General features: G+C 38.5%; 108 protein-coding genes and 1 tRNA gene (1 of these 109 running past the window's edge). 42 read left to right on the top strand and 67 right to left on the bottom strand.

Annotated elements, in window-relative coordinates; translation table 11 throughout:
* Both AC1M9C_RS00545 and AC1M9C_RS00540 read right to left on the bottom strand, forming a co-directional pair.
* Nucleotides 1-420, bottom strand: partial view of a protein kinase domain-containing protein gene (locus AC1M9C_RS00545; protein WP_481586971.1) — the start only. 429 nt of this gene lie to the left of the window's left edge; the window shows 420 of its 849 coding nt (coding positions 1-420); the start codon lies at nucleotides 418-420; the stop codon falls past the left edge of the window.
* Nucleotides 365-1,909, bottom strand: a complete 1,545-nt coding sequence (locus tag AC1M9C_RS00540) for a DUF3336 domain-containing protein (RefSeq protein ID WP_481586970.1) — start codon at nucleotides 1,907-1,909, stop codon at nucleotides 365-367. Before AC1M9C_RS00540 ends, AC1M9C_RS00545 begins: the two co-directional genes overlap by 56 nt.
* Before the next feature lie 205 nt (nucleotides 1,910-2,114).
* Here AC1M9C_RS00540 and AC1M9C_RS00535 point away from each other — a divergent pair, with 205 nt between their 5' ends.
* Together AC1M9C_RS00535 and AC1M9C_RS00530 are read left to right on the top strand one after the other, a co-directional pair.
* On the top strand, nucleotides 2,115-2,987 hold the full coding sequence (locus AC1M9C_RS00535; RefSeq protein WP_481586969.1) for an ATP-binding protein: 873 nt from the start codon (nucleotides 2,115-2,117) through the stop codon (nucleotides 2,985-2,987).
* A 388-nt stretch (nucleotides 2,988-3,375) separates the two neighbouring features.
* Complete coding sequence (locus tag AC1M9C_RS00530; protein WP_481586694.1) at nucleotides 3,376-4,137, top strand: hypothetical protein; 762 nt, start codon at nucleotides 3,376-3,378, stop codon at nucleotides 4,135-4,137.
* Here AC1M9C_RS00530 and AC1M9C_RS00525 read toward each other — a convergent pair.
* Nucleotides 4,069-4,947: a LysO family transporter gene (locus AC1M9C_RS00525; protein WP_481586693.1), complete on the bottom strand. Its 879-nt coding sequence runs from the start codon at nucleotides 4,945-4,947 to the stop codon at nucleotides 4,069-4,071. The two genes, AC1M9C_RS00530 and AC1M9C_RS00525, sit on opposite strands and share 69 nt — an antisense overlap.
* A gap of 328 nt (nucleotides 4,948-5,275) precedes the next feature.
* Here AC1M9C_RS00525 and AC1M9C_RS00520 point away from each other — a divergent pair, with 328 nt between their 5' ends.
* From AC1M9C_RS00520 to AC1M9C_RS00510, 3 genes are all read left to right on the top strand, one after another.
* Nucleotides 5,276-5,830 carry a DUF4385 domain-containing protein gene (locus tag AC1M9C_RS00520; RefSeq protein ID WP_481953001.1) on the top strand — a complete coding sequence of 185 codons (555 nt, stop codon included), beginning with the start codon at nucleotides 5,276-5,278 and terminating at the stop codon, nucleotides 5,828-5,830.
* Nucleotides 5,831-5,982: 152 nt separating this feature from the next.
* The gene (locus AC1M9C_RS00515; RefSeq protein WP_092766154.1) at nucleotides 5,983-6,510 is read left to right on the top strand and encodes an Ail/Lom family outer membrane beta-barrel protein; all 528 of its coding nucleotides are present in this window, start codon (nucleotides 5,983-5,985) and stop codon (nucleotides 6,508-6,510) included.
* A gap of 152 nt (nucleotides 6,511-6,662) precedes the next feature.
* Complete coding sequence (locus AC1M9C_RS00510) at nucleotides 6,663-7,610, top strand: aldo/keto reductase (RefSeq protein ID WP_481953000.1); 948 nt, start codon at nucleotides 6,663-6,665, stop codon at nucleotides 7,608-7,610.
* A gap of 47 nt (nucleotides 7,611-7,657) precedes the next feature.
* On the opposite strand, the gene tsaD is transcribed toward AC1M9C_RS00510, so the two are convergent.
* A complete protein-coding gene (gene tsaD, locus AC1M9C_RS00505; protein WP_481952999.1) occupies nucleotides 7,658-8,674 on the bottom strand; it encodes a tRNA (adenosine(37)-N6)-threonylcarbamoyltransferase complex transferase subunit TsaD in 1,017 nt (338 codons plus the stop codon).
* Between the two features lie 144 nt (nucleotides 8,675-8,818).
* Between tsaD and rpsU the strand changes: the two genes are divergently transcribed.
* Complete coding sequence (gene rpsU / locus AC1M9C_RS00500) at nucleotides 8,819-9,034, top strand: 30S ribosomal protein S21 (RefSeq protein WP_001136722.1); 216 nt, start codon at nucleotides 8,819-8,821, stop codon at nucleotides 9,032-9,034.
* Between the two features lie 33 nt (nucleotides 9,035-9,067).
* Nucleotides 9,068-9,514, top strand: coding sequence for a GatB/YqeY domain-containing protein (locus AC1M9C_RS00495; RefSeq protein ID WP_035268744.1), 447 nt, complete (start codon nucleotides 9,068-9,070; stop codon nucleotides 9,512-9,514).
* A gap of 112 nt (nucleotides 9,515-9,626) precedes the next feature.
* Here AC1M9C_RS00495 and AC1M9C_RS00490 read toward each other — a convergent pair whose 3' ends face one another.
* The 14 genes from AC1M9C_RS00490 to AC1M9C_RS00425 form a co-directional block, all read right to left on the bottom strand.
* Nucleotides 9,627-9,989, bottom strand: a complete 363-nt coding sequence (locus tag AC1M9C_RS00490; protein WP_481591206.1) for a hypothetical protein — start codon at nucleotides 9,987-9,989, stop codon at nucleotides 9,627-9,629.
* Nucleotides 9,990-10,052: 63 nt separating this feature from the next.
* Complete coding sequence (locus AC1M9C_RS00485; protein ID WP_481952998.1) at nucleotides 10,053-10,424, bottom strand: GFA family protein; 372 nt, start codon at nucleotides 10,422-10,424, stop codon at nucleotides 10,053-10,055.
* Between the two features lie 9 nt (nucleotides 10,425-10,433).
* A complete protein-coding gene (locus AC1M9C_RS00480) occupies nucleotides 10,434-11,873 on the bottom strand; it encodes a M48 family metalloprotease (protein WP_481952997.1) in 1,440 nt (479 codons plus the stop codon).
* A 96-nt stretch (nucleotides 11,874-11,969) separates the two neighbouring features.
* Nucleotides 11,970-12,929 carry a 2-hydroxyacid dehydrogenase gene (locus AC1M9C_RS00475; RefSeq protein WP_481952996.1) on the bottom strand — a complete coding sequence of 320 codons (960 nt, stop codon included), beginning with the start codon at nucleotides 12,927-12,929 and terminating at the stop codon, nucleotides 11,970-11,972.
* Between the two features lie 29 nt (nucleotides 12,930-12,958).
* Entirely contained in the window at nucleotides 12,959-13,687 is a 729-nt protein-coding gene (locus AC1M9C_RS00470) for a hypothetical protein (protein WP_180027610.1), read from the bottom strand.
* Nucleotides 13,688-13,793: 106 nt separating this feature from the next.
* Nucleotides 13,794-15,683, bottom strand: coding sequence for a M48 family metalloprotease (locus AC1M9C_RS00465; protein ID WP_481607019.1), 1,890 nt, complete (start codon nucleotides 15,681-15,683; stop codon nucleotides 13,794-13,796).
* An 84-nt stretch (nucleotides 15,684-15,767) separates the two neighbouring features.
* Nucleotides 15,768-17,306 carry an amidophosphoribosyltransferase gene (gene purF / locus AC1M9C_RS00460; protein WP_481591212.1) on the bottom strand — a complete coding sequence of 513 codons (1,539 nt, stop codon included), beginning with the start codon at nucleotides 17,304-17,306 and terminating at the stop codon, nucleotides 15,768-15,770.
* Between the two features lie 24 nt (nucleotides 17,307-17,330).
* The gene (locus AC1M9C_RS00455; protein ID WP_179998321.1) at nucleotides 17,331-17,915 is read right to left on the bottom strand and encodes a CvpA family protein; all 585 of its coding nucleotides are present in this window, start codon (nucleotides 17,913-17,915) and stop codon (nucleotides 17,331-17,333) included.
* A gap of 3 nt (nucleotides 17,916-17,918) precedes the next feature.
* The gene (locus tag AC1M9C_RS00450) at nucleotides 17,919-18,923 is read right to left on the bottom strand and encodes a quinone-dependent dihydroorotate dehydrogenase (protein ID WP_481586683.1); all 1,005 of its coding nucleotides are present in this window, start codon (nucleotides 18,921-18,923) and stop codon (nucleotides 17,919-17,921) included.
* A gap of 88 nt (nucleotides 18,924-19,011) precedes the next feature.
* A complete protein-coding gene (gene gspM, locus AC1M9C_RS00445) occupies nucleotides 19,012-19,491 on the bottom strand; it encodes a type II secretion system protein GspM (RefSeq protein WP_035268769.1) in 480 nt (159 codons plus the stop codon).
* Nucleotides 19,491-20,633: a type II secretion system protein GspL gene (gene gspL, locus AC1M9C_RS00440; protein WP_481586682.1), complete on the bottom strand. Its 1,143-nt coding sequence runs from the start codon at nucleotides 20,631-20,633 to the stop codon at nucleotides 19,491-19,493. The genes gspM and gspL overlap by 1 nt, the downstream gene beginning before the upstream one ends.
* A 42-nt stretch (nucleotides 20,634-20,675) precedes the next feature.
* Nucleotides 20,676-21,131, bottom strand: a complete 456-nt coding sequence (locus AC1M9C_RS00435; RefSeq protein ID WP_481586681.1) for a SixA phosphatase family protein — start codon at nucleotides 21,129-21,131, stop codon at nucleotides 20,676-20,678.
* 73 nt (nucleotides 21,132-21,204) lie between these two features.
* Complete coding sequence (locus AC1M9C_RS00430; RefSeq protein WP_092766141.1) at nucleotides 21,205-22,278, bottom strand: NAD(P)H-dependent glycerol-3-phosphate dehydrogenase; 1,074 nt, start codon at nucleotides 22,276-22,278, stop codon at nucleotides 21,205-21,207.
* A gap of 53 nt (nucleotides 22,279-22,331) precedes the next feature.
* Entirely contained in the window at nucleotides 22,332-22,907 is a 576-nt protein-coding gene (locus AC1M9C_RS00425; RefSeq protein WP_481586680.1) for a nitroreductase family protein, read from the bottom strand.
* Nucleotides 22,908-23,137: 230 nt separating this feature from the next.
* Here AC1M9C_RS00425 and AC1M9C_RS00420 point away from each other — a divergent pair, with 230 nt between their 5' ends.
* Nucleotides 23,138-23,521, top strand: coding sequence for a hypothetical protein (locus tag AC1M9C_RS00420; RefSeq protein ID WP_481586679.1), 384 nt, complete (start codon nucleotides 23,138-23,140; stop codon nucleotides 23,519-23,521).
* A gap of 48 nt (nucleotides 23,522-23,569) precedes the next feature.
* Here AC1M9C_RS00420 and rhlB read toward each other — a convergent pair whose 3' ends face one another.
* Both rhlB and AC1M9C_RS00410 read right to left on the bottom strand, forming a co-directional pair.
* Nucleotides 23,570-24,721 carry an ATP-dependent RNA helicase RhlB gene (gene rhlB, locus AC1M9C_RS00415; RefSeq protein WP_035265921.1) on the bottom strand — a complete coding sequence of 384 codons (1,152 nt, stop codon included), beginning with the start codon at nucleotides 24,719-24,721 and terminating at the stop codon, nucleotides 23,570-23,572.
* A gap of 106 nt (nucleotides 24,722-24,827) precedes the next feature.
* Nucleotides 24,828-25,040 (bottom strand): cold-shock protein, encoded by a 213-nt coding sequence (locus tag AC1M9C_RS00410; protein WP_004824348.1) that lies wholly within the window; start codon nucleotides 25,038-25,040, stop codon nucleotides 24,828-24,830.
* A gap of 387 nt (nucleotides 25,041-25,427) precedes the next feature.
* Between AC1M9C_RS00410 and AC1M9C_RS00405 the strand changes: the two genes are divergently transcribed.
* From AC1M9C_RS00405 to AC1M9C_RS00385, 5 genes are all read left to right on the top strand, one after another.
* Nucleotides 25,428-25,649: a sulfurtransferase TusA family protein gene (locus AC1M9C_RS00405; RefSeq protein WP_035265917.1), complete on the top strand. Its 222-nt coding sequence runs from the start codon at nucleotides 25,428-25,430 to the stop codon at nucleotides 25,647-25,649.
* A 141-nt stretch (nucleotides 25,650-25,790) separates the two neighbouring features.
* Entirely contained in the window at nucleotides 25,791-26,660 is an 870-nt protein-coding gene (rpoH, locus tag AC1M9C_RS00400; RefSeq protein WP_035265916.1) for an RNA polymerase sigma factor RpoH, read from the top strand.
* Between the two features lie 116 nt (nucleotides 26,661-26,776).
* Nucleotides 26,777-27,142 carry a DUF423 domain-containing protein gene (locus tag AC1M9C_RS00395; protein ID WP_035265913.1) on the top strand — a complete coding sequence of 122 codons (366 nt, stop codon included), beginning with the start codon at nucleotides 26,777-26,779 and terminating at the stop codon, nucleotides 27,140-27,142.
* A gap of 15 nt (nucleotides 27,143-27,157) precedes the next feature.
* Complete coding sequence (thiS, locus tag AC1M9C_RS00390; protein WP_481608360.1) at nucleotides 27,158-27,355, top strand: sulfur carrier protein ThiS; 198 nt, start codon at nucleotides 27,158-27,160, stop codon at nucleotides 27,353-27,355.
* A 12-nt stretch (nucleotides 27,356-27,367) separates the two neighbouring features.
* The gene (locus AC1M9C_RS00385; protein WP_092766137.1) at nucleotides 27,368-28,153 is read left to right on the top strand and encodes a thiazole synthase; all 786 of its coding nucleotides are present in this window, start codon (nucleotides 27,368-27,370) and stop codon (nucleotides 28,151-28,153) included.
* Nucleotides 28,154-28,184: 31 nt separating this feature from the next.
* Here AC1M9C_RS00385 and AC1M9C_RS00380 read toward each other — a convergent pair whose 3' ends face one another.
* Complete coding sequence (locus AC1M9C_RS00380; protein ID WP_481952995.1) at nucleotides 28,185-28,847, bottom strand: glutathione S-transferase family protein; 663 nt, start codon at nucleotides 28,845-28,847, stop codon at nucleotides 28,185-28,187.
* A 264-nt stretch (nucleotides 28,848-29,111) separates the two neighbouring features.
* Nucleotides 29,112-29,723: a glutathione binding-like protein gene (locus AC1M9C_RS00375; protein ID WP_092766135.1), complete on the bottom strand. Its 612-nt coding sequence runs from the start codon at nucleotides 29,721-29,723 to the stop codon at nucleotides 29,112-29,114.
* A 209-nt stretch (nucleotides 29,724-29,932) separates the two neighbouring features.
* Here AC1M9C_RS00375 and AC1M9C_RS00370 point away from each other — a divergent pair, with 209 nt between their 5' ends.
* Entirely contained in the window at nucleotides 29,933-31,378 is a 1,446-nt protein-coding gene (locus tag AC1M9C_RS00370) for a SulP family inorganic anion transporter (protein WP_180027602.1), read from the top strand.
* A gap of 40 nt (nucleotides 31,379-31,418) precedes the next feature.
* Here AC1M9C_RS00370 and AC1M9C_RS00365 read toward each other — a convergent pair whose 3' ends face one another.
* Nucleotides 31,419-33,881, bottom strand: coding sequence for an ExeM/NucH family extracellular endonuclease (locus AC1M9C_RS00365; RefSeq protein ID WP_481952994.1), 2,463 nt, complete (start codon nucleotides 33,879-33,881; stop codon nucleotides 31,419-31,421).
* 210 nt (nucleotides 33,882-34,091) lie between these two features.
* On the opposite strand from AC1M9C_RS00365, the gene trmB reads away from it, so the two are divergent.
* Nucleotides 34,092-34,808, top strand: coding sequence for a tRNA (guanosine(46)-N7)-methyltransferase TrmB (gene trmB, locus AC1M9C_RS00360; RefSeq protein WP_035265903.1), 717 nt, complete (start codon nucleotides 34,092-34,094; stop codon nucleotides 34,806-34,808).
* Nucleotides 34,809-34,836: 28 nt separating this feature from the next.
* On the opposite strand, the gene AC1M9C_RS00355 is transcribed toward trmB, so the two are convergent.
* The 6 genes from AC1M9C_RS00355 to AC1M9C_RS00330 form a co-directional block, all read right to left on the bottom strand.
* Nucleotides 34,837-35,613 carry a Rossmann-like and DUF2520 domain-containing protein gene (locus tag AC1M9C_RS00355; RefSeq protein ID WP_035265901.1) on the bottom strand — a complete coding sequence of 259 codons (777 nt, stop codon included), beginning with the start codon at nucleotides 35,611-35,613 and terminating at the stop codon, nucleotides 34,837-34,839.
* Between the two features lie 85 nt (nucleotides 35,614-35,698).
* Nucleotides 35,699-36,724 (bottom strand): lysozyme inhibitor LprI family protein, encoded by a 1,026-nt coding sequence (locus AC1M9C_RS00350; protein WP_035265899.1) that lies wholly within the window; start codon nucleotides 36,722-36,724, stop codon nucleotides 35,699-35,701.
* A 128-nt stretch (nucleotides 36,725-36,852) separates the two neighbouring features.
* Nucleotides 36,853-37,752, bottom strand: coding sequence for a lysozyme inhibitor LprI family protein (locus AC1M9C_RS00345; protein ID WP_481952993.1), 900 nt, complete (start codon nucleotides 37,750-37,752; stop codon nucleotides 36,853-36,855).
* A gap of 191 nt (nucleotides 37,753-37,943) precedes the next feature.
* On the bottom strand, nucleotides 37,944-39,179 hold the full coding sequence (locus AC1M9C_RS00340; protein WP_035265897.1) for a dihydroorotase: 1,236 nt from the start codon (nucleotides 39,177-39,179) through the stop codon (nucleotides 37,944-37,946).
* Between the two features lie 10 nt (nucleotides 39,180-39,189).
* Entirely contained in the window at nucleotides 39,190-40,206 is a 1,017-nt protein-coding gene (locus AC1M9C_RS00335; protein WP_035265895.1) for an aspartate carbamoyltransferase catalytic subunit, read from the bottom strand.
* 307 nt (nucleotides 40,207-40,513) lie between these two features.
* On the bottom strand, nucleotides 40,514-41,131 hold the full coding sequence (locus tag AC1M9C_RS00330; protein WP_481952992.1) for a LysE family translocator: 618 nt from the start codon (nucleotides 41,129-41,131) through the stop codon (nucleotides 40,514-40,516).
* A gap of 170 nt (nucleotides 41,132-41,301) precedes the next feature.
* Here AC1M9C_RS00330 and rlmKL point away from each other — a divergent pair, with 170 nt between their 5' ends.
* On the top strand, nucleotides 41,302-43,506 hold the full coding sequence (rlmKL, locus tag AC1M9C_RS00325; RefSeq protein ID WP_481952991.1) for a bifunctional 23S rRNA (guanine(2069)-N(7))-methyltransferase RlmK/23S rRNA (guanine(2445)-N(2))-methyltransferase RlmL: 2,205 nt from the start codon (nucleotides 41,302-41,304) through the stop codon (nucleotides 43,504-43,506).
* 49 nt (nucleotides 43,507-43,555) lie between these two features.
* Here rlmKL and AC1M9C_RS00320 read toward each other — a convergent pair whose 3' ends face one another.
* The 5 genes from AC1M9C_RS00320 to clpB all read right to left on the bottom strand — a co-directional run bounded on the left by AC1M9C_RS00320 (nucleotide 43,556) and on the right by clpB (nucleotide 50,383).
* Nucleotides 43,556-43,990: a hypothetical protein gene (locus AC1M9C_RS00320; RefSeq protein WP_481952990.1), complete on the bottom strand. Its 435-nt coding sequence runs from the start codon at nucleotides 43,988-43,990 to the stop codon at nucleotides 43,556-43,558.
* Between the two features lie 99 nt (nucleotides 43,991-44,089).
* Nucleotides 44,090-45,232, bottom strand: a complete 1,143-nt coding sequence (locus AC1M9C_RS00315; RefSeq protein ID WP_035265888.1) for a hypothetical protein — start codon at nucleotides 45,230-45,232, stop codon at nucleotides 44,090-44,092.
* A gap of 10 nt (nucleotides 45,233-45,242) precedes the next feature.
* Nucleotides 45,243-46,766: a GH3 family acyl-acid amido synthetase gene (locus AC1M9C_RS00310; RefSeq protein WP_481586669.1), complete on the bottom strand. Its 1,524-nt coding sequence runs from the start codon at nucleotides 46,764-46,766 to the stop codon at nucleotides 45,243-45,245.
* Nucleotides 46,766-47,602, bottom strand: a complete 837-nt coding sequence (locus tag AC1M9C_RS00305) for a hypothetical protein (RefSeq protein WP_481588431.1) — start codon at nucleotides 47,600-47,602, stop codon at nucleotides 46,766-46,768. The genes AC1M9C_RS00310 and AC1M9C_RS00305 overlap by 1 nt, the downstream gene beginning before the upstream one ends.
* A 204-nt stretch (nucleotides 47,603-47,806) precedes the next feature.
* On the bottom strand, nucleotides 47,807-50,383 hold the full coding sequence (gene clpB / locus AC1M9C_RS00300) for an ATP-dependent chaperone ClpB (RefSeq protein WP_481586667.1): 2,577 nt from the start codon (nucleotides 50,381-50,383) through the stop codon (nucleotides 47,807-47,809).
* Between the two features lie 442 nt (nucleotides 50,384-50,825).
* Between clpB and AC1M9C_RS00295 the strand changes: the two genes are divergently transcribed.
* Nucleotides 50,826-51,314, top strand: a complete 489-nt coding sequence (locus AC1M9C_RS00295) for a rhodanese-like domain-containing protein (protein ID WP_481586666.1) — start codon at nucleotides 50,826-50,828, stop codon at nucleotides 51,312-51,314.
* Between the two features lie 64 nt (nucleotides 51,315-51,378).
* Here AC1M9C_RS00295 and AC1M9C_RS00290 read toward each other — a convergent pair whose 3' ends face one another.
* Entirely contained in the window at nucleotides 51,379-51,804 is a 426-nt protein-coding gene (locus AC1M9C_RS00290) for an OsmC family protein (protein ID WP_481586665.1), read from the bottom strand.
* Between the two features lie 149 nt (nucleotides 51,805-51,953).
* On the opposite strand from AC1M9C_RS00290, the gene crp reads away from it, so the two are divergent.
* Nucleotides 51,954-52,667, top strand: a complete 714-nt coding sequence (crp, locus tag AC1M9C_RS00285; RefSeq protein WP_035265881.1) for a cAMP-activated global transcriptional regulator CRP — start codon at nucleotides 51,954-51,956, stop codon at nucleotides 52,665-52,667.
* A 159-nt stretch (nucleotides 52,668-52,826) separates the two neighbouring features.
* Entirely contained in the window at nucleotides 52,827-53,876 is a 1,050-nt protein-coding gene (locus tag AC1M9C_RS00280) for an NADP(H)-dependent aldo-keto reductase (protein ID WP_481586664.1), read from the top strand.
* A 115-nt stretch (nucleotides 53,877-53,991) separates the two neighbouring features.
* Here AC1M9C_RS00280 and AC1M9C_RS00275 read toward each other — a convergent pair whose 3' ends face one another.
* The 5 genes from AC1M9C_RS00275 to gap all read right to left on the bottom strand — a co-directional run bounded on the left by AC1M9C_RS00275 (nucleotide 53,992) and on the right by gap (nucleotide 59,132).
* Nucleotides 53,992-54,768, bottom strand: a complete 777-nt coding sequence (locus AC1M9C_RS00275; protein WP_035265878.1) for a M48 family metallopeptidase — start codon at nucleotides 54,766-54,768, stop codon at nucleotides 53,992-53,994.
* A 102-nt stretch (nucleotides 54,769-54,870) separates the two neighbouring features.
* Nucleotides 54,871-55,179 carry a hypothetical protein gene (locus AC1M9C_RS00270; protein ID WP_481586663.1) on the bottom strand — a complete coding sequence of 103 codons (309 nt, stop codon included), beginning with the start codon at nucleotides 55,177-55,179 and terminating at the stop codon, nucleotides 54,871-54,873.
* 137 nt (nucleotides 55,180-55,316) lie between these two features.
* The gene (locus AC1M9C_RS00265; protein ID WP_035265875.1) at nucleotides 55,317-56,636 is read right to left on the bottom strand and encodes an adenylosuccinate synthase; all 1,320 of its coding nucleotides are present in this window, start codon (nucleotides 56,634-56,636) and stop codon (nucleotides 55,317-55,319) included.
* A 70-nt stretch (nucleotides 56,637-56,706) separates the two neighbouring features.
* Nucleotides 56,707-57,873 carry an ATP phosphoribosyltransferase regulatory subunit gene (locus tag AC1M9C_RS00260; protein WP_481586662.1) on the bottom strand — a complete coding sequence of 389 codons (1,167 nt, stop codon included), beginning with the start codon at nucleotides 57,871-57,873 and terminating at the stop codon, nucleotides 56,707-56,709.
* Nucleotides 57,874-58,100: 227 nt separating this feature from the next.
* On the bottom strand, nucleotides 58,101-59,132 hold the full coding sequence (gap, locus tag AC1M9C_RS00255) for a type I glyceraldehyde-3-phosphate dehydrogenase (protein ID WP_481592927.1): 1,032 nt from the start codon (nucleotides 59,130-59,132) through the stop codon (nucleotides 58,101-58,103).
* Nucleotides 59,133-59,500: 368 nt separating this feature from the next.
* Here gap and alaS point away from each other — a divergent pair, with 368 nt between their 5' ends.
* The 3 genes from alaS (at nucleotide 59,501) to csrA (ending at nucleotide 64,039) form a co-directional block, all read left to right on the top strand.
* On the top strand, nucleotides 59,501-62,194 hold the full coding sequence (gene alaS / locus AC1M9C_RS00250) for an alanine--tRNA ligase (protein ID WP_481952989.1): 2,694 nt from the start codon (nucleotides 59,501-59,503) through the stop codon (nucleotides 62,192-62,194).
* Between the two features lie 65 nt (nucleotides 62,195-62,259).
* A complete protein-coding gene (locus AC1M9C_RS00245) occupies nucleotides 62,260-63,540 on the top strand; it encodes an aspartate kinase (protein ID WP_092766113.1) in 1,281 nt (426 codons plus the stop codon).
* A gap of 244 nt (nucleotides 63,541-63,784) precedes the next feature.
* On the top strand, nucleotides 63,785-64,039 hold the full coding sequence (gene csrA, locus AC1M9C_RS00240) for a carbon storage regulator CsrA (protein ID WP_035265869.1): 255 nt from the start codon (nucleotides 63,785-63,787) through the stop codon (nucleotides 64,037-64,039).
* Nucleotides 64,040-64,105: 66 nt separating this feature from the next.
* Here csrA and rnhB read toward each other — a convergent pair whose 3' ends face one another.
* Complete coding sequence (rnhB, locus tag AC1M9C_RS00235; protein WP_035265924.1) at nucleotides 64,106-64,672, bottom strand: ribonuclease HII; 567 nt, start codon at nucleotides 64,670-64,672, stop codon at nucleotides 64,106-64,108.
* A gap of 66 nt (nucleotides 64,673-64,738) precedes the next feature.
* Nucleotides 64,739-65,119 (bottom strand): hypothetical protein, encoded by a 381-nt coding sequence (locus tag AC1M9C_RS00230; protein ID WP_180027580.1) that lies wholly within the window; start codon nucleotides 65,117-65,119, stop codon nucleotides 64,739-64,741.
* A 203-nt stretch (nucleotides 65,120-65,322) separates the two neighbouring features.
* Here AC1M9C_RS00230 and AC1M9C_RS00225 point away from each other — a divergent pair, with 203 nt between their 5' ends.
* Nucleotides 65,323-65,880, top strand: a complete 558-nt coding sequence (locus AC1M9C_RS00225; protein ID WP_481952988.1) for a cytochrome b — start codon at nucleotides 65,323-65,325, stop codon at nucleotides 65,878-65,880.
* 12 nt (nucleotides 65,881-65,892) lie between these two features.
* On the opposite strand, the gene AC1M9C_RS00220 is transcribed toward AC1M9C_RS00225, so the two are convergent.
* From AC1M9C_RS00220 to efp, 14 genes are all read right to left on the bottom strand, one after another.
* Complete coding sequence (locus AC1M9C_RS00220; RefSeq protein WP_228133230.1) at nucleotides 65,893-66,216, bottom strand: hypothetical protein; 324 nt, start codon at nucleotides 66,214-66,216, stop codon at nucleotides 65,893-65,895.
* A 130-nt stretch (nucleotides 66,217-66,346) separates the two neighbouring features.
* Nucleotides 66,347-67,345 carry an adenosine deaminase gene (locus AC1M9C_RS00215; protein WP_481952987.1) on the bottom strand — a complete coding sequence of 333 codons (999 nt, stop codon included), beginning with the start codon at nucleotides 67,343-67,345 and terminating at the stop codon, nucleotides 66,347-66,349.
* A 73-nt stretch (nucleotides 67,346-67,418) separates the two neighbouring features.
* The gene (locus AC1M9C_RS00210) at nucleotides 67,419-68,738 is read right to left on the bottom strand and encodes an NCS2 family permease (protein ID WP_035265860.1); all 1,320 of its coding nucleotides are present in this window, start codon (nucleotides 68,736-68,738) and stop codon (nucleotides 67,419-67,421) included.
* Between the two features lie 450 nt (nucleotides 68,739-69,188).
* Nucleotides 69,189-69,305, bottom strand: a complete 117-nt coding sequence (locus AC1M9C_RS00205) for a hypothetical protein (RefSeq protein ID WP_092766106.1) — start codon at nucleotides 69,303-69,305, stop codon at nucleotides 69,189-69,191.
* Between the two features lie 236 nt (nucleotides 69,306-69,541).
* The gene (locus tag AC1M9C_RS00200; protein WP_481586659.1) at nucleotides 69,542-71,746 is read right to left on the bottom strand and encodes an OsmC domain/YcaO domain-containing protein; all 2,205 of its coding nucleotides are present in this window, start codon (nucleotides 71,744-71,746) and stop codon (nucleotides 69,542-69,544) included.
* A gap of 235 nt (nucleotides 71,747-71,981) precedes the next feature.
* The gene (locus AC1M9C_RS00195) at nucleotides 71,982-74,213 is read right to left on the bottom strand and encodes an NADP-dependent isocitrate dehydrogenase (protein WP_481952986.1); all 2,232 of its coding nucleotides are present in this window, start codon (nucleotides 74,211-74,213) and stop codon (nucleotides 71,982-71,984) included.
* A gap of 565 nt (nucleotides 74,214-74,778) precedes the next feature.
* Nucleotides 74,779-74,855, bottom strand: a tRNA-Val gene (locus AC1M9C_RS00190).
* A 26-nt stretch (nucleotides 74,856-74,881) separates the two neighbouring features.
* On the bottom strand, nucleotides 74,882-76,894 hold the full coding sequence (locus AC1M9C_RS00185; protein ID WP_481952985.1) for a transglutaminase TgpA family protein: 2,013 nt from the start codon (nucleotides 76,892-76,894) through the stop codon (nucleotides 74,882-74,884).
* A gap of 29 nt (nucleotides 76,895-76,923) precedes the next feature.
* A complete protein-coding gene (locus AC1M9C_RS00180) occupies nucleotides 76,924-77,829 on the bottom strand; it encodes a DUF58 domain-containing protein (protein ID WP_481952984.1) in 906 nt (301 codons plus the stop codon).
* Nucleotides 77,830-77,839: 10 nt separating this feature from the next.
* Nucleotides 77,840-78,799 (bottom strand): AAA family ATPase, encoded by a 960-nt coding sequence (locus tag AC1M9C_RS00175; RefSeq protein ID WP_481953182.1) that lies wholly within the window; start codon nucleotides 78,797-78,799, stop codon nucleotides 77,840-77,842.
* 98 nt (nucleotides 78,800-78,897) lie between these two features.
* The gene (locus AC1M9C_RS00170; protein WP_481952983.1) at nucleotides 78,898-79,914 is read right to left on the bottom strand and encodes a 2-dehydropantoate 2-reductase; all 1,017 of its coding nucleotides are present in this window, start codon (nucleotides 79,912-79,914) and stop codon (nucleotides 78,898-78,900) included.
* A 125-nt stretch (nucleotides 79,915-80,039) separates the two neighbouring features.
* Nucleotides 80,040-80,342, bottom strand: coding sequence for a YbdD/YjiX family protein (locus tag AC1M9C_RS00165; protein WP_481952982.1), 303 nt, complete (start codon nucleotides 80,340-80,342; stop codon nucleotides 80,040-80,042).
* A complete protein-coding gene (locus AC1M9C_RS00160) occupies nucleotides 80,339-82,432 on the bottom strand; it encodes a carbon starvation CstA family protein (protein ID WP_481952981.1) in 2,094 nt (697 codons plus the stop codon). The genes AC1M9C_RS00165 and AC1M9C_RS00160 overlap by 4 nt, the downstream gene beginning before the upstream one ends.
* A 170-nt stretch (nucleotides 82,433-82,602) precedes the next feature.
* Nucleotides 82,603-83,172: an elongation factor P gene (gene efp, locus AC1M9C_RS00155; protein WP_035265851.1), complete on the bottom strand. Its 570-nt coding sequence runs from the start codon at nucleotides 83,170-83,172 to the stop codon at nucleotides 82,603-82,605.
* Between the two features lie 347 nt (nucleotides 83,173-83,519).
* Here efp and epmB point away from each other — a divergent pair, with 347 nt between their 5' ends.
* From epmB to AC1M9C_RS00140, 3 genes are read left to right on the top strand one after another with little or no spacing between them, the layout of a single operon-like run.
* Nucleotides 83,520-84,536 carry an EF-P beta-lysylation protein EpmB gene (epmB, locus tag AC1M9C_RS00150; RefSeq protein WP_481952980.1) on the top strand — a complete coding sequence of 339 codons (1,017 nt, stop codon included), beginning with the start codon at nucleotides 83,520-83,522 and terminating at the stop codon, nucleotides 84,534-84,536.
* Between the two features lie 12 nt (nucleotides 84,537-84,548).
* Nucleotides 84,549-86,306 carry a GTPase gene (locus tag AC1M9C_RS00145; RefSeq protein ID WP_481952979.1) on the top strand — a complete coding sequence of 586 codons (1,758 nt, stop codon included), beginning with the start codon at nucleotides 84,549-84,551 and terminating at the stop codon, nucleotides 86,304-86,306.
* Nucleotides 86,303-88,513 (top strand): EAL domain-containing protein, encoded by a 2,211-nt coding sequence (locus AC1M9C_RS00140; protein WP_171076805.1) that lies wholly within the window; start codon nucleotides 86,303-86,305, stop codon nucleotides 88,511-88,513. Before AC1M9C_RS00145 ends, AC1M9C_RS00140 begins: the two co-directional genes overlap by 4 nt.
* Nucleotides 88,514-88,569: 56 nt before the next feature.
* On the opposite strand, the gene rpmE is transcribed toward AC1M9C_RS00140, so the two are convergent.
* From rpmE to AC1M9C_RS00120, 4 genes are all read right to left on the bottom strand, one after another.
* Nucleotides 88,570-88,794 carry a 50S ribosomal protein L31 gene (rpmE, locus tag AC1M9C_RS00135; protein WP_004971624.1) on the bottom strand — a complete coding sequence of 75 codons (225 nt, stop codon included), beginning with the start codon at nucleotides 88,792-88,794 and terminating at the stop codon, nucleotides 88,570-88,572.
* 216 nt (nucleotides 88,795-89,010) lie between these two features.
* Nucleotides 89,011-89,982: a bile acid:sodium symporter family protein gene (locus AC1M9C_RS00130; RefSeq protein ID WP_035270063.1), complete on the bottom strand. Its 972-nt coding sequence runs from the start codon at nucleotides 89,980-89,982 to the stop codon at nucleotides 89,011-89,013.
* A gap of 100 nt (nucleotides 89,983-90,082) precedes the next feature.
* On the bottom strand, nucleotides 90,083-90,484 hold the full coding sequence (gene gloA / locus AC1M9C_RS00125; protein ID WP_035270062.1) for a lactoylglutathione lyase: 402 nt from the start codon (nucleotides 90,482-90,484) through the stop codon (nucleotides 90,083-90,085).
* A gap of 9 nt (nucleotides 90,485-90,493) precedes the next feature.
* Nucleotides 90,494-92,671, bottom strand: a complete 2,178-nt coding sequence (locus tag AC1M9C_RS00120; protein WP_481953181.1) for an AmpG family muropeptide MFS transporter — start codon at nucleotides 92,669-92,671, stop codon at nucleotides 90,494-90,496.
* Nucleotides 92,672-92,854: 183 nt separating this feature from the next.
* Here AC1M9C_RS00120 and AC1M9C_RS00115 point away from each other — a divergent pair, with 183 nt between their 5' ends.
* Nucleotides 92,855-95,473 carry a Lon protease family protein gene (locus AC1M9C_RS00115; protein WP_481613729.1) on the top strand — a complete coding sequence of 873 codons (2,619 nt, stop codon included), beginning with the start codon at nucleotides 92,855-92,857 and terminating at the stop codon, nucleotides 95,471-95,473.
* A gap of 57 nt (nucleotides 95,474-95,530) precedes the next feature.
* Here AC1M9C_RS00115 and grxD read toward each other — a convergent pair whose 3' ends face one another.
* On the bottom strand, nucleotides 95,531-95,872 hold the full coding sequence (grxD, locus tag AC1M9C_RS00110; protein WP_092766094.1) for a Grx4 family monothiol glutaredoxin: 342 nt from the start codon (nucleotides 95,870-95,872) through the stop codon (nucleotides 95,531-95,533).
* 161 nt (nucleotides 95,873-96,033) lie between these two features.
* On the opposite strand from grxD, the gene AC1M9C_RS00105 reads away from it, so the two are divergent.
* Nucleotides 96,034-97,245 carry an acetylornithine/succinylornithine family transaminase gene (locus tag AC1M9C_RS00105; RefSeq protein ID WP_481952978.1) on the top strand — a complete coding sequence of 404 codons (1,212 nt, stop codon included), beginning with the start codon at nucleotides 96,034-96,036 and terminating at the stop codon, nucleotides 97,243-97,245.
* 53 nt (nucleotides 97,246-97,298) lie between these two features.
* On the opposite strand, the gene AC1M9C_RS00100 is transcribed toward AC1M9C_RS00105, so the two are convergent.
* From AC1M9C_RS00100 to surE, 3 genes are all read right to left on the bottom strand, one after another.
* The gene (locus tag AC1M9C_RS00100; RefSeq protein ID WP_179998372.1) at nucleotides 97,299-98,231 is read right to left on the bottom strand and encodes a LysR family transcriptional regulator; all 933 of its coding nucleotides are present in this window, start codon (nucleotides 98,229-98,231) and stop codon (nucleotides 97,299-97,301) included.
* 103 nt (nucleotides 98,232-98,334) lie between these two features.
* Nucleotides 98,335-99,174: a peptidoglycan DD-metalloendopeptidase family protein gene (locus AC1M9C_RS00095; RefSeq protein ID WP_179998373.1), complete on the bottom strand. Its 840-nt coding sequence runs from the start codon at nucleotides 99,172-99,174 to the stop codon at nucleotides 98,335-98,337.
* Nucleotides 99,175-99,302: 128 nt separating this feature from the next.
* Nucleotides 99,303-100,073: a 5'/3'-nucleotidase SurE gene (gene surE, locus AC1M9C_RS00090; protein ID WP_035270482.1), complete on the bottom strand. Its 771-nt coding sequence runs from the start codon at nucleotides 100,071-100,073 to the stop codon at nucleotides 99,303-99,305.
* A gap of 290 nt (nucleotides 100,074-100,363) precedes the next feature.
* Here surE and AC1M9C_RS00085 point away from each other — a divergent pair, with 290 nt between their 5' ends.
* The 10 genes from AC1M9C_RS00085 (at nucleotide 100,364) to purB (ending at nucleotide 109,313) form a co-directional block, all read left to right on the top strand.
* Complete coding sequence (locus AC1M9C_RS00085; protein ID WP_035270480.1) at nucleotides 100,364-100,762, top strand: MCR_0457 family protein; 399 nt, start codon at nucleotides 100,364-100,366, stop codon at nucleotides 100,760-100,762.
* A 119-nt stretch (nucleotides 100,763-100,881) separates the two neighbouring features.
* Nucleotides 100,882-102,030, top strand: a complete 1,149-nt coding sequence (gene dacC, locus AC1M9C_RS00080) for a D-alanyl-D-alanine carboxypeptidase PBP5/6 (protein ID WP_035270478.1) — start codon at nucleotides 100,882-100,884, stop codon at nucleotides 102,028-102,030.
* Between the two features lie 85 nt (nucleotides 102,031-102,115).
* The gene (locus tag AC1M9C_RS00075; RefSeq protein WP_035270475.1) at nucleotides 102,116-102,646 is read left to right on the top strand and encodes a gamma carbonic anhydrase family protein; all 531 of its coding nucleotides are present in this window, start codon (nucleotides 102,116-102,118) and stop codon (nucleotides 102,644-102,646) included.
* A 199-nt stretch (nucleotides 102,647-102,845) separates the two neighbouring features.
* Nucleotides 102,846-103,874 (top strand): MerR family transcriptional regulator, encoded by a 1,029-nt coding sequence (locus AC1M9C_RS00070; RefSeq protein WP_481952977.1) that lies wholly within the window; start codon nucleotides 102,846-102,848, stop codon nucleotides 103,872-103,874.
* 109 nt (nucleotides 103,875-103,983) lie between these two features.
* The gene (locus tag AC1M9C_RS00065) at nucleotides 103,984-104,643 is read left to right on the top strand and encodes an HAD-IA family hydrolase (protein WP_035265744.1); all 660 of its coding nucleotides are present in this window, start codon (nucleotides 103,984-103,986) and stop codon (nucleotides 104,641-104,643) included.
* A gap of 58 nt (nucleotides 104,644-104,701) precedes the next feature.
* Nucleotides 104,702-104,821 (top strand): SRPBCC family protein, encoded by a 120-nt coding sequence (locus tag AC1M9C_RS00060; protein ID WP_481586643.1) that lies wholly within the window; start codon nucleotides 104,702-104,704, stop codon nucleotides 104,819-104,821.
* A gap of 678 nt (nucleotides 104,822-105,499) precedes the next feature.
* Nucleotides 105,500-105,985, top strand: a complete 486-nt coding sequence (locus AC1M9C_RS00055) for an NUDIX hydrolase (protein ID WP_035265740.1) — start codon at nucleotides 105,500-105,502, stop codon at nucleotides 105,983-105,985.
* A gap of 4 nt (nucleotides 105,986-105,989) precedes the next feature.
* Nucleotides 105,990-107,123: a tRNA 2-thiouridine(34) synthase MnmA gene (mnmA, locus tag AC1M9C_RS00050; RefSeq protein WP_035265757.1), complete on the top strand. Its 1,134-nt coding sequence runs from the start codon at nucleotides 105,990-105,992 to the stop codon at nucleotides 107,121-107,123.
* 14 nt (nucleotides 107,124-107,137) lie between these two features.
* The gene (gene hflD / locus AC1M9C_RS00045) at nucleotides 107,138-107,869 is read left to right on the top strand and encodes a high frequency lysogenization protein HflD (protein WP_035265738.1); all 732 of its coding nucleotides are present in this window, start codon (nucleotides 107,138-107,140) and stop codon (nucleotides 107,867-107,869) included.
* Nucleotides 107,870-107,924: 55 nt separating this feature from the next.
* Nucleotides 107,925-109,313 carry an adenylosuccinate lyase gene (gene purB / locus AC1M9C_RS00040; RefSeq protein ID WP_092766083.1) on the top strand — a complete coding sequence of 463 codons (1,389 nt, stop codon included), beginning with the start codon at nucleotides 107,925-107,927 and terminating at the stop codon, nucleotides 109,311-109,313.
* A 73-nt stretch (nucleotides 109,314-109,386) separates the two neighbouring features.
* Here purB and AC1M9C_RS00035 read toward each other — a convergent pair whose 3' ends face one another.
* Nucleotides 109,387-109,626, bottom strand: a complete 240-nt coding sequence (locus AC1M9C_RS00035) for a hypothetical protein (protein WP_481952976.1) — start codon at nucleotides 109,624-109,626, stop codon at nucleotides 109,387-109,389.
* A gap of 179 nt (nucleotides 109,627-109,805) precedes the next feature.
* Between AC1M9C_RS00035 and AC1M9C_RS00030 the strand changes: the two genes are divergently transcribed.
* Nucleotides 109,806-110,441, top strand: coding sequence for a DUF2238 domain-containing protein (locus AC1M9C_RS00030; protein ID WP_481586640.1), 636 nt, complete (start codon nucleotides 109,806-109,808; stop codon nucleotides 110,439-110,441).
* Nucleotides 110,442-110,500: 59 nt separating this feature from the next.
* On the opposite strand, the gene sohB is transcribed toward AC1M9C_RS00030, so the two are convergent.
* Nucleotides 110,501-111,463 carry a protease SohB gene (sohB, locus tag AC1M9C_RS00025; RefSeq protein WP_481952975.1) on the bottom strand — a complete coding sequence of 321 codons (963 nt, stop codon included), beginning with the start codon at nucleotides 111,461-111,463 and terminating at the stop codon, nucleotides 110,501-110,503.
* Between the two features lie 428 nt (nucleotides 111,464-111,891).
* Here sohB and AC1M9C_RS00020 point away from each other — a divergent pair, with 428 nt between their 5' ends.
* The 3 genes from AC1M9C_RS00020 (at nucleotide 111,892) to ruvB (ending at nucleotide 114,975) form a co-directional block, all read left to right on the top strand.
* Nucleotides 111,892-113,232, top strand: coding sequence for a deoxyguanosinetriphosphate triphosphohydrolase (locus AC1M9C_RS00020; protein ID WP_481952974.1), 1,341 nt, complete (start codon nucleotides 111,892-111,894; stop codon nucleotides 113,230-113,232).
* 121 nt (nucleotides 113,233-113,353) lie between these two features.
* Nucleotides 113,354-113,956, top strand: a complete 603-nt coding sequence (ruvA, locus tag AC1M9C_RS00015; protein ID WP_481952973.1) for a Holliday junction branch migration protein RuvA — start codon at nucleotides 113,354-113,356, stop codon at nucleotides 113,954-113,956.
* Nucleotides 113,957-113,967: 11 nt separating this feature from the next.
* A complete protein-coding gene (gene ruvB / locus AC1M9C_RS00010) occupies nucleotides 113,968-114,975 on the top strand; it encodes a Holliday junction branch migration DNA helicase RuvB (RefSeq protein ID WP_035265728.1) in 1,008 nt (335 codons plus the stop codon).
* Between the two features lie 11 nt (nucleotides 114,976-114,986).
* Here ruvB and AC1M9C_RS00005 read toward each other — a convergent pair whose 3' ends face one another.
* Nucleotides 114,987-115,247 carry a hypothetical protein gene (locus tag AC1M9C_RS00005; protein ID WP_481952972.1) on the bottom strand — a complete coding sequence of 87 codons (261 nt, stop codon included), beginning with the start codon at nucleotides 115,245-115,247 and terminating at the stop codon, nucleotides 114,987-114,989.
* Between the last annotated feature and the right edge of the window lie 96 nt (nucleotides 115,248-115,343).

Below are 115,343 nucleotides of genomic sequence, written 5' to 3'. Positions count from 1 at the left end.
ATCTAAACTTTGTAATAATAAATTGACCACATTTGAAAACTCATTTTGTCGAGATGTCTGCATTTGAGTATTCACAGAATTTTCTACTTCAAATAGCGGCGCCGCATTTTCAATCAGAATCAATGATGAAGAATCATGTTTTGATGTAGGTGTATTGAATCTACTGTTTTCGTCATACACGATCTCAAACGGCACTAAGATCTTTGAAGAGCCAGTACTGAGTGATTGGTAGTGTTTTATCTCATTGTCGAACCACTGCTCATGCTGTGAACTGATACCCTGCTGTTGTCGCTTAACCCAATACGTTTGGTCGTCTATTTCGATACAATAAATTAGACGACCATACTGCTGACTTTGTTGAGAATTAACTGGTTGCCTGAGCAGAGGCTGAATGGTTTGCCACTGTAGATTGTTTTTCAAGAGATTCATTTTGCTGTTTCAGTTGCGTCAGCATATCCAAACAATGTTCAATGGTTTTTCCTATACGCGCATGTGTTTCAATACTGGACAGTTTTGACCAAGTTGCCCGTTCCCCTTCTCTTTGAAGGACTTTAAACAAATGAGGTCGCGGATTTTGTAACATATAATGATAATGTCGCAGACTATAATTACCTACAATATTTAAATCCCCATAATAACGCTGATCAACAATACCATAACCGTGATCCAATAGTCGTCTAATCGTCGGCACACTGCCCATTCGGTCACGAGTGAAATTCATGACATCCATCGCAATCGTTTTACCATGTTTACGCACTAAACGTTGCGGCCAGCTGAGCAGATCTGTTCTAAAACGTTCCGCATCACTTTGCATGAATGGCACAATATGTGGATTCACCTGACTGGCAATGGTGTAATTAATATTGTAAAGACGAGCCATTTTCTCTTGTGGAAAATCACTTCTCACACTGCCATCCACCCAACGAATACTTGCCAAGTATGGTGTATGCACCCCATCATAACGCTTACTGGTCAGTCGAACTGGAGGAAATAAGATGGGAACCGCACATGATGCCAAAACTGCACTCCACACCAGTAAATCTGGTGCAGTATATTTGTTCATGATACGAGCATCTTCCTGAGCGACATCATAAGGTGCGACACTGATATTGATATCAAGCCCAGACTTTTCATACGCTTCTTGAAACGTTAAGTCCCCTAAATTTTCCACTAAAAATTTCTTAAGATATCGCACATCAGCAATACCACCATTTCCTCTAAGCAACTCTTTGAAACTTCTGAAATGGAATGCTTCACTATAAAAGCTCTCTCCTGTCAGCAGCTGATCAATATCTTTTTGATCAGAAACGCCTAACATCGCCGTCATTAACGCACCAGCACTCGAACCTGATAAAACTTTCGGCATCAAATCTTGTTCCATCAGCGCCTTACACACGCCTGTATGAAACAAACCTAATGAGGCCCCACCAGAAAACATCATTGCTGGTTGACCATAGGTCAGTTGACAATTTTTAAAAAAATCGAATTTTTCTTGATGCGTCAAACCCGAACATTCATCTGAAGCGATATAAATTAAACTCTGTGAAACCTCTTCAATATAGTCCTCAATAAGTTTTTTAGTGCCAATATATGTTTGTGTGAACAGCATAGGATGACCAATATTAGCGACATCATGACTCAGGCCTTCTCGCAAAATATAGATAAGATCAATTACACGATGATTCAGCTTGTAACGGCGTAAGAGATTTAAACGATGCGATATAATTTCAGCATCAAAATAGGGTGAAGTATTATCAAACTTCCATTCCTGAGCGCCCGTCTCCTCATCCAGCTTTAAGGCAATGTCTTTCCACTCTTCATAGCTCTCCGCACGTTCAAGCTCATGTTGCATTTTTTTAATTCGATACGCTTGATGCGGATTAATTTGACTACGAGTGCCTAAAATCATTGAGCTAGTCCTTTGATTTTTATTAGTTCAATTAGTTTTGTTCAGTTTTTAAACTATGCAAAAAAAGCACAAAATAATCAACTTAATAAAATTTATTTCTTGTATCGACCAGTCATCATAGATTTATCCCTTAGATCAGTTCACATCGCTGTCGTCATCATGTAGATTAAACTTGATTTTATTGAATTGTATTTCACGAATACCTATGGCGACTCTAGAACTACCAGATCAACTGTTAACAAAAATTTCTCAACTTATTGACCAACTTAATCACACATTATCTGAACCGAGTCAGGAAATTGATTTCTCAGCACTAGGATACAAATGGCAAAATAAACGGTTAATCGCCATTCAAAAACCTAAAATGATTCATCTTGATGATCTAAAAGGTATCGAAAAACAAAAAGAAAAAATACTGCAAAACACTGAACAATTTTTACAAGGCTTACCTGCAAACGATATTTTATTGACAGGATCTCGTGGAACCGGAAAATCATCTATTGTGAGATCTTTACTGTCTAAATATGCTGACCGTGGTTTACGCATCATTGAAATTGAGCGTGATGATCTGTCAGACCTACCAGAAATACAAAAAATTATTGAAGGTCGTTCTGAAAAATTTATCGTCTATTGCGATGACTTAGCCTTTAATGCTGAAGACGAAAATTATCGTAGCTTAAAAAGTGTGTTAGATGGTTCACTAGAGTCAGGTTCTGGCAACTTTATTATTTATGCGACCAGTAACCGCCGCCATCTACTCCCAGAATTTATGCATGAAAACACCCCGATCACTAAAGTGGACGTGCCTCAATATACTGAATTACATCCGCAAGAAGCGATCGAAGAAAAAATCTCATTGTCTGATCGTTTTGGTCTTTGGCTTTCATTCTACCCGATGGATCAAAATCTTTATTTAGAGATTGTAGAGCACTACTTAAAAAAATCTGATATTGAAATGACACCTGAAGTACGTGCTGAAGCGCTACGTTGGTGCCAAGCCAGAGGTCAACGCTCAGGTCGTTCTGCATTCCAATTTTCAAAACATTGGATCGGCTCTACTCAATTAAAGCGTGATTAAGCATTTACATCAGCTTCTGCAATAAGAAACTAAGATGGAATGACGTCTTAGTTTCTCGACTTTCACTCTTTAATCTAAGTTATTAGCTTTTATTACGATAAAAGTTAATAAATTATTCATGAATAATTATAAAGATAAAATTAACAATTTAACTCATTGCTCTCTATCGATATTAAAAAATTTAAAATAAAAAAATCTCAAATATTACTTTAAGCTATTAATTTAAATAAAATTTATTAACTAAATAAGAATAAAAAAAATAATTAAAATTTAAAACAATATAACATAACAACCATTTTTTGTTTTTCGAAAAAAATAATGTAACCCAAACTTAACAATTCAAAAATAGTATGAAGAACGCAAATAATTATAGAAAAAGGCTGAATCCATGCTTCAAATTAAAAAATATAGTAACCAACATACACAATTCCCAGAAGTGCAAAATATATTAAAAACGCTTCATCAAGCGATCTTCATGACACCAGAGGGTTGTGATTTGAATGACATTGCTCAAGCCTATGCCCCCGATGATGCTGCAAGCAAACGGGTTTTGATCTATTTTGATGAAGAAAAACCTGTTGGATTTTTATGTATGCAACGTTATGAAGTCAAAAAGAATGACAAGACAATGAATGTTTTTCGTGGTCAAGCAGGTCTTCTTAGCGCCTATCGAAAATCAAATCTATTAAAATTCCAATATATTTACTTCATCATTTCTCAAATGATCCGCCACCCAGCACCATCGTATTTTTTTGCTGTGTGTTTACATCCCTCAAGTTATCGTGCAATTACACGATATGCTTTCAAAAAAAATACATGGCCTACTCGCCTAAACCTCGATAACAATACAGAAATGCAAGACCTTTGCACCCTATTCTCTCAGCAATTCAATTATCAACTTTCAAAATCTGGCCATGTTTTTATTTATAACGATGGTCTTGGAGGAACACGCGGTTGTAAGCACGAACACGATAATATGAATGAGGATGCTGCATTTTTTTTGAATCACAATGCCGGATATATCAATGGTGATGGCATGTTAGTGATTGCGAAAATCACTGCCTTTGAGGTGTTTTACCGTTTAACTTGTCATACTTTGGGTAAAATGAATCGCAATAAATATATTCAATGGACAAAACAGCGACAATAGTAGTCCCGCTTTAAACGCATCTAGCACATATTGCTCACCACAATGTTGCTTAATCATCGGTAAGAATGCATCACAGGACAGTACACCTGTGGTGCTAATTGCTGCTTGTGGTTGATGTCTTCCAAAAATCTGTAGAAAAATGATGGAAAACATCCCTCTAATCATATCCACAATTAAAGCTTGAACTGCCAATAAGGGATTTAGTTTCTGTGAAATCATTGCAGCAGACAGACTTGCCCAACCGAATCCAGAAAGCAATACAGCACTTTCCTTCCAAATTATCAGCATAAAGCAGGCAAATATTGTATTTGCCAATACCATTATGATTGGGAGTTTAAAATCATGCCATTGCAATGTTTTGATGTTAAATGCTGATACAAAAACTCCGATCAAAAATAGAATAATGTAGATCAGAACGTTTTGAATACTTAAAGCTATTTGCTCATCTATTAAATCCATTCGATAAGTGAATATCCCTCCCAAAAATACCAAAATAAGCAAAAGATAAACTGTCAATATTTTAATGATATCCTTGATTTGGATTGTTTTACGTTTGCTGTTTTCCTGTTGTTTCTTCTTATAAAATAGAGAACTAAACCAGTAAGTAAATGCGCATACCCCGAGTGCGAGAATAACTAACTTGCTCAAAACAGCTTTAGGATTTTCTAATGCGAGTAGGTTTGGCGCTGCGAAAACTGTGCAAAAAAATATAAATAAAATCAGGGCTAAAAAAAATACTTGTTCAATGTACTTGTTGGGATGAAATTTACGACCATATAGATAGCCAAAAATGATGATGATAAGATCCAATCAGACTTCCAAAATTATTTTTATACGTATCGCTTAGATTAATTCATAGATATAAAACTTATATGACAAAATGTTTCTTATTGAGCATCGTCATGTCTCATCACTTTTGGCTGCTAGGTTTTAATTTTAAAACTTAATTTCGCCCAGCTATCAACCATAGTTGACTTCGTGGCGTTGAATTCTAATAAAGTTCAATTTCAATCTTACAGCGTGCTAGCGCATCTCTTTAAAACAACTAATCAGATTTTTAAAATTTCACTCACAATTCTATAATCGTTTTTCATTACAAATCACCTAATATATTTTTAAAAGTACTAAAGAGAACGTGATGGCTTACAATCATAAAGACCTTGATACCATCCCACATAGAAGCACTCGTGTTTATTCTCAAAGTTTTGACTACTCTTTGGACTTTAAAAAAATTAATTTCAGAGAGAGACCGGAACTCTATCGAATTGGTCGTGGTGAACAGGGTGTATTACTCGTCGAACCTTACAAATCTGAAATTCTGCCCTTTTGGAAATTTGCAGATGAAGATAAAGCTAGAGAGAGTTCTAATAAGATTTATCAACTCTTTCTTGAATATTTAGCAGTCGATGATTTTGTCGGTGCAGATATGGCTCGTAAATTTTTACAAATGGGTTATACCCGAGCGAGACGTTATGCAAACCATAAAGGTGGAAAAAAATATAAAGGTCCTGTACCTAATGACAAAAAAGGTTTAAGTGGTGATCACGGGCGTGAAGAACTACCACGCCAACAAGAAGACCCTATTAAGGCTGCAGCAGCACGAATTTTTAAAGTGAAATGGGATGAAGCTAAACAGCATTCCCACTATATTGCATTAAAAGAACGATTTAAAAACTCAATTGCGAGTCAATAAATACATTCTCACACCATTTATAATACAAACAAAACTATTTCTTTAATTTTTATTTACAATAGAAAAATAGAAAGTACAATAGCATTTACCAAAAAATGATCACCATTTTTTGCATTTAAAGATAAACAAATCACAAATAATGAGCATGCGCCATGATAACTAAATTTTTAAAATTGGGTTTAATCCTCTCGATGACCACTTTAACAACGACAACTTTTGCCCAACAACACACCGTTTCATTGGGTTATGCTCAGTCTGAAATTGAAAATGCGTTTGATATTCGCGGTGTTCACGCTCAATATCGCTATGAACTCGAGACTCCTTTAAGCGTTATGGCAACAATGTCGTATCAAACTGGTGATGAAACTTGGATTGAACCAGGTGAACGCCAAGATACAGATGTAAAGCATTTTTCTTTGCTAGCAGGCCCTGCATATCGTCTTAATGAGAATTTCAGTGTTTATGGTGTTGTCGGGATCGCGCATTCAAAAGTTGAAAGTTCATATCGCGCCTTGAACATATACGAAAACATGGATCTAAGTGAAACAGCGTTTGCATATGGTGTTGGTATTAATATTAATCCTGCTCCGCAATATGCGATCAATATCGGTTATGAAGGTACTAAAGTTGATGGGGCTAAATTTGATGGGTTCAACATCAGCGCAGGTTATCGTTTCTGATTCTGCTTGAATACATAGAGAATTAAAAAAGAGGCTTTTTGCCTCTTTTTTATCAAAATCACTGGATAATGTTTATAGATTATTTGGATAGCGAGAAATAGACGAATCCTATATAGCTAGAATAAGTCGTATTATTCTACCTAGGATGTTTCATGCAAAAAAGAAAACTTGGACAAACTGATTTATTCATCGCACCCATCGTATTCGGAGGAAATGTATTCGGTTGGACGGTTGATGAAAAACAAAGTTTCAAAATTTTAGATGCACTGTATGAGCGTGGATTTAACACCATTGATACAGCAGACTTCTATTCCATTTGGGCACCAGGCAATCATGGTGGCGAGTCAGAAACAATCATTGGTAGTTGGTTAAAACAAAATCCAAGTAAACGTGAAGACATCGTGCTATTTACTAAAGTCGGTTTAGATATGGGGATTCCCGGCCATCAAGGTTTATCTGAACGATGGATTATGCAAGCAGTTGAAGACTCTCTAAGCCGTTTGAAAACAGATTATCTTGATCTTTATTTTGCACACTGGCCTGATGAAAACACACCTCATGAGGAAACATTATCAGCATTTTCAAAGCTCAAAGATCAAGGAAAAATTCGTGCCTATGGCACTTCTAATTTTTCAGCTGATCAATTAGACGCTTCTATTCAAGCTGCACAAAAGATTGGTGTGCAACATTATCAGGTTCTTCAACCTGAATATAATCTTTACGATCGCGATGTATTCGAACAAACACTGCAACCCATTTGTGAACGCCATCAAATTGGTGTCGTAAGTTTTTATAGTCTGGCTAGTGGATTTCTATCTGGGAAATATTCGTCATTAGACAATATTCAAGGGCGTCAACGTGCAGATACGCTTGTAAAATATTTTGATGAGCGAGGCTTAAACCTTTTAGATAAGCTCAGAGAAGTGGCATCGCGCCACAATGCGGCACCTGCTGAGGTAGCTTTGGCTTGGTTACTTGCGCAAAAGCATATTTCAGCACCAATCGCCAGTGCAACAAACCTTGAACAAATTACCCAATTTTCAAATGCAGTGAATCTTCAACTCTCACCAGAAGACATGCAAATTCTTTCAATAGTGTAAATATAAAAAAAGAGGCTATAAGCCTCTTTTTTCTCGTGACCAAACATCTATGCTTCAGTAGGTTTTTTGAGTTCCGTCATCGGCCAACGTGGCGTCGTTGTCACGGCTAAGCCATCATGCTGTCCTGCTTTTAAGCGTTGATATCCAGCAAAAGCAATCATGGCGCCATTATCCGTACATAAAGCTGGTTCAGCATAATATACTTGAGCTTTTATTTTAGCTAAATCTGCTTCAAGACGTTCACGAAGACGCTTATTGGCACTCACACCACCAGCAATGACCAAACGCTTAAGACCAGTTTGCTTTAATGCTTTAACTGATTTTTTGACCAATGTATCAACAATAGCCTCTTGAAAACTCGCAGCAATATCAGCGTCTCGGTTTTCATCACCTAATTTTCTCATTTGGACAGAAACCGCTGTTTTTAAGCCACTAAATGAAAATTCCAAACCTTGATGCAACATAGGACGTGGAAATTCAAAAGCAGTGGCATCACCATGTTCAGCAAGTTTAGAGATATTTGGACCACCTGGATAAGGCAGCCCCATCATTTTAGCAACTTTATCGAATGCTTCACCCGCTGCATCATCGATTGACTCACCTAAGATTTCATAATGACCAATATCATATGCCGCCATTAATTGTGTATGCCCACCCGAGACCAACAAAGCGACAAACGGAAATTCCGGTGGAGTAGCTGATAAAAGAGGCGCCAACATATGCCCTTCCATATGATGCACACCAATCGCTGGTTTATTTAACGCAAATGCAAGCGTACGACCAAATAATGCTCCAGTCATGAGTGCACCCATTAGGCCTGGACCACGTGTATAAGCCACCGCATCAATCTCAGATTTTTTGATTTGACTTTCTTCAAGCAATTGATTGATTAAAGGAATTAATTTACGAACATGATCGCGGGATGCCAATTCAGGTACCACTCCACCATATTCAGCATGCAATTTAATCTGACTATATAACACCTGTCCTCTTAAGCCGACTTCGCTGTCATAGAGTGCGAGACCAGTTTCATCACACGACGTTTCTAAGCCTAAAACGATCATTAAATTGCCTTTAACCCATTTCAAAATATTGCTAAAGCTATTATAGACTTGTGATATGAGATGTAAATGAGTAAAATACTGACCTTCACTTGTGACTCAGCGCAATTCGGCGCTTAGTCTTATCCATAAACTAGAGGATTCTTCATGCCACAAGTTAAATTGAAAGAAGGCGAACCAGTAGACGTAGCTATCCGTCGTTTCAAACGCTCATGCGAAAAAGCGGGTGTTTTAGCTGACGTTCGTAAACGTGAATTCTACGAGAAACCAACTCAAGAACGTAAGCGCAAAAAAGCTGCTGCTGTTAAACGCTACCAAAAAAAATTGGCGCGTGAATCAGTACGTACTACTCGCCTTTACTAAGATTAATTTGTGATTGACTGCTCGGATATATAAATGACTACTTTAAAAAACCAAATTACTGACGTTTTGAAAGCAACAATGCGTGCTAAAGAAATGGATAAGTTAACGGTGATTCGTAGTCTCCAAGCAGCAATTAAGCAAATCGAAGTCGATGAACGCGTAGAACTAGATGATAGTCGAGTTCTCGCGGTCATTGAAAAACAAATCAAGCAACGTAAAGAATCGATTAAAGCTTTTGAAAGCGCTAATCGACAAGACTTAGCTAGTAAGGAACAAGCCGAGGTTGAGGTTTTATCTCAATTTCTACCAGCAGCTATGACTGAGGAAGAACTTGATTCAATTATTGCGCAAACGATTGCTGCGCAACAAGCTACTAGCATGAAAGATATGGGTAAGGTGATGAATTCTCTACGTCCGATCATAGCCGGACGTGCCGATCCTGCACAAGTTTCGAGTAAAATTAAAGCTCAACTTTCTTAACTTTTCGTATTATGTTTGATTTGGTCTATTTAATAATGTCATTAAATAGTCCAATCTAAATCACGTATCCCCGATTTTATTACAACAATACTTTTAGTTTTTCACTTTCTGATTATTTAAACTCACATTGAATATTATATCTTTGTAAAATCTGCATTTCTTTAGATCGCTTCACTTTCTCAACAACATCCTGTTTACTCATTCTAGAGTAGGAAAATGGTAAATCCTTTCGATATTTATCCACCACCTGATAAAAACCATCGACATAAGTTCCAACAATGACACAATATCTTTGAGTCTGATCAAGGCTAAAATGTGTTGTATTTGGTGCTAGCATTTTTAGAAAATGCCTCATATCGGCATTATATTTTTGTGATACAACTTCAATTTCTTGTGTAAATTTAACAGGAAGTGTTTCCGCATGAGTGAACACCCCTGCCCCAAACAACATCATAAAAAATAGTGGCAATTTCATTATTAGATTCAATCACATAATTTAAAATATTTATTCATTCATCATTCTAAAAGAATCTAATCACTAAGAATGAATAGTTTCAATAAAGTTAGGTTTGTATTCCTGGAAAAACTCTTCATAAGGTGGCGGTATTTTCCCTTCAACCACAGAACCGAGCCTTAAACGTATAATTCCTGGTAAATCAAGTCGATGTGAATATAAAGGACTTCCACATTCACCACAAAATACTCTTGCCTTTAACTCGGTATGAAAATAAGACTTAAGCACATCTTCACCAGAAATTAACTCGAAGTTTTCAAGCGGGATCGGGCTATTCCATGCAGCAAAACTGCCTTGAGCCAACTGACAGTGCTTGCAATAGCACAAAATACTTTTCTCAAGATCACCATGATAAATATATTGCACCTTCCCACATAAGCATTGACCTTTTATCATTTAAACCTCTTATAATTTTTGTTGACGCTCATCCTGCATCATCCGCAGCCTTTGATTGATGACTGCACTCATAGAGTTATTTTCCTTGGCTAAACGCTGAGCATGAATGAGTGAGCGAATCGCATTCTCTTCCGCTCCCTTCCAATATTCAACTTCAGCCCGATATCGCAATACATTTACAGTACGTAAAGGATTTTTAATATCTAAATTTGCCGCTTGTTGTCGAATGAACCATGCTTGCGTATCACGATTATTGGTTTGGATAAATTTATTCGCCAACCTTTCAGCAGCAACAAAATTTCCCTGTCGAATATAAATTTCAGCTAATTTATAACTTAAAGCACGATTTTCAGGTGTTATTCGTTGACGCACCAATATCGTTTCCTGCGCAGAATCAAATTGATTGGTCGCCAAGTAGATATCTGCTTGAATAAGCGCGATAAGTTGATGATTTGGCTGGATTTTCTTAGCAAGTTCAATTTCTTTTTGTGCTAGATCAAAATCACCACGCTTTAAATAAAAAGCAGACAGTGCAATTCTTCCAGCCAATGCATTTGCTCTCACCACTCCCTTTAACTGTTCCTCGTTGGTTTGATTGGTCACAACTGCGGTATACCACTTGATCTGATCAAACTCAGAGAGTGTGTTGCTATATGGAACTTTAGGAAGTTGATCTGCACGTAATCGAGCCTCGCTCATACGCTGAGTAGTCAAAGGATGTGTTAACCAAAAATCAGGAAGATAACTAATTTTTGGAGTCGCACGATTCATGGTTTCAAAAAACTCAGACATACTGTACGGGTTATATCCAGCACGATACATCAATTGCATTCCAATACGGTCTGCTTCACGCTCTTGATTACGACTATAACTTAACTGTCGATCCATCAATGCAGCTTGAGTTCCCATCATCAGGGCAGCACCTGCATTACCATCAGCTTGTGATGCAATTGCAGCACCCACAATGATACCTGCGAGTGCAAGCAATCCCTGCCCTTTAAAAGCCTCTTGAGAACGACTATAGTGTCTTTGTGAGACGTGTGCCACCTCATGAGCAACCACACCCGCAACTTCATCCATGTTCTTTGCCGACGTAATTAATCCGCTATTCAATGCAAATAAACCGCCAGGTACAGCAAAGGCATTAATTTGCGGATCGTTTACAATCACCAAAGCAATTGGTTGGCCCAACTGTGTTTGCGCAATAATTTTTCGGAATACAGCCATAAATTGATCTTCCAACCAAACATTGTTTAAGACTGGAAGTTGCTGCTGTACTTGACGATAGACTTTTTCACCGATCATTTTCTCTTTTTGTTGATCGATAAATCCAACACCACTATTAATATCAGGCACTTCAAATTGAATTTTATTGGCATTGTAGAGTTCATCAGCCGCGGCTGAAAAACTCGAACTCGCTATCAATAAAGCCAAAATGATCTTCTTCAAACCTGTATTCCTAAACGTGTACTCTATCGACTATAACACTGAATAATGTGAAGATTAATGATGAACTGTTACGTTTATTATCACGCTCAAAATACTTTATTTATTCACAATATATTGAGGCTCATCCCCATCTAAGGCTTTTACCAGATTATCATAAGCAAGATTTGCCATTTTCATTCTGGTTTCTGCTGTCGCCGAACCTACGTGCGGCAATGTCACTACATTTTCCAATTGAAACAATGGTGATTCTTGGAGCGGCTCTTTCTGATAAACATCTAAACCAGCAGCAAAAATTTTGTGATTTTCAAGCGCCTCAATCAAGGCCGACTCATCCACAACTGATCCTCTGGCAATATTCACAAACACAGCATGTTTTTGCATTTTCTCAAATTGAGCTTGACCGATCAGCGCTTTCGATTGCTCATTTAAATCGACTGCAATGACGATAAAATCAGACGTTGAAAGTAAAGTATCAAGATCACAATATTTCGCCTTTAAAGGCTCAGCTCGCTCTATACATGGTTTTCGATTATGGTATTGAATATTCATATTAAATCCATAAAAACCACGTCGAGCTATCGCAGCACCGATATGACCTAAGCCAATGATACCGAGCGTTTTCCCATAAAAATCTTGACCAAATTGTGCAACACCAGCGGTACGCGTCCAATGTCCTTGCTTTGTCCAAGAATCTAAATGTGTAACTTTACGAGCCGCACTCATCAATAAGGTAAAAGCCAAATCAGCAGTCGTCTCTGTCAACACATGAGGCGTATTGGTCAACCAAATACCCTGTTGTTTTAAATATTCAACGTCGTAATTATCATAGCCCACACTGACCGAAGAAATAATTTTAAGTTTTTTTGCGGTCTGTAAGTTGTCTTGATTTAAACGACGCCCAGCGCCTATCATCCCATCTGCATCCGCAACTTCTCTTAAAAGTTGCTCATTAATGTCACCCTGTTTTGGATTAATTTGAACGACCTGATATTTCGATTCTAATTGATTTAATATTTTCGGATCTATCTGACTAAATACCACAACCTTTTTTTTCATAAAACTCCCTCTTTAGATCCAGTATCGATTTAATTTTTAATTAAGTTCCACAAGCGACGTTTTAACAATGGCTGCTCAATCATGTCTTGTAAGCTTGCAATCTGCATATGCTGCGTCGTCGATATATGCGGCAAATACCCTAAGCTCAATATTTTTTTATCAACAGATAATGCATCGATAAAACCCTGTATAAATACTTGAGCACCTCTTCCATCTTGGAATTGTGCGAAATTAAATGGCCATTTTAAATCGTAAAACTGTGAACTCACACTACGCTGGATATTCACCCATAAGTTTTCTTGTTCTGTGGTGAGCGCTGTAGCATCTAGCAGAATAGTATGTGTTTTAGTGATCATCGCTTGAATTTCAAAAGCATCGATTACAAGCGGTTGACGCTCAACAACTTCATCTTGAGACTGTTTGTCATTTTCCACAAACTCTCGAGGAAGCTGCACACCGTCTGGATTACTTTTTAACTGAAGCGAAGAATCATCTTTATTTAGCTGTTCAGCTTGTGAAGCTGGTTTTGTGATGAACTGTTCTAGTTGAGCTTGCGCAAATTCAGGAAAAGATACATCTGTTGGATGATTTTCTTCAACTTGATCGCGATATAAGGAAGGTTTGTAATGACGTGTTTGTGCCGTATTTTGTGGAATCCATATATCGATTCCCATCACAGCTAAGAGGCTTCTTTGATGCTCTAACATATTCACATTCATTACAGATGGACTGGCATGAGGGCTGGGTATTCTACCCACTTTTTTAATCTTTTACTGAACTTTTAATCCGCAAACAATCATAACTTAATTTCATTTCTGACGCATTAATATCCTTGCACCTTTTAAATTCAGAATGCATTGATAGCTAAACAATAATGACGCTATTTTTCTTATGCATTTGATCCACAATTTCATCACTTTCAAATCCAAGTCGCCAATATAATAATTCAAGTACATCTAACTCATCTTGTGTAATGATTCGATCATTCCATAAACATAATTCAGCAACACCCAAAATACTCAACCGATCTCTCAGCAACAATCCAGCAATATCATTAAGAATTTCACCTAAGTCGATAGGTTCATCTGAAATTTCTTCATAAAACTCAATTTCATCACGAGTTAAAATTCGTTCTAAGATTTGGGTTCTAACTTCAAGCTGATTAGCAGTATTTAACTGCTGAACATGTAATAACGCATCTATTAGCCTAACAATTTGCGGCTTAGCATCCTCGATTGATGTTGGACGATGTATTGGCAATAAATCCAGTTGAGACTTCACCTTTTCAATCAGCAAAGCATCCAGAAGTCCAATTTCACCATCTTCTTGAATAATTTTAGCCAATTTAGTAATAAACTGACGCGCACTTGTAGCAGGCATATTTCCCAACTGCTTACATGCCTCATGAAAAATTTGAATATGCACTCGACCATCTATATTTAAAAGTGAGTCGACAATTGCACGACTCACAGGCGCATCAGAAGGAATAAATTCACGGTACTGCCGAATCATTAAAATCGCAACCATCACTTCACGCGCACCAGTCGAAGTTTGCAAAGCCCTTTGAATGAGTTCTGGACGTTTCATCTGCTGTCTAACTTCACTATTTAAGGGTTTGATGGCATCCTTAATTGCAAAGCTGATCGGTGATAATCTTAATAATGGAAGTGGCTGTGGTGACATCCATGGATTATATTCTTCAGCAATAGATTCCTCTAAAGAACGCATTAAACTAAATAGTGGTTGATTGCGTAATTTTTGTAAATTTTCTAATTGAATATCCTCAAGTAAATTCGGATTTAATTCATATATACGATCTTGAATACAAGGTTGGATATTCAACCAACTTTGAGGACTAAGTGAGTTAGCAAAGCACATATGAGAAATAGCTTCAGAATATTCACTATGAATCTGTGATCCTGCGTGATGAACATAGATTCTTAATAAGGTTTGAATATTTGCATTACTACTCAATAATTGTCTTGTCATTGCATCGTTATACAATGTTCGACTACCCAAAGTAATATATTTCATCAGACGCGTAATAAAGACGCCTAAACTACCAATTAACCATATGACTCCACCGATCGCCACAAAAGTTGTTTCCAAACTATCTCTCAATTGATCCCGATTACGTCGAAATCCCTGCTTCGCGATTTTACTGCCCCATTGGCTAAAGGTAATTAACCCACTGTATAAAATTTTAAGACGAGTATTTTCTCGAGTTTCACCCGATAAAATTTTATGGAATTCATGACCCAACAATCCATAAAGCTCTAACTCATCAAGATTTTGTAGCGCCCCCCAAGTCAGAATAATCACAGTATCTTTGGGATGAAAACCCGCAGTCAGTGCATTAACCCCTATTTCATCGGGTAAGACATAGAGTGTAGGTGTATCAATTGAGAAACGATGTGCTAATTTTTCAGCAAGTCTAAGCGCTGTACTTTCTTCTGGAGTACTTTCAATAAAAGTGAGTTGTCGTGCTTTCAATTGTTTTGCGAGCGTATGACCACCAGAGCGGAAGACATAAAACTCATAAACGACAGAACCACCAATAATGCTAATCAATAGCACCATCATATATGGACTGAGAAAATGCCACCAAATGGACTCAGAAGGATCAATATAATGAACCAACAATCCGAGCGTCGTGTTTAAAATGATAATTGCGAGCACAATAACAATTAAACATACGCTTAATGACCACAGCATATTTTTGTTTTTAATTAAGTAACCACTCACATCTTTCAATGTAAAATTTCCTCATTACATTGTGTTGTGATCATAAATTAAAAAAGCGGGAAATACCCGCTTTTTCAAATAGAAAACTATAAATTAATTTTCTTTAATGCCACTCAGATCAACTGAGGCTGCATCAATATTTAGATCGATATAACCATCTTTGATTTTCTTGGCAGAGTCATTACGCTTGCGCTCTAAACCATCGAGATACGACTCATCAATGTTACCCGCAACGTAAATACCGTCAAATACTGAGCAGTCAAAGTCAGTTAACTCAGGTACTTTTTTCGTACGAACAGCTTGCTTTAAATCTTCCAAATCTTGGAAAATCAAACGATCAGCACCAATCATTTCACGAATTTCTTCAACATCACGATTTGAAGCAATTAATTCGTTTTTAACTGGCATATCAATACCGTAGACATTCGGGTATTTCACCATTGGTGCAGCAGATGCAAAGAAAACTTTTTTAGCACCGGCGTCACGCGCCATTTGAATAATCTCATTACACGTTGTGCCACGCACAATTGAGTCATCTACAAGCAATACGTTCTTATCTTTAAACTCTAATTCAACTGGATTGAGCTTTTGACGTACAGACTTTTTACGCAACTGCTGACCCGGCATAATGAAGGTACGACCGATATAACGGTTTTTCATGAAACCTTCACGGAATTTCACACCGAGTGTATTGGCAAGTTCTAAAGCGGATGTACGCGAAGTATCTGGAATAGGAATGACAACATCAATGTCATGGTCCTCACTCCATTCACGCAGGATTTTCTGCGCCAACTTCTCACCCATTTTCAAACGTGCTTTGTATACCGAAATTCCATCAATGATGGCATCTGGACGAGCAAAATAAACATACTCAAAAATACATGGGCTATGGTGTGGGTTAGCCGCACATTGCTTCGTGAATAGATTACCCGCATCATCAATAAAAATTGCTTCACCTGGCATCACATCACGTTCAACTTTAAAACCAAGCGCTGTTAAAGCAACTGATTCGGAAGCAAGAATATATTCAACACCATCATCGGTATCACGCGATCCCAAAATTAAAGGTCGAATACCATTTGGATCACGGAAGCCAACTAAACCATGACCTGTGATCATCGCAACAACAGCATAACCACCTTTACAACGCTCATGCACACGAGTGACTACATGGAAAATATCATCCGCAGTCGGTGTAAGTTTGCCGCGTTTTTGTAATTCATGTGCAAAAACGTTTAATAACACTTCTGAATCTGAATCAGTATTCATGTGACGTAAATCTGTTTTAAACAGATCATCATGAATCTCGTCAGCATTGGTTAAATTACCATTGTGCGCTAAAGTAATACCATAAGGAGAGTTTACGTAAAATGGTTGTGCTTCAGCGCTACTCGATGAGCCAGCTGTTGGATATCGCACATGACCAATTCCGTAATTACCTAACAATGCACGCATATGACGTGTATGAAATACATCACGCACCATGCCATTGTCTTTTCTCAAAAAGAGACGACCATTATGGCATGTCACAATCCCTGCAGCATCTTGTCCACGATGTTGTAACATCGTTAATGCATCAAACAACATTTGGTTAACAGGTGATTTACCAGCTATACCAACAACTCCACACATAGCAACCTCGCAGACAAGCTAGGATTAATAAAAAGGATTATTCGTTGAATGAGATGACGAATCATCTTGTTCAGAAGATGATTGACGAGAAGAATCTGATGATTGATTCGACTCTTCTGATTTCATATGACTTAAAGCTTTTGACGCTGTCTCTTTGGTGTACTCAGTCGCTAAAGGCGCGTAAGGCAATAAAGTTTGAATAAACTTAGATTGTTTCCAATGTGGAGAGCTCTCTACAAATGAACCAATCCCTTGCATAGTAATGAGGACGATTAAGAGACCTTTCAAGGTGCCAAATGCACCACCTGCCAATCGATTTAATGGACCAAGCTTTAAGCTTTTCAGCAACCGATTTAATATTGCAGTGACGATCCAAGTCAAAACAACAATAATCAGAACAATAAAAGCAAATGCCGCTATTTTTTGAACCACAGGATCTTGACTGAGTGCGGACATTGAAGGCGCAATTTGACCCGCAAATTTTGCACCCATAATGAGTGCAAAAATCCATCCTACCAAGTTCGCAAAGGCTTTAACGAATCCTTGACGCAAACCGTTAAGCCCTCCAATGAGCAGAATAATCAGTATAAAGATATCGATGGTATTCATAGATTAGGTCATAGCTTGTACGCAATCTTTAATCAGTTTTGGCCCTGTATAAATTAGACCACTGTAAATTTGAACCAATTGCGCACCCGTTTGCTGTTTAGTCGCGGCTTGATCACCACTAAGAATACCACCAACACCAATCAATGGGATTTGACCTTGAAGTAATTTTGAAAATGCAGATAGACATTGTGTACTTTTTTCAAATACAGGCGCACCAGATAAACCACCTGCTTCATCACCATGCACTAAATTTTCTACACCCTCACGTGACAAAGTCGTATTGGTCACAATCAGACCATCAATTTTAAATTGAATTAATTGAGATGCAATAAATTCAATATCTGACTCAGTTAAATCTGGGGCAACCTTTAATACCAGTGGAACATAGTGTTGATATTGTTCAGCAAGTTCAAGTTGACGATTTTTTAAAGTTTTAAGAAGTTCTGTTAATGCATGTCCACTTTGTAAACTACGTAAGTTCTTGGTATTCGGAGATGAAATATTAACAGTAATATAAGATGCATAATTATAAACTTTTTCTAAACAAATTAGATAATCAGTTACAGCATCTTCAACTGCTGTATCGGCGTTCTTACCGATATTGATGCCTAATACACCTTTATAATTTGCTGCTTTAACATTCTCAATCAGCTGATCTACACCATCATTATTAAAACCCATACGATTAATAATCGCTTGAGCCTCTGGAAGGCGGAATAAACGCGGTTGAGGATTACCAGACTGAGGTCGAGGGGTAATGGTTCCAATTTCGATAAAACCAAAACCTAAACTCGCAAGTGCATCAATATATGCACCATTTTTATCTAAACCTGCAGCCAAACCAACTGGGTTTGGAAATTGAATACCCATACAAGTCACTGGCTTTGGGTCTATTTTTTGACGCATTATGCCAAACTTATATGTCGATTTAAGCATTGATAATGTCAAATCATGTGCACGCTCAGGCGCCAATGAAAATAGAAATGGACGAGCAAGCGAATATAACATATCTCAAAAACTGCGGTTTTTTAAGTTGCCACATTATAGGCTGAGTATGCCCAAAACGCTATGCCTGTCATAGGTTTATTTTCACCACTTACTGTACTGATGCTGTTAATTTAATCGCAGCTCCAGACTTAATAAGTTCCAATTTTTCAACACTTAAACCCATTTGAACCAATTGGGTAAGAAAATTTGCGAGGATCGCGTAGTTTTCATGCTCAGCACTGATCATCAATTTATTATCGCTTGGTTGTGTGACCACAGATAATCCTGCTTGTTGTGCCACACGCTGAATTTTATCCGAAGGTGTTAGGCTTAAATCTGTTGAAGATTTCATTGTCACCACATTGGATTGCATCCACACCAATGTGTCTTTCAGTTCATTCAATCTTTTTTGCTGATTATCTGCTGCTTCGTGCATTTTCCACAAAGCAGATCCAATTGATGCGACGACAACGATAATCGTTGCAGCGATGACAAGTACACGCTCACGCACACTCAATGACGATAAATAGTCATCAATCTTTTCAAATAATTGATCAAATTGATTTTGAAATTTTTCTAAAGTTTTCATTATTGTACTTTCACCAAACCAACGACCATTTTATCCTGAGTTTGCACATTCCCAAGTTCAGCTTTGAAGCCTTGCTGATTCATTTGTTGAATTAGATTTTGTAATTTTTCGGATGAGTCCGCCACCAAATCCATACTCAATCCAGATGCTTCATAAGAAACACGATTTGCGATGATTTGATGTTGCATTAAAATCGGACCTACACGGCTGATTAACTGTAAGACTTCAGTGTTTGCAGGTTTACTCATCCGCAAATTACTTTCAAATTGGCTTCGCAAATTTTGCTCATTGAGACGACTATTGGGTCCAAACCAAGATTGATATTGCTCTACCGCAACCAAAGCCGTTTGATCAGATACTTTTTTTAACTTTACCCAACGCACTAGATCATAACTGAATTGCACTACAAGCAAACCCACAAGCAGTGCTGCGCATGCTTTCCAATAGCCTGAGATTCTACCCTCTGTGTTTTTTGCTTTAGGCAAAACATTGAATGGATGATTCTTTAATTTTTTTTCAGCTTTAAATACATAATTAAAGCTTTCCCGCTCATTTTGTTCCGTTGCATGAATCAAACTCATCATCTGATCATCATTTAACCAATCATGCAAAATATGTATAGGCTTTGGCAGTAGATCTAAAAACAATGCTAAATCATCAATCGCAAAACCTTGATTTGATCCCGTTCTCGCCAATAAATGCCCATGAATATTAGCTAAAATAGTTTGTCCGTGTTCTGGCACTGGCAAGACCAAAAAATCAGGTAATAGCGCAACCACTTTCACCGGAATCAAGTTCAGAGCATGTTGCATTGTTTGGACTTGGTATTGACTGATCCCCATTACTGACAATTGATCTGGTGCCTCAAATTGAGTAAGCACTTTCATCTGATCAATGGAGTGAATGGTATATTCTTCAAGTAAATATTTAGCGCCTTCGCTTCCAATTTGCTTGAATTGCGCTTTGGGCATATTCTGTTGAATAATTTGCACATCATGACTTGAAAAGAATACAACAGCTTCTTGTCCATGATACGGTTGAGTATCTTGAATCAACTCTTCTAGCGTTGTTGATGAATTCCAATTTTCACCATTTGACCAGAGCCAAACCCCATTCGACACTGGCATCCATAAATACAACATTAATTTTATTCTGCCGTTTTATTCATTAAACACTTATGGTTATTAAGCTGACGGTACAAAATGTTTTAATTTTGTGGAAAGTCCCGCAGCAATGACTGTCTGATCATAAATCCGCGCTTCAGCAAGTGCAAAAGGATTAAAAAATTCAGACGTAATAATTTCTTCAATATATGCCACAACATTCATATGACATACAACCACAATATTCTCAAAAGGTAGTTGAGATAACCACTCAACTGCAACTTTAGCATCATCGTCAGGTTTAATTTTATCACATACTAAAACTTCAACATTTGGAAAGAATTGCTGTATATGTTTTAAAGTTTCCTGCGCCCTGAGCAAAGTACTCACTACAAATATATCAGGTGCTACTACGTCTTTTAAAAAGTGCGCAGTTTGTTCAGCTTGAATATGACCCCGCTCAGTCAGTGGTCGTTTCGAGTCATTACCATTAATTGGTGGAGCGGCTTCACCATGACGAACTAAAGTGAGTTGCATTTGTTTTCCCTAAACCATGTGTCATCCATCATATCTAAACATTATGACAATGATGATAAACCATTCATTAATCTTAAACTTTATGATGTGGCAATACGAATTCAACATCACTTCGATGACCATTCTTCATCAAAGATAATGCAATATGTAATGGTGGTGCACCTTCATAAATCACTTCATAGAGTGCTGTGGTGATTGGCATATAGACATCAAGCTCTTTGGCTCTTGCATTCACTTGCACAATGGTATTAATCCCTTCAGCTGTTTGACCCAGTTCCGTCGTTGCCTGCTCTAAGGTTTTACCTGACCCTAAAGCAAATCCAACTTGGTAATTTCTACTTAAAGGACTATTACACGTTGCGAATAAATCACCAACACCAGACAAACCTAAGAATGTCAGTGGATTTGCGCCTAGCTGTACAGCGAAACGACTCATTTCCGCCAACGCACGTGTCAAAATCATGCTTTTGGTATTTTCGCCAACGTTGTAGGCTGCAGCCATCCCCATTGCGACAGCATAGATATTTTTAAGTGCGCCTCCAAGCTCCACGCCATGTACATCATCGCTTCCAAATACACGAAATAGTGCACTATGTAATGCTTGCTGCACTGCATATCTCACCAATTCAGAATGGCTGGCAATCACTGTTCCAGCAGGCATTCCTGACATAATTTCTTTCGCTAAATTTGGGCCCGAAAGGACGCCGTAAGGTACTTCTGGAAGCTCTTCACGAATAATATCACTCATGAAACTAAAGGTTTTAGCTTCGATCCCTTTTGTGAGTGATACAACCGCCTGAGCAGTAATAAAGGGTTTAATCTGTTTGAGTACATCTCGGAATGAATGGCTCGGAATAGCAACCAAAATAATGTCTCGATCTCGAACAGCCTTTTCAAGATTGGATTCTGCTTTTAATGCTGGCTCAAGGTTGTAATCCGGCAAATATCTTGAATTAACATGTGTTCGATTGATTTCATTCGCAATTTCCTCATCACGAATCCAAATCATGGTGTCACAACCATTTCGCACTGCCGTATTCGCCATGGCTGTACCAAAACTACCACCACCAAGAATCGTAACACGCAAGGCTGTTTTATGATCAATTGCAACTGGCTCGACCAAATCTGAAAACTTTAATTCCGACATTCTTTTAAATCCTAAACATTCTTTTTCTAATCGTTAAATTTGCAATGTTGCAATTACGGCTGCCAAAAACTGACGAATGCATCTGTTTCAATCTCAGCGCGTGGTGCAATCGCCTTAAAAGCAGTCCCTACATAAATGATACCTGAAATTAAATCATGCGTTTGTAGCCCCAGCTTTCTTTTAAATAGATCTGACTCCACAACAGCACCACTGCGCCACATGGTATTGAAACCCTGAGCTTGTAAACTGAGCAAAAGATTTTGTATTGCAGCACCTGAACTTAAAGTTTGTTCAAAATATGGAACTTTCGCATGATCATGAAATCGTGTTACAGCGATAATCAGCATAGGTGCACGCATAGGATGCTGACGTGCGCGTTCAATTTGAATTGAATCAGTTTCACCAAGGTCTGCTACTGCTTCACTGAGTAAAACACCAAATGCTTCTCGTTGCTCTCCTTTCACAACAATAAATTGTGTCGGTTTCAGACGATGATGATCAGGCGCGGTTAAAGCGGCTTGAAAAGCTAATTCTAATTGTTCTGCGTTAGGATGAGGTTCTACCAAATGACCAACGGATTGACGCTGATGAATATTGTCATGCACTACTTGAGAAAATTGATCTGACATTTGAAGACTAATCTTTAAACTAACACTATGTACTTAAGCTTAGCATAAACATTGAAAACTACTCTACAGTTATACTTATACACGAGGCAGCCAGCATAATTACAATCAAACATAAATCAGGCATTTTACTTCAAAATCGATACAAAACATGCTTAATTCTTTGGGATTTAAGCCCTAGCATACATGACTGAGCTCCAAACTTAATATTGCAACGCTAGAGGAAAAAGAAAATGAAAAAATTAATGACATTGGCTTCTGTAGCTACTGCAACAATTCTCCTGAGTGCTTGTGTATCAACACCTACTGAAACACTTGCTATTCAAAAACCAAACAATCAATATGAAGTGTCAGGATTAGGCAAAACCCAAGTTCTTGCAAAAAATAATGCAATTTCTGCCGCGAACAAAACTTGTGGTAAGAATTCTGCACCTGTCTTAATTGACGAAAAAACTGAATATAACGGCGCACTAAAAGGTGTTGTGGATGAACAGACTGGTAAACTCATTACTGCAGCTTCATCAGTGCTCGGCTCAGTGATCGGTACTAAAAATACAATCGAAAAAGACACTGACTACCAAACAACAATCACCTTCAGCTGTAATTCAACCCGCTAAAATTTCCTATAAAAAAGTCCCTTTGATGGGACTTTTTTTATTGAGCAATTAGCAATAACCATCTAAACGTGTCAATGGAATCTTTTGACCAATCGCTTTTTCGATCTCAGGTAAATAAAAAGCATCATCTTCTGACAAGAAACTGATACTCACCCCTCTTGTTCCTGCTCGACCTGTACGACCTATACGGTGTACATAATCATCAGACTGCTCAGGCAGAGTAAAATTAATCACGTGTGACACACCATCCACATGAATACCTCGACCAGCCACATCTGTTGCGATCATAATGTTGTGTTTGCCATTCTTAAATTGATCCAACATCTTTAAACGTTTATCTTGCGCGATTTCGCCAGATAACATAACCACCTTATAACCATCATGCTTAAGATGATCATACAGCTTACGGACTTGATCACGGCGGTTTGCAAATATCATGACTTTTTCAATGGGCTCATCACGCAATATTTCTTGCAGCAATTTGTATTTATCTGATTTCCCAACCACATAAACACGTTGCTCTACGTCAGCATTGGTTTTTTTCTCAGGCTCAATTTCGACAGTAACAGGTTCAAATAACCATTGTTGAGCAAGATTGAGTACATCATAACTAAACGTAGCAGAGAACATTAAGGTTTGACGTTGTTCTTTGCGTGGAGAGAATCGCACAATGCGTTTAACAGAAGGAATAAATCCCATATCCAGTAAACGATCTGCCTCATCAATGACTAAAAATTCAATTTGATCCAACCAAATTTCTTTTTGTTCAGTAAAATCAATCAAACGACCTGGTGTCGCGACAAGAATATCTACGAAATTTTCATCCAGTTGTTTTTTTTGCTTATCGAAGTCTACGCCACCCACCAAAGTCACAACATTTAAGTCGGTAAACTTAGTCAGATCACGTGCATCGTTTTCAATTTGAATCGCAAGCTCACGCGTTGGTGCCATAATTAGAGCTCGGGGTTCACCACGATAACGCTGTGTTTGTATCGGATTGTTCAATAAATCATTAATAACACTAATTAAGAATGCTGCAGTTTTTCCTGTGCCTGTTTGTGCACGTCCAATTGCATCATGCCCTGCCAACGTATATTTCAATACTTTCTGTTGAATGGGGGTCATTTCATTAAACCCTAAAGCATCAATCGCTTGCTTAAGTTGCGGATGTAAATTAAGGGTTTCGAAACCTGATGACATATAAGGGGCTCTACAATCAATATTTGATAATGGTCTATAGTATAAACAAAAAACGCCCCAATTTATCAAAATTGGAGCGCAACCTAATTTTCAGTGAAAAGTAGGATTAGTCTAAAGGCTGAACTTCTTCAGCTTGAAAACCTTTTTGACCTTGTACAACGCTGAATTCTACGCGTTGACCGTCACGAAGTGAACGGTGGCCTTCACCTTGAATAGCACGGAAATGAACGAATACGTCATCACCGCCTGCGCGTTGAATAAAGCCAAAACCTTTAGTATCGTTAAACCACTTAACAACGCCTTGTTCGCGAGCTGTCATAAGTTAATCCTCAGTTGGTAAGAAAAGGGACCACCCGGTGTTGCAAACAGCAGAGCAAACAAATTTTAAAACATTTTTTATTTCAAAGCTTGTAATCATTCTGTAAAACTATTAACAAAATCCCGGTTATATCCATTATAAATAAGGCTTAGAGAACAAATTTCTCTACGCAATCCTTAAGTACGCATTGAGCTTAACATGGGTACAACACAATTAATAGAAAAATTTTAGCTAATTATCTAACTAAAACTTGTATATTAATCACACAAATTTAGTGCAAAAATTGCACTTTATTTGAACAGTTCATTTAAATCATTTAATTTTATTCTTAAGTCACACTTTTGTTAGAATAATGACCAACTTCATTATTCCATCTCGTGTTTTACTATGTCTCAAGTGTTGATCGATGCGATGGGTAAACCTTGCCCTTTACCTTTACTGCTACTAAAGAAATCGATGAAACAAAATAGTGCACCTCAGCAATTTTTATTAAAAGCTTCAGATCCGAATAGTCAAATCGATATTCAACGTTATTGTCAGCTACATAAATTGACATGCGCATTTAAACAAGTTTCGGATTCTGAATTTCATTACGTGATTGAATCTTAGGTGTTTTCATCTAAATTAATCATGGATAAATATTGTATTTAAATTTACATTTCACTACCCAAATTCGCTTAATTCTGTATGCTATAAGGATTAAGATGAATGTAATTGGTTTTTTAAACTATTTTCCTATAAGGAGTACTCATGACTGACAGCAGCAATCAATTGATGCCCCTGTCATTGTCTGCGCCCGGGGTCAATTTAGGTGCTTACATTAGTACTGTAAACCAGATCCCTATTTTGACAGCTGAACAAGAAAAAGAGTTAGCTGAACGTTATTTTTATGACCAAGATCTAGACGCGGCTAAAATGCTGGTGATGTCTCACCTTCGATTTGTTGTGCATATTGCCCGCAGTTACGCAGGTTACGGCTTACCTCAAGGCGATTTAATCCAAGAAGGTAATTTAGGCTTGATGAAAGCCGTAAAACGCTTCGATCCCAATATGGGAGTACGCTTAGTTTCTTTTGCAGTACATTGGATTAAAGCTGAAATCCACGAATATGTGATTCGTAACTGGCGTATTGTTAAAATTGCGACAACTAAAGCTCAACGTAAACTGTTCTTCAACTTAAGAAGCTTAAAAAAATCGAGCAAGAAATTAACGCTCGAGGAAGCGCAATCTATTGCGGCTGATTTAAATGTAACAGCTGAACAAGTTCTTGAAATGGAAGGTCGTTTAACAGCTTATGACGCAGCCTTCGAAGCTCAATCCGATGAAGATGATGAAAGCTCAGTTCATGTCGCTCCTGCGCTTTACTTAGAGGATAATCGTTATGACCCTGCTCGTTTAGCAGAGGAAGAAGATTATGAATCTCAGAGCACCTCTGCTTTACATGAAGCAATGGATCAGCTGGATGATCGTTCACGCAATATTTTACAGCGCCGCTGGTTAGATGATGATAAGTCTACGTTGCATGAACTAGCAGCCGAATATAATGTTTCCGCTGAACGTATTCGCCAGCTTGAAAAAAATGCCATGGACAAGATCAAGATCGCCATGTCATCAAATTAATACGATTACAAAAAAAGAGCTATAAGCTCTTTTTTTGTATTTACGCTATGCAAGTTTAAAAAATCGTACGTCATGTATGCTATCGTATGACGCAATTTTCGATTGGGAATAACCTTATGTGGATCTCAATATCAGCCATTAATTTAGCGCTTGCCGTAATGCTAGGTGCTTTCGGCGCTCATGGCCTTAAAGCTCGTGCAACCGAAGCCCAACTGACATGGTGGCAGACTGCAACTGATTATTTCTTTTATCATGCAATTGGATTATTAATACTCGCACTCATACCAAAAATAATTCCAAACTTTTCAACTCAATTCAGCTTTATCTTCATCCAGTTCGGTATCATTTTATTTTGTGGATCTCTATATCTCATGGCTTTAGGGCTCCCGCGCGGGTTAGGGGCAATTACACCTCTTGGTGGAGCATTGATGATTATTGGCTGGCTACTTTTAGCATGGCAAGCATTCAAAATTCAACATTAATTTGAAGGTCATCTGATGAATATTTTTTTAAATGGCGAGTCGATTCAAACGCAATGCCAAAACTTATTAGAACTGATTCAAGAATTATCGCTAGAAGGTAAACGATTTGCTGTTGAAAAAAATGAAATGATCATTTCAAAAAGTAAACTAGCAGATACCCCTATTTCAGATGCTGACCGTATAGAAATAATTCATGCTGTTGGCGGTGGTTAACTCGGAGTAAATATGGAAGATAGTCCGTTGATCATAGGATCACGTTCATTTAGTTCACGACTATTAGTGGGCACTGGAAAATATAAGGATATGCAGGAAACTGACTTAGCAATCCAAGCCAGTGGTGCTGAGATCGTTACTGTTGCAATCCGTCGCGTAAACATTGGTCAAAATCCAGATCAACCTAACCTACTCTCAGTGATTCCACCGGAAAAATACACCATTCTTCCCAATACAGCTGGTTGCTTTGATGCCAATAGTGCCATTCGCACTTGTATGCTCGCACGTGAACTTTTAGATGGTCACAATTTAGTCAAACTTGAAGTATTAGGTGATGAAAAAACGCTTTATCCTAATATTACTGAAACCTTAAAAGCTGCAAGAACATTGATCGATGATGGTTTTGAAATCATGGTTTATACCTCTGATGATCCTATCGTCGCGCAAGAACTTGAGAGTATGGGCTGTGTCGCTATTATGCCTTTGGGGAGTTTAATTGGTTCTGGTTTAGGTATTCTTAATCCACATACCATTTCTATCATCAAAGAAAATGCCAAAGTCCCTGTATTGGTGGATGCTGGGGTTGGTACAGCTAGTGATGCTGCTATTGCGATGGAATTAGGTTGTGATGGCGTACTCATGAACACTGCAATTGCTGCTGCACAGAATCCGATTCTAATGGCTTCTGCTATGAAAAAAGCCGTTGAAGCTGGACGCGAGGCTTATCTTGCTGGTCGTATGCCACGTAAACGTATGGCAAATGCAAGCTCTCCAGAAACTGGATACTTTTTTAAATAAAAAAAACCCACTTTTAAAAGTGGGTTTTTTCTTAACTCACTCGTCGACGATACAAAGGATCATCCAATCCATCAATTTTGATAAAGTTAGGTAAATTTTTTATTCTTTCAATCCAAGCGCGTACATTTGGATAAGGCTCTAGAGAAATATCACCCATAGGTGCTAACGCGACATAGACAAACACTGCGATATCCGCAATAGTTGGTCTATTATTCGCTAACCATTCACGGTCTTTGAGCACACCATCTAAAATAGCCAAAGATTTGTGACCACGTATTTTCGCCTCTTTAAGTGTTTGCTCAGTACTTTCTAATCCCAAACCATTGTATGGACCTTTGAAAGACAATATCGCGCGTGCCGTGAAAACCCCGTATTGAACCCAACTGGCAGCAAAAGCAAGCCAATCTACAATTTTAGCTTGTTCTACTAAATCCTCAGACCACCATGTGTTTTTATCTGAATATTTACCTGCTAAATACACCAAAATTGCGGCAGAATCAGTTAAAACAATATCGCCATCTACTAATGCTGGCACTTCGCCTTTTGGATTAATTTTTAAAAATTTCTCACTATGCTGTTCATCACTGAAATAATCTAGTTCTACAATTTCAAGATCCACTTTCAATAATGCTGCTAACAGACGTACTTTATAACTGTTACCTGATTCGTTGTAAGAATATAATTTCAAACTCATTTTTTAGTCCACCGTTTTAAATACAAAATATAAATATCAGATTTAAATCAGCAACTTAAATAATGTTTAGTTCAAAAAATATCATGAATAACGATATCTTATTTAATGGATTACCACTGAATCTGAAACGAATTATGATGAAAAATTTGTCTTTTTAATGCTCTCTATTTCTAAATAATCTTTGTGAAATTACTCTGAAAATTTTAGAGTAAAAAAAGAGCCTTTCGGCTCTTTCTCGAAACAAACGGAACGAAACCTTACCTGTTAAGGAATCAATCCTTCATCTCGCATCGCAATCTGTACAGACTGACGCTCTGCAACTTTATTGCGTATATGAATAATATTTTTATAAGGACTCAAGTCATGTTCAATATGATTAGACCAATTGGTGAGTACAAATAAGTACGCATCTGCAGGTCCAAAATTATCATCTACCAAATAATCATTATTAGATTCACCAATTGTTTTATCAATGAATGTCAGTAAACGATCAACTTCGGCATACGCTTTTTGTTTAGCATCGTCCGTGAGCGGTGCACCGAAAAACACTGCATAAGCATCGTGTAATTCAGAATTTAGATAACCAAGCCACTCTAATACTTTTGCTCGACCTAATCCAGAAGGGGGGATTAAATCTTGAGCAGGATCATGCTGTGCCAAAAATGGTAAAATTGCGACATTTTCCGTTAAAATTAAGCCAGGATTAATTTCTAGCGCCGGCACATAGCCTTTAGGATTAATTGCGAAGTAATCTTCGCCTTTTTCAGTGGTATGAGTTTTAAGATCAACACGAACCAAATCAAAATCAACATTAATTTCATTTAAAATAATATGCGCTGCGAGTGAACATGCACCTGGCGAATAATACAACTTCATACTTTTTCCTTGTTATCTAACTACTATCATTTTTAAATTGCTTCACGCTTTTTTTCAATAAGAACTGTTTTTTAAATTTCAAGCAAGCGTAAACATCGATGATCTCCTTATGAATATTGTGCAGATTGAATTAATTTTCAAGCTTTTTTCAGCTTTTATTTGTGTGATGTTTTACCATAGCGCTGCTACATCTTTGTGAAAGGCAAATTGTGATTTATTTAAAGAAAGATCAGTGGTTTTCTAACATTCGAACTGACGTACTTGCAGGCTTAGTCGTAGGCTTAGCTTTGATTCCAGAGTCAATCGCATTTTCGGCGATAGCTGGCGTTGATCCTCAGGTAGGTCTATATGCCTCATTCTGTATAGCTGTTACGATCGCCTTCTTTGGTGGTAGGACTGCTATGATTTCGGCTGCTACAGGTGCGATGGCGCTGCTGATGATCACTCTTGTTAAAGAACACGGATTACAATATTTATTGGCAGCTACGATTCTGACAGGTGTAATTCAAATTATCGCTGGATATCTCAAAGTCGCAAAACTCATGCGTTTTGTTTCCCAGTCAGTGGTCTATGGTTTCTTAAATGCTTTAGCGATTCTCATTTTTATCGCTCAATTTCCAGAAATTGCTCAAATGAATAGCTTAGGCTATATATTTTTAGCGATTGGTTTATTGGTCATTTACGCATTTCCCTATTTACCCAAAATCGGAAAAATCATACCATCGCCATTAGTGTGTATTATTGTACTCAGTGTATTGGCACTTCTACTTGGCGCTGACATGAGAACAGTTAGTGATTTAGGTGCATTCCCAGATACCTTGCCTGTATTTTTAGTTCCTGAAATTCCATTCAATCTCGACACTTTACTTATTATTTTACCGTACTCTCTCACGCTCGCCACAGTTGGTTTGCTTGAGACCATGATGACTACGACTGTGATTGATGAAATGACTGAGTCTGAAGGAGATCGTCATCAAGAATGTCGCGGTCAAGGGATCGCGAACATGGTAAGTGGCTTTATGGGGGGGATGGCTGGATGTGCAATGATCGGGCAATCCATCATCAATGTCAGCTCAGGTGCAAGAACAAGATTATCGACATTAGTGGCTGGTGTTTTTTTGCTATGTCTCGTGGTCTTCTTTAAAGATTGGTTGGCTTATATTCCTATGGCTGCTTTAGTCGCCATTATGATCATGGTCGCGTTCACGACATTTAATTGGGATTCAGTAAAAAATTTCCGCAAACATCCCGTGCAAAGTAATGTTGTCATGCTTACTGTCGTGGTGATTGTTCTTGCAACACATAACCTTGCTCTAGGCGTATTGATTGGTGTAGTTCTGTCAGCCTTATTTCTCATTAATAAACTCGAGAGTGAAGTAAAAGTTCAATCTGAATTAGAAAATCACGTACGCTACTATACGGTGAAAGGTCAAATATTTTTCAGTAGCGCAGAAATTTTTTATGCATTTTTTGATTTCAAAGAAGATATCAAGCAAGTAGAAATAGATCTCAGCTATGCTCATATTTGGGACATCACTTCTGTCAATATGTTAGCGAATGTCGTGGCTAAATTTGAAGCCGAAGGGACTCAGGTACGTGTGATTGGTTTAAACCAAGCGAGCATAACATTGATAGAACGTATCTCAAATACTTAAAAAAAAAGAGCCAAATGGCTCTTTTTTTTACTTCTAAGTTTTAGGAATGATTTCTGCGTCTCCAACCAACCAAGGCTAACAGGCTTAATCCTAAAATGGATAGCAAGTTCAACGAACCACCACCTGACTTAGTGTCACGCTGTGGCTGCTCAGCATTTGTTGAGCTGTTAAGCTCTAAGTCGACAATCACTGGATCATGATCAGATGATCTAAATGCATGATCAGCATAAAAGAGCGACTTCTGCTCTGTAGTCTTAAATTCTTCGTTATAATCTAGGTTCGTTGGCTCATCAGCGTTAATGTGCCATACAAATGCACGCTTAACCGCAGGAAATAACGAAGCATCAGCTAAAGCATGATCCAAATTACCTGCTCCACCAAAACCAGCTTTGTTACTGTCGACACCAAATACATAGGTATATGCCTGTTCACCGAGCCCTACAACCTTGTCCGCCAGTACATTCGTATAATTAGCACGCTCTAAAGCCAAAATTGGATCTTCTTTTGCATAACTATTTAAATCACCAATTAAGAGCGTATTCGTATGACCTGTAATTTGCGTTGGATTCTTTGCAATCCACTGCATGAGTTGTTGTACCGCTTTAACCCGTGTCGCATTCCAACACCCCTGACCATCACCTTGATCCGCATCAGCAGATTGATCATTTGAAGGACAACTTCCTTTAGACTTCAAATGATTCGGAATAACCGTAAAGATTTTACCGCCACTCACTGGTTGAAAACTTTGAGCAAGGGTCACTCGATTTCTTTGTGACTGGTCATCAAACACTGCAGCAGCGTTAACAGGTTTTACACGCTTACTGTTGTAAATAATCGCAACAGCAATCGCATCATCACCTAATCGATTTGAATTTGGCGGAGTGATATATTTCCACTCCGATCCAAGTGCTCGTGTTAAATATGCAATGGCACTATTTTCACCATAACCATTATTCGCAATTTCCATTAAACCAAATACATCAGCATCGATTTCTTTCATTGCACTGACAATTTTGGCATGTTGCTTCTCAAACTCAGCTTTGCTGCTAGCACCTCGCTCAGTTGGAAAACCATTTAAACCATTATCATAGTTCAAAACATTGAAAGCCACGACACGGGTTTGGTTTGAATTTTTCTGAATCATTGGTGGCCGCGGGTTATTCACTTTAATTTGGATTTGAGTACGACCTTGTACAGGTTGAATACGCCAAGAATTGAATCGATATTCTAGAATACCCTCAACAGCATTTAACTGATCACCTGCACGTAAAGTATTTAAAGCACTAAACTGACTTGGCAGTGTAGGCGTTAAATTTTGTGCATTATATCCGTCATCAAGTTCAATTTTGGACAAAAGATTTTTTTGCGCCAATGCCGTTGCTTCTGCTGATTTAGCTGGATAAATATTGGTCGGCATAAACAAACGTCCTAGACTTAATGACAGTTGTCCGTAGCGACCATAATTGTAATTTTCACTTACCGTTAATGTTTGAGGGATTTTAACCAACATACCTTGATAACGCTTTGGTGCATGCCCTGACGCGTTAGTTAAACTCTCAAATGGTAACTCGATTGATAATGGCGTTATCCTAGCGCTTGCCGCTTGATTACAAGTTAAAATATTTTCGGATAAATTATCAATCTGTAACTGATTTTGATATTCAGTTAATCGACCTTTAAGAACGACTTCTTCTCCGACTTTTCCTCCTTTTATAGGACTTGAAGCAGGAGCATATACAAAAATCGCGTTAGTTAGATCGGGTTTTGCTTTGGCATCAGGGGTTTGGATATAGAAACCTGAGAATCCATTCGCATAACGATAATCCGCAGTAATCACCCCCTTCACAGTATAGTTTTGATTCTTAGCTGCTTGTGAGAGTTCAGCGATAGGTGTATTCGCAGAGTTACAACTTAGAGTCGTCGGAGATGGCTCTATTGGTTCATTTGTACTAATCGCTAAATACTGGTTAAAAGCATTTCGATCCGACCATTTAGCCCACTCTTTTTGAATTTCAAAGGGTGCAGATGGATCTATCGAAACGACATCATGTGTTTTCTTTGTACGTTCAAAGCTTAAACCGGTTGCCCAGTTTTGCTGTATTCCAATCGCACCAAAACGGTCGACAGCCACATTGTTTTTATAGAGAACAATTGCATCATCGCCATTGAATGATAGGTTAGCAGTTTGCTGAACTACTTCACCCAATTCAGTTTTTAAATTTGAATGTCCAATTAAAAAGTGCTGCTGAGCTGTTAAAGTTCCTTGCAGCTTAACCGTCAAATTCGCGGTGGTTAGACCATTCGGAAATATTTTTAATTGATACGCGGATAAATCAACAACACCTCCATCTGGATTGTATAGTTCAATACCTTTCTTGTTGTTATTACCATCCACATACTGGCTGATCATGAGTTCAGCATACGGCGTTGAACTAAATCCGATCAAACATAAAGATAATGTGAGTTTATTGAACACCCATTTATTTAGCGTTATTTTATTCATTTTAAGTCTTATTCATTGTTCATATTATTTTCCAAGCCTAGTGTACAGGCATGACAAGTAGATGAACAATTCATGACATTTTGAAAAAGTTCATGAATAGATCGACAAATCATTGATAGCTACGTAGCGCTTTCAGGTAGAAAAAGGTTTGACTTAGGAGACTCAGGTCTTAAAATACCGCATTCGAATTTTTTCTCATTTGCCAAAGTTATGTCGAACGATCAATTAGACCCGCAAGTTGTAGAATTAGACAACTTGAACGAGCATCGCGAAATTGTCACATTTATGCGCCGTTCATCTCCGTTGAATACTTCTCAACGAACTGCGCTTGAACAATATGGTCACTTAATTTTGGAATATCCTGTTGGTGATTTACGTCAGCAATTTGAGCATCCTGAACGTCCATTGACGGTTGAAATAGGTTTCGGTATGGGGCGCTCTCTTGTACTTATGGCAAAAGCCAATCCTGAACGCAATTATGTCGGCATCGAAGTACATGTTCCCGGCATTGCACAATGTGTATATGAAGCGGGTATGGCTGGTTTGACAAACTTACGTTTACTTGATGCGGATGCAATTCAAGTTTTGCGTGAAATGCCAGATAACAGTATCAATGCAATTCAACTTTATTTCCCCGATCCTTGGCAGAAAAAACGTCACCATAAACGTCGCTTCGTCTCACACGATCGTATGCCTTTAGTTGAAGAAAAACTTGAAATGGGTGGAACATTCCATGCTGCGACCGATTGGGAACCCTATGCAGAATGGATGTTAGATGTATTAGATAACCGCCCTCGTTTAGAAAATATGGCGGGTAAAGGTAACAGTTATCCTCGTCCTGACTGGCGTCCTCAAACTAAGTTTGAACGTCGTGGAATTGAAGAAGGCCATAAAATTAACGACTTCTTATTTAAAAAGATTCAATAATAAAAAACAGGACTTAAGTCCTGTTTTTTTATTCTGATTGTCTTTTATAAATTTGATCACTCACCACACTATACACTTGGCTTAAATCCGTACGTCCAGCCTGCGCCAGCATCTCTTGATGCATATGGATAATGTTTTGATCACCACGCATCGCTGGACCAGTTTGCACCTGTTTTGGGGGATTTAAAGTCGCTTTTTTCGCAGTTTCCAAAATCAATGGGTACAATAAATTAAAATCGACTTTTTGTGCATCTACGAGCTGCTTAGCGACGTCATAGCAGTAGTTGGTAAAGTTACACGCGAAGACAGCTGCTAAATGCAAACTCAAGCGCTGTGTTGAGTCATATTGATAAACCTTTTGACTCAACTCTTTTGCCATTTGAGTCAAGGAGGCTAAATCTTGGTCGCGCATCGCTTCAACAAATATTGGCGTACTCAACCAATCAATTTGACTTTCAAAGCTAAAGGTTTGTAGTGGATAGAACACACCTGCACGCTCATGATATTGCGTGATTTTAGAGATATGGGTACTGCCAGACGTATGTACAATTAAAGCCTGAGGAAGCTGTTTTGCAACTTTTTCAGCAACTTCTTCAATTGCCTTATCACTCACCACCAATAATGCAATATCAACAGTGTCTTCGAGATCTTCAATTGCATTGCATGGTCTAGCTCTTACTAAAGCCGCCAACAAATTGGCTTTAGATTGCTCTCGACTAAACACTTGGACAATCTCATGATGCTGACTCAATACCTGAGCCAAATGATGAGCTACGCGCCCTGCTCCAATCACACTAATACGCATATCGCTTCCACATATATTCTGTATACCTAAGCATGCCGATAAAAAAAGGGCGAATCAATTCGCCCTTTTGCTATATTGTAATGAATTAATTAAACACATTGTTTAGGTATACAATTCTCTCATTGGTCTTTTGAATGAAACATTTAGAATATTGCATCTCAACATTCATTTGATTCATTTCATTGTCCCAATATTGATAATGTTGCTGATAAGTTTCGCGTTCTTTTTCTGGGATACTTTCAATTGACTTTTGAGAGACCACTTTACAGTCCACGTCACGACGTTCGAACCATTCAGTTTGATCGCTCTTTAGCTGCTCTTTTTGTTCGCCGCTCAAATTATCCCAAGTTAAATTAAGTCGCTCGACAGCTCTTGCTTGCTCTTTATCTAAATCAGATTTTCTCAATTGCATAGCTTTGAGTGCCAAGGCCTTTTGTTTTTGTTGAACAGCCTCATACTCTTCGTAAGCTTTTGATTCATTCTGATTTGCTTTACGAAATGCTTCAAATTGAACAGCATATCTCGTCATACTTGCAGCAATATCTAACAATGCATTATCAGGTTGCACACTCAGCATTAAACCTTCTTTATCCGTCTTGGTAATCTCATAATTCAAAGTGCCTGTGAGCTTATCTTGCCCATAACTGATATTGCCATGAACATCATTAATCCAATGTTGGAGCGTATAACTACCTTCGTCATGTTCACATTCGTATTCGCAAGGTTTTTCAAGGTATGCATTTTCAGCACGACGTTGAAGCCCCTTCGGCAGGTGGATAACCAACTGGCTTGAACACGTCAATTTGTTTGTTGCATTTGAAGGATCACTCGTTGTTGTAATCGACTTGAGTTCAAATCTAAGCGATGAATTGATTTGGGAAAGTAATTTTAAATCTGACTCATACTGATCTGTTGCTTTTAAACGACGATCTAAAATGTTGTTATATTCCTGTTGCGCAAAGCGTTCAATTTCTTTGACATTCGTAGGAGAAGTACAACTCCAATCAGCAATTTCTACATTCTGTGAGGTGTCTTTGCTTTTCTTATTCAGATCACAACCTGCAACGAAGATGGTAGAGATAATCAAAGCCAATTTAATCTTATACGTCATTTTTTATACCGCATATTTATAATTTTGACATATTTAATCAAATAAAAAACAACAACTCCATCACATTTTTATTTTTTTAAAATTTGATGCGTAAAAGCTAACGCTCAACAACCCTGTTTAATCAATGCCTAACTTAGAGTGAAAATTTTTTGCTGTAATTCAGATGTTCGACTAATCGCCATATTTGTTTCGCAATTCAATCGAAAAACTTCAGGATTATCGGCGCCTTCACTATTTAATTTACATTCTAAATTACGCTTTTTTGCCCACAGTTCTTGCTCGTATTGTATTTTTTGGCGTGCTTGAAGTGAAGCTCTACTCCATACAGAATTTAGATCTTCATTGGCTTGATCTAATTTAAGTTGTGCTTCAGCAATAAGAATGGATTGATAATCATCTGATGTTTTATTTTGCTGATTTAAAAGTGCTTGTTTCTTTTGACGATCTAACACTAAAGCCGTCAAACGTGATGGTTTTAAATGGGCATCTATTAGAACTTTTTGCATAAAACTGGTGAAATGTAGTGCATTCACCAATTGTACAGTTACTTCATGCTCTGAAATTCGTACACTATAATTTAACTCAGTAGAAATCTGATTGTTCTCAAAGTTTAATTGAGAAAGTGCAGCTGATTCTAAAACATTTGACTCTCGATTTAATGCGCGTGATACATCAGCATCCGTCAGATAATTTGATGGTAGTTCAGCAGTGACTCTTGCTGTACACGTCGTCTGATCAGAGGATCTCATTTTCTTTATTTTATCAATGTTTTCAATTTTAAATTGAACTGGTTTCAAACTACGCTGTAAGAGTTGACCATCTATAATAACTTGATCATTTTCTATAATACTTTTGAGTTGAGTCGCTGAGATATTCGCGATGTCTTTATGGATGACTTGTTCGAGTTTTAATTGCACTTCAGGTTGATCACAACGATTAAAAGCATACATGATTGAATACACTTGTTGGCATCCTGACAACACACCAACCATGCACAATGTGGTCAATGTTTTCATCTGAAGTTTCATGCTACTCCCCCAATCAAACTCAAGCTCTTGATACCAAACCTCATTGGTTTTGTTTTGATTCTTATTAAAGCTCTCAGTTAAATTTTATTAAAAAATAAAGATCTTCATAAAATATACTGAATCATGAATTATTCAATCATCCATAATAAAAAAGGCCGATATTAATCGACCTTTAAATGATTGAATTCACATTATTTTATGAAAGTACGAATTACCTTACCTTTGACTTTTTGATTAATCAATGGTGTATTTTTACCTTGAGAAATAATAGAAGATTTATCAAGTGTCCATTCCAAATCTGGATCAACCAGCACCCATCCAGCCTGTGCTTTCCATGTCTCAGTCATTTGTGCAACAGCAGCTGGCGCACTCGTTACTTTTTCAACCCACTCTAATGGACTAAATAGACCTTCTTCAATCAATTTGATTCCAAAAGGAACATATGAATCAAAAGCAGTAAAACCTGGCAAAGTCTCTGCAAAAGGTGCCATTTTTGCAGAACTACTGAGTGGTTCATGATGCGTACAAATCGCGTCAATTACTCCAGATTTCAGACCCTGACGAAGTAATTCTTTATCAGATTCTGCACGCAAAGGTGGACGTACATGTGCCAAGCAGTTGAATCCATCAATTAAAGACTCTGTAAGATGTAACTGATGCATTGCAACATCACACGTGACTGGCAATCCTTTTTCCTTCGCGATACGTATTAACTCAACTGAAGCACCACAAGACAGTAACCCGAAGTGTGCGCGGACTTTTGTTGCCTCTATCATTAATAGATATTTTGCGATCGCGACCGTTTCTGCCAAAGCAGGAATCATTGGTAAACCTTGGCGTGAAGCAATAAAGCCTTCATGCACACAGCCATCTTTCGCAATTTGAGGCTCTTCAGCATAGAATACGACAGTTAAATTCAAACCTGCAGCATATTCAAGCGTACGAAGCACCACATCGTCATTCGCAAAAGGTGCATTTGCATTTGATACAGCAGTACAACCACCCTTTTTTAAACCCGCCATGTTGGCAGGTTGATTTCCTTGAAGCCCTTGTGTTTGTGCACCTATCACCTCAAGGTAAATCCCGCCATCTAACATTGCCTTTTCAACAAGACCATGAATTAAAGCGCCATTGTCCTGAACGATAGGTTTTGAATCTGGTGGGGTAAATACATGTAAAATGCCATTTTCACGTGCTGCTTTACCTTCAGATTTCAACGTTCCATGTTGTTGTTGACCTGGCTCTCGTAAACGTGCACACAAATCAACCATCGTTGGCATCAGCCATTTGCCTTGCCCATCGATGCTTTCATGAACCTCAGAAGTCGCTTCGATGCGTTTTCCATCTTGAATAAAAATAGTTTCTATTTGATCAGTTTGAGCAATTGGATCTAGGACGCGTACATTTTCGACTTTAACAATAGACATGACTGATTCCTTATACCGCAACTGCTTCAATTAAACCTTGTTCTTGTAACTGACCCTGCATCGCCAGCGCGAGAACTGCCATACGCACCGCAATACCATTGGTCACCTGATTCAAAATCACGGATTGAGGACCATCTGCAATACTTGAATCAATCTCAACACCACGATTCATCGGCCCTGGATGCATCACGATACAATCAGGTTTCGCCAAAGCCAAACGCTCTTTGTTCAGACCATACATTTTGTAAAATTCGGCTTGTGACGATAATGCAGGTGAATCGATACGTTCATTTTGAATACGTAAAGTAATGATGACATCACAATCCTTAATCCCAGCTTCCATATTGTTAAATAGGCGAACACCTTCACCATATTCATCAAAGCCATAAGGAAGTAAAGTATTCGGCGCAATCACACGAATATCTTTACAACCTAATGTTTGCAACGCAGCCACATCAGAACGTGCAACACGTGAATGTTTAATATCCCCAATGATCGCAATGGAAATATCTTCAAATTTTTTATTGGTTTCACGGCGAATCGTAAGCATATCTAACATTGCTTGAGTTGGATGCGCATGACGTCCATCACCCGCGTTGATAATCGCAACAGTTGGACAAACATCCTTCGCAATAAAATGTGCAGCACCCGATGAAGAATGTCGAACCACAAAGATATCGGCCGCCATTGCCTCTAAATTCCACAGTGTATCTCTCAATGTTTCGCCTTTAGAAGTACTTGAGCGAGCAATATCAATATTGAGTACGTTGGCAGAAAGACGTTTTGCCGCTGCTTCAAATGTCGTTCGTGTACGTGTCGAATTTTCGAAAAACAGATTCATTACCGTTTTGCCTTCAAGCAAATTATTGGTAATGAGCTGATTTTGGTCATTAAAAAAGGACTGTGCAGTGTCCAATATTTTTGTAAGAGTTTCTTTTGAAAGGCCTTCGATGGTGAGGAAGTGTTTGAGATTCCCATCTTGGTTGAGTTGAATCTGGCTCGGTGTATGCAATGCAGCGAAGTGCATGAGAGATTCCTTATACGTTAAGTCAACGTATTATACAGATTCTAAAATGATTTGGCAGTGACCCACACTGCAGCTGATCAATATCTAACTTCATCACGACTTATGATGTTTCATAAAATTTTTCAAAAACTTAATTTAACCAAAAGCATTCCATTGAAATCTTCTAATTCTCTCAAAATTAGGCTCATAACTCCTACATAAAAGCTTGTTTATCTTTATTTTCATACATATGTTCAATCCAATTTCCCTGAAATAGTGAGTTAGATTATAAAAATAGAAATTTTCAATAAATGATCCACTCATAGTTTTATGGATATGTTAAAAAATAAGTGAGACACATCTGTATAGCAATCACAATTAAAAGACTTCCCATCACCCTATTGAAAATTCTTGCCCGATTTCCCACATTAAGAAAGTGAGCCAATTTTTCCCCTGCATATCCCCAAAGCCATAAAGAGACATAGCAGACCATAAAATAAATCAAAACAAAAAGCGCTAAATAAACACTATTCTCTGAAGCTGAAAATAGGGCTGTACCTGAAACGGCGGCAATCCAAGCTTTTGGATTCAGCCACTGCATTAACGCACCTTGCGTAAAATTTGGAATCTTCTCTAGATCTTTGTGATCTGTTCGAATTTTTTCGCCTCTAGCGCTTAAAATATTCCAGCCAATCCAAACCAATAGAGCCGTTCCTAACAGCGCAATAGCATCCAAAAGAACCGGATACGATAAAATAATCTGATATAGACCAAAGCAAACTGCTGCAAGTAAAGCAGTAAATCCAATGGTTGCACCTGAAATAAAAGCAAAAGTTTTTCGAACACCAAAGTTCATACTGCTACTGAGAATAGTTAAATTAACAGGTCCAGGAGAGATAGACATCGATAATGAAAAAGTAAACATAGAGAAAATTAAAGCCAGCATATTTTTTTATCTTTTAGTGTTTTTTAGTTTTATGGGGCTATATCAACCAGTTTCAATCAATGTTTAAATTTAAATTATTTTTAAAATGGTTGTATCAGCGCATTAAAGCAGTTTTAAAATCAAAAATAAGTTAAAATACGCGATTGCTTTATTTGTCTTTGGGAATGTTCATGAATTCTAAACCTCGTCTTTCTACATATTGGGTTACCTGTGCAGATGGGCTTGAAACCTTACTTCAAGAAGAAATTGAAGGTTTAGGAGTACAAAACGTTGAACGTTTCCCTGGGCGATTGGTTTTCAAAGGTCAATTGGCTGATGCCTACCGCATTTGTATGTGGTCTCGTCTTGCATCACGTGTTTTGACGCCTATCCATACGTTTGAAGTTGAATTTACTCACGATGCACGCGATGTAGCTGAAGAACTCTACGAAGGTGCAAATAGTTTTGACTGGTCGCTTATTTTTGCACCTCAAAGTACATTTGCTGTGCGTTTACATGTCGAACGTGAGATCAAAGTCAACAGCCAATTCGCCACCTTACGTGTGAAAGACGGTATCGTAGATTCCTTCATGGAGGCTGTCGGTAAGCGTCCAAGCATCGATATCAAACAACCAGAAATAACCATTTACGCTTTGGCTGGTAAAAAAGAACATACTTTCTGTTTAGATTTGTCTGGCGATTCATTGCATAAACGTGGCTATCGCCACTATATGACTGATGCACCTATCAAAGAAAACTTGGCTGCAGCCATTCTTCAACACGCACAATTAATTGAAAAGAATCCAGATATTGTTCTTGATCCAATGTGTGGTTCAGGAACATTCATTATTGAAGCTTTAATGATGTTAACTGACCGCGCGCCTGGTTTGGTTCGTCGTTTCGGCTTTAATGGCTGGAATGGTCATGATCATGATCTTTGGATGCAAATTAAAGGTGAAGCTGCGGAACGTCACAAAGTTGCCTTAGAAAAACCGCTTCCAAAATTCTATGCCTTTGACGCAGATTGGGAAGCAGTAAAAGCAACCAAAAATAATATCCGCGCAGCAGGATTTGAGGCGTTGCTTGATCAAATTCAAATTGAAGAGCGTACCCTTTCTGATTGGCCAGATTTTAAAGCAGAAGGTAAATCTGTGGTCGTTGTCACTAACCCACCTTATGGTGAGCGTCTTGGTGATAAAGGCTCTAGCCGTTCATTCTATCTTGGTCTATCTGGCTTACTTCAAAAGAACTTTGCCAACCAAACTGCCGCAGTTATTGCAGCTCAAATTGAACAAGCAGACGTGTTGGCATTTAGCGAAACTCAAACGCTTCGCTTAATGAATGGTAAGCTACCTATTTATATTCGCTCAGGTAAGATTAAGCCACCTGTTGTGACACAACCTTTCTTAGCCAATTGGCTACCACTTCAATTCGATAAAATTGAAGGTGCTGAAGATTTTACAAATCGTTTGCAAAAGAATATGCAGAATTTGAAAAAATGGGCTGTAAAAGAAAATATCTATTGTTTGCGAATTTATGATGCTGATCTACCAGACTTCAATGTCGCTGTAGATCTATATGGTGACCGATTGCATGTTCAAGAATATGCCCCACCAAAATCAATCGATCCTGAAAAAGCGAAAAAACGTTTTAATCTTGCTTTACAAGCAATCCGTGCTGTCACAGGTTTAGGTCGCGATGCCATTTTTATCAAGACTCGTGCTCGTCAGGAAGGTAAAAACCAATACACTAAACAAAGTACTGCCTCTAAACGCTTTATCGTTCAAGAAGGCAAAGCGAAAATCTTGGTTAACCTCACAGATTATTTAGATACTGGTCTTTTCCTCGATCATCGCCAAATTCGCTTACGCATCGCTGCTGAAGCGAAAGGTAAACATTTCCTTAATCTATATAGTTATACCTCAACTGCAAGTTTACATGCTGCGTTAGGTGGTGCTGCGAGCACGACCAGTGTCGACCTTTCAAATACTTATTTGAACTGGTCTAAAGAAAACTTTGTCTTAAATGGTTTAACGGTTGATCATGCTGACCAACAACACCAGTTCTTTGCCAGTGATTGTTTTGAATGGTTAAAAGAAGGTCATGAACAATATGACTTAATCTTTATCGATCCGCCAACGTTCTCGAACTCTAAAAAATTCCATGGTACGTTTGACGTTCAACGTGATCACTTATCCCTGATTAAGCGTGCAATGAATCGTTTAACCACTGGTGGTACACTGTATTTCTCAAATAACTATCGTGGTTTTGAATTAGACGACGAAATCAAAGCGTTCTATGACATTGAAGAACTCACCCATGAAACAATTGGTCTAGACTTTAAACGTAATACTAAAATTCATCGTTCATGGAAAATTAGACACCTTCGAGCCTAATGACTAGAGAGCTTGACCAATAAAAAAAGGGCAATTCGTTTGCCCTTTTTTATTTTCTTAAATTTTTTGAAGGTGAATATTCCTTTGTCACAATAATGGTTGGATCTGTTGAAACATAGACAGTACGTGGTAGCGTATCATAAGGATAATACGTCAGTGGTTTAATGGTTTTGCTAATCTGCTCAGGATCTGCTTTTTTGCTCAATTCAAAATCAGAAACTGCATTTGAAACCAATTGCTTCTGATTAAATTCTTCTGCTTGAGTCTGAGCCAAATGTTGTTGATTCTGTATTTGTTCTTCAGTGCTTTGTGCTACTTCATTTTTTAATTCTTGCACTAAATTTTCATTCAAATTTTGATCAATCACTTGCTGTTCGATAAGTTCAGATTCATCTAATTTCTGTGCAGTTGCCCATTGAAAACTACACATCAGCATGCCAGAAATTAAAATTGACCGTCGAAAAGTAACACTTATAAATTCCATTTTTTATCTCGAAAATTATTATTGTAGTTTTATTTATATATTTATTAATTACAGCTAATCAAGTGCGTTCACCCGCATTCCGATGAACGCACCACATTCTTAAATACGACTCACTTCAAAGTAAGAGTATTTAGAACGATCAATCACGTCATAGGGTTTACTTTCATAACTATGAAGCGTGTGAACTGCTTTCATTTTATGTGATGAACACTGTTCTAGAACTTGCTTACGTGGATCATTCTCAACCACTGTCACACAAAATGATGTTTTACCCTGAGCTTTCACCAATGTGTTTACATTGGTCAGCATAAACTTTAATACTTCAACCGCATTTGGATGACAGAGGAAACTATGCGTCATGAGATAATCAAAGGATTGCCCCTCTTCTGGAAGCGTTAACTGTCCAGTAATACGAGCATAAGTGTTATAAACAGGCTTCAACAGTTTTAACGTTTTAGAATAACTCGCCACTTTAGTTTGTTTAAAATCTTTTTGATCCCACAAACCAAATAAACCTACGATTTTTTGATCTGAATTGAGCACTAAATGAAAGTCTTCTAACCTCAACCCATACCAAAAAGGATGATTAGCTTCCAGTAACTGTTTAAAGTCATAATCAGGTAAAAAATTATAATGAGAAGCCATTTCTTGTATAAAACCATTGACCGCATCAATCTTATCTATGGTCAGTGTTTCAAGGCGAAGTCCAGCAGACTGCTTAAACTTAGGTACCTTAGAAATGGTAAAAGTAGTCATCGAATCAAAGATATAAGGTAAAGCGTATCCTTCTCTTTCACGATGCATCATATTTCGAGCTACTTTATTATCTTCTAAAATCACGCTTTGAAAGATAATTTCACGTGGTAAGCAGTCAAAAATGTATTCCATAAAGACATTAAAGGCTTTTTTACCCCGGGCAGTGAGCTTGATCCGTAGATCTGAAACATAGCGTAATTGTTCAGCGGCACCATTAATCCAATACAATTTCCAACCGATGTTCATCATGGCAATAATCTGATCAGGTTGATCTTGATGTACGACAACCAAAATTTCGGGCTTATTATATTGTGCATGTGTGGCCCGAAAATAACTCGGTTTTCGCTCAAATGAAATCACCATACCGTTACTCGGCATACTTTCAGAAATCAGCTCAATCAATTGAGGATCATCTTGCTCCGCAGCATAACGTAGATAAAATTCAGGCGATATTTTTGATCGATATAGTAAATTTTGCTCTGTCATTTTTAAATTCTTAAATAAATTTCATTTTCTTCAAAGGTTCTGGCTTGATATTCCCCTCAATCATGCCATTGCGCATTGCGATAGTCTTATATTCATGCCATGCATCTTCCACATGCATCACGCGCGCTTCATCTAATTGCCCTAAATTACGCGCCAGCTCATAGTGAAAATTTTGTTTTAGCAATTGATCTAACTGTTGATCAGACGGCTGCCCACTCACACTACCCTCAGAAAGCAAAACATAATAAGGTTTCGATTCGGTCTGTTCTATTCCAAGTAAACTAATGGGTAAAAAACCGTTTTGTTTAAATGTATCGATCACACTCAAAGCAACCGTTTGATCAATCTTCTCACCGACCAAATCAACTGTCATCTTTCGACCAAGGAATTTAAAGCAAGGGATACCCTGATAAAAAGTATCAACCAATAACTCATCATCAATAATATAGCGTTTCAAACCTGACCCCGTCGTAATAATAGGACTCACGATTTGACCTGGTTTAAGCAGCCAAGCAGGATAAATTTGCTGAGTATCTAAATCCTGAAACTCATAAAAATGAGCTTGATACATCAGTGGATAATGATCTTCTAAAGGTATAGTTACCACACCTTCAGTGGCCCAAAGCCCTTTACCCTCAAAACTTACACCCTTAATTTTGGTTTTTAGAATTTGTGCCCAGTGCTGTGCACTTGCTGTATCCCAAGATGAAATTAAAAATAGCTTTGGCCATAATTTTTTCCAACAAGTCGGGTCTTCCAAATCTAATTGTTTTAAAATCTGGCTACGTTGCACAGATTTTTTGATTTTTAAGAAATCTAATCTCTGACGACTCCACTGACCAGTCGATAAAACTTCAACGATTTCACTCTTATTTTCTTGGATAATTTCGATCAGTTGCAGTGCAAAAGTTGGACTCCAAACCGAAATCATGCCGAGATTTGCATCTCTGACTAAATACACAGCTGTAGCGAACATCGCATCTTCAGCAGTTTCTGCCAAAGCAATGTCAGCAGGCACGGCCTGCGTAATTTGAGTTAAAATTCGTTTTGAAAAAGAAAGTAAGGCACTATCATCATTTAAATTATGAGTGGTCGTCAGTTGACGCTGGCTTTCAGGCAACCAAGATACAGACCAATAGTGTGTTGTACGTTTTAATTCAGGATAACGACGATATAAACTCGTGAGCCATAAACCAATCGCCTGATCTATTTCACCTAAAAATTGTTGGGTATATGGAATAAATTTGAGTGCTTCACTTGAACCACTTGTAGGCTGGAATCGGATAATTTTACTTTTATTAAGTAAATTTACGCCTTGATTACGTGATGCTTCAACTTTCTGCTTCCAATCAGCATAACGTGTTACTGGAAAATGTTGAGCAAACGACTCATATTCCATCTTTGGATCATCACATATAACTTTTAATTTATCACGCTGAACTTTTTCCAATTGATCAGCGTATTGATAAAAGTCTTTAAATGATTTTTTACAGGCCAAATTTAAAACTTGATGAGCTGCAAATATCACAGACATTAGGCCACCTTAGAATCTTGATCTTGATCTTTGGTTTGAGCCGATTTAGATAATTTATCTTTATTCAGATTCGACTTATTTTTTTTGAGCGATGATTTTTTCACAAACCTTACCGCTGTTTGCAAAATATCAACCCAACGCAGCTCACCAATACACGGTAATTCAGTACCTTGAACCCAAGATGGATTGCATTCCTCAAAAAACTCAATTTTACGATTTTTCTGGCGCATTTCTTCTGTTATTGGGGCCACATCAGGTTTCAGACACTGATAGTTTTCTCCAAAATCAATCAGCTTTGATTCATCATCATAGTATTCTGCAAAATACTCACGACAATACGCTTCAACATAATCTTTTAAATATTCATCTTTATTTTCAGGATTTGGATAATAGTGATAATAATTATTTGCAAGAAGTAAGTAGGTCTTAAAGCCCTTTGAGATCAGCATCCAATAGATCGGTACACCCGTATGACGTAATTTGAAGGTCATTACATAACGGAACATCGCACGTTGTAATGCTCGACTACCCCAATACGCCTCCTCAATAATGGTATCACCACTAAAAAAAGCATGGGCAGTTTTACCGTTCACGGTAAAATTTCGCTCCATTACAGTTGAGAAACCCACTAAAAAATCTTTTTTGGGTTCTCGAATGATAAACACACCAGTCTTTTCCAGAAGGTCTCTTTCAAAAATTTCAAAGACTGTATTTGAATAATAGTTACTGTAAATATTGAACATCTTTTCAATATCACGGGGTTTTAAATCTTTTACCTTAACAAACTCACTATAAGGTTCTTTTTTTAATTTTCGGAGTCGTTTTAATTCTAGCATATTGATCCCATTAAGCTAAACAATGAATTCCTTTTGTGAATCAATAAACAAATTAAACATTTATTCACAAAAATATTGAGTGCAATCTTATACTTAATAGATTTGAGTAGCAATTTTATTAAAAAATAAATTTATTATTTTTAAATCACTTAAATGAAAAAAAACCTGAACGAATTCAGGTTTTCTAAGTTTGTTTATTAAATTCTAATTTAATTTAAGTTTACTAAAACTCAAATTTCCATCAGTGCTTTGTATAACAATTGTATCTCCTGGCAAAAATTCTCCCGCCAAGATTTTTTGAGCCAATGTATTTTCAACCTTTTGTTGAATAGCACGTTTAAGTGGTCGAGCCCCATAGATTGGGTCATATCCTGCCTCAATTAATTCATCGAAAGCAGTGTCATCTACAGTCAAACTTAAATCACGATCAGCCAAACGAGCACGTAAGCGATCTAACTGAATATCCGCGATACCTCGAATCTGCGATTTTTTCAGTGCATGGAAGATTACAAGCTCATCAATTCGGTTAATAAACTCTGGTCTAAAATGCTCAGAAACAGCAGCCATCACAACACTGCGTACATCTTGTTCCGTCGCCATGTCACCTAATTCGCGCACTTCATTTGAACCTAAGTTTGAAGTCATGACGATCACGGTATTTTTAAAATCCACCACACGCCCTTGCGAATCAGTCAAGCGACCATCGTCAAGTACCTGAAGCAGAATGTTAAATACATCTGGATGAGCCTTCTCTACTTCATCAAATAACACCACGCTATAAGGCTTACGGCGTACTGCTTCAGTTAGCACACCACCCTCTTCATAACCAACATAACCAGGAGGTGCTCCCACCAAACGACTAACAGAATGTTTCTCCATAAATTCAGACATATCGATACGGATCATGGCATCGTCACTGTCAAATAAGAAGTTTGCTAAAGCTTTAGTTAACTCAGTTTTCCCAACACCTGTTGGACCTAAAAATAAGAATGAACCACTTGGGCGATTCGGATCTGAAAGTCCAGCACGTGAGCGTCGTACAGCATTAGAAACTGCAACTACCGCTTCATCTTGGCCTACGACGCGGTTATGTAAAAATGTTTCCATACTGAGTAATTTTTCACGCTCACCCTGTAGCATTTTTGCTACAGGAATTCCTGTTGCTGCACTTACAACTTCGGCAATTTCATTGTCCGTCACTTTATTACGCAATAATTTAGGTTCAACTTTCTCTTCAGATGCTTCTTCACTGAGTCGTTTCTCCAAATCAGGAATAACACCGTATTGAAGACGAGCCATTTCAGCTAGATCATTTTCACGTTGTGCCTTTTGCATCGCAATACGTGCTTGATCAAGCTCAGCCTGAATTTGTTGATCGCCTTGGACCAAACGCTTTTCAGAAACCCACACTTCTTCAAGATCGCTGTATTCCTTCTCCACTTCAGCAATTTGTTTTTCTAAGTGTGAAACTTCAGCTTTACTTCCCGCATCTTCGTCTTTTTTTACAGCCTCAAGCTGTAATTTGAGTTGAATAAGACGACGCTCTAATTTATCTAGAGACTCAGGTTTTGAATCAAGCTCCATCTTAATTCGAGATGCCGCCTCGTCAATTAGATCAATCGCTTTATCTGGTAGTTGACGATCTGTAATGTAACGATGTGACATTTTAGCTGCAGCAATGATGGCAGAATCTAAGATTTTGACACCATGATGTACTTCATAGCGCTCTTTTAATCCACGTAAAATCGCAATCGTGTCTTCAACGCTAGGCTCGTCAACCAATACTTTCTGGAAACGACGTTCAAGTGCTGCATCTTTTTCAATGAATTGTCGATATTCATCTAAAGTTGTAGCACCTACACAACGTAATTCTCCGCGTGCTAAAGCAGGTTTCAACATGTTACCTGCATCCATTGCACCGTCGCCTTTACCTGCACCGACTAGAGTGTGCAACTCATCGATAAACAGAATAATTTCACCATCATGTTTAGCAAGATCTTTTAATACTGCTTTTAAGCGCTCTTCAAATTCACCACGATATTTTGCACCAGCTAAAAGCGATCCAAGATCAAGTGATAAGACACGTTTATTTTTTAAACTTTCAGGCACTTCTCCATTGACGATACGCTGTGCTAAACCCTCTACAATGGCAGTTTTACCAACACCCGGCTCACCAATCAAAACAGGATTATTTTTTGTACGGCGTGATAAAACTTGGACTGTTCGACGAATTTCATCATCTCGCCCAATCACTGGATCAAGCTTGCCAGAAAGTGCTCGCTCAGTGAGATCAATGGTGTATTTGTTTAATGAATCACGTTGATCTTCATGATTGTTACTCATGACTTTTTCATCACCTCGAACTTTAGTTATCGCCGCTTTTAAACCTGCGGATTGAACACCAACCGCATTTAAAATAGTTTTGGTTGCACCTGTTTCTGCTAAACCAAGTAACACCCAATCTGTTGAAAGAAACTCATCACCCGATTTTTGTGCATAACTATCTGCCAAGTTAAGCGCTTTAACCGCATCTGGACTGAGATTAATATCACCAGTTGGATGAGCAAGTGTTGGAGCATCAGCAAGCGCCTGTTGCAACTTTGTGCTTAATTCTCGTAAATTCGCCCCTGCCTGCTGCAACAAACTCATATTTGATGGCTCTTCAAGCAGTGTCGATAGTATATGGATGCCTTCAATCGCTGTATGATCCTTGCCCATTGCTAAAGATTGCGCATCAGATAAGGCTTGCTGTAAGCGATTTGTAAATTTTTCAAAACGCATTATTATTTTCCTCACAACAAATTTGGTACTTGCTTAGTTAATGGGTGAGAAGCGTCATATTTCAAGTCGGTTTTTTAATTATTTTCTTATATTTCAATTATTTAAAAAATAAAGATAGATTATAATTATAATATTTGTGCTGCTCATACATTTTTCAATACCACTTCACAATTTTTTCATGGTGATTGTGATATTTATCTAATATTCACTAGATATGACAAAGAAAATATATTCCCCGTAAACGGTCATTATTGTTCTCAAATCATCACATAGGAGTACGCCGAACTTATATCGACTTAATCGGTACATGTTGTGCAAAATCATTCAATATGAATTTATAAGATAAACAATGAATTTTATATTTATTTAAAGAATATAGATAAAACTTATAATAATCACCGTTTTCCTTAAACGGATGATTTAATCATTCAGGCATACTTTCATGAATCATTTTATAAATCTCTCAGAAAATAAAGTTCATCAAGATAAAATTAAATTTATTTTATCTGAAGCAAAAAAAAATATAGAAGATCATACACTCCTCTTTGCAGGCTCTTTAAAACCCCAAGATGCGTGGCTTTTGTTCCAATCCCAACAAGCGATCATTATTGATGTCAGAACACATGAAGAGCGAAAATTCGTAGGTTATGTCGAACATTCAGAACATATTCCTTGGCTCACAGGCATCTCACTTGAACGTAACCCTGAGTTTTTAGAGAAGTTACAATCTTTTGTTAATGCATATGACATCATTTTGCTCATGTGCCGTAGTGGAAAGCGCTCTGCAGCAGCAGCGAGTGTGGCGTATAACGCTGGTTTCACGAACGTATACAATATCGATCAAGGTTTTGAAGGTGATTTAGATCCCAACTCCCATCGTGGTACTTATAATGGCTGGCGATTTCACAATCTGCCATGGGTACAAGAGTAAAATTGATTCGCTCAACTTACATAAAAAAAGCAACCTTAAGGTTGCTTTTTTTAACTCGATAAAATCAAGCTCCGGCTTCAATGATTTCAAAATCATGTGTAATTTCAACACCGCCATCTGAAAGCATTTTACTTGCTGAGCAATATTTTTCTGCAGATAGCTCAACAGCTTTAGCGACTTGCTTTTCTTTAATTGCTTTTCCTGTAACCACAAAATGCAAATGTATCTTCGTGAAAACCGCAGGAATTGTATCTGCCCTCTCAGCTTTCAACTGACATTGAACACCAGTCACATCTTGTCTAGATTTTTTTAATATGGTCACAATATCAAACGAAGCACACCCACCAAGCCCCATTAAAATGAGTTCCATCGGACGTGGACCACGGTTTTCACCACCGTAAGCTTCAGCACCATCCATGATAATTTGGTGACCGCTTTCAGATTTTGCTTCAAAAGCAACATTCTCTAACCAATGTACGCTAGTATGCATTGCAACTACCTAAAAAAAACTATAAATTTACTTAGGACTGTACACTAGCATATATTGAGCTGATAAGGAATTTCACCTCTTATGCTTCACGTGGCAAGTTTATTTAGGTCTAAAGATCTAGTTACTATCCAAATCGGAATTTAAAAAGCATGACTTCTAATTTTTCACAACTTAGTACAGATGCTTTGTCGCCAGGTCAATTACCTGAATCTGTCAAAGCTTTGCTCAAGCGTGCGCACATCAATAGATTTCCAAAACGAACTTCAATTATTGATGCGGGCTCAGAGTCGAAATCTCTGTATCTAATTTTAAAAGGGTCGGTTTCAATTATTTTACGTGAAGATGATGAACGTGAAATTGTTGTAGCCTATTTAAACCCAGGGGACTTTTTTGGAGAGATGGGATTATTTGAAAGTAATCCTCAGCGTACTGCAGAAGTACGTACACGTGATGTATGTGAGATTGCTGAAATTTCATATGCTAACTTCCATGAAGTAAGTAAGCAGTATCCAGATCTTAGCTATGCGGTGTTCGCACAGCTCGTTCGTCGCTTAAAAAATACAACTCGAAAAGTAACTGACCTAGCATTTATTGATGTATCGGGTCGTATTGCACGTTGTTTAATCGACTTGTCAGCTCAACCTGAAGCAATGATTCTTCCAAATGGACGCCAAATTCGTATTACTCGTCAAGAAATTGGTCGTATTGTAGGTTGTTCACGTGAAATGGTTGGTCGTGTTCTTAAAACACTTGAAGAACAAGGCATGATTGAAACTGATGGTAAAGCTATCTTAATTTTTGATTCATCATTAGAAGCAGTAAATTCTGTTGAAGAAGACTTTGACAACAATGATGATGAATAAATTTTCATCTGATCTACATTCAAAAAAGCAAATCTGACGATTTGCTTTTTTATTGCCTTTTTTCTGAAAACTTTCGAATTTATTTTACATACGTTTTGAATCTTAGATTAGGTATGATTTAAATATATCAACTTAAAAAATACAGCAAGGATGTTGAGCATGAAATTTAATCGACTTGGGCAAACAGATATACACGTTCCCGAAATTTGTTTAGGAACAATGACCTTTGGTGAGCAAAATAGCCAGTCCGAGGCTTTCCAACAACTGGAATATGCACTCGAGCGGGGGTTAAATTTTTGGGATACTGCAGAGATGTACCCAGTACCACCTAAAGTCGAAACTCAAGGAGCGACGGAAGAAATTATCGGCAATTGGATTCAGCAGCGCGGCCAACGTGATCAACTTTTTCTTGCTTCAAAAATTGCAGGTCCAGGCCAAGGTGGTAGCAATATTAGAGGCGGCACAACTCGCTATACTGCCAGCGACATCAGCTCAGCCTTAGACTCAAATCTTAGACGCTTAAAAACTGACTATATTGATCTTTATCAGCTGCATTGGCCTCAACGCCCAACCAATATGTTTGGTCAATTGGGTTATACCAATCACCATGCTCACAGTACACTAGATATCACACCACTCGAGGAAACCTTATCTGCCCTTCAAGCGGAAATTAATAGAGGTAGAATTCGTTATATCGGACTCTCCAATGAGACACCATGGGGAACCATGAAATTTCTACATTTAGCTGAAAAGTTAGGGCTGTCTAAATTTGTTTCTGTACAAAACCCCTATAACTTATTAAATCGTACCTATGAAATCGGCATGTCGGAGATTGCTAAATTTGAAGGCATCGGTTTACTGGCCTATTCACCACTCGCTTTTGGCTATTTAACAGGAAAATTTAGACATGGTGCGAGACCTGCAAATGCCAGAGTCACCTTATACTCTAGATTTTCGCGTTATAGTAATCCTGAAAGTGAATGGGCAACTGAACAATACGCACTCTTAGCAGAAAAACATGGACTGACATTAACGCAATTAGCGTTAGCTTTCATTAAGCAGCAGTTCTTCGTGACCAGCACAATCATTGGTGCAACCGATTTAAATCAACTCAAAGAAAATATTGATGCTTTTAATGTGTCATTGTCAGAAGAAATACTTCAGGAAATTGAGATCATCCATAAACAACAACCAAATCCAGCACCTTAAGTGTCTAATAAATTCGATTTCAATACATTTGAATCAAAGCCATACTGTGATAACAATTTACTGAGTGGTGAATATAAAAAAAGGATGCTATCGCATCCTTTTTAGCTTTATTCTTTTAACGGCGACTTTGGTTATAAATCGCTTGAGCTGCAGGTAAGTTTTTACGCATCGCCTCAATTCGTTGAGCATTTGAAGGGTGTGTTGATAAGAAAGATGCATTGCCACCATTACTTGCTTTAGCCATCTTTTCCCATAACGTAATCGCTGCTTGTGGGTTATACCCAGCTCTAGCCATTAACATTAATCCACCCTGATCAGCACGGCTCTCCAAGTTACGTGAATAAGGCAACCCTACACCCAGTTGAGAACCAATTTGTGCAACTGCTGCGCCACCTTGACCTACCCCAGCTGCACTTAAACCAACACCTAAAGCCAAGTCAGTTAAAGCTTGAGCACCCAATTTGCTTTTTGCATGCTCTTCCAAAGCATGGATCATTTCATGCCCCATGATGGCCGCAATTTCAGCATCTGTTAAATTTAAACGTTCCACAATACCTGTATAAAAAACAACTTTACCACCTGGCATGACAGAAGCATTTAATTCACTTGATTTAATTACAGACACTTGCCATTGGAATGGCTGACCCGTTTGATTCATTTGATCAGCATATGGACGCAAACGATTGTAGACATTGGTAATACGCTTATAGGTATTTGAGCTTGTATCCAATAAGCCCTTACTGCGAGCTGTATCAATGGCTTGCGAGTAACTTTGTGCAGCAGCTGCATTTAATGTCGCTGAGTCTGCACCCGCCATATCCGCAAATGTTGTACACCCTGAAATCGAGATCACCGCAGACGCAGTAAGACCGAGCAATAATTTGTTCTTCATTATAATGTTCCAATCTACTTGAAAGTACTTGTTCTTAATTATAAACAAACTCAACTACGCTTAATATCTCATTTTTCTTCACTTTTTTATTTGTTATGTAATTTAGTAAACAAATTGATAGCTAATCCAAAAGACCAAACAAAAAATATTAAGCACGAGATAGGTTTGACTCCACGGTTTTAAACGAGTTTCGAGCTTCTCATCTTTACGCTTAAAAAATAAATAGGTGTTTTGAATTAAAATAATAGGGACCAATACGCAAGCGATCATAATCGACAGTCCAATAAAGACTTGGTATACCACTTCTTCGGCTACTGTTTGAGATCGAATTATCATCATCGCAATCGTGGGTGCCCCCCCCATTGCAAATAACAACGAATAAAACATTGTTCCAGAAATATTTTTATGCATCCTGCACACTCTATTATTTTATACATTCGATTTTAACAATCTCTAAGATTCAGCACAGCCAATTTTTATACAACTTTGGTCGTTGTTTAGATCAAAAAAAGCCCTGTGATATCACAGGGCTTTTTTAAAACTTTTAATTAAGCTTCAAACGGGTGACGAAGAATAATCGTTTCATCACGGTCTGGACCAGTTGATACGATGTCGATTGGACATTCGATTAACTGTTCAAGTCGCTTAATATAGTTGATTGCTGCTTCTGGCAATTGGTCTAAAGATTTAGCACCAAAAGTAGACTCAGTCCAACCAGGCATTGTTTCGTAAATTGGTTTTAAAGTTTCAAATGCAAGTGCATCAGAAGAACCTACGCAGCCCGAATCTGCAGCCTCATAACCGACACAGATTTTGATTTCTTCTAAACCATCAAGAACGTCAAGTTTAGTCAAGCAAATACCCGAAAGTGAGTTTACTTCTACTGAACGACGAAGGATTTCAGCATCGAACCAACCACAGCGACGTTGGCGACCAGTAGATGCGCCAAATTCTGAACCTACAGTACCAAGGTGCTTACCAATTGCATCACCAACATCGTTTGCAGCATCATAAACCAACTCAGTTGGGAATGGACCTGCACCTACGCGAGTTGTATAAGCTTTGGTAATACCCAATACATAGTCAAGGTGTAATGGACCAAGACCAGAACCAGAACTCACACCACCAGCAGTCGTATTTGAAGATGTTACGTATGGATAAGTACCATGGTCAACATCAAGAAGTGAGCCTTGAGCCCCTTCAAACATGATGTTGTCACCGTTCTTACGATATTTATGCAATTCGCCAGTAACATCAACAACCAGTGGAGCAACAACTTCACGCCATTGATCACATAACGCAAGCACGTCTTCAAGCTTAACCGCTTCTACACCGTAGAACTGTGTTAATTGGAAGTTATGGTATTCAAGTAACTCTTCAAGCAATGCTTTAAGATGATCACCACCACGCACTAAATCAGCGACACGAACCGCACGACGTGCAACTTTATCCTCATACGCTGGACCAATACCACGACCTGTTGTACCAATCTTGGCATTCCCACGTTTTTTCTCACGTGCTTGGTCTAATGCAATATGGTTTGGCAAAATTAATGGACAGTTTGGAGAAATACGTAAACGTTCTTTAACTGGCACACCTTGCTCTTCAAGAATCGTCATCTCTTTGATTAACGCTTCAGGAGAAAGCACTACACCGTTACCAATTAAGCAAAGTACGTTTTCACGTAAAATACCAGATGGAATGAGGTGTAAAACAGTTTTCTTACCACCTACGACGAGAGTATGACCTGCATTGTGTCCACCTTGATAGCGAACAACTGCAGCCGCTTGATCTGTGAGCAGGTCAACGATTTTACCTTTACCTTCGTCGCCCCATTGGGTACCAAGTACCACAACATTCTTGCCCATAATAGCCTCATTGCATCATGCTGTTAAAATTGAAGAACATGATTTGAAATTTAGTATTCAAATCAGGTGATTAAATCTGTTCGAGTTTCCACTCACCCGCTTGATTCACCAACTGGTGAGTCGCGTTAGGTACTGAATTCAACTCATCTTGACCAAGCAACTGCACAACGCTTTTACCTTGATCACGTAATCCTTGAATTGCTTTGACTAGGTCAGCATTATTTCCCTTAGGTGCAACGATCACTTCCAATGCTTTAAATTGACCAGCGCTTAAAGCGTATAAGTCACATGAAAAGCCAGTTGCTGGACGTGCACGACCAAAATGCTCACCAATACCATCATAACGTCCACCTTGAGCTAATGGTGCAGCACGATTTGGTGCATACACTGCATACATTAAGCCAGTGTGATAGTGATATGAGCGAAGCTCTACAACATCGATACCAATATGCAGATTTGGCCAACGTTGCTGAATCGCATCTTGTGTGCTTTGAACTGCATTAAATGCTTCTTGGAATGCCGAATCTTCTAAGATTTCTTGGCTTAAATGTGATTTTAAAGCGACTAAATCACTTGCATAACGACCAAGCGCATAAAAATCAGAGCCGAATTTAAGTTGTTGCGTATATTCAGCAAGCTCTGGTAATGCTTTACGCTGATATAAATCAGATAGATGCGACTCTATAGCTTTGTTCAATCCTGCATGTTTGACTAAGCTACGGAATAGACCAACGTGTCCAATATCTAAATGGATCGCCTCAGTTACACCTGTATTTTTTAATAATTCCAACATGACATCGATCATTTCGACGTCAGCATCGATACTGTCTGAACCAAACAACTCAGCACCGAGCTGTAAAGGCGCACGTGTGGTATTGAAACCTTGTGGTTTGGTATGAAGTACCGTTCCAGCGTAGCAATAGCGTGCAACACCTTCAACTGGATACACGTGTGCATCAATACGCGCCACCTGAGGCGTCATATCTGCACGCACACCAAGTAAACGACCAGAAAGTTGATCGATTACTTTAAATGTGGCTAAGTCTAAATCTTGATTCGATTCTGAAAGAGAAGATAGAGATTCGATGTATTCAATAAATGGCGTGTACACCAATTGATAACCTCGAGCTGCGAGGAAATCTAACGCGGTACGACGCAAAGTTTCAATAACTTGCGCTTGCTCTGGTAATACATCAGCTACACCATCAGGTAATAACCATGTCTCTGAAATGGGCATGTTGTAAACCTAAATTCTGTCAGCGCGGAACAAATCCGCATAAAAAAATCGGGAACACACCCGATTTCTCCTAGTCTATCACGATCAACCCCCATGTGCATCAGACTTTTAAATAATTAAATCGGAATTTTAGATTATTCATAAGCTTCTATTGGTAATTCTGAACGCACTAGCAGTTGATCTATGTTATAGACTTAAGCCTTTATAAAAGACACAGCATTTCAGTTTCATGACTGATCTGGAAATGAATGACATAAATCTAGTAAACGATTGGTATATCCCCACTCATTATCATACCAAGCATAGACTTTAGCTTGCTTCCCGACCACCATGGTTTGAGTTAAATCTACAATGAGTGAAAACGGAGAATGATTAAAGTCAGATGATACTAAAGGCTCATCTGTTACCGACATAATTTCCGAAAATCGCTCTCGTGCTGCTGAAATTAACGCTTCATTTAACTGATGGTCTGTAATTGGCTGTTGCGCTATAAATGTCAAATCAATAGCTGCCACATTAATGGTAGGAACACGAATTGAGTAACCGTCTATTCGCCCTTCCATTTTTGGCATGACACGTTTGATTGCACCTAGAGCAGATGAAGTCGTTGGAATAATGTTTTGCCCAGATGCCCTCGCACGACGTAAATCGCGGTGAACATGATCTAAAACGGATTGATCCGCTGTAACAGCATGAATTTCTGTCATTAACGCACTTTCTATACCAAAGGCATCGTCAATAATTTTGACCAGAGGAACCAATGCTTGTGTCGTACATGAAACACTCGAAATAATCTGATCCGTAGTTTTAACCTCTGTATGATTTACCCCGTAGACGATTGCAGCATCAACCGTATCAAAAGGTGCAGCCCCAATTATCACGCGTTGAGCGCCAGCATTGAGATGGCGTGTCGCTTCTGCTCGAGATCTAAATAAACCAGTACACTCTAAAACAACATCAACGTTTAAACGCTTCCATGGTAGTTGATCTGGTTCTGTTTGACAGTGGACTTCAATAGATAATTTTTTTTGATAGGCATGAATATTGAGAAATACTTGCTCTGCAACATAACTCAACTCCACTTCCCCATGAAATCTTCCATGTGTGGTGTCATATTTAAATAAATGAATTAAAGTTTCTACATCAGCCACATCATTAATCGCAACGATTTCAAAATTGAATTGTTTTGGATTTTCAAACCAAGCTCTTAAAACATTTCGCCCGATTCGTCCAAATCCATTAATTGCGATACGCTGCATATGTAACCTTCAATTCTTTAATACAAGTTCTTGAAAGCTCTATGTTAAAGTATTTCTAAAATATTCAGTAATAAATAATGGTCTTATGACTACTCAATATTTTTGATTGATCTTTGTACGAGATACACTGCTTAAGCATTTGAAAATGATCTCAACACCAATAATGATTAAAATTTCACCTAAAACCAGAATTAAAGAGAATTGTCATTAAAACACTTTAAAATCATTGGTACAGGTGGCAAATTCCGTTATAATTTGGCGTTTTTAAACTTTTAGCCCGGTATGCTGGGGTGAATTTTATTGTGAATTCGCACTTTATTTCCCAGACATATTATTTGCCAATACAGAATTAATGGAGTGACTTGGTTGTGAGTACTCGTTTTATGACATCAGCTGAAATTCGTGAAGCATTTTTGCGTTACTTTGAATCGCAAGGCCACACACGTGTCGCGTCGAGTTCTCTAGTTCCTGCCAATGACCCAACTTTGCTTTTTACAAATGCTGGTATGAACCAGTTCAAAGATTGCTTCTTAGGCCTAGAAAAACGAGATTATGTACGTGCAGTGTCATCACAAAAATGTGTTCGTGCTGGCGGTAAACATAACGACTTAGATAACGTGGGCTACACAGCTCGTCACCATACGTTTTTTGAAATGTTAGGTAACTTCTCTTTCGGAGATTACTTTAAACGTGATGCGATTAAATTCGCTTGGGATTTCTTAACCAATGAAAAATGGTTAGGCCTACCTAAAGACAAATTATATGCAACGGTTTATCACACTGATGATGAAGCATTCGACATCTGGAACAAAGAAATCGGTCTAGATGAGTCTCGCATTATTCGTATCGGCGACAACAAAGGCGGTCAATACGCTTCAGATAACTTCTGGGCAATGGGCGATACAGGTCCTTGTGGTCCATGCTCTGAAATCTTCTTTGACCATGGCGATCACATTTGGGGTGGTTTACCAGGCACACCAGAAGAAGATGGCGACCGTTTCATCGAAATTTGGAACAACGTATTCATGCAGTTTAACCGTACTGCTGATGGCGTACTTCACCCTCTTCCAGCGCCATCTGTAGATACAGGTATGGGCTTAGAACGTATTTCTGCCGTTTTACAACACGTCAACTCAAACTACGAAATCGACCTATTCCAACATTTGCTTAAAGCTGCAGCTGAAATTATTGGTTTAGATACTGCTGAACTTGAAGCGAAAGCACAAGCTGAAGGCAAACCAGTTGAATACCCAGCATCACTTAAAGTCGTTGCCGACCATGCACGTTCATGTTCATTCTTGATTGCTGATGGCGTAAACCCTTCAAACGAAGGCCGTGGTTATGTACTACGTCGTATCATCCGTCGTGCAGTACGTCACGGTAACAAATTGGGTGCGACAGGTTCATTCTTCCACAAAATGTTGAAGCCTTTAATTGAGGTGATGGGCGCTGCCTATCCTGAACTTGAAGCACAACAAGCGCGTATCGAAGCGCAACTTTTAAAAGAAGAAGAGCAATTTGCTAAAACCTTAGAACAAGGTTTGAAATTGCTTGAGGGCGAACTTGCTAACTTAAAAGGTTCTGTAATTCCAGGCGAAGTAGTATTCAAACTTTACGACACGTACGGCTTCCCAACTGACTTAACGGCTGACATCGCACGTGAACGTGATTTAACGATTGACGAAGCTGGTTTTGAAAAAGAAATGGCTGCTCAACGTCAACGTGCACGTGATGCGGGTAAATTCGCAATCGACTACAACAGCGTTGTAAAAGTTGAAGGCGAAACTCAGTTTGACGGCTACGATGCAACTGCTGGTGAAGGTCAAATCATCGCAATCTATAAAGATGGCGAACAAGTTGATGAAGTCGTTGAAGGTGATGAAGCTTTAATCGTTCTAAACCAAACCCCTTTCTATGCAGAAAGCGGTGGTCAAATCGGTGATACAGGTCTCTTCAAAAACGATACGGGTATTTTCGAAGTTCAAGACACGAAAAAATCTGGTGGCGCGTTCGTTCACCAAGGTATCGTGACCATGGGCAACCTTAAAGTTACTCAAAATGTAGAAGCAACAGTTAAAGCAGACATCCGTGCAGCAACTGCACGTAACCACTCTGCGACTCACCTTCTACATGCTGCACTTCGTCAAATCTTGGGTTCACATGTTCAACAAAAAGGTTCATTGGTTGCATCTGACGTGTTACGTTTCGACTTTGCCAATGATCAACCCGTGACATTTGAACAAATTCAAGAAATTGAACGTCTGGTAAATGCTGAAGTGATTGCCAACACACCTGTAACAACTGAACTCCTCGACATCGAATCTGCAAAAGCAAAAGGTGCGATGATGTTGTTCGGTGAAAAATACGGTGAAGAAGTTCGCGTACTCTCTATGGGTTCAGTGATCGATGAGAAAAACTTCTCGATCGAACTGTGTGGTGGTATTCACGTTAAACGTACAGGTGACATTGGTCTGTTCAAAATCACTTCTGAAGGTGGTGTTGCTGCAGGTGTACGTCGTATTGAAGCAGTTACAGGTACGAAAGCAATTGAAGTGGCTCAGAAAGCTGATCGTGACATCAACACGATTAATGGCTTATTGAAAGCACAAAAAGATCAAACGATTGAGAAAGTTGAAGCCTTAGCGGACACAGCATCAAGCTTACAAAAGCAAATCGATCAATTGAATCAAAAACTTGCACATTTACAGGCGGGTGAGCTACTTAGCCAAGTTGAGGAAATTGCAGGTCGCAAAACGTTAATCACGACTGTTCAAGGTATGGATGCGAAATCACTTCGCAATCTACACGACGGCGTGAAATCAAAATTAGAAAATGCTGTGATTGTCCTTGCAGGTGTAGAGGGTGACAAGGTGAGCTTGATCGCATCTGTAGCTAAAGACTTCACAGCTTCTATAAAAGCAGGTGACATCATCAAACACTTAGCAACTGAGCTTGGTGGTAAAGGTGGTGGTAAGCCTGATTTGGCACAAGGTGGCGCGCCACTTAACGAGAAGTTTGCTTCCGTCATGGCAGAATTAACTGCTTGGCTAGCTGCAAAATAAAACTTCACCTTTTGTGTAACTGACCTTGAACAACTCTTCAAGGTCATGGTTTATATGGAACAACTATGGCATTAATCGTTCAAAAATATGGCGGTACTTCAATGGGTACTCCTGAGCGCATTTTAAATGTTGCTCGTCGTGTAAAGCGTTGGCATGATCACGGCCACAAGGTTGTGGTTGTTGTATCAGCAATGAGTGGTGAAACCAATCGCCTACTCGCTTTAGCGAAAGCCATTACCGACACCCCTGACCCACGAGAATTAGACCAAATGGTTTCTACGGGTGAACAGGTAACGATTTCAATGTTAGCAATGGCACTGAATTCTATCGGTGTGGAAGCTAAATCTTTGACTGGACGCCAAGTTGGTATTAAAACTGACAGCTCATTCACAAAAGCACGTATTGAATCAATTGATACAGATGTCATGACTGAACAATTAGATGCTGGTCGTGTCATCGTTGTTGCAGGTTTCCAAGGTTTTGATGCTAACGGCAACACAACAACTTTGGGTCGTGGTGGTTCTGATACCTCTGGCGTTGCATTAGCAGCTGCACTCAAAGCGGATGAATGTCAAATTTATACAGATGTGGATGGTGTATATACAACAGATCCACGTGTTGCACCAAAAGCGAAGAAAGTTGATCGTATTTCTTTTGAAGAAATGCTCGAAATGGCTTCTCTTGGTTCTAAAGTTTTACAGATCCGTTCTGTTGAGTTCGCGGGTAAATATCAAGTCCCTTTACGCGTACTCTCTAGCTTCGACAATGAAAATGATGGCGCATTTGACGAAGAATTCAAAAACAACGTCGGAACACTTATCACTACTGAATTGGAAGACAACATGGAACAGCCAATTATCTCTGGTATCGCATTTAACCGTGACGAAGCTAAATTAACTATCTTAGGTGTGCCTGATCTTCCTGGTATTGCATCTAAAATTTTAAAACCGATTGGTGATGCAAATATCGAAGTGGATATGATCATCCAAAACGTTGAAGAAGATGGTACAACTGACTTCACATTCACAGTCAATCGTGGTGAACTTGCTAAAGCGAAAAAAATTCTTGAAGAAACTGCTCAAGCAATCGGTGCTCGTGAAGTTGCAACACGTGATGATATTGTAAAAGTATCTATCGTAGGTGTTGGTATGCGCTCTCATGCTGGTGTTGCAAGCAAAATGTTTACAGCACTTGCTGATGAAGGCATCAATATCCTGATGATTTCAACTTCTGAAATCAAAATCTCTGTTATTATTGAAGAAAATTATTTAGAGCTTGCTGTTCGCTCACTTCACACTGCGTTTGGTCTTGACCGCGAACATGGCGAGTCTAGCGCACGTGCTTAATTTTCTGTCATGAGTTAGCAGAAACAATGCATACTTGATGAAGAAATATTCAGAGCCACTATAGTTTTTCCTATAGTGGCTCTGTTATATTAGGTCTAGAGGTTTATGGGATAATTTCAATAGTCCTGTGCGAATGGTTAAATTCGTCACACTTATCTATTAAAATATTTCGTGGTGCCGAGGTTGTTATTTTCACTTTTTGAAAAAACTATCGCAGGTTTAGCGTTTAAGCAAGGAGATAAACATGCTGATTCTCACCCGTCGTGTTGGTGAAACATTAATGATTGGGGATCAAGTCAGTGTCACTGTACTTGGTGTAAAAGGTAACCAAGTGCGAATTGGTGTGAATGCGCCTAAAGAAGTATCTGTACATCGTGAAGAAATCTATCAACGAATTCAGCATGAACGTGCGATGCATGAGCACTTGCAACATCTTGACCAAGATTACCAACCTTCTTACGAAGAAGAGAATTACACTCAAAATGATTTCAATCGTTGATTAGAAATGATTTTGTGACTAAAGCGGCTAAATTTAGCCGCTTTAAATTTTTGGTGTTTAAGCTGTTTAAAGTCCCAATGATTTGCGTACTGGACCAAAACTACGCCTGTGCTCTTCAACCACGCCAAACTGTGCAATAGCTTCAAAATGAGCTTTGGTCGGGTAGCCTTTATGTTTTGCAAAACCAAACTGAGGATATTTAGCATCAAGTTCTAACATTTGATGATCACGTGTCACCTTAGCCAGGATACTGGCAGCAGAAATTTCTGGATGTAATGCATCTCCTCCAACTACAGCATCACAACTCATACTCAATCCTTGGGGAATTTTATTACCATCAACCAATACATGTTGTGGTTGCACAGTCAATTGTTCAACGGCACGACGCATTGCCAACAACGAAGCATTCAATATATTGAGTTCATCAATTTCTTGATGACTCGCTTCAGCTATAGCCCAAGCTAGTGCTTTTTCTTTGATCTCTATAAATAATTTTTCACGTTTCTTTTCACTGAGTTTTTTAGAATCATTTAACCCAAGAATCGGATTGTTAGGATCCAAAATTACAGCAGCCGCAACGACCGATCCCACCAGTGGACCGCGCCCTGCTTCATCAGCACCAGCAATCATCATCATTTTCCTAATTTATCCTTAAAAAAATAGGCCGATCAAAATCAGCCTATTCATATATCTTTAAAATTAACGTACAGCTTCAGCTACACATTCATTAATAGTTTTAGTCACGATATTGCTGACGATTGTTGCACGTGCTGTTGGATCAATTGCTGCTGTAGCCAAATCAACCGTAGTTACGCTTTGCGGAGCTTTTTCACTTACACATCCACAAATTTCACCTTGGATATTTTCTTTCTGCTCTGCAGTCATTAATTTCGTTGCAGTTTTCCAAGCAGAAATATTGTTCAATTCAGTTGTGCATTTTGCATTGATCGCAATTTTAAGTGCAGCCGAACCTAACTGTTGAGTGGTATTTGCTGCAGGTGATGATGTCCCTGTTGTACCTGTAGCACAAGCTCCGAGCACCAATGTCATTGGTGCGAGTAAAGCGATTAATTTTTTCACAGTATTGTCCTTATGATCTTACGAATTGAGCTATTTTGCCTAATGTAACATCATGAAGAAATAGATTTTTTGTATTTCCCGACTATATGTTCAGTTATAAATCGCATTCCGTTGCATATTTTCAACACTGTGTCCCATTTCAATACTTATAAATCATTTATGCTTAAATTATTATGTACGAAATTCAATCATAAGTTTATATCATGAATAATAAATCCAAATATTACACACGTACAGCTCAATTCTTGCATTGGGTCATGGCGATTATTTTTATCACGGCATGGGCGATCGGCTTTTATAGCGGCAATTTTTTAAGTTATGAAGTAGATGGTAGCTTCAAAGGTGACGTCATCACGCTTCACAAAAATATTGCAACCACCATTATTTTTCTGGTCGTGGTTCGTATCTTTTGGCGCTACACTCATCCTGCACCCGAGTTACCAGAGACAATGTCTCCCCTCATGAAAAGACTTGCACATTTAGGGCATCTTGGACTTTATTTTATGCTTCTGGCTTTACCAATTACGGGTTGCTTATGGAGTTGGAGTCTCGGCTACCCTGCACCAGTATTATTCTTATTTGATCTACCTGCTTTAATAGGTGAGAATCCTCAAGTAACTGAAATTGTAAAACCACTACATATTTGGATTTCTTGGGCTGCAGGTTTACTTTTACTCGGACATATTGCTGCGGCATTAAAGCATCACTTTATAGATAAAGATCATGTCTTAGACAGCATGACCAAACAACCTAAAGATTGATTGAGTACGGCTCTAAATTTCTGAGTTAGATTTAGAGCTAATCACACATGCTTTTAGGCTATTCAACATGGCTTTTCGAATGACTTCTTGCTTGATATCTTCGTTAACTGTTGCTTTGGCAAGTTCCTGAGCCGGAATATCTTTTAAAGCATGATTTGATACACAATCACAGGTTTCTAATTTTAATTTCTTTTTGTTTTCTTCATTCATTAAATATGTCGTTATTTTCCATATTTTTGAATGGTCGACTTCACGCTCACATTGATACTGGATGACAGGCTTTAATATACGCTGTGTCAATGTCGTATTTGCATTCGCGATAACTACGGGCAACATTATCAGACTCAGGCAAAACAAAGACTTCAATTTCAACATCACATTCGGCTCTATTGTTTAAAGCATATTAAACCAAAGGTGGGATTTTGCCCCCACCTTCCAGTATTTTACATAAACAAGTTTAACTGTTTTAAATTGCGAGAATTTTATCTTTCCACTTTTGTTTTTGCACATCGGAAATAAACGATGCTTCAAATGAATTTATAGCGAGTTGCTTTAATTCATGATTTGTTAAATCTAAGGCCTCAGCAATCGCAATAAAGTTATCATTCATATACCCACCGAAATAAGATGGATCATCTGAATTGACGGTTACATGCACACCCTGCTGTAACAAACGGCGAATATTATGATCTGCCATATCATCTACAACACAAAGCTTTAAATTTGATAATGGACAAACCGTTAAAGGCATTTTTACAGCAATCAAACGCGCCAACAACTTTGGATCTTCTTCAGAGCGTACGCCGTGATCAATACGATTCACTTTAAGTACATCCAAAGCTTCCCAAACATATTCTGCTGGACCTTCTTCACCTGCATGAGCAACAACCAAAAATCCTTCATCACGTGCTTTTGTGAATACCCTTTCAAATTTAGAAGGTGGATGCCCAACTTCACTTGAATCTAACCCTACCCCAATAATTTGGTCTTTGTAAGGTAAAGCTTGTTCAAGTGTTTCAAATGCTGCCTCTTCACTCAAATGACGTAAGAAACACATAATCAAATGCGTTGTGATGCCTAATTTTACCTCAGCATCGTGGCAAGCTCGTTTTAAGCCTTTAATTACCGTTTCAAATGACACACCACGATCCGTATGGGTTTGCGGATCAAAAAACATTTCAGTATGAACCACTCGATCTTCTGCACATTTTTCAAAATATGCCCATGCAAGATCATAAAAATCTTGCTCATTGATCAATACATTCGCACCTGCATAGTAAATATCTAGAAATGATTGCAGATTGTGAAAATTATAAGCCTGTTTGACTTCTTCAACTGATTGATATGGGATTGCAATTTCATTGCGCTGAGCAATGGCAAACATCAACTCAGGTTCAAATGTCCCTTCAATATGGACATGAAGCTCAGCTTTAGGTAAAGCTTTAATTAACTCAACACGGTTCATTGCTACTCCTCATGAAACCAAAAAATAAAAAGGGTGCAAACTGAGTTTACACCCTTTTAAAAACTGTTAAAAATTAGCCGCCAAACATTGCAAATTTTAGCGCCCATAATACTGCGATAATCCATACCATATATGGTACTGTAGATGCTTTACCTGTAAGTAACTTCACCAATGCATAACTGATAAAGCCCATGGCAATACCATCAGCGATTGAGTAAGTGAACGGCATAAACACGATCGTTAAGAAAGCAGGAACCGCTTCAGTAATATCATCCCAATCAATATGCGTAATTCCCTGAATCATCAATACCCCTACAAAGAGTAAGGCTGGTGCAGTTGCAAACCCAGGAACAGATTGAGCTAACGGTGCTAAGAACAAACAAGCAATAAAAAGTAAGCCAACTATTACCGCTGTAAGACCTGTACGCCCCCCTGCTGCTACACCCGCAGAAGACTCAATATATGGTGTCGTTGATGATGTACCTAATGCAGCACCAGCAACAATCGCTGAAGAGTCTGCAAACAGAGCTTTCTTTAAGCGTGGCAATTTACCATCTTTGAGTAAACCAGCACGATGTGAAACACCAACCAGCGTTCCTGTTGAATCAAATAGATCAACTAAGAAGAACACAAAAATTACACCGATTAAACTTGCGGTAAATAAGCCTTCAAAATCCATTTGCATGAATGTTGGTGCAATTGAAGGAATTTGACCAACCACACCTTTAAATTCACTCAATCCTAGGAATGTTGAGATTGCAGTCAACACTAAAATACTAATGATAATCGCACCACGTATTTTAAAGTGATGCATAACAACAACCATCAAAAAACCGAATAAGGCTAAGAGAACGGTTGGTTGTTTTAAATCACCTAAACCCACTAGAGTCGCAGGATTATCCACAATGATGCCAGCATTTTTCAAAGCGATTAATGCTAGGAATAAACCAATACCACCACCAATAGCCAATTTTAAAGACATTGGAATGGCATTCACGATAGCTTCACGAATTTTAAACATACTGATCGCGATGAAGACCAGACCAGACACAAATACCGCAGCTAAAGCGGTTTGCCAAGGCACACCCATTCCTAAACATACCGAATAGGTGAAATATGCATTTAAGCCCATACCCGGAGCCAATGCGATTGGGTAATTGGCAATAATACCCATGACAAAACAACCAATTGCTGCTGCCAAACATGTCGCAACAAATACCGCACCATGATCCATTCCTGTTTCAGACAGAATCATTGGATTGACAATGATGATGTAGCACATTGTCAGGAATGTCGTCATCCCTGCAATCATTTCAGTTCGAAAAGTTGTTTTGTTTTCGCTTAGTTTAAATAAGCGTTCAAGCAAACCCGCTGAAGAATTTGGATTTGTCATTGTCGAGCCCCTGCTTAAGATCGAGCGAGTCGTAAAAATTATTTAGATCATTTATTCAATGATTCATTGGCAAATGTAGCTCAGATGACGCATTCAATAAACGTACCAAAATGACATTTCCGATAAATTGAAGCACAATTAAAAAAGCTGCAATAAAGCAGCTTTGATATGATGATCTATCAATTGAACAGTCGCTAGACAATTCGATCTATCGGGATATATTTTTAATTATAACATAGACTGAATTTGAAGGGCTGAATACACAGTCATAGGTTATAAAGCGCAAAAATTTAATCTTTATTTAAATTATGTTAAAAAATATAAATTTAAATATACCCCTTAAAAAATAACTGATGATTTTTAGATCATTTAATTTTAAATGGTAAATAGATTAAGCTTGCTGACAGTGAATACTTTCTAAATTTGCATTCTCACCGATCAGCATGAACTTTATTTCATTTGGAGGTATTCCCAAATCAGGTAACCTAATCCAAAGCCTAGACAGGAATACGCAGTAATAATAAAGAAAACGAAACTTGCTTTATTCTTTTTTTTCAAGAAATTCATAATGTTCGCCTTAAGTTAACTCGTCATGCACTATGATAATGCATTTAGCAAATAATACTAGTGAAATAGAATTATTTTCCTTAAATATCAATAAATTACTATTTTTAATAAATACTATCAGTACTTTTCATAACCACTTCATTTTATTATAAAAAAATTGAATATCCCACCTAAATGCATCAATTTTCAGATCTTTAAAATAAAAAGGCCACTCTTCATAGTGGCCTTTCATTCGATCAGTTTTGTTGAGAAACAAAACGTGCTCTGGCAGCATGAAGCTTCTTATAGCTCTCAATAAGTTTTAAATGACGATCGAGGCCTTCGAGTTGCATATTGGTTGGCGTTAATCCATAAAAACGTACATCACCTTCGATTGAGCCTATTGCAGCATCGACTCTCTCATCACCAAACATACGTCTAAAATTTGGTTCGTAGTCTTCAATTTCCATCTCTTCATCTAACAATACTTCTAATACAACATCCATGCATTGATAGAATAAACCGCGTTCTACAGTATTGGTGTTGTATTGTAAGAACTGTTCTACTTGGTCTTTCGCTTCTTCGAAATTTTCCAAAGCTAAGTTAATTAATAGTTTTAATTCAAGAATAGTTAACTGACCCCACACCGTATTATCGTCAAATTCAACACCAATCAAGGTAATAATATCGGTATAGTCATCCACTTCAACTTCTTCAAGTTTCTCAAGCAAAGCTTCGAGCTGTTCATTATCCAAACGATGTAAATTAAGAATATCTTCTCTAAAGGCTAAAGCTTTATTGGTATTGTCCCAAACCAGATCCTCAACCAAATACACCTCAGAATATCCTGGCACCAGAATTCGGCATGCAGTTGCACCTAAATGTTGGTATACAGCCATGTAAACTTCTTTACCCATCTCTTTTAGGATATTGAACATCTTTTCAGCTTCTTCAGCGTTTGTATTTTCACCTTGACTGGTGAAATCCCACTCTACGAAATCATAATCAGATTTCGAACTGAAGAATCTCCAAGATACAACGCCCGATGAATCAATAAAGTGTTCCACAAAGTTATTTGGTTCTGTCAGTGCATGGCTATTGAAAGTAGGACGTGGTAAGTCATTTAAACCTTCAAAACTACGACCTTGTAAAAGTTCGGTAAGGCTGCGTTCCAATGCAACTTCAAAGTTTGGATGAGCCCCGAATGATGCAAAAACACCACCCGTTCTTGGATTCATTAATGTCACGCACATGACTGGGAATTTCCCACCTAATGAAGCATCTTTGACCAGCACTGGAAAACCTTGCTCCTCAAGTCCCTTAATACCCTCAACTATTTTTGGGTACTTTGCTAGAACATGTTCAGGTACATCTGGCAGGGTAATTTCACCCTCTAAAATTTCGCGCTTCACCGCACGCTCAAATATTTCAGATAAACATTGTACTTGTGCTTCAGCCAAGGTATTTCCTGCGCTCATACCATTTGACAGATACAAATTTTCGATCAAATTTGAAGGGAAATATACAATCTCACCGTCTGACTGGCGCACAAATGGTAACGAACAGATACCTCTCTCAATATTGCCAGAATTTGTGTCGTACAGATGTGTGCCTAATAACTCATCTTCGGGATCGTAAATTTCAAGTGTATATTCATCTAAAATTTCTGATGGCAATTCACCATTTGGACCTGGTTGGAACCACTTTTCATCTGGGTAATGCACAAATTCAGCATTTGCGATTTCTTCACCCCAAAATTGGTCGTTATAGAAGAAATTACAATTCAAACGTTCAATAAACTCGCCTAATGCAGATGCTAAGGCACTCTCTTTCGTTGAACCTTTACCATTGGTAAAACACATTGGCGCTTGTGCATCGCGAATATGTAAAGACCATACGTTTGGCACTATATTCCGCCAAGACGCAATTTCAATCTTCATCCCTAAGCCCGCCAAAATTGCAGACATGTTGGCAATCGTTTCTTCAAGCGGCAAATCTTTGCCCGGAATAACAGTCACATTTTCCTTGGCAATATTTGGCATAAGTAAAGCTTGAGCATCCGCATCAATGCTTTCAACTTCCTCAATAACAAATTCTGGACCTGTTTGAATCACTTTTTTTACAGTGCAACGGTCGATTGAACGTAAAATACCTTGTCGATCCTTATCAGAGATATCTGAGGGTAATTCGACTTGAATTTTAAAAATTTGTTTATAACGGTTTTCTGGATCAACAATATTATTTTGGGATAATCGAATATTTTCTGTAGGAATATCTCGTGCAGCACAATACACCTTTACAAAATAAGCTGCACATAATGCTGAAGACGCAAGAAAATAGTCAAATGGGCCTGGCGCAGATCCATCACCTTTATAACGAATAGGTTGATCGGCAATAACCGTGAAATCATCGAACTTTGCTTCCTGTCGAAGATTGTCGAGATAATTGACTTTGATTTCCATGCGGGCACCTACAGAACTTATCCAAACAGCTAGATAAGTTAAAAATAAATTAAAACGCATTGTAATCAGAAATGCTTGCAAATTGAATGAAAGTTTTTTAAATCCTCCCCTTAAGCTCTCTCTAATTGGGCGTAATCAGTATTTTATTTACAAAAATTTTAACAAAAAAAAGCTGGTACCGTAGTACCAGCTTTTTTAATCCGCCAAACTGAAATTCAGTTCAACTTAAGTGTTATTAGATGCTTGCAATAGCAGCATTTAAAGTTGCACTTGGACGCATAACTGCATTTACTTTCTCTGGATCGATTGCGTAGTAACCACCGATATCAACAGATTTACCTTGAACCTCTGCAAGTTCAGCAACGATCTTCTCTTCATTTTCAGCTAAAGTCTTCGCTAAAGTAGAGAATGTCGCTTTTAATTCAGCATCTTCGTCTTGAGCTGCTAATTCTTCAGCCCAGAACTTCGCTAAATAGAAATGGCTACCACGGTTGTCTAACTCACCTGTACGACGTGATGGAGATTTGTCGTTGTCAAGTAATTTACCAGTTGCAGCATCCAATGTTTTCGCAAGTAGTTTAGCTTTAGGGTTGTTTTCTTTAATACCAAGCTCTTCAAGTGAAACAGCGAGTGCAAGGAACTCACCTAAAGAATCCCAACGTAAGTGGTTTTCTTCAACAAGTTGTTGTACGTGTTTAGGTGCTGAACCACCTGCACCAGTTTCGTACATACCACCACCCGCCATTAAAGGCACGATAGACAGCATTTTCGCAGAAGTACCAAGCTCCATAATTGGGAACAAGTCAGTGAGGTAGTCACGTAGAATGTTACCCGTTACAGAGATTGTATCTAGACCACGAGCAACACGTTCAAGTGTGTAACGCATTGCACGTACTTGAGACATGATTTGGATGTCTAGACCATCTGTATCGTGATCTTTTAAGTATTTTTGAACTTTCTTGATCAATTCGTTTTCGTGTGGACGGTATGGATCTAACCAGAAGATTGCTGGCATACCAGAGTTACGTGCACGTGTAACAGCCAATTTCACCCAGTCGCGGATCGGTGCATCTTTCACCTGACACATACGCCAGATATCACCTTCTTCCACGTTTTGAGACATTAACACTTCGCCAGTTTCGATATCTGTGATGTTAGCTACACCAGCTTGCGCGATTTCGAATGTTTTGTCGTGTGAACCGTATTCTTCAGCTTTTTGAGCCATTAGACCAACGTTAGGTACAGTACCCATTGTGCGTGGGTCGAAGTTACCATTCCACTTACAGAAGTTGATCATTTCTTGGTAAATACGCGCAAATGTAGATTCAGGCATTACTGCTTTACAGTCGTAAGGCTTACCGTCAGCACCCCACATTTTACCACCACCACGGATCATTGCAGGCATAGAAGCATCTACGATCACGTCGTTTGGAGAATGGAAATTAGTGATACCTTTTGCTGAATCCACCATTGCTAAAGCAGGACGGTGTTCTTGACATGCGTGTAGATCTTCGATGATCTCTTCACGTAAAGAAGTCGGTAAAGTTTCGATCTTCTCATAAAGACCAGCCATACCGTTGTTTACGTTAATACCTAGTTCGTCGAACAGTTTACCGTGTTTTTCGAACGCTTCTTTGTAATAAATCTTCACACAGTGACCGAATACGATCGGGTGTGAAACTTTCATCATGGTTGCTTTAACGTGTAAAGAGAACAAGATGCCCGCTTCTTTACAATCATCTAATTCTTTTTCATAGAAGTCGCAAAGTGCTCTCTTGCTCATGAACATAGAATCGATGATTTCGCCGTCTTGCAGTGCAACTTTGTCTTTAAGAACGATGGTTTCACCAGAATTGGTGATCAGTTCCATTTTCACATTGCGAGGACGATCTAAAGTCATAGACTTTTCGCCGTGATAGAAGTCACCTTCATCCATGTGAGAAACGTGAGTTTGTGACCACTGTTTCCACTCACCCATAGAATGTGGGTGTTTTTTCGCATAGTTTTTAACAGCAGCAGGCGCACGACGGTCAGAGTTCCCTTCACGCAATACTGGGTTTACTGCTGAACCTAAGCATTTACCAAAACGTGCTTTGAGTGCTTTTTCTTCTTCAGTCGTAGGATTCTCAGGATAATCTGGAATTGCATAGCCTTTTGATTGAAGCTCTTTGATACATGCAGTCAACTGAGCTACAGATGCACTGATGTTTGGAAGTTTGATGATGTTTGTGTCTGGATCTTGTGTAAGACGACCTAATTCTGCAAGATTGTCTGATACTTTCTGCTCTTCGCTAAGGTATTCAGAGAATTCAGCGAGCACGCGTGCTGCAACTGAGATGTCAGTTTTTACAATCTCAACACCAGCAGGCTTAGTAAAGGTCTCAATGATCGGCAGTAGTGAGTAAGTCGCCAGTAATGGCGCCTCGTCGGTCAGTGTGTAGATGATAGTTGACTTTCCACCAGCCATATATAGCCCCTTGCTTTGGATTGAGTTACAGAGCACCGAACTTTTGGTCCAGTCTCTTAGAACCGATTTGCTTAAATTAAAACGTTGAGAGTATCGTTCTTCGTCGCATTTCAGTCAATGAAATAAGCTTTTAGTACGCTATTTTGATGAAATAACATACAAAATAGTATCCATCTTTAGTTTGATAATACTGTATGAATTTCATTACTTCTGAATGAAAAGTGAAGAACTGGTAATGAACGTTGATCTCAACTTCCCTGTAATATGAACATTATACGTGTCTCATATTTAAACAGGATGGCAAAAGCGTACATTTCGGGCGTTATTGTAAGTGTTAATGTACGGGTATATTAATAAATTACGGAAATACCCAATATTTAGATTAAAGCATTTTGGGTATTTATACTTAAAATATATAATTTAATATCAAATTTAGAGATTTTTTAAACGCAATTTTTCTTGATAGAGCAAGTGATAACGAATACTTTACTTTTAAAAAAAGAAGTAATGTCTTGATTACGAAAAAAGGGCTTAAGTAAAATACTTAAGCCCTTTTTTTAAATCTTGGTAGGTATATCCAGACTCGAACTGGAGACCTCTACGATGTCAACGTAGCGCTCTAACCAACTGAGCTATACACCTAGAATGCTTCGCATCTTATGCAAAAATCACTTGGCTGACAAGCCTTTTTCATATTTAACCAAAAGAAATGAACAAGTTTTAATCATTGACTTAAAATTTGCGAACTCTTGTTTGGAAATACTCGATTGTGAATAACTTAAGTGCTCGTACAGAATGATAATTTCGAGGAAAACAGCTCTATCATTTTGACTTAAAGGTGATGAAATTCTTTCCAACCATTGTCGAACCGTTTCGTAAGAATAACGGCGATTGTGAAGTCCTAATTTTTTATTAAAAATATGAAGTACCCAATCGATTTGTGAATAGTGTTTTCTTTTTTTTCTCAACATCCATAGTGCATAACATCCTAATATGATCAGTGAGCCTGCAAGGATAATCACAAACACTGAAGCAACTGAATGAATTCCGAATTTTGTCATCCAATTCTGTTGTTGATCAGCGTTATATCCAACAATTTTACTTTGCCATTGATAACTTGCGTAATCACTCCATACACGAATTTTTGTCAAAAAAGGATATTTTGCAACTGACCAATTTGTATTCTCAGAGTAGAGTGTTTGATTATTTTGAATTAAATTTTGCATTCCCTGATCAATACGTTCAGGAGCAATCATTGCAGTGGGATCAATCCTCTGCCATTGACCTCCAAAATATACTTCAGTCCAAGCATGTGCATCTAACTGCCTCACTTCCCAACTTTTCTGGTCTGGCGCAAATTGACCTCCTTGATAACCAGTCACGACTCGGGCTGGAATACCGACATAACGCATCAACATGACAAAACTAGAAGCAAAATGCTCACAAAATCCTTGTCGTGAATTAAACAGAAATGCATCTATCCGATCACCACTCAAAACACCGGGAGATAAAGAATACTGAAAGCTATTTTGCTTAAACCAGTCTAAAACTTGCTGGATATAACGCTCTGGCTGCTCTCCACTTTTAATAAATAAGTCCCACGCTAAACTTTGACTTTTGATATCACGCTGATGGAGATACTGGGTGTAATACTGAATTTGAAACTGACTAAGTTCATGATTTATTTTCGTCCCACGCCCTAACCAAACTAAGTTTATAGGTTGAGCCGTTTGAATAGGTCGTTGAGCTGAAATACCACCGTCATAACGGAGATAATAATTTCGTTGTCGAGGTACAGATTGCTCTAATCCCATAATCCAATCTACAGAAGGATCTTTAGCCAAATACTGATATTCAACTTTTTGATTTAAAATAGAAAGTTGATAAGAGTTTAACTCGTTTAACCCTCTATTAAATCCATGACTCGTCCATTTTTGACCATCATATTGATCTAAGACCAAAGCTCGCCAATACATTTCTGAACGCGTCGGTAATTTTGTCATATCACCAATAATACGAAATGCCAATTCATTTGACTGAGACAGCTCAGCAATGTCACCTGGGGACATAGAGTCACTGATTCCTGTCATTCCCTTATTTTGTTGAATCGGGATATGCCAAAGCGGAGGTAATCGTGGGAAAAAAATAAAGAGCAATATAAAAAAAGGAATTGCCAATCCGATGAATTTACCGACATGAATGATATCGTGCTTTAAGCCATTTTTAGTTTCAGGAGTGGACAGAAACTCCGCGGTTTGAATTCTATAAAGTCCTACAAAACAGCTCACTAAGCACAGCACTACTCCCAAAGCAACATACAACGTTTGACTGTATAAAAACGTACTTGCCGCCACGAATAAGGCAAAATTAAAAACGATGATCAAATCACGTTTTTTTTGAGTTTCTAATGCTTTTGCAAATAGAAAAGTTGTCAGCGATGCTACCCCAGCCTCAACACCAACAAAGGTATGGTAATGCAGATAAATCGCGCCAAGTGCAATTGCTGTAAAACTAAATTTTATTGCTTTGGAGACATTTTTTTTACTTTTTTGAATATGCCATAAATATATAAGCTCAATACAGAGCACCAAAATTAAAGCATAAGGCAGATAAATAATCTGGATAAATAAAATGAGTGCCAAACTCAATAGCATGGATTGTGAAACTTTAGGATGTACCATATATCTAAACCTATTTTCTATTTCACACTTTATGCCTGAGCAAGCAGAATTTTAGCCTGCTTGATATGCTCAGCTCCAAATCCTTGATTCAATTCGGCACGAGGTAACACCACCTTAAAAGGAATTTGTAATTGCTCACATTGCTCCACCACACCCATCATATATTTAAGCTTTTCTTCATGCTCGACTGACGGCATATGATGATAATGAATATCAACACATCGATCCTGTTGATGCTCTTCAAAAACTTTAATATACAAACCTTGTCCACGAGCAGCCTGCTTCCACGATACACTTTGTAATGAGTCACCGACCTGAAAACTTCTTAATTCTTTAAACTCATCTTTTTCCTGATCCAATACAAATGCATTTGAAAAGCTTGTATTCGGATTTATTTTGGCTTGAGGCGCAATCCATGCATGTCGTCCATGAAAGATATAAGTCCAAGCTCGAACAAGACCAAATGGATACACTGAAGCAATGTGTATATCGGGATAGTTATACTGTCCTCGTTGATCAACCTGAATCTGAATAACACATTCAGACTGTTTTTGGTCAATGTGAATGTGCTGTGTCTCAGAATCGATGGAAACCGATAAATAACGTGAATATGAATAAGGTTGATTCAAGTAGATTTTAAATAAAATCGAGTGCCCTACCTGTCCGACTTCATCAGTAATGATGTCTATCTCAAGACCATGTAGTTGTTTAAAGGTGATATAAAAACTAATGCATAAGATCGCACTAATTAAAAAGCAGAAACCTAATATCAAATTATTGGCATAGTTAATACCCGCAATAAATGTGATCAAAATCAACACAAGATATAAGAAACCTTGCTGATAAATAAAAATCAAAATATCGCGTTGACCAATTTTTTTACTCTGCTCAAACCCAAATCTTTTTTTTAACCATTGCTTCCAGATACTGGTCACCTGCATGCCCTCAAATCAATTTAACCTGATTCATTAGGGAGACCGTCTCATCCTCACTCAAGTTTAATCGATGAGCGCATACTGCTGAAAATACAGCTTTTACATCATCAGGAATGACAAAGGCTCTGGCATGCACGATCGCTCTCGCTTGTGATGCTCGTTTTAAAGCCAATAATCCACGCGTCGATAAACCAGGCGCACTTTTTCGTGTTACCGCAGCCAAATCCAATAAATAGTCTTGAATTGCATCACTTAAATGGACTTGATGAGTCAAGGATTGCAATCTTAGTATTTCAGTCTCATTAAATACATGGATCAACTGTGCGATTAATTTGGCACGTGATTCTTGTTGAAGAAGTATTTTTTCTGCATGGCGAGATGGATAACCAAGAGATAATCGCATGAGGAATCTGTCTAACTGAGACTCTGGTAGTGCATAAGTCCCGCTTTGAAAGAGTGGATTCTGAGTCGCTATCACCCAAAAAGGCTGAGGTAAAGCATATCGCTGTCCATCAATCGTGGCGTAGCCCTCTTCCATCGCTTCTAGCAATGCACTCTGTGTCTTTGGACTACAGCGATTAATTTCATCTGCCAAAAGCACTTGGGTAAAGATAGGTCCGTACTTAAATTCAAACTGATGCTCTTTTTGATTAAAAACATTCACGCCAATTACATCACTGGCGAGCATATCATTGGTAAATTGGATTCTTTGAAATGATAAACCTGATAATGATGCCAAACTACTGGCCAATGTGGTCTTACCCAATCCAGGTAAGTCTTCAAATAAAATATGACCACCTGCAATTAAACTACATAAAGCCAATTCAGTTTGCGTATTTTTATCCAAAACAATTTGATTGATTTGTTCTAGAAATAATGAAATTTTGGGAGTAAATGATTGAATCTGAGATTCTAACTCAGGCTGTATAATATCTTTTGATTGAACACTCTGCTTCATTCCCCAAATCATCATTTACATTTCCAAAACTATATATTTCTACCATACAGGTTTTTTTTATTTTCTCAAATATTTCTAATAATCAGTGTATTAAAGAATGAGTTTCAAACTTAATGCTGAATAAGCTTCAACTGTGTGAGCATCTCTTCAGGTCCAATTTGAAGGCTTGAATTATTGTTTTCCGCCAGCTTGATCTGTTCAATAAAATAGCTGTTGATCGGTGCATTCACCCCGAGTGTATTGGCAAGTCTGACCACTTCACCATTAATCCAATCAACCTCCGTCGTGCGCCCTAAATTCAGATCATCCTGCATAGATGAACGAGCTAGTGGATCAATGGCTAACATTTTGCGACTAATCAACTTAAACAACCAGTTAGGAAGTTGAAGAATATGAGGAATGATGTTTGCTGGTACAGGCGATAATTGTGCAGGTTGAATATTTGCCTGCTTTAAAATTTGAAGCGTCTCTAACTGTGCCTGAGCAAGGCACTTTCTATACATTCGATTAGTAAGTTGATTTCTTAAAGTTAGACCAGATAAAGCGTTAATCGAATTGTTCAAGTTGAATAAGACTTTAGCCCACTGTACCTCTAACATATCATCACGGAATTCAACTTGTAGTTTCGCCGTATCTAACACTATTTTTAGCTGATTACTTTCTACAAATTTTTTTATCATTAATGTTCCATCAGAACCTTGATGGAAATGAGACGGTTTGAGTTCTGCGACATTAAATGGAACCATTCCTTCCATAATCTCCCATTCTGGCAGCATTTTTTTTAAACGTGGAACATTACTCACCCCATTTTGAAAACTAATGAGACTCGGTTTATTGACAGTGTCACAGCTTCGTATTTCAGATGCCACTTGCTCTGTCGCTGCTGATTTTACACAAATCATGACTAAGTCCGTGTCTAAGACTTCTGCTAGATTTGTTGTAAGTCTTAATTGATCTGGAGTGAGCTTATGATGGTAGCCGTATAAATCACTGAGCTCCAACCCATTTTGGCTTAATTTTTGATAGCCTCTTTCCCTACAGTAAAATGTCACCTGATAGCCTGCTGCGACCATTCTTCCACCGATATAACACCCAATCGATCCTGCACCATAAATTCCAATTTTCATGTTTTTATCCTTTGTTATTGATCAAGAGTATACGAGTTTCAGAACAATAAATTTGTCAGGTTTTATACAATTAAGACAAATAAAAAACGACACCTCAGTGCCGTTTTTTATGTAAAGCTAGAAAATTAACATGGACATTTCTTCATAGCGCCTGCTGCACTTGGATAGCGTGCATCGACACAATAACGATGAAAAGTTTTTTCATCCATCGGTTCTAGGTCAGGGTGATGCTTTTTCATATGTTCTACATAATTTTGGTAATCCGGCACACCCACCATTAAACGAAAACTTTGTTGTAGCCGCTGCCAAATCATTTGAACTGTTTTGATTCCATTCAACATTAAAAATTTCTTCGGCTGAGCCAAAATCGTGAATTTAATGATTTTACCCAATGCCAGCTTTTGACGAATTTGTTCTTTCAAACTCATTTGGTCTCTCCTGCAGGGATTTGATCAGCATAGATTGCTTCAGCTTCCTGAGCTGTTGGCTGCGGATTTGCCAAAGCACGACGAATCACTTTAATGGCAGCAAACAACATCACCACGGCAACAATCATAAAGAATGCACACAACGCAGCATTAATCTGATTCGATAAAGCAACAGTTTGCATTTCCGCAATTGATTTCGCAGGCGCTAAAATTTCGTTTCGCTCAATAGCCGCGTTGAAACGATCTGCTTGTGCCAAGAATCCGATTTTTGGATTTTCATGGAAGATTTTTTGCCAACCAGCAGTCATCGCTGTAATGAATAGGAAAATTGTTGGAACAATGGTGACCCACACATATTTTTCTTTCTTCATCTTGAACAAAATGACAGTACCTAGCATCAGCGCCATCGCAGCTAAAATTTGGTTACCAATACCAAATAATGGCCACAAACTATTAATACCACCCAGTGGATCAACTACGCCTTGATATACAAAGAAACCCCAGCCTGAGACTGCAACGGCAGTACCAATCAAGTTGCCCACAAACGACTTAGAGTTTTTAACCGCAGGGACAACGATACCCACAGTATCTTGAACCATAAAACGGCAAGCACGTGTTCCTGCATCAACAGCAGTTAGAATAAATAGCGCTTCAAACAAGATCGCAAAGTGATACCAAAATGCCATCATTTCACGACTATTAAAAATTTCAGTGATGATGTGCGCCATACCAATCGCAAACGTCGGTGCACCACCAGTACGAGAAAGAATTGTGCTTTCACCAACCTCTTGAGCAAGTAGTGTTAAAGCTTCAGGTGTAACCACAAATCCTAGATTACGTACCGCCTCTGCGGCACTTTCAACCGTCGTTCCTATCACCGCAGCTGGTGAGTTAATGGCAAAATAAACGCCTGGATCCAAGATCGTTGCACAGATCATCGCCATGATTGCGACAAATGATTCCATCAACATACCGCCGTATCCGATCATCCGGATATCGCGTTCATTATTTACGAGCTTAGGTGTAGTTCCTGATGAAACCAATGCATGGAAACCTGAAATTGCACCACAGGCAATGGTAATAAATAAGAATGGGAAAAGTGATCCAGAGAATACAGGTCCCGTACCATCTACGAAGTGGGTAATTGCAGGCATTTTTAATTCAGGCATCGCAAATACAATACCCAATGCTAAACCTGCAATTACACCAATTTTCAAGAAAGTCGATAAATAATCACGTGGAGCCAATAACAACCATACTGGTAATACAGAAGCGATGAAACCGTAGATAATCAATGCCCATGTTAACTCTGTACCAGATAAAGTGAATAATTGCCCCCAATAAGGATGTTGAGCAATATTTTCACCGTAGATGATACCGAGCATCATCAGTACAAAGCCAATGATTGAAACTTCGGCAATCTTTCCTGGACGGATATATCGCATATATACGCCCATAAATAATGCGATTGGAATGGTAGCAGCAATACTAAACACACCCCATGGACTATTGGTTAATGCTTTAACCACCACGAGTGCAAGCACAGCTAGGATAATGATCATTACCCCTAATGCGCCAAGCATCACAATAATCCCTGCAAATGAACCCAGTTCTTGTTTTGCCATTTCACCCAGTGAACGTCCGTCACGGCGTGTAGAAATAAATAAAACTAGAAAATCTTGGACTGCACCTGCCAGTACAACACCGACTAACAGCCAAATCGTTCCTGGTAAATAACCCATTTGCGCAGCAAGAATAGGCCCAACTAACGGACCAGCACCTGCAATCGCAGCAAAGTGATGACCAAACAGAACACTTTTATTTGTAGGCACATAATCTAGACCATCTGCTAGACGGTGCGCAGGTGTTAAACGCCGAGCATTTAACTCGAATACTTTATTTGCAATAAATAAACTATAAAAACGATATGCAATACTGTAAACACAGACTGCAGCGAGTACGAGCCAAACTGCGTTGACATGTTCTCCACGACTAACCGCTAATATTCCAAAGGACACTGCGCCAATTATGGCCACAATAATCCAAATCAATTTCGAAGCCATGGATGACTTCGGTTGTATTTGATCCATATCAAACCCTCATTATTTCGTATTTGCAATCAGCTCAATTTTATTATTCGTGTTACTGCTGTTTTCCCTTGCGACTATACTCCTCAATAATTCTTCTTTACCTTAGACCTTGGCATTAAAAAAGGGATGATTGTCATCATCCCTTTCGATAATAGTATAAATTTACACCATTATGCACGTTCTAAGTATTCACCAGTACGTGTGTCAACACGAACGCTTTCTTCTTGTTGAACGAATAATGGAACACGTACTACAGCACCTGTTTCAAGTTTCGCTGGTTTACCACCACCGCCAGAAGTATCACCACGTACGCCTGGATCAGTTTCAACAATTTTTAATACCACGAAGTTAGGTGCATTCACTGTTAAAGGAACACCATTCCACAACATGATTGTGCATTTTTCGTTTGAATCGTCTTTCAACCATTTCGCAGCATCACCCATTGCAACTTTATCAGCCGCAATTTGCTCGAAAGTTACAGGATCCATGAAGTTCCATAGTTCGCCGTCGTTGTATAAGTAGTCCATTTCTACTTCTACGATATCTGCAGCTTCTAAAGAATCACCAGATTTGAATGTTTTTTCTAATACTTTACCTGATTTAAGGTTACGTAATTTAACACGGTTGAACGCTTGGCCTTTACCTGGTTTAACGTATTCGTTTTCCATGATTGAGCATGGGTTACCATCAAGCATTACCTTAAGGCCAGACTTGAAATCGTTCGTAGAATAATAGGCCATGAGAGGCTCACTCCAAACTTACTAACTTTAATCTATTAATGCGATGGGCTGCTACACTGTCATTTAGCAAGTCTGACAGGTGCATGATATGCCACATGCACATGCATTTATGTTGCGTATTCTAAATGACCAACCTACTCTGCCGCAATGATAAATTCCGAAATACAATGTTTAAGCTGTCTAAGTTCCATGCAGAACTACTGTTGTAGACTTAATTTGATCATCTTTAGGCTTGAGTATTTTCATCCCGACATTCAATAAAGAAGGCTTAATCAGGACACAACTGAGTTTTTCAATGGGATTTGATTTAAAATGAAGCCTTTCATCTCCCTCTAAATTTAAACTGTATGACCCACTATTTGTATCAAGAGCAACATTGGCAAAATCAACTCAGCGATTTAATCACTGACCCACATGAGCTCATTGAACTCTTGGAATTGCAACCTGAAGATTTAATACATGGTGCAATTTTGGCATCAGCCCAATTTAAATTAAGAGTCCCTCGCGCCTTCGTCGCGAAGATGCAAAAATCTAATCCTGGTGATCCACTGTTACTTCAAGTACTCCCTCATCATCTGGAGCTAAATGAACATCCTGATTTTGTAACAGACCCCCTTGATGAGGAGGCTGCCAATTTAATCCCAGGTGTATTGCATAAGTATCAGTCACGTTTTTTACTGACTTTAACGGGTGCCTGTGCTGTTCATTGTCGTTATTGTTTTAGACGTCATTTTCCATATCAAGAAAATTTACCTAAAAATGACGACTGGGAAAAAATACAAGACTACTTACTCGCTCATCCAGAAATCAATGAAGTGATCTTAAGCGGAGGTGATCCCCTAACACTTTCAAATCGTAAACTTGCCATTTGGATCGACAGATTAAGTTCAATTCCACATCTTAAAATTTTGCGTATTCACTCTCGAGTTCCAATCGTTCTTCCAAATCGGCTTGATGATGAACTTATTTCTCTCTTAAAAAACAGTAGGCTACGTATTATTCTGGTGGTACACTCAAACCATGCTGCTGAAATTGATGACTTTACCGCTTCGAAATTAATGCAAATTTCACAACAAAATATTTTGGTGTTGAATCAAGCTGTGTTATTAAAAGGTATTAATGATCATCCTGATATTTTGGTTGATCTAAGTCATCGATTATTTGATGCGCGTGTGATGCCTTATTATTTACATGTGTTGGATAAAGTAAAAGGTGCTCAGCATTTTGATTTACCAAGTGAATCTATTGATTCAATCTATAAAGAGGTTTTGGCAAGGTTGCCTGGATACTTGGTTCCAAAGCTGGTTAGAGAAATTGCGGGAGAACAGAATAAAACACCGCTTTATGGAGTTGCCACTTTTTAGAGACTCATTTACATGCTTCAGGCTCAGATTTCAGAAATTTTTCACTATCCTACTGCCTTGACTCGAGATCAACTGAGTTTTGCAAATGCAAATGTTCAGGACTTGAGTTTTTGGGCATCTCAACTTTCAATTATGCAATTAGGTGACACCTCTGAAGCGGTGTTGAAAGCCCTCTATGAAATCGCTGAACTCAAATGTTTGGAAACATTGCGCTTTGATCTTATTCAAGCGCTACACCCTTTGATCGAAAATATTTTAGAGAGACTTGAAAAAAACTTTTTAAATCAAGGTCTTTTTCTATCAGACCGTAACAAAGATATTATAGAGTTAACCACTCGCTTGAGAACATTATTTGCTGATATCTATATAGATATTGCACAGCGCAGTGAAATGCAGCTAAAACAACAAAAGTTTTCTATTTTGAAGTTTACTCAAAAGCGTAATGTGAAAACTGCACGACTCCTTTCCAGTTATTACGCTCTTCAACAATTGGGTTTATTGTTAGTACAACAACAGATGCTTTATCGTTCTGCCTTGTCTAAGCAATGGTTAATGACCCATTATCTGTATGATTTAGCATTAAAAAACCAAGAACACACGGTCAACATTAATTTATTGCAAGGCACTCATCACGCTTTAAAAAATATTCAACAGTGCTATGCCCAAGTCTTATTATTACAAATATTTAATACTCACCAAATTCGTCCTTCTGAGATCTACGCGCTCTATCAATGTACAGCGGATTGGGCGCAACTAGTGCAAGTTTTACCACGTGAAACCACTTTATCTCGTTACGTCATTGATACCACTAAAGATCATCCGCCAGTTTACAACCGAAAACACCATGAAAGTTTTAAACCAAACATTTTCGTGGCAACCCAATCTTTGCTTGAGCATATCAACTTAACCATTCAAAAGGACAATGAATATCTATCTAAGAAAGAGAAAGCTTATTTAACTGCACCTCTTAAATTTCATGTACAAAATGTTTTAGGCTCGACCATTGAACGTAGACATGAGCGTTATGAACATTCCGCTCAGTTACAACTCTGTTTCAGTTTACTTACCGCACATTATTATCTCTCAAAGACCAAAACTTTTAGCGAAACCTTGCGACTAACACCGCCTAAATCAAAATCAGAGGACGAGTTTGCATTTACATATTTAAATGACTACCCAGATGCCTATACAGACAAATCAAACAAAGTTCTAGATAAACAGGCACGTCAAATCCATGCGGCTCAAGTTTTAGATATCAGTTTAAATGGCTATCGCGTACGTTGGTTAGAAGAAGAAGCACCACCAAATTTAAGAACAGGTGAATTTATCCTGATCAATGAGGGGGTGAACAGCAAATGGAAAGGTGGTGTAATTCGTTGGATCAAACAATCTGTTAAAAAAAGCTATGAACTTGGGCTTGAAGTGATTGGACCCGACATCCACCCTTGCGCCGCAAAAGTTTATACAGATCGAAGTTCTTTTAATTATCATCCATGTTTATTTGTACAAACCTTGAAGATTGATGCTCCACAGCATTCTCTTATTTTGCCAAATTTACAGTTTTTCAAAGAACAACAATCTATTTATTTACGCTTAACTGATCAAGATATCAAAGTAGAATTGATAAAGACCATGCTCATCACACAAAGTTTTGTTCAATTTGAATTTGAATTATTTAATGATGAGCAGCAATATCTGATTGATGAATTTTTACAACATCAAAACCTTGAATCAAATCGTTTTCAAGACGTATGGGAAGCATTGAAGTGAAAAACCTACTTCTATCAACACAATTAAAACAATCTGGAATGCGCTTACTCATTGTCGATGATAACCAGATTCGTTATAACCATATTATCTCTTTACTCGAAAAACGCGAGTACAAGGTAGAAGCAGTACTACTCGATGATCAAGTGAGTCTTGAAAAGCAACTTCATTTAGATTGGGATTTAATTCTGTTTGGTCGCGCCTATGAGCTGACCTTAACTCATTTTCTTCGACTGCTTGCAGATTCTGATAAAGCTTTAACCCCCACACTTTATCTAGCTCCAGAAGCGCTAGAAATGTCTGAAGTAAAACTCATTTCAATGGGCATCTATGATGTTTTAAATATTGATCAACCTGAACAATGTCTACTTAAAATTATAAGAGCATTGGCTTTTAGTCGCTTACAAAAAAATCAGATGCAATTAACGGATGAACTGAAACACAATGTTCAAATTAAACAAAATTGGATCGAAGAGCATAAAAAAGCAGTTGCAATCATAGAAGAAGGGATTGTCGTTGAATGCAACCATGAGTTTACGCATTTATTTGGCTTCAACACGTGTGATGACGTTATTGGATTCCCGCTCATTGATTTAATACAACCTGAGGATATTCAATCTTTTAAAGCACGATTTAAAAAATTAGCTTTCGGTAAATTTGAGTATGGTCCTTTTGAACTAATTTCTCTTAATACACAGTTAACACATCAAAATCCAGTCCAAATTGAATGTAATCCTACAGATCAAAATCAAGTCATTGAAATTACGATTTCAACGCATTTTCAACAGAGTGACCATTCATTTAGTCCTCAACTTGAGACTACACCTCATCAAGTCAATAGAATTGCACCACACACAACATTGGCAAAAATTTTACAACATCTTGAAGAACACCCTGCTCAAGAAAATGCTTTGGTCATCTTCAGCCTAGCCAGTTGTCCAGACTATATCTTGAGTTCTGATTGGGATACTTTTAAAGGCTATTTCGGCAAACTTTCAGATTTTATTCTCGAACAGACCAATGGCGCTGTATTTAAAATTGAAACAGCGCTGTATGCCACTATCATTCAAGCTGAAACGATTGAAGTTCTAAAATCAAGACTCTCTGCGTTACATGCGCTTGAAAAACCTAGACTCGTCAATTTGGGAGATCAAACCTATCAACAGCATGTCAAAATTGGTTATAGCCTTTTCAAACTGTCAGATTTAAATGTAGATAATTTTGAACAGCTCATTGCAAATGCTTATAACACTGCCCTACCCAATTTATTGAGCAATGATGCTGCTTTAGAGACAACGCTTGAAGAAATTGAAGAGATTCATTTTGAAGTTACTCAAGCAGATGAGCCGACCGCTATTCAGTTAAATACACCTTCTTCTGAAGTAGAGCCTGATCATTCAACAGAATTTGTATTTCAAGCAATTGAAGAACCTGTACAGTCAGACGAAGTTCACGGCGATATCCTAGTACATCTTCGTAAAGTTCTTGAACGCGATCAAATTACGCTAAAGTTCCAACAAATCTATGATAAAGAAGACACTAGTCTTAATACCTATGAAGTAAGCAGCGGGTTTATTTTTGAAAACCAATGGATTCAATTAGACGATATTGAAGAATTGGTAGATGACCCTGAGTTGTCTATTAAAATTGACCGATGGATTTTGGTTGAAGCAGCGAAGCAACTGCACAATTTTTTAACACAATATCCTGAAGCTAAACTGATTATTAATTTACGACACCATGTTCTTTTAAAGCATCATCAATTGGCAGAATTAATTTCAAAACTGCTCATGATTGTAGGAGCAAAAGCACCTCAACCACTGATTTTACAGTTTAAAGAAAAATACATTGCTCAACATTTAAATGAAATTCTGCCTGCGATTGAGGTATTGAGAGCACAAGGTGCAGATATTGCCGTTTGCGAGTTTGGATTAAGTAAATGTAGCAATCTCATTCTCAAAGTTGCCAATATTCAGAATTTCACGCTGCATGAAGAATTCACAGATGATTTAAATACTGAAGAAGGTATTGAACGTTTTAAACAGGCGATTGAATACTTTAATACTCATCGATCAGTCAATTTATTACTCAAAAATCTCAATGATATGAATAGCTTTGCCAACGCGTGGAATGTCGACGTGAGATTTTTACAAGGTGATTATTACCAGCGTAAATTGGATCAGCTCATGAATGTTCAAGATCAAAGTTAATTCCATATTTTGGACATAAAAAAACAGGCTGAACGCCTGTTTTTTTATTTTGGGTATTAACGTTTGATAGAACGTGACATACCAGCAAAACGTTGTTTGAACTTGTCGATACGACCGCCAGTGTCAACGTTCTTTTGCTTACCAGTGTAGAATGGGTGGCAAGCTGAGCATACGTCTAGGTAAAGTGTTTCTTTACCAACAGCTGAACGAGTTTCGATTACGTTACCGCAAGAGCAAGTAGCAACTAATTTTTCGTATTTTGGGTGAATATCGGCGCGCATGGTCGATTCTCCATAGAGTTAAGAAGGCTTTAGCTGTCATCGCAATTGATCACTCTCTTCATCCATTACAACAGACGCAGAGGAAAGGCTGAAATACAGCAGATCAACACCACAACAGACCATTCTTTTGGCCCACCGAGACGGCTTCCGTCAGAGCTAAGCACAACAAGTGGACGACATTATACGCCACTTTATTTCAGATAGCGAATTATTCCTTTAAGACTTTTCAATTTGCTTGGACCAATGATTTGCAATAATTCCGCACACCATTAATTGGATTTGATGGAAAATCATAATTGGCAATATGATCATCCCCATAGGTTGTCCAATGAAAAGAATTTGCGCCATAGGCACTCCACTTGCGAGTGTTTTCTTAGAACCACAAAAAAATACAGCAATTTGATCGGCACGATTAAATCCAAACCACTTTGGGGCGTGATAGGCTAAAAGCATAATCAAGGTCAGAAGCACAGAGCATGCAATAATTAACCACATTAAGGTCACCCCACTGACTTCATTCCATAGACCTGCTACGACTGCACTACTGAATGCGCCATACACCACCAAAAGAATTGAGCCTTGATCAAAAGTTTTGACAATACTCGGGGCTTTTTGTATCAGAGGAAAAACAATAGGACGCAATAATTGTCCCAAAATAAATGGAACCAATAACAGCAGAATAATTTTGAGGATCGCACTGGTTGGATTAAACCCATGATCAGACTGGCCTAAAATAAATAAGGTCACTAATATAGGTGTGATAAACATACCAATAATATTAGAGAATGAAGCACTACACACAGCACTTGCGACATTACCACCTGCTACTGAAGTAAATGCAATAGAAGACTGAACTGTTGAGGGTAAGAAGCACATAAACAAGAAGCCCCAATACAGTTCTTGCCCAAGTAGCGGTAGCAATACAGGTTTAGCCATCAACCCTAGAATTGGGAAAACTGCAAACGTCAGTGCAAAGACCAAACTGTGTAATTGCCAATGTTTAATGCCTTGAATCACCGCTTCACGTGATAACTTTGCACCATGTAAAAAAAATAGGATTGCAATTGCAATCGTGGTGAAATAAGAAAAAAAGTGAGCAGCAACACCTGAAATTGGCATCGCTGACGCTAAAATCACCATAACAAACAGCAATATCGTGAAACGATCTAACGCTAAGAGCTTTAGCACCCCATATCCCTCTTTTTATTCTATCTGAATTGAAAATAAGCCCAATACTCATCGATTGGGCTTATCTTTAAAATTTTACTCACAAATCAGCGAGTGAAATTTAATTATTTCTCGCGTTACTGTCTTGTTGAATAAGTTCAATCTTGTAACCATCTGGATCTTCCACAAAAGCGATTACGGTTACGCCGCCTTTCATTGGTCCAGCTTCACGGACAACGTTACCACCACGTGCTTTGATTTCTTCACACGCTTTATACGCATCATCCACTGCGATCGCAATATGACCATACGCATTACCAAGCTCATAGCTGTCTGTATCCCAGTTATGCGTTAGCTCAAGAACAGTATTGTTTTCTTCATCACCATAACCCACAAAGGCTAAAGTGAATCGACCTTCTTCATAATCGCGTTTACGAAGCAAAGTCATACCGAGTACTTCAGTATAGAACGACAATGAACGCTCTAAATTGCCTACACGTAACATGGTATGTAACATTCGCATAAAATTTACCTATTGATTGAAAGATGTACTTTTCAACTGATTTAACAATTTCGCCACCCAAATAACAAGTAACAAAATAGGTAAACCCATTAAAAAAGTCATAAAGAAGAATGATGAATAACCGAAGTTTGTCACTATTGTACCTGAATAGCCACCAATCATCTTTGGAAGTAATAACATCAATGAACTAAAAATTGCATATTGCATTGCTGTAAATGAAACGCTAGTCAAACTCGATAGGAATGCAATAAATACTGCACCAGCAAGTCCTGATGCGAGATTGTCGAATACAATGCCCATCACCAGCCACACCTTGCTATAAGGGACAACCACTTTACCTTTAAGTTCGACTATTTGATCACTATCAACTTGAACAGCTGGAAGATCAGATAAAGTCATACGTGATTTCGGTTGGATCGCTGAAACTGTTTTATAAATATGATCTTGGGTTAATTCATGCGCCTGACCTGCATGCTGCACGACCGCTTGCACCGTAAATTTAGTGTGGTTTTTTAGACTGTCTCCCGGGACAACCACGCTCCAATTATTTTGATCCAACTTCGCAGGTATCACTTGCTGATTTGAAATACGAATATTCAGTGTTTGTAGTGTGCTGTCAGCTTTTAAGTTCGAGAGTTGACCGCGAATAATGACATCCTTGCTTAACTCATCTTGGTAGAGAACATTATCCCCTCCAATGGCTTGGATGAAAATCTGAGAATCATCTTGACTCGAATAGCGTTGAAGCGGGATTTCAACATTCAGGGCTTTATCATAACCATCAGGGGTGGATAACACTTGAATACTATGATGTTCAGCAAAATTAGATGCAGGGAGCTTTAAAGACCAGTTCCCCACTTCATCAGGAGTCACTTGATGCTGTTGACCTCCCATTTGTACCAAGACTTGATTCATCGTTGGTCCAGATTTTACGAGCCCCACAAAGATGAGATTGGTCGTGCTGGCAACAATAGCGCCCACCAACATCATTTTCATAATGTTATAACGCTGAGCTAATAAGCCTCCAAGGAAGCCACCTAAAATTACAAAAAAAATGGCGAAAAACTTGTTAAACCAAGCGATTTCTTCTTTATCAAAATTCAAATCAAGATAAAACAGATTGGCAACCACTCCAGCGACAATATCTGAAATTCGATAAAAACCAATGAGTAATAAAATAGCTAACGCAACTTTCAAACCATAACGTTTGAAGAAATCTAAAATCGGTGATAGCCATGTCTCGACGACTATTTTTTCATCAATGAGTTTTGCTCGGATTAATCCAAATACGACTAGCACAGCCAACGCCACACTCGCGAAGAAACGTAAAACTTGCCCGATAAATGACAAAAAATTACCATCAATATTTAACTGTGAAATCCAAGCACCAAATTGGAGAAACCCACAAACGAAAACTACTGTTGAAATCACAAAGACGATAAATAACTGAAAATAATCCTTTGCTTGATATTGATGAGGTTCTTGATTTACTACCGGTTCATGAATCACTAAAGTCGTCACAATCCCAATCATCATCAATCCAGCCATGAGTAAATAGGTGGACTGCCACGCCTCATAAATATAGTTACCCATGGCTGTACCAAGTGATGCAGCGAAGAGTAATGCACCGAGCTGAGTTACAATGGTCGCAATTCGATAACCTGCGTTATAGGTCGAAGCCATAACCGTCTGAACACTCGTATCTTGTGTCAACTCAATACGATAAGCATCCACGATAATATCTTGTGTCGCTGATGAGAATCCCAGAAAGATTGCGGATATCGCCATGAACGTTAAACTTGAAAATGGCCCTACACTTCCTCCATGAATACTCGGATCAGTAAATGCCATTGAACAAATAGCAATTGCAACCAAAATCTGTGAAACCAACAACCACCCTCGTCGTTTACCCAATTTCCTTGTTAAATAAGGTAATGGTAATCGGTCAATCAAAGGTGCCCAAATGAACTTGAAAGCATAAGCTAAGGCTGCCCATGAAAACATGGTAATGGTACTACGTTGAATACCGGCTTCACTCAACCAGAAAGATAGAGTTGAAAAAATCAGAAAAATTGGGATACCTGATGAGAAACCCAAAAAAAGCATAATGATCGCGCGTCGATCAAGAAAGGCTTTAAATGCCGAAGTCCATCCAGCTGATTCTGGTGACGAAGATTGTGATGTCATTGCGTTGTTATTTTCAGTCAAAAGTACTCTCGCTATTCAACTCTGTAATGCGCTTGGTTTCAATATAATTTACGCAAACTTCACCGAGTATTTCATCAATTTGATCTATCTCAACTTGATATTTTTGGCTAAACCTGTATACCTTAAACTATCAAATGTAAATTATAGTTTTGGATTTCACCTGTGACCCAGAGACACGATCAAATTAGTTCCACCGCAGTAGCTTTAACCACGACATCCACAAACTTAGAACAAAACTCGCAAAACAAGCTCCTATCCGTATTTGAACTTGAAGCCACGCAAAACACCTTGAATGCAACAGCACTCAAACCAGAACAACTGACGCATATTCCAAATTATGACAATATTCCTGCGTCTACAAAACGTATCAAGCCTCTTAATAATTTTTTAGGACAAGATCGTGCTAAAGCATCTGTAGAAGCAGGCATTGCCCTTCCATACTCAGGCTATAACATCTTTGCTGTGGGTACGGCAGGGTTGGGTAAACGCACCATGATTAAGCGCTTACTCCAACAACATGCCAAAGATATGCCTACACCGGATGATTGGGTTTATGTATACAACTTCAAAAATGCACGCAACCCAATTGCGCTTAACTTTCCTGCAGGACAAGGCGCAAAGTTTCAAAGTACGCTACATCAAACATGGCAAACCATTTTCAAACAGCTCGAACGTCGTTTTAGTGCTGAAACGTATCACAATCGGATAGAAAAAATTCGTTTAACGACAGGTCATGAGCAACAACAAGCTTTGATTGAGCTCACCAAAGAAGGTGAAGAGCTTGATTTAAAGTTGATCAGTCGTAATGAAGAACACTGCTTTATTCCTGTTCATATTAAAGACAATAAAATTCAAGAGATGTCTCAAGATGACATCAATGCACTGAGTAGCAAAGAACGTTCTGAAATTGCGTCCAATATCCGTTATATGGATAAAAAGCTCGAGCGTTTAGGTTTACAAATTGGTGATCTTGAAGATGAAGCACGTGATATGGTGTCTGAGTTGAATCGTGACATTGCCAAACAAGTCATTATTCCTCGCATGGAACATATTTTAAATAAATTTCCAGATATCAAACATCTTGAACAATACTTAAAATTATATGCTCAAGATATTATCGACAATGTGGAAACCGTACTAGAACAGGAAGAAAGTGATTTTTCACCTGCATTATTTAACCGTGTCCCTGCGCGTTATCAAGCAAATTTAGTCATTAGCAACAAGCCAAATTCTGGGGCACCAGTCATCTTTGAAGATTTCCCCACACATTACAACTTACTTGGCCATGTTGAACAATTAACGCAAAATGGCACTATCAGCACTGATTTCACTTTAATACGACCTGGTGCACTGCATCGTGCCAATGGTGGTTTTTTAATGCTTGAGGCTGAGCAGCTTTTAGAACAACCTTATGCATGGCAAGGACTCAAACGAGCGATTAAGTCTGGTCAAATTAAACTCTCATCTCTAGAGCACATGCTAACGCTGACGGGCAGCATTTCAATTGAGCCAGCATCGATTCCATTACAATTGAAAGTCATTTTAATGGCTGAACCAGAAATCTATTATGAGATTCTGGAGGTGGAGCCTGAGTTAGGAAGTATCTTTAAAATCAGAGCTGATTTTACTGACACATTACAACGTAATGACGAAAATGAACAAGCTTATATGCATTTGATTGCAGACTATGTTCAATCCTCTAAACTACTTCCATTTGATCGTTCTGCCTTGGCTGCTTTACTGACCGACTCAAGTCGTCAAGCAGAGGATCAGAGTTCGTTGTCACTACATGCCTTAACTTTAGGTGATCTGATTCATGAATCTCATCACCATGCATCCAAATCTAATGCAACTATGGTGACAGCAGAACATATCGGCACTGCGCTCAAACACCGCCAATATCGTCTAGGTTATTTACGAGAGTTGTACTGGCAAGATTTATCTCGTGGTACACAGCTTATCGAAACGCGTGGTCATCGACTCGGTCAGATAAATGCTTTGTCCGTGATTCACTACGCCGATGTCGAATTTGGCCTACCATCACGCTTGACTGCTTCAGTGTATCAGGGTGGCGGCGATATTTTAGATATCGAACGTAGCGTGGAGTTAGGCGGTTCACTTCATGCTAAAGGTGTACTATTAATGTCGTCTTTCTTAAAGGCACATTTCGGACGTGAACAAACCTTGCACTTCTCTGCCGCTTTGGCTTTTGAACAAAGTTATGGTCAAGTCGATGGTGATAGTGCAACCGTTGCAGAACTCTCCGCTTTAATTTCTGCGATCAGCCAACTGCCGATTGATCAGTCATGGGCGATTACAGGTTCAATGAATCAACTGGGTCAAGTACAACCGATTGGTGGCGTCAATGCCAAAATCGAAGGTTTCTTTGATGCATGTAAACTTCAAGGTTTAACAGGCAAACAAGGTGTCATTATTCCACGTCAAAACATGCAGCATCTAATGTTACGTCAAGATGTGATTGATGCTGTCGAGGCCGGTCAATTCCATATTCATGCCATCAACACAATTGATCAAGCACTTGAGATTCTCATGGCGCGTCCTGTCGGAGAATTAAATAAAAAAGGTCGCTATACCAAAGGATCAATTTACGCTGCTGTCATGGAGCAGCTAGAATATTGGCAAGCCATTGAAGATGGCGCTGAAATTGAAGAAGAGCCAAAGAAAAAGAAAAAAAAGAAGAAAAAAGACAAAGCTAAAAAAGATAAAGCGATCAATGCTGAAGAACAACCTTCTCAACTCGCTGATGAGACTTCAAACTAATTTGAAGTTTTCAAAATAAAAAAAGCACCCATCGGTGCTTTTTTTATTGCGCTCAAATTAAGCTTCAGGCGCTGGGCTATATTGCTCCACGAGCGTTTTTAATTCGCCTGTTTGGAACATTTCTAGCATAATATCACTACCACCGATCAACTCACCATTGATCCATAATTGTGGGAATGTTGGCCAGTTTGCAATTTGTGGCAAAGTCGCACGAATGTCTTGGTTTTCAAGAATATTTACATAAGCAAATGGGCGACCAATTTGGCTCAATGCTTCAACTGCACGTGCAGAGAAACCACATTGTGGGAACTGTGGTGTGCCTTTCATATAAAGAAGAACTGCATGTTTTGCAATTTGATCACGAATTAACGCTTCTGTATCACGCACTTGTTCAGTCATTGATTAAATCCTCAACTATTCTGCCTGCATTATACCTAAAACCGCCGTAAAGAGTATGGATTGCTAAATTTTTCCAGTTTAATTTGCAATTAGGCTTTTAATCTCAAGCAGATTTTGCTTAGATAAACTTTTATTTTCCACCTAACAAATACGAGTTAGACATGAACAATATCACCCTCGCTCCAGTTCAAACTGATCAACCATCTCATTTGATGCCTGTATTCAGCCGTCAACCGATCAGCTTTGTGCGTGGCCGAGGTTCGTATCTTTATACAGCTGAAGGTACAGAATATTTAGATGCGCTGACTGGCATTGCAGTATGTGGTCTAGGTCATGCACATCCAGTTTTGGCAGAAGCAATTGCAGAACAAGCGGCGACGCTTATTCACACCAGTAATATTTATGAAGTACCTTGGCAGACTGCAGCTGCGCAAAAGTTAGCTGAAGTATCTGGTATGGAAGAAATTTTCTTCTCGAATAGTGGTGCTGAATCAAATGAAGGTGCAATTAAAATTGCGCGTAAATACGGTCATATGCAAGGTATTGCTCTGCCGAAAATCATTGTCGCTGATCATTCTTTCCATGGTCGTACAATGGCAACACTTTCTGCGACAGGCAATAAAAAAGTACAAGAAGGTTTTGGCCCGCTCGTTGAAGGTTTTATCCGAGTACCTTTTGGCGACATTGAGGCAATTGAAGAAGCAGCAATCAACCATCCAGATATCGTCGCGATTCTCGTTGAACCGATTCAAGGCGAAGGTGGTGTAAATACTGCCCCTCAAGGTTTTAGTTATCTTGAAGAAATTCGTCAAATCTGTAATCAACATAATTGGTTGATGATGCTAGATGAAGTTCAAACAGGTAACGGTCGTACAGGAAAATATTTTGCGTATCAACATACCAATATTATTCCTGATGTCATGACGACAGCTAAAGGCTTGGGTAATGGTTTCCCAATTGGTGCAGTGATGACTCAAGGTAAAGGTGTAGGTATTCTTACTGCAGGTAACCACGGATCAACTTATAGTGGTACTGCATTAGGTTCGCGCATTGTCTACACGATTATCGATTTGATGCAAAAAGAAAATATTGTTGAAAATGCAGCAACAATTGGCCAATACTTAGTTGATCAATTCCATACACAACTTGCAGATCAAAACGTTATTGTTCGCGGCTTTGGTATGATGATTGGTATTGAATTACCAAAACCATGCGCAGAGTTGGTGGATATTGCACGCATAGAGCACAATCTAATTATTAATGTCACCGCAGGTAATGTCGTTCGTTTGTTGCCAGCGTTGAATATGAATCAAGAACAAGCTGATGATTTATTAAAACGCTTAGTTCCAGCGATTAAAAACTTCTTGGCTTAAGCCAAGATCGATAAAAAAGCCGCATATTGCGGCTTTTTTATTAAGAAGAACACTTAAGATGCTTCTTGGAATACTCGACCACCAGGTAACTGGCTGAAATATTGTTTTAAAGCATCTAGGCAGCGATGAATTTTCATTGGTTGTTGTTCACGTTTTAATGTCATTGCATTCAAAGTGTATGCAGGTAACTTCCATTCAGGTAAAACTTCAACCAATGTGCCATTCATTAATTCTTTTTGCACATCTAGATATAATAATCGCGCAATGCCGTGACCATTTTGGCACAATGATTTAGCGACATAAACATTGTTTGTCTGTAAACGATTTTCCATGGACACATTCACCAATTCACGCGATGTGCTGTGTTCAAATGTCATCATTTGCTGATTTTTTACAATATTTACTGGAATCAAATCATGCTGTGCTAAATCTTCAGGTCTTGAAATAACTGCATTTTGATTCAAATAACTTGGTGAAGCCACCAAGACTTGATCCACACGTGCAAGCGGCAGACAAGATAAGTGATTAGACTCATCCACGCGAGAACACATTCTCACTGCAATATCGATTCTTTCTTGAATCAAATCGACAAATTGATTTTCAACTTCAAAGTGAACGGTTAAACCACGATGTGCCGAAATCCAATGCGACAACGCAGGAACTACATGGGTTGCACCGAGTTCTGGCGTTGTTGCAATACGTAAATCACCAACTAAATCGTCTCGTAACTCATTAATTCGAATTTTACCGCGCTCTGCTGCAGCGAGCATTTCTTGACAGCTATGAAAAAAGGCCTGCCCTGCTTCCGTTAAACTTAGTTTTCTTGTGGAACGGTGCAGAAGTGTTACTTCCATTTCTTGTTCTAGTGAACGAATTTGCTGACTAACCGCACTCGTCGTAATGCCTAAATCTCGAGCAGCACCACTGAAAGAGCTTTTTTCAACAACACATGCAAATACGCCCATCGAGCGAAGTTGATCTAACATAAATTTCCCTCTGAAATTATGAGATGCTTCTCTAATTAACAAAAATTAACAAAAGCAACTCATTGTATTATACGAAGAAATTGTTAAATTGCACTAAATATCTTCAGTTGATTGGCAAAATATTTGCTGGATTGATTGGCTTACCATCTAAACGAACTTGAAACTCAAGCATCGTACGGGTTGCACCACTCGAGCCCATTTCTGCAATTTGTTGCCCTGCACTTACGTTTTGCCCACTCTTCACTAACATCCGGTTATTGTGCGCATACGCAGTGATATAACCATCAATATGTTTAATGAGCACCAAATTACCATATTCTTTTAAACCATCAGCAGCGTAAACCACTTGACCATCAGCTGCTGCAAAAATTGGATCACCAACATTGCCACCAAAACGTAATCCCTTGACATTACTTGCCACATTGAAGTTTTCAATGACTGGACCATTCGATGGTTTCACCCAGCGTAATGAAGTTGCTTTAGTCGAAGTCGTCGGTACTGCAGCAGTTACCGCTGGTACTGGTGTGGTTTGTGGTGGTGGCGTAACCACAGCTGGTTTTGTTGGTAACTGAATGGTTTGACGTTGAATCTGAGTTTCAGTCGCTGTCAAAGGACGCGTAGTCGAACGTGTCACTTGTCGATTGCCAGAGGGTTTTAATCTTAAAGATTGATTTACATAGATGCGATAAGGCGGTGCAATATCATTCATCTCCGCAATGCTCAAATAGCTCAATCCATAACGTGCCGCAATTTTACTTAAAGTGTCGCCAGAGCGAACTGTATAGAAGTCAGGAGCAACCGCATAACGAGCAGAATTGTGGATTTGGGGTTTCGATGCACAGCCCGACAAACCAAGAAAAGAAGCGACAGCAACCGCGATCAATGCTGAGTGAATAGATGGTTTAGACAACTTCAAAACTGTTTTGGGTCTGGCCAAAAGCATGATTTCCCTCTCTGACAAAAGATTAAAAAGACTGAATTCGGCTTAAGAGTAGCAAAATTAATGCTAAATTCACCGTTTCAAATATATTTTTCACAAAGTTATAACACATCCTACCTGTGGTCATTCAATTAAAGCTCTAACTGAGATTCAAGTGAAGCCAACACCTGATAGTTGGTAGCATCCATTTGGATCGGTGTCACACTGACATATCCATTTGCAATGGCATAAAAGTCTGACTGATAACCCAGTTGGCTTTTTTCGGGATCTGTTACGGCCTCTCCAGCCAAACCAATCCAAACAACTTGACGGCCTCTCGGGTCAACTTGTGTGGTAATCGGTTTCGTTTGTTTTCTTCTTCCTTGATAAGTCACTAATGTCCCTTTTATTTCAGCCGTATCCGGAATATTAATATTGAAAATATGACGCGGTGGTAACTCAGGCAAACCATTTTTAATAAACTCATATACCCAATTTGCAGCTTGTGCATAATCTTGAGCATCTTGATACGAACGAACATTTGGACCAGCCAATGAAACTGCGATTGCAGGTTGTTTCATGAGTCGGCCTTCAAACGCGGCCCCAACTGTACCTGAATACAACACATCATCACCTAAATTCGCTCCACTGTTGATCCCGCTTACAACTAGATCAAATTCAAAATCAAATAGACCATTCATGGACAGATAAACACAGTCCGCTGGCGTGCCATTAATTGCCCATACATCCTCTGAAATTTGCACGGGTCGCAATGGACGATCAAGCGTTAATGCACTTGAAAAACCACTCCGCTCACTTTCTGGAGCAACCACGACTACTCGACCCAAAGGTTTTAATGCTTGTGCTAATGCTTGTATTCCTGGTGCGAACACACCGTCATCGTTGGCAATCAAAATATTCAAAACAATTCACTCAATTCATGTAATCCCATCTGTTCGATAGCCTAATCAAAATCCCCCAACACAACAATGAGTACACGCATAGATGTTGAGGTTTTAAACGCCTTTAATCTTGAAAATCTGCTTACCCTTTAATCTTGAAAACTCAGCATGTAGTCATCCCCCTGTTCATACCTGAACTTTTCTTCTTTACTTTCTGAGTTCCAACAGCATTAATACACTTTCTCTATTTTTTAAACACGAAAAAAGATTATTCTATTCTTATAACTAACTTACTAATTTTTGAGTCATTTATGCAAAAACGTTTTTTACAATTGATTTCAACCGCATTTATCAGCAGTTCAATGTTGTTTTCAAGTTTCACTTTCGCCAATGCTCAAGACTTAAAAGAAAATATCGAAGTTACTCAACAAAAAGTGACTAAAGATGAACTCGCTGCAATCTATGTCTTTTCAGAATCATGCCCAAGTTTAGTGGAAGAAGATGCGGCGTTTAAAGCAGGCTATCAAAAGCTATTAAAAGACTATTTACCTAATGAAAATTCACCTCAAACCACGCTGAACAATCTAATTAAACAACAGGATTATCAGCAAGCATTAGCTCAAGCGAGACAAGATGCGAAAAACGCTGGAGATAAAGCAAATCAACAAGTGTGCGAGGATATAAAAAAATATCAGTCTTCAGTTAAATAGAGCACGAAATAGTTACAATTCGATTGAAATAAGCCGACTCCACTGCTAGAAGTCGGCTTTGCTTTGTCCTAGAATGCAAAGCTGATTTTTGCGTTCATACAAGATTGGAACTACATAGAATGACCCGAAAAAGCGCCATTGCTGCATTATTACTATTACCTTCATTTACTTATGCAGCAACTGTTTTATCTTCACCACCAGAACTCAATAACAAGTCTTACGTTTTGATGGATTATGAAACAGGTCAAATTCTCGCAAGTAAAAATGAAAATGAAAAACTTGCGCCTGCTTCAATGACCAAAATGATGACTAGTTTCATTATTGAACAAAAGTTGTTGAACGGTGAACTCACGGAAGATGAAAAAGTTCGTATGAACGAATCTGCTTGGTGTCGTGGTAGTAGTACAGAATCTTGTATGTATGTACCTCTCAATGGCACAGCAACCGTTTTGGAAATGTTACGCGGGATTATCATTCAATCTGGTAATGACGCATCTAAGGCGATGGCTGAGCATATTTCTGGTAATGAAGGTACATTTGTACACAGCATGAACCAAGAAGCTAAGCGTATTGGCATGACCAACACGAACTTTATGAACTCAACAGGTATGCCTGCTGAAGGTCATTATTCTACTGCGAAAGATATGGCTACTCTTGCGAAGCACATCATTCATGACAGTTCAAAGTATTATCCTATCTACTCTGAAAAAGAGTTTACTTTTAACGGGATCAAGCAAGGTAACCGTAACGCGTTGCTATATACAGATCCGAGTGTAGATGGTCTTAAAACAGGTCATACTTCTGAAGCTGGTTATTGTTTAACGACTTCAGCTAAACGTGGCCCGATGCGTTTAATTTCAGTGATTTTTGGTGCTCCATCAATGCAAGCACGTGCAACGCAAACACGTGATTTGTTATCTTGGGGTTATGCAAACTTTGAAACTGTCAGTGTTCAACCCGCTCACAAAGAGTTGACCACTTCTAAAGTTTGGTTTGGTCAATCTAATCAAGTGAGTGTGGGTCTTGCTGAAAACTTCAACGTGACTATGCCAAAAGGTCAAGCAAATGCCATTCAAACTCAAATCGCGGTTCAACCGAACTTAAATGCCCCTCTTCAACAAGGGCAAGTTGTAGGTAAATTAACAGCGACACTTGACGGCAAAGTTATTGCTGAGAAGCCGCTTGTTGCTTTGCAAGCTGTTGAAGAAGCTGGTTTCTTCTCGCGTATGATCGATCATATCAAACAGTTCTTTAGTAATTTGTTTTAAGTCGTAGCTTGACTAAAGATATAAAGGCACTCAAATTCTTTTGGGTGCTTTTTTGTTTATAATGAGTAAAAACAGGCAATTTTTTATGACTGAAAATATCCGCAAATACTTAGAGACTTACCCAAAATTTGATACAACAAATTATATTGATCCAACTGCGTTAGTGATTGGTGATGTTGTCTTGGCTGAGAATGTTTCGGTCTGGCCTTATGCTGTGATCCGTGGTGATGTTAATTTTATTCGGATTGGTAAAAATTCCAATATCCAAGATCATTCCATGTTGCATGTCAGTCATAAGAAAGCGGATAAACCTGAAGGTTCACCGCTCATTATTGGTGAGGACGTTACTGTGGGTCATCATGTGAAATTACATGGTTGTACTATTGGTAATCGTGTTTTAGTCGGTATTGGAACGATTATTTTGGATGATGTTGTTGTTGAAGATGATGTGATGATAGGTGCGGGTTCGCTTGTTCCACCCAACAAAGTTTTAGAAAGTGGTTATTTGTATGTGGGTAGCCCAGTGAAAAAAGTGCGTCCACTGACTGATAAAGAAAAAGCGTTTCTGCCGTATTCAGCGCAGAATTATGTAAAGGTTTCGGGAAATTATAAATAATTTTGAATTCGCATAACAGCCATTATGTTAAATGGAAGATGGAAATGTATGGAATATAAAAAATTTTACTACCTAAATAAATAAAACATCAAAAATGTAAATTATTTACCATAAATATTTTTTATAGCTTAGATACTTGACCCTCACGTAACGTTAGCCTCTAGCATAAAACATGCCTAAGGGATAAAGGAGTCAAAAGATGTTATTACAAGTCGGTGAATTGGCGAAGCGAACAGGGTTAACTATTCGTACCCTTCATCACTATGATGATATCGGTTTACTTCAGCCTTCGGCCCGCTCCGACGCCGGTTATAGACTTTACAGTCGTCAAGATATTACTCGCTTATACCAAATTCAGGCATTGCGAGGGCTTGGAATGACATTGGCAGAAATTGGCGCGGTTCTTAATAGTCCAAACCTTGCACTCGCCCCATTAATTGATCGGCAGATTCAGGCAATCGATCAGATGATAATTAAGCAGACTCAACTGCGCTATCGTTTGAGCAGTCTCAAAAATCAACTGATGAATGGTGAAGAGCTAGAACTGGACAATTGGCTAAAAACATTGGAGCTTATGTCTATGTACGAACAATATTTTACAAAAGAGGAACTTGCAGATCTGACTTTTTTACAGGCAGACAGTAAACAACAAAAAGAATGGGAAGCGCTTGTCGTCGAAGCGAATGCACTCTTTAAGGCCGGAGAATCTTCTAGTAGTGAAACTGCCCAAAACCTGGCTTCACGCTGGATGCTGACTCTCGAACAGAATACGGCTGCTAATCCTGAATGGTTGGCTAAATTGAATAGCATGCATTCAGCTGAATCGGCATTTCAGGAAAAATTGGGTGTGCATCCGGAAGTGGTTGAGTTTCTACTTGAAGCATTTGCCGAGAGTAAGCTGAACGTTTTTGCACGTTATTTATCCGAGCAGGAATTTGCTTTTATGAAGCAAAATTATGCACGTGAGATGAAAAATTGGCCCCAGTTATTGATCGGATTGGAGAAGGCCATTCATGCTGGGATTGAACCTGACAGTGAACAAGCAAAATGTTTAGCACAGCAATGGCTCTCCATGTTACAAGGTTACGCAGGCAAAAATCCGGCGACACATGCGAAGATTCGCAATGCCATGCAAAATGAACCAAGTCTTGCCGAGGGAACCTGGCTCAAACCTACCACTTTGCAATTTTTAGAAAAAGCAGTATCAGCTTTAATGCGTTGTGCTTAGTACATGCTTACCTCTATTCAAATAATCAAAGTAGTGTGGCTATCCCATAATACGGGGTAGTCATTAAGTTTATGATTTCAAAATATTTTATATAGAGAAAGTAGAGTAAATGGTATTATCACAAACTTATCCAACTACACTATATAAGTTGGTTATTTTCGATTTTGATGGAACCTTAGCAGATTCATTTCCTTTCTTTGTTTCAACTATAAATCATCTGGCTGACATGCACTCTTTCAAGAAGATTCATTTAGATGAAGTGGAATCTTTTAGAGAAATACCTTCCCGAGAGCTAATGAAAACTCTTGGAATACCAGTATGGAAACTACCTGCGATTACTCAGAATTTTATAAAACTCATGAAGGTAAATCCTTCAAAGATTCCTCTATTCGACCATACCGATGAAATGCTTTCCCACCTTAATGAACATGGAATTACAGTGGGCCTGGTTTCTTCAAATGGATACGAAAATGTGACCCGTATTCTTGGTTCAAGCTGTCGATACTTTAATTACTTTGAATGCGGTGCATCTTTTTTTGGAAAAGCATCTAGGTTAAAGCAGCTTTTAAAAAAAGCAGGCTATAAACCCTCAGAAACTATCTATATAGGTGATCAGATTACCGATTATGAGGCAGCTAGATCGGTAGGAATTGCTTTCGGTGCAGTTTCATGGGGTTACAGCACAGAAAGACTTTTAAAGAAATTGTCACCTGATGAGACATTTGAAAATGTGTCTGCCATAAAGAGGATTACTGTCAGCAAAAAATAACCCTACTAAATTATGCTTATAAGCAGAGAATCGCCATTCTAGATACCCGAGGTAAATTATGCTTTCTTTAAAGATAACTACACATATTGATATTCATGCGACACCGGAGCAAGTTTGGCAGGTACTGACTGATTTTAAATCGTATGAGAGTTGGAATCCCTTTATCCGTAAAGTTTAAGGAAAGTTAAACATAGGTGAAAAACTAAAGATTAGGATTCACCCAACTAAGCAAAAAGCAATGGAATTTAAGCCTACACTATTGGAAGTTAAAAATGCTCAGTCTTTAAGCTGGCTAGGTCACTTTCTAATCCCTAGTCTTTTAGATGGTGAGCATCATTTTAAACTTTGCTCCCAAGAAGATGGCAGCACTTGTCTCATACATTCTGAGACATTTAGTGGTCTACTTGTACCTATGATGCGTAATAATTTGAAATCTATAAGGAAAGATTTTGAATACATGAATCAATCTCTAAAATTATTTGTAGAATCAAAACTTTAGATTTGAAATCATAGGGTAATAAATTGTTATTTTTATTAAAACAGATCCATGTAGGCACTTCGCTTCTTTGTTCTTTCAATTTTTAGATTCCCCTAAAATTAACATAATACACCTTATGCGAAATTATCTTTTTTATTTCATATAAATCATAATCTTAAATTACATTCAAAAGCCCAATTTACTTAAATTGGGCTTTTTTGTTGATTCTTCATGTTCCACGCCCTTTATTAAATTATTGATCCAAAGAACTTCTTAGTTAAACTTAAGATAGAACGCCTTCAAAGAAATCCCCTCCCATCATAGCCACACACCTCAAAATTTTATACAATATGCCTTCCCTTCATCTGGTGCTTTTTTATGACCGCTTGGACTGCTCACGTCACTGTTGCAACAGTGGTTGAAAAAGATGGTAAATATCTGTTTGTAGAAGAACAAACAGAAGGTGTCATGCACACCGTTTTTAATCAACCTGCAGGTCATGTTGAAGCTGGTGAAACCCTTATTCAAGCCGCGGTTCGTGAAACCATGGAAGAAACAGGTCACCAAGTTGAAGTCACAGATTTATTGGGTATATACACCTATACCCCACCTATGTTTCCAGATCGTACCTATTACCGCTTCTGTTTTTTAGCAAAATCAACACAGTATTTTGCCAATGCAACATTAGATACAGGTATCGTAGGTGCTGTTTGGATGAGCCTAGATGAGCTATTAGAAACGGCTCGCGCGCGTAGCCCATTGGTCATCAAAGCCATTCAAGATGCCCAATCAGGACAAAAATTTCCTTTATCGCTCGTTTATGAGCACCAAAATTCTCCCTTAATTTCAAATTTGGATGCCTAATCCTATGCAACAACGTGTCATCGTCGGTATGTCAGGTGGTGTAGACTCATCTGTCTCTGCGGCTTTATTACTTCAACAAGGATATCAAGTTGAAGGTCTTTTCATGAAAAACTGGGAAGAAGATGACGGCACAGAATACTGCACGGCTATGGATGATCTTGCAGATGCGCAAGCCGTATGTGATCGTATCGGTATCAAATTACATACAGCCAACTTCGCAATGGAATATTGGGATCGTGTATTTGAGCACTTCTTGGCTGAATATGCTGCGGGGCGCACCCCAAACCCAGATATTTTATGTAATAAAGAAATTAAGTTCCGTGCATTCCTCGATCATGCCATGAAATTAGGTGCTGACTTCATCGCAACAGGACACTATGCTCGTCGCGGTGAAACCATGACCAATTCTAAAGGTGAGCAATATGCGCCTTTACTCCGTGGCGTGGATAACAACAAAGACCAAACTTATTTCCTACATGCCGTTCATGGTCGTGAAATTAACAAGACCTTGTTCCCTGTGGGTGAGATCGAAAAGCCTCAAGTTCGTAAAATTGCTGAAGATTTAGGTCTTGCAACAGCGAAGAAAAAAGACTCTACAGGTATCTGTTTTATTGGTGAACGCCGATTTAATGACTTCTTGAAGCAATATTTACCTGCTCAACCGGGTAAAATTGTCCTTGAAGATGGTAAAGAGGTTGGTGATCATCACGGCTTAATGTACTATACGCTCGGTCAACGTGGTGGTATTGGTATCGGTGGAATGAAAGGCGCTGAAGAAGGTGCTTGGTTCGTATTACACAAAGATATCGAAGGCAATCGTTTAGTTGTTGGCCAAGGTCATGAGCATCCCCTCATGCAAAGTACCATGTTATGGTCTGAAGCGATTGATTGGGTTGCAGGTGAGCAAGAGATTCCAGAAAATGGTTTCCGTTGCACAGCGAAAACTCGCTATCGACAACCTGATCAAGCATGTGTCTTATTTAATGACCCAAATGCACCGCAAGGTGTACGTGTAGAATTTGATGAACCTCAACGTGCTGTTACGCCAGGACAAAGCGTTGTGTTTTACGCGGATGAAGTTTGTTTAGGTGGCGGTGTGATTCATCATACTAATGCGCCTAAACCTGATTTTATTTAAAGGAATTTTCAGGCATGACAGAGTTACCGTTCCAGCAGCTTCAGACTCTGAATGATCGTCAAAACAGAGCTTTGGCTTTGGCAGCAGTATTTCAATCGACTCAGCTGACACATATGACAGCCATTGCAGGTCGACAAAATATTGGCGAAAACGGTAACTTCTATTTAGAACAATTAATTAAGGCGAGTTTAAATATTCGCCCTACTTCCAATAAGAATTGTCAAACCTTAGATTTTTTTAACCAGCTTGCAGATATTTCTCTGGGATTAAAAACATTAGAAAGTAGCATCGCCCAACCATTCAATACTGCACCAAAATCAAGAATACCTAAATTTGCCAATGCAAAACTTCCAATGTCCTATGCAATGGCATTATTACATTTAGAAAAGAAAGTATATAGCAACCCAAAATTCGTTGAAATTATTGAAAAATCACAAGAAAAAATACTAAAACAACTCTCCTTTTTTGATCATAATTATCTACATCCAAGTATTCTTGCAAACCTTGCTCAAACCTATGTCGAAACTGCAGGACAGATTAATCCTCGCATTATGGTGAAAGGCAATGCAGAAGCTTTTAAGGATTCTTCGCACACCAATCGTATTCGTGCTTCATTGTTTACAGGTTTACAGATGGCGCATTTATGGCGTCAGTCGGGTGGAAGTTCATGGAGCATGATCTTCACCAAACGCAAGTTACTGAAAGATATTCAAGATCTCGCTCGTTTACAGTTTCAGGTGGTTTAACCTGATGTATATCGAGTTCTGTTTTACGTTTCATTCCAAAGTTTAAGGAATTGCTATGAACGCTTTAACCGCACTTTCTCCATTAGATGGTCGCTATGCAAGCAAATGTGATGCTTTGCGCCCTTTCCTCTCTGAGTTTGGTTTAATCCATGCTCGTGTGACTGTTGAAGTGCGCTGGTTACAAGCACTTGCAAATCGCCCAGAAATTACTGAAGTGCCAGCTTTTTCTAACGAAACAAATGCAGCTTTAGATGCAATCGTTGCAAATTTCTCTGAAGACGATGCTAACCGTATCAAAGAAATCGAACGCACAACCAACCACGATGTAAAAGCGGTTGAATATTTCTTAAAAGAGAAAATTGCAAACATTGATGAACTTAAAAATGCGGGTGAATTCATTCACTTTGCTTGTACATCTGAAGACATCAACAACTTGTCTCATGCACTCATGCTGAAAAGCGGTCGTGAAGTACTAGCTACGTCTATGCAACAAATCGTGGACTCAATTGTTGCACTTGCAGAAAAACACGCAGATCAACCAATGTTGTCTCGTACACATGGTCAAACTGCAAGCCCAACAACATTGGGTAAAGAAATGGCGAACGTGGCATACCGTCTAGCACGCCAAATCAAACAATTCAATAATGTTGAGCTTCTAGGTAAAATCAATGGTGCGGTAGGTAACTATAATGCTCACCTGTCTGCTTACCCTGAAATTAACTGGCCTGCTCACTCGCAAGCATTTGTTGAATCTTTAGGTCTCACGTTTAACCCGTATACAACTCAAATTGAGCCGCACGACTACATGGCTGAATTGTTTGATGCGCTTCGTCGTTTCAACACAATCCTCATCGATTTCAACCGTGATGTTTGGGGTTATATCTCTCTTGGTTTCTTCAAACAAAAATTAAAAGAAGGCGAAGTTGGTTCTTCAACAATGCCACACAAAGTGAACCCAATCGACTTTGAAAACTCTGAAGGTAACTTGGGTATTGCTAATGCAGTCCTTGCTCACCTTGGTGAAAAGCTTCCAATTTCTCGCTGGCAGCGTGACTTAACTGACTCTACTGTTCTTCGTAACATGGGCGTTGGTTTTGCACAAAGCTTGATCGCATTTGAAGCTTGCTTGAAAGGTGTGGGCAAACTTGAATTGAATGCCGACCGTATTCTTGAAGACTTAGACAACGCTCAAGAAGTTCTTGCTGAACCAATTCAAACAGTAATGCGTCGTTATAACGTTGAAAAACCATACGAAAAACTTAAAGCCCTTACTCGTGGTCAAGCAATGACTCGCGAAATGATGGTGAATTTTGTGAATGGTAACGAATTAGAAGCTGTTCCTGCAGCAGATCGTGCGCGTCTTGCTGAAATGACACCTGCATCTTATACAGGTAATGCTGCTGAGCAAGCGAAACAAATTAAAGATTTGATTGCTAAAATCTAAATAGCATTGAATAAAAAAGCGAAGCTTAGGCTTCGCTTTTTTGTATGAGACTCATCAAATGTTTCAATAAAAATCATGCTTCATCAGGACAGTAACGTATAAAGTCAGTTCTGAGCTTTTGTAATTCATCACCAGTTAAAACATCGCTATAGTAAATATAATGAGTCACTTGAGCATATTGAATGTCATGCCTAAACATCATTCCTCGGAGTGATACTGAGATCTCTTCAGGAAAGTCATTCAGAGTAAGCTCTTCAAACTCATAATGAAAATATGCATTTTGCTGTGCAAGAAAAGCAGCTGAAACCGTCATAATAAAAACTCAAAATAAATCATATTCTAACTCATCATCCTGATTGCAATGAGCTATTGATATAAACAACTATTTATAAAAATAATGCGATTTATAAAAATAATGCGATCTGCAGCTTATTCTCAGGATTGATCCATTACAATCATATGAAGAAATTAATCAAATCAACATATAACAAAATGCACTACAAAAAATTTACTCCTAAACACCACCTCGTATTCTTCATTTTCATAATGGTGCTGATCTTGGCAAGTATAAAGCCTCTTGAATATGCTTCTTATGGCTTACATCAACTTGGCACAGCTTTAATGCTAGTGTTTTTGATCTATATACAAAAGAAAGTTGGTTTGAGTTTTATCGCATTTTCTCTCTATATTGGATTTCTGATCATTCATATTCTTGGGGCACACTATTTATATTCGTATGTTCCCTATAATGAATGGTTGATGCACAACTTCGGCATAGATTTAAATGCACAGATGGGTTGGGAGCGAAATATGTATGATCGCTTGGTCCATTTTGCCTATGGTCTACTTCTCTATCCTTTTTTCCTGAGGATCATTCAATTCTATTTACCCCAATTATCTGAACGAGTACTTTTTCTTATTGTGGTTCAGTTTGTCATGGCCACCAGTCTCATTTACGAATGGATTGAATGGTTAATTGCGATTAATCTTTCCCCTGAGGCAGCAGAAAATTATAATGGTCAACAAGGTGATATTTGGGATGCCCATAAAGATATGCTGTTCGCAACACTTGGGTCCATGATCACAGGAATAGTGATGTTATATCGAAAATTAGACTCTCGACCATAGAAATGATAAATCATAAAAAAAGCCAATCATTAGATTAGCTTTTTTTTATTTCATCGAATTTAAAATTTAGGATCACGTAGTTGCACTAAGTTCGCATTAGTTTTGACTAAAGTGTCCATAACTTTATTCATCACAGCAGGAATCAAACTGTCCGCCATTTGTGCCGCTTGCAGTCCTAATTTCTCACCTAAGGTAGGTTTACGGCGAGTTTGAATCAAGTAAACATCATGCACTGTCAATAAACTTAATAAATACTCATCCGAGGTTTGAAGCTTATCAACCAAATTCAAATCTAATGAATCTTGACCGTACCAATGTTCACCTGTTGCTACTTTTTCAACATTTAACTGTGGACGATATTTTTCAACAAAATGCTTGAACAATGCATGCGTTTGTTGCAACTCTTCTTCAAACTTTGCTTTACCCTCTTCCGTATTTTCACCAAACAAGGTCACGGTACGTTTATATTGACCCGCAGTATAAAGCTCAAAATCAACATTATGTTCTTTAAGTAAACGATTAAAATTAGGCACTTGAGCAACAACGCCAATTGAACCAATCACTGCAAATGGAGCAGAAATAATTTCGTTACCGATACATGCCATCATGTATCCACCACTTGCTGCGACTTTATCAACACAAATGGTTAGATGAAAACCAGCATCGCGCAGACGCACCAGTTGAGCAGCCGCAAGTCCATAACCATGTACCATCCCACCTGGACTTTCCAAACGAACTACGACACGATCACGCCCTGCTTTAGCAGTCGCCAAAATCAAAGTAATTTCTTCACGAAGATTCTCTACAGCTGAAGCTGCCATGTCACCTTTAAAATCAATTACATATACTTTCTGATTATTCTTTTTACGCGTGCGTGCTTCTTTTGAAAACTGCTGAGACAACTGCAGAAGTTCAAGTTTAGATGCAGTACTTTGCGCAATTTTTTTTCGTTGTTCATTAATACGCGCATTTAAGTGAGTGACTCGAATTTCGGCAGGAAGTTTCGGCAAATGAAATAACATATAAATTCACATCTCTATAATTCATCTTTATGAGGATAACATGAGGTCAAAATAGACAAATTTCAATAGCTTTATTGAAATGTTATGCCAATCGTCGGATCAATTTGATCAACAATCGGCATAAAAAGTAGATACATTATGCATACTATCTCGATAAAAAATTATCGAACCGATGAGCATCCACGCATCATCTCATGATTGATATCTATCTTTAAAATCAATTAGAGACTCTTATATGATTTGAGAGTGAAGAAATTGAATTATATTAGGATAATAATTCTTAAAATCAACACCTTAATACTTATTATTTTACTTCTTAAACTTTTCTGAAATGCATTTTCAATGCGCCAAATTATGTCGTGTCAGCATATATTTTTCACTATTTTTTTGGCATGATGGTTCCATACAGTAATGATGAATAATGATAAATGACTCAAATGCGTTGGCTGGAACTGTTATCAACAGTTCGATTTGGTAGTTCAAAACAAAATACAGAACAAGCACGTAGCCCCTTCCATAAAGATTACGATCGTATTATTTTTTCTCAGAGTTTTAGGCAACTTAACCGTAAAACTCAAGTTCACCCCCTGACTCAACATGATGGCATTCATACGCGTCTAACACATTCCCTTGAAGTTTCTTGCATCGGACGCTCTTTGGGAATGCTGGCAGCTGAAAAAATTCGTGATGAGTTACCTATGTGGATCTCTCCTGCAGATGTCGGTGCAATTATTCAAGCAGCTTGTCTTGCACACGATATTGGTAATCCTCCTTTTGGTCATGCAGGTGAGTACGCTATTCGTGAATGGTTTGATGATGCATCACACGGCGATTTTTTATCGAGTTTAACCCCTGAACAGCAGGCCGATGTTCGCCAGTTTGAAGGCAATGCTCAAGGTCTTCGTTTACTCACGAAAATTGACTATCACCCTAATGACGGTGGGATGCGCCTCACTTACGCAACCTTAGGAGCTTACTTAAAGTACCCATGGCTTTCTAAAACCATTGACTCTCAGGGAAATACGCCTGCCAGTAACCGAGCTAAGTTTGGTTGCTATCAATCTGAAAAAGAAATTTTGCAACAAATTGGTCACCAATTAGGTCTTATACAATATGGTGAATATCATTTCTGTCGCCATCCACTCACCTATTTACTCGAAGCTGCGGATGATATTTGTTATGCCCTGATCGATTTAGAAGATGGCATTATTCTTAACATGCTCAGCTATGAGCAAGTCGAACCTATTTTTTTAAATCTGCTCGGTGACTATGGCACGCCTGCTGAACTTGCAATGCCATACACCACGTGGCAACAAAAGATCGCAGCATTGCGTGGTCGTGTGATGAAACGCTTGGTTGATGAAGTCACTTCCGCTTTTGCTAAACATCATTTTGAAATTTTGTCAGGACAGCTTAAAGGTAGTTTGCTCCAATATTGCTCGCCCGATATCGAAGCAGGAATTGATTGTGCAAAGAATTTAGCTCGGGAGAAAATCTTTGAGCACCCTCAAAAATCTGGTTTAGAAATCATTGCACATCAAAGTTTACAGCACATACTAGATGCCTTTATTCCACTTACAACACCCAATAAAATTCATAATTTTAAGGAAGGGCGTTTACTGTCTATTATCTCAGGCTTAGGTGTTCGTTTTAGTGATGATCACTATGACAATATCATGCAAGTCTTAGATGTGATCTCAAAATTTTCAGATCATCAGGCTTATCATTTGGCACAGGAACTTCAAGGGAATAAAGTTGGATTTTTATAAACCTTAAATTTAGTGTTCAGGAAAAGAGCATAAAGTGTTTTTTGATTTTGCGTTCTGAAGCAATGAACACTACTATGCTGACATAGTGAATTTAACATCGACAAATAAGTGAAATAATTGAATGATTGGATGTCTTATTGGTGAAGTGCTTGCTTTAGAAGCACCAACAGTTTTATTGAATGTAAATGGTGTTGGCTATGAGGTTGATACACCTCTCTCAACATTTTGCCAATTACAGAAAGGACAAAAAGTCACATTGTGGACGCACTTGGCTGTACGTGAAGATGCTCAATTACTGTATGGATTTTCCAACGCACAAGAAAAAAGTATTTTCCGCACTTTACTTAAAGTGAACGGCGTGGGGCCTAAAATGGCGCTGGGTATTCTCTCAACACTCAGCGTGGACATGCTCATTCATACCGTTGAACATGAAGATGTAAATACTTTAGTCAAAGTTCCAGGTGTTGGCAAAAAGACCGCAGAGCGTTTGATGATTGAACTTCGAGATCGCTTTAAGGCGCTTGCAGCTCAGCCATCCACATCAAACTCTACAACAGCGCAAATTCAGTTTACGGCTAACTCTGCTGTCGCTGAGGCTGAAGCTGCTTTACAGTCATTAGGTTACAAGCCACTAGAAGCGCAAAAGTTAGTCAATGCTGTTAAAGGTGACTTCACTGAGGCATCCGATATTATCCGTGCTGCTTTAAAATCGATGAATAAATAAGATCTCATATTATGCAAGACCGTATTATCAGTGGTTCTGAAAAACCAGAAGATCATTTTGATCGTGCCATTCGACCAACATCATTAGATGATTATATTGGTCAACCTGTTGTGCGTGAGCAGATGGAAATTTTCATTGGTGCAGCTCGTGGACGTGGTGAAGCTTTAGACCATACCTTGATTTTTGGTCCTCCGGGTTTAGGTAAAACCACACTTGCCAATATTATTGCGCGTGAAATGGGTGGTAATTTAAAATCAACTTCTGGACCTGTGTTAGAGCGTGCTGGTGATTTGGCAGCAATGCTCACCAACTTAGAAGAAGGTGATGTCTTATTTATTGATGAGATTCACCGTCTCTCTCCAGTGATCGAGGAAATCCTTTATCCCGCGATGGAAGATTACCAACTGGATATTATGATTGGTGAAGGTCCTGCTGCGCGTTCAATTAAGTTAGATTTACCACCATTCACTTTAGTCGCTGCGACTACTCGTGCCGGGTTATTGACCTCTCCGCTTCGAGATCGTTTTGGTATCGTCCAACGATTAGAGTTCTATTCGGTTGAAGATTTGACCCATATCGTGACTCGTTCTGCAAATCTGATGGATGTTCCAATCACAGAAGCTGGCTCTAAGGAAGTGGCTCGTCGTTCTCGTGGTACGCCTCGTATCGCAAACCGTTTACTGCGTCGTGTACGTGACTATGCTCAAGTGAAAGGTACAGGTGAGGTCACACAAGAAATGGCGCAACGTGCGCTTGATATGTTGAATGTGGATAAAGATGGTTTAGATACACTCGACCGTCGTTACCTGTCGATGCTGTTAGAGCGTTTTGATGGTGGTCCTGCAGGTGTTGAAGCTTTAGCAGCGGCTATGGCAGAAGATTCAGGCACGCTGGAAGATGTGATTGAGCCTTACTTGATTCAACAAGGTTATGTCATGCGTACTGCTCGTGGTCGTATTGCGACAAATCAGGCGTATTTACAGTTTGGAATGACACCACCTGAACCTAAAGAAAAGTGATGAAAAGCAGCTTAGGCTGCTTTTTTTCTTAAATTATTTTTTAAATTTTTATTAATTTCACGCATTAATAAAGAGAGTATTTCTAATCTATTTAATTTATTTCCATTTTTCCAACTTGCTAGCCTTAATATCTTGTTATCTCCATAATCAATATGAGATAAATCTTCAAAAACTTCGAATAACTCAATAGAATGTTTGTTATAAAACTCATCTATTAATTCCTGTGATAAAATAGTGAAATGATCTAATAATTTAATAAAATATTCATGCATATCATTATTAGATCTCTTTCATAAATCAAAAAACGATCTTCTTTTTGGTTGATATTTGCACTCCGGATTTCTTAACATTCGTGCATAATCTGCGGA

This window comes from Acinetobacter sp. 24-47-39 (genome assembly GCF_056783825.1).
This window is presented reverse-complemented; position numbering and strand designations above follow the sequence as displayed.

Excerpts from the sequence above, each read along its gene's own strand:
- mnmA (WP_035265757.1), top strand. The coding sequence starts at position 105,990 with ATGCAACAACGTGTCATCGTCGGTATGTCAGGTGGTGTAGACTCATCT.
- AC1M9C_RS00530 (WP_481586694.1), top strand. The coding sequence starts at position 3,376 with ATGCTTCAAATTAAAAAATATAGTAACCAACATACACAATTCCCAGAA.
- AC1M9C_RS00245 (WP_092766113.1), top strand. The coding sequence starts at position 62,260 with ATGGCATTAATCGTTCAAAAATATGGCGGTACTTCAATGGGTACTCCT.
- AC1M9C_RS00475 (WP_481952996.1), bottom strand. The coding sequence starts at position 12,929 with ATGAAAAAAAAGGTTGTGGTATTTAGTCAGATAGATCCGAAAATATTA.
- AC1M9C_RS00120 (WP_481953181.1), bottom strand. The coding sequence starts at position 92,671 with ATGACATCACAATCTTCGTCACCAGAATCAGCTGGATGGACTTCGGCA.
- AC1M9C_RS00385 (WP_092766137.1), top strand. The coding sequence starts at position 27,368 with ATGGAAGATAGTCCGTTGATCATAGGATCACGTTCATTTAGTTCACGA.
- AC1M9C_RS00275 (WP_035265878.1), bottom strand. The coding sequence starts at position 54,768 with ATGAAGAACAAATTATTGCTCGGTCTTACTGCGTCTGCGGTGATCTCG.
- AC1M9C_RS00005 (WP_481952972.1), bottom strand. The coding sequence starts at position 115,247 with ATGCATGAATATTTTATTAAATTATTAGATCATTTCACTATTTTATCA.
- AC1M9C_RS00020 (WP_481952974.1), top strand. The coding sequence starts at position 111,892 with ATGACTCAAATGCGTTGGCTGGAACTGTTATCAACAGTTCGATTTGGT.
- epmB (WP_481952980.1), top strand. The coding sequence starts at position 83,520 with ATGACCCACTATTTGTATCAAGAGCAACATTGGCAAAATCAACTCAGC.
- AC1M9C_RS00055 (WP_035265740.1), top strand. The coding sequence starts at position 105,500 with ATGACCGCTTGGACTGCTCACGTCACTGTTGCAACAGTGGTTGAAAAA.
- AC1M9C_RS00060 (WP_481586643.1), top strand. The coding sequence starts at position 104,702 with ATGCTTTCTTTAAAGATAACTACACATATTGATATTCATGCGACACCG.
- AC1M9C_RS00340 (WP_035265897.1), bottom strand. The coding sequence starts at position 39,179 with ATGTCTATTGTTAAAGTCGAAAATGTACGCGTCCTAGATCCAATTGCT.
- AC1M9C_RS00395 (WP_035265913.1), top strand. The coding sequence starts at position 26,777 with ATGTGGATCTCAATATCAGCCATTAATTTAGCGCTTGCCGTAATGCTA.
- AC1M9C_RS00075 (WP_035270475.1), top strand. The coding sequence starts at position 102,116 with ATGACTGAAAATATCCGCAAATACTTAGAGACTTACCCAAAATTTGAT.
- AC1M9C_RS00160 (WP_481952981.1), bottom strand. The coding sequence starts at position 82,432 with ATGGATCAAATACAACCGAAGTCATCCATGGCTTCGAAATTGATTTGG.
- AC1M9C_RS00350 (WP_035265899.1), bottom strand. The coding sequence starts at position 36,724 with ATGACGTATAAGATTAAATTGGCTTTGATTATCTCTACCATCTTCGTT.
- AC1M9C_RS00225 (WP_481952988.1), top strand. The coding sequence starts at position 65,323 with ATGAATAATAAATCCAAATATTACACACGTACAGCTCAATTCTTGCAT.
- rpmE (WP_004971624.1), bottom strand. The coding sequence starts at position 88,794 with ATGCGCGCCGATATTCACCCAAAATACGAAAAATTAGTTGCTACTTGC.
- clpB (WP_481586667.1), bottom strand. The coding sequence starts at position 50,383 with ATGCGTTTTGAAAAATTTACAAATCGCTTACAGCAAGCCTTATCTGAT.
- rlmKL (WP_481952991.1), top strand. The coding sequence starts at position 41,302 with ATGAATTCTAAACCTCGTCTTTCTACATATTGGGTTACCTGTGCAGAT.
- AC1M9C_RS00425 (WP_481586680.1), bottom strand. The coding sequence starts at position 22,907 with ATGTCAGATCAATTTTCTCAAGTAGTGCATGACAATATTCATCAGCGT.
- AC1M9C_RS00490 (WP_481591206.1), bottom strand. The coding sequence starts at position 9,989 with ATGAAATTGCCACTATTTTTTATGATGTTGTTTGGGGCAGGGGTGTTC.
- AC1M9C_RS00405 (WP_035265917.1), top strand. The coding sequence starts at position 25,428 with ATGTCTCAAGTGTTGATCGATGCGATGGGTAAACCTTGCCCTTTACCT.
- AC1M9C_RS00175 (WP_481953182.1), bottom strand. The coding sequence starts at position 78,799 with ATGATTTGGGGAATGAAGCAGAGTGTTCAATCAAAAGATATTATACAG.
- AC1M9C_RS00515 (WP_092766154.1), top strand. The coding sequence starts at position 5,983 with ATGATAACTAAATTTTTAAAATTGGGTTTAATCCTCTCGATGACCACT.
- crp (WP_035265881.1), top strand. The coding sequence starts at position 51,954 with ATGACTTCTAATTTTTCACAACTTAGTACAGATGCTTTGTCGCCAGGT.
- gspM (WP_035268769.1), bottom strand. The coding sequence starts at position 19,491 with ATGAAAACTTTAGAAAAATTTCAAAATCAATTTGATCAATTATTTGAA.
- dacC (WP_035270478.1), top strand. The coding sequence starts at position 100,882 with ATGACCCGAAAAAGCGCCATTGCTGCATTATTACTATTACCTTCATTT.
- AC1M9C_RS00535 (WP_481586969.1), top strand. The coding sequence starts at position 2,115 with ATGGCGACTCTAGAACTACCAGATCAACTGTTAACAAAAATTTCTCAA.
- AC1M9C_RS00320 (WP_481952990.1), bottom strand. The coding sequence starts at position 43,990 with ATGGAATTTATAAGTGTTACTTTTCGACGGTCAATTTTAATTTCTGGC.
- gloA (WP_035270062.1), bottom strand. The coding sequence starts at position 90,484 with ATGCGAATGTTACATACCATGTTACGTGTAGGCAATTTAGAGCGTTCA.
- hflD (WP_035265738.1), top strand. The coding sequence starts at position 107,138 with ATGACAGAGTTACCGTTCCAGCAGCTTCAGACTCTGAATGATCGTCAA.
- AC1M9C_RS00435 (WP_481586681.1), bottom strand. The coding sequence starts at position 21,131 with ATGCAACTCACTTTAGTTCGTCATGGTGAAGCCGCTCCACCAATTAAT.
- rhlB (WP_035265921.1), bottom strand. The coding sequence starts at position 24,721 with ATGTCATCAGGTTTCGAAACCCTTAATTTACATCCGCAACTTAAGCAA.
- AC1M9C_RS00315 (WP_035265888.1), bottom strand. The coding sequence starts at position 45,232 with ATGACAGAGCAAAATTTACTATATCGATCAAAAATATCGCCTGAATTT.
- AC1M9C_RS00305 (WP_481588431.1), bottom strand. The coding sequence starts at position 47,602 with ATGCTAGAATTAAAACGACTCCGAAAATTAAAAAAAGAACCTTATAGT.
- AC1M9C_RS00495 (WP_035268744.1), top strand. The coding sequence starts at position 9,068 with ATGACTACTTTAAAAAACCAAATTACTGACGTTTTGAAAGCAACAATG.
- purF (WP_481591212.1), bottom strand. The coding sequence starts at position 17,306 with ATGTGTGGAGTTGTTGGTATAGCTGGTAAATCACCTGTTAACCAAATG.
- AC1M9C_RS00290 (WP_481586665.1), bottom strand. The coding sequence starts at position 51,804 with ATGCATACTAGCGTACATTGGTTAGAGAATGTTGCTTTTGAAGCAAAA.
- rnhB (WP_035265924.1), bottom strand. The coding sequence starts at position 64,672 with ATGATGATTGCTGGTGCTGATGAAGCAGGGCGCGGTCCACTGGTGGGA.
- AC1M9C_RS00380 (WP_481952995.1), bottom strand. The coding sequence starts at position 28,847 with ATGAGTTTGAAATTATATTCTTACAACGAATCAGGTAACAGTTATAAA.
- AC1M9C_RS00295 (WP_481586666.1), top strand. The coding sequence starts at position 50,826 with ATGAATCATTTTATAAATCTCTCAGAAAATAAAGTTCATCAAGATAAA.
- AC1M9C_RS00520 (WP_481953001.1), top strand. The coding sequence starts at position 5,276 with ATGGCTTACAATCATAAAGACCTTGATACCATCCCACATAGAAGCACT.
- AC1M9C_RS00430 (WP_092766141.1), bottom strand. The coding sequence starts at position 22,278 with ATGTCGGAATTAAAGTTTTCAGATTTGGTCGAGCCAGTTGCAATTGAT.
- AC1M9C_RS00310 (WP_481586669.1), bottom strand. The coding sequence starts at position 46,766 with ATGTCTGTGATATTTGCAGCTCATCAAGTTTTAAATTTGGCCTGTAAA.
- AC1M9C_RS00375 (WP_092766135.1), bottom strand. The coding sequence starts at position 29,723 with ATGAAGTTGTATTATTCGCCAGGTGCATGTTCACTCGCAGCGCATATT.
- AC1M9C_RS00220 (WP_228133230.1), bottom strand. The coding sequence starts at position 66,216 with ATGTTGCCCGTAGTTATCGCGAATGCAAATACGACATTGACACAGCGT.
- rpsU (WP_001136722.1), top strand. The coding sequence starts at position 8,819 with ATGCCACAAGTTAAATTGAAAGAAGGCGAACCAGTAGACGTAGCTATC.
- grxD (WP_092766094.1), bottom strand. The coding sequence starts at position 95,872 with ATGACTGAACAAGTGCGTGATACAGAAGCGTTAATTCGTGATCAAATT.
- AC1M9C_RS00485 (WP_481952998.1), bottom strand. The coding sequence starts at position 10,424 with ATGATAAAAGGTCAATGCTTATGTGGGAAGGTGCAATATATTTATCAT.
- trmB (WP_035265903.1), top strand. The coding sequence starts at position 34,092 with ATGTCGAACGATCAATTAGACCCGCAAGTTGTAGAATTAGACAACTTG.
- AC1M9C_RS00540 (WP_481586970.1), bottom strand. The coding sequence starts at position 1,909 with ATGATTTTAGGCACTCGTAGTCAAATTAATCCGCATCAAGCGTATCGA.
- AC1M9C_RS00280 (WP_481586664.1), top strand. The coding sequence starts at position 52,827 with ATGAAATTTAATCGACTTGGGCAAACAGATATACACGTTCCCGAAATT.
- AC1M9C_RS00100 (WP_179998372.1), bottom strand. The coding sequence starts at position 98,231 with ATGTTAGATCAACTTCGCTCGATGGGCGTATTTGCATGTGTTGTTGAA.
- sohB (WP_481952975.1), bottom strand. The coding sequence starts at position 111,463 with ATGTTATTTCATTTGCCGAAACTTCCTGCCGAAATTCGAGTCACTCAC.
- AC1M9C_RS00265 (WP_035265875.1), bottom strand. The coding sequence starts at position 56,636 with ATGGGCAAGAATGTTGTGGTACTTGGTACCCAATGGGGCGACGAAGGT.
- AC1M9C_RS00330 (WP_481952992.1), bottom strand. The coding sequence starts at position 41,131 with ATGCTGGCTTTAATTTTCTCTATGTTTACTTTTTCATTATCGATGTCT.
- AC1M9C_RS00215 (WP_481952987.1), bottom strand. The coding sequence starts at position 67,345 with ATGAACCGTGTTGAGTTAATTAAAGCTTTACCTAAAGCTGAGCTTCAT.
- AC1M9C_RS00355 (WP_035265901.1), bottom strand. The coding sequence starts at position 35,613 with ATGCGTATTAGTGTGATTGGAGCAGGGCGCGTAGCTCATCATTTGGCT.
- AC1M9C_RS00345 (WP_481952993.1), bottom strand. The coding sequence starts at position 37,752 with ATGAAACTTCAGATGAAAACATTGACCACATTGTGCATGGTTGGTGTG.
- csrA (WP_035265869.1), top strand. The coding sequence starts at position 63,785 with ATGCTGATTCTCACCCGTCGTGTTGGTGAAACATTAATGATTGGGGAT.
- purB (WP_092766083.1), top strand. The coding sequence starts at position 107,925 with ATGAACGCTTTAACCGCACTTTCTCCATTAGATGGTCGCTATGCAAGC.
- thiS (WP_481608360.1), top strand. The coding sequence starts at position 27,158 with ATGAATATTTTTTTAAATGGCGAGTCGATTCAAACGCAATGCCAAAAC.
- AC1M9C_RS00065 (WP_035265744.1), top strand. The coding sequence starts at position 103,984 with ATGGTATTATCACAAACTTATCCAACTACACTATATAAGTTGGTTATT.
- AC1M9C_RS00420 (WP_481586679.1), top strand. The coding sequence starts at position 23,138 with ATGAAAAAATTAATGACATTGGCTTCTGTAGCTACTGCAACAATTCTC.
- AC1M9C_RS00200 (WP_481586659.1), bottom strand. The coding sequence starts at position 71,746 with ATGGAAATCAAAGTCAATTATCTCGACAATCTTCGACAGGAAGCAAAG.
- ruvA (WP_481952973.1), top strand. The coding sequence starts at position 113,354 with ATGATTGGATGTCTTATTGGTGAAGTGCTTGCTTTAGAAGCACCAACA.
- AC1M9C_RS00510 (WP_481953000.1), top strand. The coding sequence starts at position 6,663 with ATGCAAAAAAGAAAACTTGGACAAACTGATTTATTCATCGCACCCATC.
- AC1M9C_RS00195 (WP_481952986.1), bottom strand. The coding sequence starts at position 74,213 with ATGGCTGGTGGAAAGTCAACTATCATCTACACACTGACCGACGAGGCG.
- gap (WP_481592927.1), bottom strand. The coding sequence starts at position 59,132 with ATGCAGCGTATCGCAATTAATGGATTTGGACGAATCGGGCGAAATGTT.
- AC1M9C_RS00085 (WP_035270480.1), top strand. The coding sequence starts at position 100,364 with ATGCAAAAACGTTTTTTACAATTGATTTCAACCGCATTTATCAGCAGT.
- AC1M9C_RS00145 (WP_481952979.1), top strand. The coding sequence starts at position 84,549 with ATGCTTCAGGCTCAGATTTCAGAAATTTTTCACTATCCTACTGCCTTG.
- AC1M9C_RS00165 (WP_481952982.1), bottom strand. The coding sequence starts at position 80,342 with ATGAGTTTGAAAGAACAAATTCGTCAAAAGCTGGCATTGGGTAAAATC.
- AC1M9C_RS00335 (WP_035265895.1), bottom strand. The coding sequence starts at position 40,206 with ATGCACTTCGCTGCATTGCATACACCGAGCCAGATTCAACTCAACCAA.
- AC1M9C_RS00185 (WP_481952985.1), bottom strand. The coding sequence starts at position 76,894 with ATGGTACATCCTAAAGTTTCACAATCCATGCTATTGAGTTTGGCACTC.
- AC1M9C_RS00105 (WP_481952978.1), top strand. The coding sequence starts at position 96,034 with ATGAACAATATCACCCTCGCTCCAGTTCAAACTGATCAACCATCTCAT.
- AC1M9C_RS00270 (WP_481586663.1), bottom strand. The coding sequence starts at position 55,179 with ATGCATAAAAATATTTCTGGAACAATGTTTTATTCGTTGTTATTTGCA.
- efp (WP_035265851.1), bottom strand. The coding sequence starts at position 83,172 with ATGGCCTATTATTCTACGAACGATTTCAAGTCTGGCCTTAAGGTAATG.
- AC1M9C_RS00210 (WP_035265860.1), bottom strand. The coding sequence starts at position 68,738 with ATGACAAATCCAAATTCTTCAGCGGGTTTGCTTGAACGCTTATTTAAA.
- AC1M9C_RS00030 (WP_481586640.1), top strand. The coding sequence starts at position 109,806 with ATGCACTACAAAAAATTTACTCCTAAACACCACCTCGTATTCTTCATT.
- AC1M9C_RS00410 (WP_004824348.1), bottom strand. The coding sequence starts at position 25,040 with ATGACAGCTCGCGAACAAGGCGTTGTTAAGTGGTTTAACGATACTAAA.
- ruvB (WP_035265728.1), top strand. The coding sequence starts at position 113,968 with ATGCAAGACCGTATTATCAGTGGTTCTGAAAAACCAGAAGATCATTTT.
- AC1M9C_RS00455 (WP_179998321.1), bottom strand. The coding sequence starts at position 17,915 with ATGAATACCATCGATATCTTTATACTGATTATTCTGCTCATTGGAGGG.
- AC1M9C_RS00260 (WP_481586662.1), bottom strand. The coding sequence starts at position 57,873 with ATGCCCATTTCAGAGACATGGTTATTACCTGATGGTGTAGCTGATGTA.
- tsaD (WP_481952999.1), bottom strand. The coding sequence starts at position 8,674 with ATGATCGTTTTAGGCTTAGAAACGTCGTGTGATGAAACTGGTCTCGCA.
- rpoH (WP_035265916.1), top strand. The coding sequence starts at position 25,791 with ATGACTGACAGCAGCAATCAATTGATGCCCCTGTCATTGTCTGCGCCC.
- AC1M9C_RS00170 (WP_481952983.1), bottom strand. The coding sequence starts at position 79,914 with ATGAAAATTGGAATTTATGGTGCAGGATCGATTGGGTGTTATATCGGT.
- AC1M9C_RS00205 (WP_092766106.1), bottom strand. The coding sequence starts at position 69,305 with ATGAATTTCTTGAAAAAAAAGAATAAAGCAAGTTTCGTTTTCTTTATT.
- AC1M9C_RS00095 (WP_179998373.1), bottom strand. The coding sequence starts at position 99,174 with ATGCTTTTGGCCAGACCCAAAACAGTTTTGAAGTTGTCTAAACCATCT.
- gspL (WP_481586682.1), bottom strand. The coding sequence starts at position 20,633 with ATGTTGTATTTATGGATGCCAGTGTCGAATGGGGTTTGGCTCTGGTCA.
- AC1M9C_RS00365 (WP_481952994.1), bottom strand. The coding sequence starts at position 33,881 with ATGAATAAAATAACGCTAAATAAATGGGTGTTCAATAAACTCACATTA.
- AC1M9C_RS00070 (WP_481952977.1), top strand. The coding sequence starts at position 102,846 with ATGTTATTACAAGTCGGTGAATTGGCGAAGCGAACAGGGTTAACTATT.
- AC1M9C_RS00450 (WP_481586683.1), bottom strand. The coding sequence starts at position 18,923 with ATGTTATATTCGCTTGCTCGTCCATTTCTATTTTCATTGGCGCCTGAG.
- AC1M9C_RS00035 (WP_481952976.1), bottom strand. The coding sequence starts at position 109,626 with ATGACGGTTTCAGCTGCTTTTCTTGCACAGCAAAATGCATATTTTCAT.